The 115,343-nt window shown below is 58.9% G+C and carries 98 protein-coding genes, 4 tRNA genes, 1 pseudogene and 1 riboswitch (1 of these 104 running past the window's edge); of the genes and pseudogenes, 83 read left to right on the top strand and 20 right to left on the bottom strand.

What is annotated here, in order from left to right; all coding sequences use genetic code 11:
* Positions 1 to 289 carry the end of a GerAB/ArcD/ProY family transporter gene (locus tag GTO91_RS07970; protein ID WP_161257461.1) on the top strand. The gene continues 839 nt to the left of window position 1, outside the view, so only the last 289 of its 1,128 coding nucleotides appear in the window; its start codon lies beyond the left edge, outside the window; the stop codon is at positions 287 to 289.
* 110 nt (positions 290 to 399) lie between these two features.
* Positions 400 to 798, top strand: coding sequence for a hypothetical protein (locus GTO91_RS07965; protein WP_161257458.1), 399 nt, complete (start codon positions 400 to 402; stop codon positions 796 to 798).
* A gap of 23 nt (positions 799 to 821) precedes the next feature.
* Here the strand turns inward: GTO91_RS07965 and GTO91_RS07960 are convergent, their stop codons facing one another.
* Positions 822 to 1,664, bottom strand: coding sequence for a lipid II flippase Amj family protein (locus GTO91_RS07960; RefSeq protein WP_161257455.1), 843 nt, complete (start codon positions 1,662 to 1,664; stop codon positions 822 to 824).
* 276 nt (positions 1,665 to 1,940) lie between these two features.
* On the opposite strand from GTO91_RS07960, the gene GTO91_RS07955 reads away from it, so the two are divergent.
* The 6 genes from GTO91_RS07955 (at position 1,941) to GTO91_RS07930 (ending at position 6,191) form a co-directional block, all read left to right on the top strand.
* Positions 1,941 to 2,204 carry a MoaD/ThiS family protein gene (locus GTO91_RS07955; RefSeq protein ID WP_161257452.1) on the top strand — a complete coding sequence of 88 codons (264 nt, stop codon included), beginning with the start codon at positions 1,941 to 1,943 and terminating at the stop codon, positions 2,202 to 2,204.
* 128 nt (positions 2,205 to 2,332) lie between these two features.
* The gene (locus GTO91_RS07950) at positions 2,333 to 2,689 is read left to right on the top strand and encodes a hypothetical protein (protein ID WP_161257449.1); all 357 of its coding nucleotides are present in this window, start codon (positions 2,333 to 2,335) and stop codon (positions 2,687 to 2,689) included.
* A 187-nt stretch (positions 2,690 to 2,876) separates the two neighbouring features.
* Positions 2,877 to 3,818, top strand: a complete 942-nt coding sequence (locus GTO91_RS07945; RefSeq protein WP_161257446.1) for a polysaccharide deacetylase family protein — start codon at positions 2,877 to 2,879, stop codon at positions 3,816 to 3,818.
* Between the two features lie 155 nt (positions 3,819 to 3,973).
* Complete coding sequence (gene comA, locus GTO91_RS07940; protein ID WP_161257443.1) at positions 3,974 to 4,813, top strand: phosphosulfolactate synthase; 840 nt, start codon at positions 3,974 to 3,976, stop codon at positions 4,811 to 4,813.
* A gap of 89 nt (positions 4,814 to 4,902) precedes the next feature.
* Positions 4,903 to 5,643, top strand: a complete 741-nt coding sequence (locus GTO91_RS07935) for a 2-phosphosulfolactate phosphatase (protein WP_161257440.1) — start codon at positions 4,903 to 4,905, stop codon at positions 5,641 to 5,643.
* 89 nt (positions 5,644 to 5,732) lie between these two features.
* On the top strand, positions 5,733 to 6,191 hold the full coding sequence (locus GTO91_RS07930; protein ID WP_161257437.1) for a DUF441 domain-containing protein: 459 nt from the start codon (positions 5,733 to 5,735) through the stop codon (positions 6,189 to 6,191).
* Between the two features lie 79 nt (positions 6,192 to 6,270).
* Here GTO91_RS07930 and GTO91_RS07925 read toward each other — a convergent pair whose 3' ends face one another.
* From GTO91_RS07925 to GTO91_RS07905, 5 genes are all read right to left on the bottom strand, one after another.
* A complete protein-coding gene (locus tag GTO91_RS07925; protein WP_161257434.1) occupies positions 6,271 to 6,528 on the bottom strand; it encodes a hypothetical protein in 258 nt (85 codons plus the stop codon).
* Positions 6,529 to 6,543: 15 nt separating this feature from the next.
* Positions 6,544 to 6,714 (bottom strand): hypothetical protein, encoded by a 171-nt coding sequence (locus GTO91_RS07920; RefSeq protein ID WP_161257431.1) that lies wholly within the window; start codon positions 6,712 to 6,714, stop codon positions 6,544 to 6,546.
* Between the two features lie 63 nt (positions 6,715 to 6,777).
* Complete coding sequence (locus GTO91_RS07915; protein WP_235919325.1) at positions 6,778 to 8,208, bottom strand: MFS transporter; 1,431 nt, start codon at positions 8,206 to 8,208, stop codon at positions 6,778 to 6,780.
* A gap of 174 nt (positions 8,209 to 8,382) precedes the next feature.
* Positions 8,383 to 10,101 carry an acetate--CoA ligase gene (gene acsA, locus GTO91_RS07910; RefSeq protein WP_161257428.1) on the bottom strand — a complete coding sequence of 573 codons (1,719 nt, stop codon included), beginning with the start codon at positions 10,099 to 10,101 and terminating at the stop codon, positions 8,383 to 8,385.
* 273 nt (positions 10,102 to 10,374) lie between these two features.
* Complete coding sequence (locus GTO91_RS07905; protein ID WP_161257426.1) at positions 10,375 to 10,872, bottom strand: hypothetical protein; 498 nt, start codon at positions 10,870 to 10,872, stop codon at positions 10,375 to 10,377.
* Between the two features lie 261 nt (positions 10,873 to 11,133).
* On the opposite strand from GTO91_RS07905, the gene GTO91_RS07900 reads away from it, so the two are divergent.
* The 4 genes from GTO91_RS07900 to GTO91_RS07885 all read left to right on the top strand — a co-directional run bounded on the left by GTO91_RS07900 (position 11,134) and on the right by GTO91_RS07885 (position 16,283).
* Positions 11,134 to 11,520 carry an ArsR/SmtB family transcription factor gene (locus GTO91_RS07900; RefSeq protein WP_235919323.1) on the top strand — a complete coding sequence of 129 codons (387 nt, stop codon included), beginning with the start codon at positions 11,134 to 11,136 and terminating at the stop codon, positions 11,518 to 11,520.
* Between the two features lie 103 nt (positions 11,521 to 11,623).
* Positions 11,624 to 12,718, top strand: a complete 1,095-nt coding sequence (locus GTO91_RS07895) for a permease (RefSeq protein ID WP_161257423.1) — start codon at positions 11,624 to 11,626, stop codon at positions 12,716 to 12,718.
* 12 nt (positions 12,719 to 12,730) lie between these two features.
* A complete protein-coding gene (locus GTO91_RS07890) occupies positions 12,731 to 13,651 on the top strand; it encodes a TIGR03943 family putative permease subunit (protein ID WP_161257420.1) in 921 nt (306 codons plus the stop codon).
* Positions 13,652 to 13,739: 88 nt separating this feature from the next.
* Positions 13,740 to 16,283 (top strand): DEAD/DEAH box helicase, encoded by a 2,544-nt coding sequence (locus tag GTO91_RS07885; RefSeq protein ID WP_161257419.1) that lies wholly within the window; start codon positions 13,740 to 13,742, stop codon positions 16,281 to 16,283.
* A 118-nt stretch (positions 16,284 to 16,401) separates the two neighbouring features.
* On the opposite strand, the gene GTO91_RS07880 is transcribed toward GTO91_RS07885, so the two are convergent.
* Positions 16,402 to 16,731, bottom strand: coding sequence for a thioredoxin family protein (locus GTO91_RS07880; protein WP_161257417.1), 330 nt, complete (start codon positions 16,729 to 16,731; stop codon positions 16,402 to 16,404).
* A gap of 106 nt (positions 16,732 to 16,837) precedes the next feature.
* Here GTO91_RS07880 and GTO91_RS07875 point away from each other — a divergent pair, with 106 nt between their 5' ends.
* From GTO91_RS07875 to GTO91_RS07820, 12 genes are all read left to right on the top strand, one after another.
* A complete protein-coding gene (locus GTO91_RS07875) occupies positions 16,838 to 17,719 on the top strand; it encodes a class I SAM-dependent methyltransferase (RefSeq protein WP_161257414.1) in 882 nt (293 codons plus the stop codon).
* A gap of 82 nt (positions 17,720 to 17,801) precedes the next feature.
* Positions 17,802 to 18,263 carry an RrF2 family transcriptional regulator gene (locus GTO91_RS07870; protein ID WP_161257411.1) on the top strand — a complete coding sequence of 154 codons (462 nt, stop codon included), beginning with the start codon at positions 17,802 to 17,804 and terminating at the stop codon, positions 18,261 to 18,263.
* 69 nt (positions 18,264 to 18,332) lie between these two features.
* Positions 18,333 to 19,145: an NAD(P)/FAD-dependent oxidoreductase gene (locus GTO91_RS07865; RefSeq protein ID WP_161257408.1), complete on the top strand. Its 813-nt coding sequence runs from the start codon at positions 18,333 to 18,335 to the stop codon at positions 19,143 to 19,145.
* Between the two features lie 100 nt (positions 19,146 to 19,245).
* Positions 19,246 to 19,440 carry a DUF1858 domain-containing protein gene (locus GTO91_RS07860; RefSeq protein ID WP_407929519.1) on the top strand — a complete coding sequence of 65 codons (195 nt, stop codon included), beginning with the start codon at positions 19,246 to 19,248 and terminating at the stop codon, positions 19,438 to 19,440.
* 193 nt (positions 19,441 to 19,633) lie between these two features.
* Positions 19,634 to 21,028 carry a DnaD domain-containing protein gene (locus tag GTO91_RS07855; protein ID WP_161257405.1) on the top strand — a complete coding sequence of 465 codons (1,395 nt, stop codon included), beginning with the start codon at positions 19,634 to 19,636 and terminating at the stop codon, positions 21,026 to 21,028.
* 11 nt (positions 21,029 to 21,039) lie between these two features.
* A complete protein-coding gene (locus GTO91_RS07850; RefSeq protein WP_161257402.1) occupies positions 21,040 to 22,014 on the top strand; it encodes an ATP-binding protein in 975 nt (324 codons plus the stop codon).
* Between the two features lie 184 nt (positions 22,015 to 22,198).
* A complete protein-coding gene (locus tag GTO91_RS07845; RefSeq protein WP_161257400.1) occupies positions 22,199 to 22,924 on the top strand; it encodes a CvpA family protein in 726 nt (241 codons plus the stop codon).
* Positions 22,925 to 22,973: 49 nt separating this feature from the next.
* Complete coding sequence (locus GTO91_RS07840) at positions 22,974 to 24,425, top strand: aminopeptidase (protein WP_161257397.1); 1,452 nt, start codon at positions 22,974 to 22,976, stop codon at positions 24,423 to 24,425.
* A gap of 27 nt (positions 24,426 to 24,452) precedes the next feature.
* On the top strand, positions 24,453 to 24,878 hold the full coding sequence (gene yedF / locus GTO91_RS07835; protein ID WP_161257394.1) for a sulfurtransferase-like selenium metabolism protein YedF: 426 nt from the start codon (positions 24,453 to 24,455) through the stop codon (positions 24,876 to 24,878).
* A 5-nt stretch (positions 24,879 to 24,883) separates the two neighbouring features.
* On the top strand, positions 24,884 to 25,891 hold the full coding sequence (locus GTO91_RS07830) for a HEAT repeat domain-containing protein (protein ID WP_161257392.1): 1,008 nt from the start codon (positions 24,884 to 24,886) through the stop codon (positions 25,889 to 25,891).
* 8 nt (positions 25,892 to 25,899) lie between these two features.
* Positions 25,900 to 26,826, top strand: coding sequence for a mechanosensitive ion channel family protein (locus GTO91_RS07825; RefSeq protein ID WP_161257388.1), 927 nt, complete (start codon positions 25,900 to 25,902; stop codon positions 26,824 to 26,826).
* A 5-nt stretch (positions 26,827 to 26,831) separates the two neighbouring features.
* Positions 26,832 to 27,041: a DUF951 domain-containing protein gene (locus GTO91_RS07820; RefSeq protein ID WP_161257385.1), complete on the top strand. Its 210-nt coding sequence runs from the start codon at positions 26,832 to 26,834 to the stop codon at positions 27,039 to 27,041.
* 129 nt (positions 27,042 to 27,170) lie between these two features.
* Here the strand turns inward: GTO91_RS07820 and GTO91_RS07815 are convergent, their stop codons facing one another.
* Together GTO91_RS07815 and GTO91_RS07810 are read right to left on the bottom strand one after the other, a co-directional pair.
* Positions 27,171 to 28,277, bottom strand: coding sequence for a hypothetical protein (locus GTO91_RS07815; protein ID WP_161257382.1), 1,107 nt, complete (start codon positions 28,275 to 28,277; stop codon positions 27,171 to 27,173).
* A 134-nt stretch (positions 28,278 to 28,411) separates the two neighbouring features.
* Positions 28,412 to 28,555, bottom strand: a complete 144-nt coding sequence (locus GTO91_RS07810; protein ID WP_161257379.1) for a hypothetical protein — start codon at positions 28,553 to 28,555, stop codon at positions 28,412 to 28,414.
* Between the two features lie 195 nt (positions 28,556 to 28,750).
* Between GTO91_RS07810 and ychF the strand changes: the two genes are divergently transcribed.
* Positions 28,751 to 29,851, top strand: coding sequence for a redox-regulated ATPase YchF (gene ychF, locus GTO91_RS07805; protein WP_161257376.1), 1,101 nt, complete (start codon positions 28,751 to 28,753; stop codon positions 29,849 to 29,851).
* 94 nt (positions 29,852 to 29,945) lie between these two features.
* The gene (locus GTO91_RS07800; protein WP_161257373.1) at positions 29,946 to 30,515 is read left to right on the top strand and encodes a single-stranded DNA-binding protein; all 570 of its coding nucleotides are present in this window, start codon (positions 29,946 to 29,948) and stop codon (positions 30,513 to 30,515) included.
* A gap of 62 nt (positions 30,516 to 30,577) precedes the next feature.
* On the opposite strand, the gene GTO91_RS07795 is transcribed toward GTO91_RS07800, so the two are convergent.
* A complete protein-coding gene (locus GTO91_RS07795; protein WP_161257370.1) occupies positions 30,578 to 31,180 on the bottom strand; it encodes a 3'-5' exonuclease in 603 nt (200 codons plus the stop codon).
* Between the two features lie 210 nt (positions 31,181 to 31,390).
* Here GTO91_RS07795 and GTO91_RS07790 point away from each other — a divergent pair, with 210 nt between their 5' ends.
* The 6 genes from GTO91_RS07790 (at position 31,391) to dnaB (ending at position 42,756) form a co-directional block, all read left to right on the top strand.
* Positions 31,391 to 35,368, top strand: coding sequence for an Ig-like domain-containing protein (locus GTO91_RS07790; RefSeq protein ID WP_235919339.1), 3,978 nt, complete (start codon positions 31,391 to 31,393; stop codon positions 35,366 to 35,368).
* Between the two features lie 175 nt (positions 35,369 to 35,543).
* Positions 35,544 to 36,515 carry a YybS family protein gene (locus GTO91_RS07785; RefSeq protein ID WP_161257364.1) on the top strand — a complete coding sequence of 324 codons (972 nt, stop codon included), beginning with the start codon at positions 35,544 to 35,546 and terminating at the stop codon, positions 36,513 to 36,515.
* 23 nt (positions 36,516 to 36,538) lie between these two features.
* Positions 36,539 to 38,545, top strand: a complete 2,007-nt coding sequence (locus tag GTO91_RS07780; protein ID WP_161257361.1) for a DHH family phosphoesterase — start codon at positions 36,539 to 36,541, stop codon at positions 38,543 to 38,545.
* Between the two features lie 152 nt (positions 38,546 to 38,697).
* Positions 38,698 to 39,144, top strand: coding sequence for a 50S ribosomal protein L9 (rplI, locus tag GTO91_RS07775; RefSeq protein ID WP_161257358.1), 447 nt, complete (start codon positions 38,698 to 38,700; stop codon positions 39,142 to 39,144).
* A 105-nt stretch (positions 39,145 to 39,249) separates the two neighbouring features.
* A complete protein-coding gene (gene lonC, locus GTO91_RS07770) occupies positions 39,250 to 41,277 on the top strand; it encodes a Lon family ATP-dependent protease (protein ID WP_161257355.1) in 2,028 nt (675 codons plus the stop codon).
* Between the two features lie 144 nt (positions 41,278 to 41,421).
* Entirely contained in the window at positions 41,422 to 42,756 is a 1,335-nt protein-coding gene (dnaB, locus tag GTO91_RS07765) for a replicative DNA helicase (RefSeq protein WP_161257353.1), read from the top strand.
* 52 nt (positions 42,757 to 42,808) lie between these two features.
* Here the strand turns inward: dnaB and GTO91_RS07760 are convergent, their stop codons facing one another.
* Complete coding sequence (locus GTO91_RS07760; RefSeq protein WP_161257349.1) at positions 42,809 to 43,414, bottom strand: beta-class carbonic anhydrase; 606 nt, start codon at positions 43,412 to 43,414, stop codon at positions 42,809 to 42,811.
* Between the two features lie 580 nt (positions 43,415 to 43,994).
* Here GTO91_RS07760 and GTO91_RS07755 point away from each other — a divergent pair.
* From GTO91_RS07755 to GTO91_RS07700, 12 genes are all read left to right on the top strand, one after another.
* Positions 43,995 to 45,278: an adenylosuccinate synthase gene (locus GTO91_RS07755; RefSeq protein ID WP_161257346.1), complete on the top strand. Its 1,284-nt coding sequence runs from the start codon at positions 43,995 to 43,997 to the stop codon at positions 45,276 to 45,278.
* Between the two features lie 247 nt (positions 45,279 to 45,525).
* A tRNA-Glu gene (locus GTO91_RS07750) sits at positions 45,526 to 45,601 on the top strand.
* A gap of 55 nt (positions 45,602 to 45,656) precedes the next feature.
* Positions 45,657 to 45,733, top strand: a tRNA-Asp gene (locus tag GTO91_RS07745).
* A 173-nt stretch (positions 45,734 to 45,906) separates the two neighbouring features.
* Positions 45,907 to 46,692, top strand: a complete 786-nt coding sequence (gene lgt, locus GTO91_RS07740) for a prolipoprotein diacylglyceryl transferase (RefSeq protein ID WP_161257343.1) — start codon at positions 45,907 to 45,909, stop codon at positions 46,690 to 46,692.
* Positions 46,693 to 46,910: 218 nt separating this feature from the next.
* Positions 46,911 to 47,054: a six-cysteine ranthipeptide SCIFF gene (scfA, locus tag GTO91_RS07735; protein WP_012282115.1), complete on the top strand. Its 144-nt coding sequence runs from the start codon at positions 46,911 to 46,913 to the stop codon at positions 47,052 to 47,054.
* Positions 47,055 to 47,165: 111 nt separating this feature from the next.
* On the top strand, positions 47,166 to 48,668 hold the full coding sequence (scfB, locus tag GTO91_RS07730) for a thioether cross-link-forming SCIFF peptide maturase (protein WP_235919318.1): 1,503 nt from the start codon (positions 47,166 to 47,168) through the stop codon (positions 48,666 to 48,668).
* An 89-nt stretch (positions 48,669 to 48,757) separates the two neighbouring features.
* Complete coding sequence (locus tag GTO91_RS07725) at positions 48,758 to 50,893, top strand: molybdopterin-containing oxidoreductase family protein (RefSeq protein ID WP_161257340.1); 2,136 nt, start codon at positions 48,758 to 48,760, stop codon at positions 50,891 to 50,893.
* A 233-nt stretch (positions 50,894 to 51,126) separates the two neighbouring features.
* Positions 51,127 to 52,524, top strand: a complete 1,398-nt coding sequence (locus GTO91_RS07720) for a M23 family metallopeptidase (protein WP_161257337.1) — start codon at positions 51,127 to 51,129, stop codon at positions 52,522 to 52,524.
* Between the two features lie 280 nt (positions 52,525 to 52,804).
* Positions 52,805 to 54,121 carry a thioredoxin-disulfide reductase gene (gene trxB / locus GTO91_RS07715; protein ID WP_161257334.1) on the top strand — a complete coding sequence of 439 codons (1,317 nt, stop codon included), beginning with the start codon at positions 52,805 to 52,807 and terminating at the stop codon, positions 54,119 to 54,121.
* A gap of 101 nt (positions 54,122 to 54,222) precedes the next feature.
* Positions 54,223 to 54,322, top strand: a riboswitch (guanidine-I (ykkC/yxkD leader).
* A 116-nt stretch (positions 54,323 to 54,438) separates the two neighbouring features.
* On the top strand, positions 54,439 to 55,362 hold the full coding sequence (rarD, locus tag GTO91_RS07710; protein WP_207708991.1) for an EamA family transporter RarD: 924 nt from the start codon (positions 54,439 to 54,441) through the stop codon (positions 55,360 to 55,362).
* 224 nt (positions 55,363 to 55,586) lie between these two features.
* Positions 55,587 to 56,336: a tetratricopeptide repeat protein gene (locus GTO91_RS07705; RefSeq protein ID WP_161257331.1), complete on the top strand. Its 750-nt coding sequence runs from the start codon at positions 55,587 to 55,589 to the stop codon at positions 56,334 to 56,336.
* Positions 56,337 to 56,673: 337 nt separating this feature from the next.
* Positions 56,674 to 57,534 (top strand): gluzincin family metallopeptidase, encoded by an 861-nt coding sequence (locus GTO91_RS07700; protein WP_161257328.1) that lies wholly within the window; start codon positions 56,674 to 56,676, stop codon positions 57,532 to 57,534.
* A 72-nt stretch (positions 57,535 to 57,606) separates the two neighbouring features.
* Here GTO91_RS07700 and GTO91_RS07695 read toward each other — a convergent pair whose 3' ends face one another.
* Positions 57,607 to 57,789: a hypothetical protein gene (locus tag GTO91_RS07695; RefSeq protein WP_161257324.1), complete on the bottom strand. Its 183-nt coding sequence runs from the start codon at positions 57,787 to 57,789 to the stop codon at positions 57,607 to 57,609.
* A 220-nt stretch (positions 57,790 to 58,009) separates the two neighbouring features.
* Between GTO91_RS07695 and murA the strand changes: the two genes are divergently transcribed.
* From murA to GTO91_RS07660, 8 genes are all read left to right on the top strand, one after another.
* Positions 58,010 to 59,275, top strand: a complete 1,266-nt coding sequence (gene murA, locus GTO91_RS07690; RefSeq protein ID WP_161257322.1) for a UDP-N-acetylglucosamine 1-carboxyvinyltransferase — start codon at positions 58,010 to 58,012, stop codon at positions 59,273 to 59,275.
* Positions 59,276 to 59,375: 100 nt separating this feature from the next.
* Positions 59,376 to 60,020 (top strand): class I SAM-dependent methyltransferase, encoded by a 645-nt coding sequence (locus GTO91_RS07685; protein ID WP_161257319.1) that lies wholly within the window; start codon positions 59,376 to 59,378, stop codon positions 60,018 to 60,020.
* The gene (locus GTO91_RS07680; protein ID WP_161257316.1) at positions 59,998 to 60,906 is read left to right on the top strand and encodes an MBL fold metallo-hydrolase; all 909 of its coding nucleotides are present in this window, start codon (positions 59,998 to 60,000) and stop codon (positions 60,904 to 60,906) included. Before GTO91_RS07685 ends, GTO91_RS07680 begins: the two co-directional genes overlap by 23 nt.
* 91 nt (positions 60,907 to 60,997) lie before the next feature.
* Positions 60,998 to 62,266, top strand: coding sequence for a S1C family serine protease (locus GTO91_RS07675; RefSeq protein ID WP_161257314.1), 1,269 nt, complete (start codon positions 60,998 to 61,000; stop codon positions 62,264 to 62,266).
* Between the two features lie 149 nt (positions 62,267 to 62,415).
* Positions 62,416 to 63,465 carry a hypothetical protein gene (locus tag GTO91_RS17745; protein ID WP_170294151.1) on the top strand — a complete coding sequence of 350 codons (1,050 nt, stop codon included), beginning with the start codon at positions 62,416 to 62,418 and terminating at the stop codon, positions 63,463 to 63,465.
* Positions 63,466 to 63,575: 110 nt separating this feature from the next.
* Positions 63,576 to 64,061, top strand: coding sequence for a 23S rRNA (pseudouridine(1915)-N(3))-methyltransferase RlmH (gene rlmH, locus GTO91_RS07670; protein ID WP_161257312.1), 486 nt, complete (start codon positions 63,576 to 63,578; stop codon positions 64,059 to 64,061).
* Between the two features lie 61 nt (positions 64,062 to 64,122).
* Positions 64,123 to 64,461, top strand: a complete 339-nt coding sequence (locus tag GTO91_RS07665; RefSeq protein ID WP_161257310.1) for a zinc ribbon domain-containing protein YjdM — start codon at positions 64,123 to 64,125, stop codon at positions 64,459 to 64,461.
* Positions 64,462 to 64,762: 301 nt separating this feature from the next.
* Complete coding sequence (locus GTO91_RS07660) at positions 64,763 to 66,217, top strand: DEAD/DEAH box helicase (RefSeq protein WP_161257308.1); 1,455 nt, start codon at positions 64,763 to 64,765, stop codon at positions 66,215 to 66,217.
* Between the two features lie 264 nt (positions 66,218 to 66,481).
* On the opposite strand, the gene GTO91_RS07655 is transcribed toward GTO91_RS07660, so the two are convergent.
* Complete coding sequence (locus GTO91_RS07655; protein ID WP_161257305.1) at positions 66,482 to 67,687, bottom strand: MFS transporter; 1,206 nt, start codon at positions 67,685 to 67,687, stop codon at positions 66,482 to 66,484.
* A gap of 129 nt (positions 67,688 to 67,816) precedes the next feature.
* On the opposite strand from GTO91_RS07655, the gene GTO91_RS07650 reads away from it, so the two are divergent.
* The 10 genes from GTO91_RS07650 (at position 67,817) to GTO91_RS07605 (ending at position 79,094) form a co-directional block, all read left to right on the top strand.
* Complete coding sequence (locus GTO91_RS07650) at positions 67,817 to 68,710, top strand: LysR family transcriptional regulator (RefSeq protein ID WP_161257303.1); 894 nt, start codon at positions 67,817 to 67,819, stop codon at positions 68,708 to 68,710.
* 147 nt (positions 68,711 to 68,857) lie between these two features.
* Positions 68,858 to 69,301, top strand: a complete 444-nt coding sequence (locus tag GTO91_RS07645) for a MarR family winged helix-turn-helix transcriptional regulator (protein ID WP_328793755.1) — start codon at positions 68,858 to 68,860, stop codon at positions 69,299 to 69,301.
* 108 nt (positions 69,302 to 69,409) lie between these two features.
* Positions 69,410 to 70,504, top strand: coding sequence for an NADH:flavin oxidoreductase (locus GTO91_RS07640; RefSeq protein ID WP_161257296.1), 1,095 nt, complete (start codon positions 69,410 to 69,412; stop codon positions 70,502 to 70,504).
* A 46-nt stretch (positions 70,505 to 70,550) separates the two neighbouring features.
* The gene (locus GTO91_RS07635; protein ID WP_161257610.1) at positions 70,551 to 71,363 is read left to right on the top strand and encodes a nitroreductase family protein; all 813 of its coding nucleotides are present in this window, start codon (positions 70,551 to 70,553) and stop codon (positions 71,361 to 71,363) included.
* Between the two features lie 322 nt (positions 71,364 to 71,685).
* Positions 71,686 to 72,576 carry a GGDEF domain-containing protein gene (locus tag GTO91_RS07630; protein ID WP_161257292.1) on the top strand — a complete coding sequence of 297 codons (891 nt, stop codon included), beginning with the start codon at positions 71,686 to 71,688 and terminating at the stop codon, positions 72,574 to 72,576.
* 110 nt (positions 72,577 to 72,686) lie between these two features.
* Positions 72,687 to 73,355: a transglutaminase-like domain-containing protein gene (locus GTO91_RS07625; protein WP_235919316.1), complete on the top strand. Its 669-nt coding sequence runs from the start codon at positions 72,687 to 72,689 to the stop codon at positions 73,353 to 73,355.
* 291 nt (positions 73,356 to 73,646) lie between these two features.
* Positions 73,647 to 74,261: a TetR/AcrR family transcriptional regulator gene (locus GTO91_RS07620; protein WP_161257289.1), complete on the top strand. Its 615-nt coding sequence runs from the start codon at positions 73,647 to 73,649 to the stop codon at positions 74,259 to 74,261.
* A gap of 89 nt (positions 74,262 to 74,350) precedes the next feature.
* Positions 74,351 to 75,325, top strand: coding sequence for an alpha/beta hydrolase fold domain-containing protein (locus GTO91_RS07615; RefSeq protein WP_207708990.1), 975 nt, complete (start codon positions 74,351 to 74,353; stop codon positions 75,323 to 75,325).
* A 317-nt stretch (positions 75,326 to 75,642) separates the two neighbouring features.
* Complete coding sequence (locus GTO91_RS07610) at positions 75,643 to 77,691, top strand: methyl-accepting chemotaxis protein (RefSeq protein ID WP_161257284.1); 2,049 nt, start codon at positions 75,643 to 75,645, stop codon at positions 77,689 to 77,691.
* 173 nt (positions 77,692 to 77,864) lie between these two features.
* On the top strand, positions 77,865 to 79,094 hold the full coding sequence (locus GTO91_RS07605; protein WP_161257282.1) for an LL-diaminopimelate aminotransferase: 1,230 nt from the start codon (positions 77,865 to 77,867) through the stop codon (positions 79,092 to 79,094).
* 174 nt (positions 79,095 to 79,268) lie between these two features.
* On the opposite strand, the gene nudC is transcribed toward GTO91_RS07605, so the two are convergent.
* A complete protein-coding gene (gene nudC / locus GTO91_RS07600) occupies positions 79,269 to 80,078 on the bottom strand; it encodes an NAD(+) diphosphatase (RefSeq protein ID WP_161257279.1) in 810 nt (269 codons plus the stop codon).
* Positions 80,079 to 80,215: 137 nt separating this feature from the next.
* Positions 80,216 to 81,739 carry a phytoene desaturase family protein gene (locus tag GTO91_RS07595; protein ID WP_161257277.1) on the bottom strand — a complete coding sequence of 508 codons (1,524 nt, stop codon included), beginning with the start codon at positions 81,737 to 81,739 and terminating at the stop codon, positions 80,216 to 80,218.
* Between the two features lie 244 nt (positions 81,740 to 81,983).
* Here GTO91_RS07595 and GTO91_RS07590 point away from each other — a divergent pair, with 244 nt between their 5' ends.
* Positions 81,984 to 83,702 carry a methyl-accepting chemotaxis protein gene (locus tag GTO91_RS07590; RefSeq protein ID WP_161257274.1) on the top strand — a complete coding sequence of 573 codons (1,719 nt, stop codon included), beginning with the start codon at positions 81,984 to 81,986 and terminating at the stop codon, positions 83,700 to 83,702.
* 81 nt (positions 83,703 to 83,783) lie between these two features.
* Here GTO91_RS07590 and GTO91_RS07585 read toward each other — a convergent pair whose 3' ends face one another.
* Complete coding sequence (locus tag GTO91_RS07585) at positions 83,784 to 85,088, bottom strand: condensation domain-containing protein (RefSeq protein WP_161257271.1); 1,305 nt, start codon at positions 85,086 to 85,088, stop codon at positions 83,784 to 83,786.
* A 276-nt stretch (positions 85,089 to 85,364) separates the two neighbouring features.
* On the bottom strand, positions 85,365 to 85,847 hold the full coding sequence (locus GTO91_RS07580) for a PaaI family thioesterase (RefSeq protein WP_235919314.1): 483 nt from the start codon (positions 85,845 to 85,847) through the stop codon (positions 85,365 to 85,367).
* Positions 85,848 to 85,967: 120 nt separating this feature from the next.
* Between GTO91_RS07580 and GTO91_RS07575 the strand changes: the two genes are divergently transcribed.
* The 9 genes and pseudogenes from GTO91_RS07575 to GTO91_RS07535 all read left to right on the top strand — a co-directional run bounded on the left by GTO91_RS07575 (position 85,968) and on the right by GTO91_RS07535 (position 95,546).
* Positions 85,968 to 86,579, top strand: a complete 612-nt coding sequence (locus tag GTO91_RS07575; RefSeq protein WP_161257268.1) for a YitT family protein — start codon at positions 85,968 to 85,970, stop codon at positions 86,577 to 86,579.
* A gap of 61 nt (positions 86,580 to 86,640) precedes the next feature.
* Positions 86,641 to 87,504 carry a DUF6544 family protein gene (locus GTO91_RS07570; RefSeq protein WP_161257266.1) on the top strand — a complete coding sequence of 288 codons (864 nt, stop codon included), beginning with the start codon at positions 86,641 to 86,643 and terminating at the stop codon, positions 87,502 to 87,504.
* A gap of 173 nt (positions 87,505 to 87,677) precedes the next feature.
* Positions 87,678 to 88,634 carry an NAD(P)-dependent oxidoreductase gene (locus GTO91_RS07565; RefSeq protein WP_161257264.1) on the top strand — a complete coding sequence of 319 codons (957 nt, stop codon included), beginning with the start codon at positions 87,678 to 87,680 and terminating at the stop codon, positions 88,632 to 88,634.
* 234 nt (positions 88,635 to 88,868) lie between these two features.
* Positions 88,869 to 89,051 (top strand): annotated as a pseudogene (locus tag GTO91_RS18085) (ATP-binding cassette domain-containing protein); the annotation flags it as partial.
* Between the two features lie 265 nt (positions 89,052 to 89,316).
* Positions 89,317 to 89,943: a TetR/AcrR family transcriptional regulator gene (locus GTO91_RS07555; RefSeq protein WP_161257262.1), complete on the top strand. Its 627-nt coding sequence runs from the start codon at positions 89,317 to 89,319 to the stop codon at positions 89,941 to 89,943.
* Positions 89,940 to 90,464, top strand: coding sequence for a DUF2179 domain-containing protein (locus GTO91_RS07550; protein WP_161257260.1), 525 nt, complete (start codon positions 89,940 to 89,942; stop codon positions 90,462 to 90,464). The genes GTO91_RS07555 and GTO91_RS07550 overlap by 4 nt, the downstream gene beginning before the upstream one ends.
* A gap of 317 nt (positions 90,465 to 90,781) precedes the next feature.
* On the top strand, positions 90,782 to 92,578 hold the full coding sequence (locus tag GTO91_RS07545; RefSeq protein WP_161257258.1) for an aldehyde ferredoxin oxidoreductase family protein: 1,797 nt from the start codon (positions 90,782 to 90,784) through the stop codon (positions 92,576 to 92,578).
* 163 nt (positions 92,579 to 92,741) lie between these two features.
* A complete protein-coding gene (locus GTO91_RS07540; protein WP_161257255.1) occupies positions 92,742 to 94,304 on the top strand; it encodes an ArnT family glycosyltransferase in 1,563 nt (520 codons plus the stop codon).
* Between the two features lie 135 nt (positions 94,305 to 94,439).
* The gene (locus GTO91_RS07535) at positions 94,440 to 95,546 is read left to right on the top strand and encodes a glycosyltransferase family 2 protein (RefSeq protein ID WP_328793754.1); all 1,107 of its coding nucleotides are present in this window, start codon (positions 94,440 to 94,442) and stop codon (positions 95,544 to 95,546) included.
* Between the two features lie 180 nt (positions 95,547 to 95,726).
* Here GTO91_RS07535 and GTO91_RS07530 read toward each other — a convergent pair whose 3' ends face one another.
* Positions 95,727 to 97,109, bottom strand: coding sequence for an NAD(P)-dependent oxidoreductase (locus tag GTO91_RS07530; RefSeq protein ID WP_161257253.1), 1,383 nt, complete (start codon positions 97,107 to 97,109; stop codon positions 95,727 to 95,729).
* Between the two features lie 257 nt (positions 97,110 to 97,366).
* Here GTO91_RS07530 and GTO91_RS07525 point away from each other — a divergent pair, with 257 nt between their 5' ends.
* Positions 97,367 to 97,684 carry a hypothetical protein gene (locus GTO91_RS07525; protein WP_161257252.1) on the top strand — a complete coding sequence of 106 codons (318 nt, stop codon included), beginning with the start codon at positions 97,367 to 97,369 and terminating at the stop codon, positions 97,682 to 97,684.
* A 109-nt stretch (positions 97,685 to 97,793) separates the two neighbouring features.
* Here GTO91_RS07525 and GTO91_RS07520 read toward each other — a convergent pair whose 3' ends face one another.
* The gene (locus GTO91_RS07520) at positions 97,794 to 98,795 is read right to left on the bottom strand and encodes an EamA family transporter (RefSeq protein ID WP_161257251.1); all 1,002 of its coding nucleotides are present in this window, start codon (positions 98,793 to 98,795) and stop codon (positions 97,794 to 97,796) included.
* 110 nt (positions 98,796 to 98,905) lie between these two features.
* On the opposite strand from GTO91_RS07520, the gene pdxR reads away from it, so the two are divergent.
* Positions 98,906 to 100,357 carry a MocR-like pyridoxine biosynthesis transcription factor PdxR gene (gene pdxR / locus GTO91_RS07515; protein WP_161257250.1) on the top strand — a complete coding sequence of 484 codons (1,452 nt, stop codon included), beginning with the start codon at positions 98,906 to 98,908 and terminating at the stop codon, positions 100,355 to 100,357.
* A gap of 124 nt (positions 100,358 to 100,481) precedes the next feature.
* On the opposite strand, the gene GTO91_RS07510 is transcribed toward pdxR, so the two are convergent.
* The gene (locus GTO91_RS07510; RefSeq protein ID WP_328793753.1) at positions 100,482 to 102,179 is read right to left on the bottom strand and encodes a DEAD/DEAH box helicase; all 1,698 of its coding nucleotides are present in this window, start codon (positions 102,177 to 102,179) and stop codon (positions 100,482 to 100,484) included.
* Positions 102,180 to 102,351: 172 nt separating this feature from the next.
* Between GTO91_RS07510 and GTO91_RS07505 the strand changes: the two genes are divergently transcribed.
* From GTO91_RS07505 to GTO91_RS07465, 9 genes are all read left to right on the top strand, one after another.
* Positions 102,352 to 103,485, top strand: coding sequence for a uroporphyrinogen decarboxylase/cobalamine-independent methonine synthase family protein (locus tag GTO91_RS07505; protein ID WP_161257249.1), 1,134 nt, complete (start codon positions 102,352 to 102,354; stop codon positions 103,483 to 103,485).
* Positions 103,482 to 103,676, top strand: a complete 195-nt coding sequence (locus GTO91_RS07500; protein WP_161257245.1) for a YwbE family protein — start codon at positions 103,482 to 103,484, stop codon at positions 103,674 to 103,676. The genes GTO91_RS07505 and GTO91_RS07500 overlap by 4 nt, the downstream gene beginning before the upstream one ends.
* A gap of 25 nt (positions 103,677 to 103,701) precedes the next feature.
* Positions 103,702 to 106,254: an ATP-dependent helicase HrpB gene (hrpB, locus tag GTO91_RS07495; protein ID WP_161257241.1), complete on the top strand. Its 2,553-nt coding sequence runs from the start codon at positions 103,702 to 103,704 to the stop codon at positions 106,252 to 106,254.
* A 349-nt stretch (positions 106,255 to 106,603) separates the two neighbouring features.
* Positions 106,604 to 107,083: a GNAT family N-acetyltransferase gene (locus tag GTO91_RS18080; RefSeq protein WP_161257237.1), complete on the top strand. Its 480-nt coding sequence runs from the start codon at positions 106,604 to 106,606 to the stop codon at positions 107,081 to 107,083.
* Positions 107,084 to 107,204: 121 nt separating this feature from the next.
* Positions 107,205 to 107,849 (top strand): phage tail protein, encoded by a 645-nt coding sequence (locus GTO91_RS07485; protein WP_161257234.1) that lies wholly within the window; start codon positions 107,205 to 107,207, stop codon positions 107,847 to 107,849.
* An 861-nt stretch (positions 107,850 to 108,710) separates the two neighbouring features.
* The gene (locus GTO91_RS07480; protein ID WP_161257231.1) at positions 108,711 to 113,402 is read left to right on the top strand and encodes an S-layer homology domain-containing protein; all 4,692 of its coding nucleotides are present in this window, start codon (positions 108,711 to 108,713) and stop codon (positions 113,400 to 113,402) included.
* A gap of 320 nt (positions 113,403 to 113,722) precedes the next feature.
* On the top strand, positions 113,723 to 114,697 hold the full coding sequence (pfkB, locus tag GTO91_RS07475; protein WP_161257228.1) for a 1-phosphofructokinase: 975 nt from the start codon (positions 113,723 to 113,725) through the stop codon (positions 114,695 to 114,697).
* A 144-nt stretch (positions 114,698 to 114,841) separates the two neighbouring features.
* A tRNA-Arg gene (locus GTO91_RS07470) sits at positions 114,842 to 114,916 on the top strand.
* Between the two features lie 5 nt (positions 114,917 to 114,921).
* Positions 114,922 to 114,997 (top strand) — tRNA-Trp (locus GTO91_RS07465).
* Positions 114,998 to 115,343: the final 346 nt, after the last annotated feature.

Raw genomic sequence — 115,343 nt, 5'->3', positions numbered from 1 at the left:
GGCCGGCTTTATAAAGATCTGTGTCTGCCTGTTGGCGGCATGCAAAGGCATTTGCCATGTTTTTGGATTTAATGAGTATCGGTTTTTGGTAACGCCTGTCGGGTTTTTGTCGCTCCTGTTTGCGTCGAATATATACAGCAGCACAAAACAGATGTCCAGCTGGGCCGACGCCATCTATCCCTACTATGCATTTCCCTTTCAGGTGCTCCTGCCCCTTTTGATCTGGATCGTCGCCGAAGTCAAGGCGCAGGGAGAGGAAAAAAAGGGAGCGCCTGCAAAAACCGGATGAAGGGAACGACTGGCGCGATGGTTCTCCATTCGATACAATGAGGGTGTTCGGTTCATTGTTATCATCGGATATGCGATACAGGAAGTGAAATCGGCGGGATGAACAAAAGCTTGTCAAATCTAATCATCGCCGGGGCGATGGCCGGCGCGGTGATGGCCCTCATCCCCCTGATTCTGTCTTTCGGGGGAGAAGCGGTGCTCGGCCTGGACAAGGCCGGATGGGGTATCATCGAAGGCGCCTTTGTCTTGGGGCTGGTCGCCCGGGTGGCCTACCTGGAATGGACCAACCGGCGGGTGCATCAGGCCATCCAGGCGCTAACGCCTTTTCGGGAGGGGCCGATTGAAAAAGCGGCGGCCAAGTTGCTGCTCGATGATCTCCAGAAGCGCAACGACGATCATCACGGCCTCAACCTGGATGTGGTCATGGCCAAGCGCGAACTGAGCCACTCGGCCCAGGGGATCAGCGCGGGACTGGCCGAACGGCTGAACCGGATTTATTGCGCCGGATAAACTGCGTGAGAGTTAAGGCGACGTCAGATGAGACCGGTAAAATGCACGATGAGCGTCGCCGCCGGCAGCAGCAGCGCCTGGGCAACGAGGGTTCCGGCGATACGGCTGAAGGCCATGTACATGACGAGCGATTTTACCTCTTCTTCGGAACGCGTTCCAGCGATGGCTTCATCGGTGTAGATGGCGGTGATCGGATCGATCAGGGTGGCCAGCAGCACCGTGGCGAAGCCGTTGATCAGCGCTGATAGATAGCCGGCCGTCTGACGGTACTCGGGAGATAAGACGCCCGCGTATAAGGCGGACAAGACGCCTGTCGTAAAGATGGCAGAGACGAGAATGTTCAAGAGCAGTGTCATGGTTGGGATGGTTCGCTCCTCCCGCATCCGGGCAACGACCTCCGGGTGAGGGAGCTGGACGCTCGCGATCAATTGTTTCAGCCGCCGGACGGATAAGGCGGTGAGCAACAGTTTGGGAACGGAACCGATCTGTTCGAGCATGAGAATACCGTTGGAAAAGATGCGCGTAAAGCTGGGGATCAACAATGTGCCGATGATGGTTCCTGCCGTGGCTGCCAACAGGACGATCCGCAGTTGGCGATCAACCGTTCCCACCAAAAGCGCAACCGCTTCCGTGCCGAGCGGGTCGGTCAAGACCCGGAAAGCCCCTTCAATCCCTTTGGCCATCAAAGGCGCTTGTATGGTATTGGCTGTGCTGGCCAATAGAAATAACACATTAAACAAGGAATAGGCCATGGAAACCCGTTTTGTCTGGACGCCAGCCAACCGTACAGCGTAGTTAAAGGTATGAAACATATGGATGAAGGCCGTCAATACGATGACAACGGTAAAGCGAAAATCTGAAAGCATGGTTGTCTGTCCCTTTCTGTATCTATCATAAAAGTCACGCATCTTCATTATAATGACTTCGGCTCCGCAAGGATATTCGGCAAGCGCTCTTTTCGGCGTTCCATTCAACGCCTATCGCGCTTTGGCACATAAATATGGAATACATGCGTATGCTCCAGAACGAAATCGACTGCTGTTTCCGTAAAAGTTTTGTGTTGAAATTGACGAACCTTTTTAAATATTGCGCAAGGGGTTTTGACCCGATAGACTTTTGAGTAGGAAACGGGGGGTGTAGACATGAGCGGCCATCAAAGAGATAATGTCGCGCCGGTGCCCATGACTGTCTTTGTCAAGCTCTTCGCCACCTTCCGTGTCAATCGCTTCCCGACACGCCATATGGAGTTTCCCGTTGGATCGACGGTTCGCGAGGCCCTCTCGGCGCTGGCCATTCCTGAGCAGGAAGTGGCCATCTGCATGGTCAACGGCCATTCGAAAGAAATCGACCATATCCTTTGCGATGGTGATACCTTGTCCCTCTTTCCCCCTGTTGGCGGGGGTTGACAATCAAATCTTGCTTCCTACACAGACGCCACAGTTCCATGAGCCCATGAACTGTGGCGTTCTGCTTCGCCGCACTGTTTTATGGGGCCATGTCGGTTTCGCTTCAGCGTGGATAGGAGTTGCGAGTCATGAGAAAGGGGAGAGATATCGTGGGGGAAATGCCGGATCAATTACGGATGCGTCAGGTTCTGGAAGCGATTAAGCAACTGTCTGAAGAGGATCAGCAGGTGCTCCGGGACGCCTTGAGGAACATCCGGTCAGAAACGCCGGGGATCATCGTGCGGGTCGATGACCTGGAGGCGGAAGAGAATCCGGATGAGTGCATGGGTGAGTTGATTCACGGCTTCATTGATCTGAACCTGTCCCTGACGGCCGGTAAGACAAAGATCGTCACCTCCGTATTTCATGAAGGTTATACGCAAGATTCCACCATCCGGCTTCTCTATAACCCACGGTTTAAGGAATTTTTGTTCCCGCTCCATTGATGTCGGTTGCGCCGCTTTCAGGTCTGATGACCTGGAGGCGGTGTTTTTCTTTGCGTGCTTGAAGGAATAGGGTTCCCCTTCTGCAATTTCTATAAATTACCACAGATGCAACATCATCGAGCTGGCAAATCCTTCGATTTCTCTTAATAGGGTTTAGAGGAATTCCTCTAAACCGAGGTGGTGTGGAATGCAGGGGGACGGGCTGGCTGCGGAGGAACCGGTAAACGAGGCCGCAGGGGGGCCTGGAGGTGGTCAGCCCTCGGGAGGGCAACGGTTGGCGGACAAGGCGACGGCGCTGCAGTTGTTCGCGTTTTTTACGCTTGCCGCTTTATTGGCCTTGCTGGCGCAGGCCGGGCTGGTCAACCAGACGTTGAAGAATCAGCAGATACAGTACCGAAGCGAGATCGAAACCCTCCGGGAACAGGTCCGGCAAATGAACGAGCGGGTGGAGCAACTGCAGCGCCAACACCCGAACCGCAACGGCGTGATCACGGAAAACGTTCCGGAAAAAAAAACGGCCTATCTGACCTTTGATGACGGCCCCAGCGAGAATACCTTGGCGGTATTGAACATCCTAGCGCGGTATCAAGTGAAAGCCACTTTTTTTGTCAACGGCAACCCGACAGATTTCGGCAGAGCCGCCTACCGGCGCATCGCCCAGGAGGGACATGCCCTAGGCAACCACACCTACAGCCACCTCTATAGAAAGGTCTATGCCTCCATTGAGTCCTTCATGGAGGATGTGCGGCGACTCGATGATCTGATCGCGGAAGCGACGGGCATCCGTCCCGACATCCTGCGGTTTCCCGGCGGATCAAACAACCTTGTGTCTCCGGGAAGGGGATTCATGATCGCCTTGTCCCAACGGGTCGTCGAGGCGGGGTACCAGTACTTTGATTGGAATGTGGATTCTCTGGATGCGTCGAAGGCGACCCCGGACAGGGCCGTCATCGTCAACGCCGTTGCCCGGCAGTCGGCAGGTCAAAAGGCCGTCATCGTGCTCTTTCACGACAGCCCGGCGAAAAAGACGACGGTGGAGGCGCTGCCGGCGATCATCGAGCGACTGCAGCATGAGGGATACGGCTTCGACGTGCTGAGCAAAAGCGCCTATGCGGTCAAGTTCCTGTGAATATATTAAAAAAATGGAAAAACAAAAGAATAACGGATATTGATGAAGCTGCCCTGGCGGCTTCATATTTTTTCGTCAATTCCGAAGATTCTCACAAACCTTCTCGCAGGATTATCATAATCTATGGTGAGATAGAACTCATGGAAGGTGAGAAAATGACCAGCAAGCCGCTCTGGTTTCCGCCGGTATCGTGGCCGACGGGGTTTCGCAATGAAAAGCCCCGTTCCCAAGGAATGACCATGGTCTTTGACAAGGGAGTCGGGTTGGTGTCGTTTCACGACCTGCTCGAAATGGCCGCCGATCATATCGATTTTATTAAGCTCGGTTTTGGATCATCGGCCCTCTACCGTCCGGAGATTCTGGAACAGAAGGTGAACCTCGCCCGGCGCTACGGCGTCGAGGTCTATGTAGGGGGAACGCTCGGTGAGATCGCCTACTGGCAGGGGGGCTATGACGAGTTGCTGGCCGGTCTGAAGGGCGTCGACATTCGCTGGGTCGAGATTTCCGACGGGACCATCAACATAACCCCCCGGGAACGGCGCATCCTGATCCAAAAAGCGATCTCCAATGGGTTTCAGGTGCTGACGGAGGTCGGCAAAAAAGATCCCCGTCAGACCCTCCCCCTCCAGGCGATCATTCAGCAGATCGGGGAGGACCTGTCAGAAGGCGCCTCCTATGTGATCGTGGAGGGGCGGGAGTCAGGAAAAGGGGTCAATTTTTATGACACGAAAGGGCAAATCCGGGATGATGACCTGGAAAGGATGGTCGATTCGGTAGGGAATGTGGATGCGCTGCTCTGGGAGGCGCCGCTGAAAGAGCAACAGCAGGCGTTGATCGCGCGCTTCGGCGTCAATGTCAACCTGGGCAACATCCCGGTCACCGAGGTGATCGCCTTGGAATCTTTGCGCCGTGGTCTTCGTTCTGACACGCTCGCGCTCGCCGTGGAGGAAAAAGCCCGGCAGGAGGCGAGCGGGGCGGAAGGCGGGAGCAGTTAAACAGCTTGGTCCAAGGGAAAAAATGAGGCCGGCGTTGAAGGGGTAGGGTTGTAAGTGGGAGCGGGACGGGGGAACCGGAGGGGAGCCACTTGTACGTTGAGGTGATCGCGACACATCAGAACGTTACACCCGATGAGTTGGAAGGCAGGTACGTTGTGGTCATCGATACCCTGCGGGCCACCTCCACCATCGTCACCGCCCTGGCCAACGGTTGCAAGCAGGTATTTCCGGTGACCAGCGTCAATGAGGCGCGGGTGTTATCGTCCAGTTGGGACCCAGACAAGGTGCTGCTGGGGGGAGAAGGGCATGGACGCCCCCTCCCCGGGGTTTTCCTGGGCAACTCCCCTCGCGCCTACACGACCGATGTGGTAGCCGGAAAGACGCTTTTTCTCGTCACCACCAACGGCACGGTGGCCCTGCATAAAGCGCAAAAAGCCGCCCAGGTGCTGGTGGGCAGCTTGTTGAACGGGGAGACGGTGGCAAACCGGATCATCCGGGATGATCCCGATGACCTGGTCATCCTATGCGCAGGGACACAAGGTCAGTTTTCTCTGGAAGACATCATTACAGCCGGGAAAATCCTCGGCCACATCTGGGAAAACCGCCCGGCTGTCGTCAACGAGCTGGCCATCGCGGCCTTTCAGTTGTTCCAATTCAATCAGCATCAACTGGCGCCGCTGATGGCGCAGACTGTCCATGGCCGGAGGCTGGCCGAGATGGGTGATGAAGCGGATCTGGCCTTCTGTCTGCAGGAAGACCGGTTCCCCGTCCTGGCCCACCAGGCGGTGGCCCGTGTCTGCCTGTTGCCGACGGAGCAGGCTTTTGCTTAGGGGAACAACGGCAGTCGTGGCAGTTCATGGCATGGAACCCAAGAGGGCGCATAAGATCAGTAGCAGATTACCCGCAGGAGGAGTTGCCCTTGCGTGGTGGGACCGTGCTGCTGATCCTCATATTATTGCTGGGCGTTATCGCCCGTTCTCCCATGACCGTTCTGGCCGCCGCATCGATCCTCGTGCTGAGTTATCTCGGTTGGGGCGGTCTGCTGGAGTGGATTGAACAGAACGGCGTCGACATGGGCCTGGTCATGCTCACCCTGGCCATGCTGGCGCCTTTCGCCACCGGAAAAGTGGGCGTGCGGGAGGTCTTGCTTTCCTTTGCCTCTCTGCCGGGGATCATCGCCTTGATCGGCGGCGTCCTGGCCACCAACCTGAACAAGCGAGGGATCGACCTCTTGTCTGGGGAGCCGCAGATCATCGTAGGGATGATCGTGGGATCGCTGGTGGGAATCGTCCTTTTTGGCGGCGTCCCCGTGGGGCCGCTGATGGCCGGCGGCTTGACGGCGCTGTTTTTGCAGATTTACTGGTGGTTGAGCAAGTAAGGGCGCCGTATGGTCTTACCAGGCAATTGTCAGCGTAAACCGGATAATTATCAGCGGGGACTGGCCGCAGTCGCGGGGATTACTCGTCTTTGCGGCCAAGCCTTTCTTCGGGCCGGAGGGCCGGCTGGGGACCGGGGTACCCCGGGTGTCCCGGGGGCGCAGACGGGGCCTGGTAGACGTTCAGGGGCGGGTGATGGCGGTACTTGTTGAGGTTGACCAGCTCCCGCAAATCCTGGCGGATGGCGCTCAAGGTGAAGACAAACCAGACGAGCAGGACGATGTGAATGAGTCCGGCGATCATCATCATGTCCATTCCCCGTCCCATCATATAGGGCAAGCGTTGTTCCCCCCTCTATCGACGTCGGAGCCGCAGGGTGTCGCGGATGTCGGTGACGGCCTCGGTCATCTGGTTGACCTGGCTGATGTACCAGATGATCAGGCCCAGCCAGCCGGCGATCATATAGGGCATCATCTTCATCCACCGGTGATGGCCGGCGGGAGATCGGCGATAGCGGTAGTGCATCAAATTACCTCCTCCGTTAGACGTAGAACATTCTGAAGGAATGTGCCGTACGTACAGGCCAGGTTAACTCGTCGCGCCGGTTGCCTGGCTTTTCGGCGTTTTCAGGAAAAACCAGGCGAGCAGCAGCGTGGCTGCTCCGGCAACCGCCCAGGGGCCGTAAAGCGCCCAGGGGCCGCCTTTTTCCAACAGGCTGAAGACGGGGGGACCGAGGGCGACGCCGATGAAGCGAACGCCGCCGTAAAAGGCGGTGACAGCGCCCCGCTTCTCCTCGGAGGCGGACGATGTGACGATGGTGTTCAAGCTGGGAAGCGTCAACCCCACGCCGAGGCCGAGGACAGCCAGCAGGGCGAGGACGGCGGGGATCGTCTGAAACAAGGCCGATAGGATGAGCGACACCGAGAAAAGGCCGAGGCCGGTCAGGAGGGCCGTCTTCAGGTACTCGGGCCGTTTTTGCAGGAAGAAGCCGGTGCCCAGGGCCGTGCTCGCCGAGGCCAACACGGGGATGGCCAGGACAAGCCCCTTGCGGACGCCCTGCAGCCCATAGGTGGCTTCCAGGGCATCAGAGAGGTAGGAGAGGACGCCGAAGAGGGTGAAGAGGGCGAGCATGCCGCCGAAAAAGGCGATCAGCAGGGTGGCGGCTTTTTTCTGAAACAGTTCGGAGACGCCGGAGAAGTAGGCCGAAAAGCTCTTGCCGGCTTGTTGGGGCGATACCGGTTTTTCTTTGACCAGGAAGGCGATGGCCAGGGCAACGGGAACGGCCAGGGCGGCGTAGACGAAGAAGAGGGACCACCAGATGAGCAGGACCAGCAGGGAGCCGAGGATGGGGCTGATCACCTTGCCGAGGCCGTTGGTGGCCTCGAGCACCCCCAGGGCCTTGTTGCGCGACTGGCTCTGGTAGAGGTCGCCGATCAAGGCCATGGCGATGGGGGCCGTTCCGGCGGCGGCCAGCCCCTGGACGATCCGACCCGTTAACATGACGGTGTAGGAGTTTTGAAACAGGACGGGGGACAGGCCCGAGATGAGTCCGCCGAGTCCGTAGAGGAGCAGCGCCGGGACCATGATCTTTTTCCGCCCGATCCGGTCGGACAGAAAGCCGAGAAAGGGAATGGCAATGCCGGCGGGGATGGAGAAGAAGGTGATCAAGAGGCCGACCTGAAACTGGCTGATGCCCATGGCGTCGCGGATCTGGGGGAAGGCGGGGATCAGCATGGAGTTGCCGAGCACCATGATCAGCGGCACGCCGGCCAGAGCGGCGAGCACCCAGTTGTTCGCTTTGGCCGCGCCAGCGGTGTTGGCTTTCTCGTTCCGCCGTAGCACCGGGATGGCGGGGTTGAGGGCGCCGGCCCACTCGCTGGCGAACTCCGTTCCGGCGAATTCGGCCACGTTCGTCTCTGACGGCGCCGGCTGGTCGATGACGCCGGCCCACTCTCCGGTTGTGTTGGCCTTTTTCGTCTGCGCCGGTTCGAAGTGGGGCCTTTGACGGTGGTTATCCATGGTTAAATGGTCCTCCTGTCGCGGGGCTTTCCGTTCTTGTCTCATTGTTTCCCGTCCGAGGGGGGCCGTTGAACGGGGATTGCTGGCAAAAAAAGTGCGCCCGCACCGGCGCTGTGGCCAGGGGGCGCAAAGGGGATTATGGAGCATGGATGAGGGAATGGCGGTAATCAGGCGTCAGTCTTCCATCGTCGAGAGATCGCCCGTCGGCAGGCCCAGTTCCCAGGCCTTGAGGACGCGGCGCATGATCTTGCCGGAACGGGTTTTGGGCAGTTTGTCGCGGACCTCGATCTCACGGGGCGCCGCATGGGCGGCCAAGCCTTTTTTGACGAAATCGATGATCTCAGTTTTCAAATCCTCTGTCCAGAGGTAGCCCTCCCGCAGGGCGATGAAGGCCTTGATGATCTCGCCGCGCAGCGGGTCGGGCTTGCCGATGACGCCGGCCTCGGCCACGGCCGGGTGTTCAACCAGCTTCGACTCGACCTCGAAGGGGCCGACCCGTTCGCCGGAGGTGTTGATCACGTCGTCGATGCGGCCCTGGAACCAGAAGTATCCCTCTTCGTCCATGTAGGCCGAGTCGCCCGAGAGGTACCAGCCTTCGATCTTGAAGTACTCGTTGTACTTGGCCGGGTTTTTCCAGATCCGGCGCATCATGGAGGGCCAAGGCGCTTTTACGGCCAGGTTGCCCATCTGCAAGGGCGGAAGTTCGTTGCCCTTGTCGTCGATGATGGCCGCGTGGATGCCGGGGAAGGGCTTGCCCATGGATCCGGGCTTGATCTCCATGCAGGGGTAGTTGGAGATGATCTGGCCGCCCGTTTCTGTCATCCACCAGTTGTCATGGATGCGGCGGTCGAAGACCTTGAGGCCCCAGCGGACGACCTCCGGATTGAGCGGTTCGCCGACGGAGAGGACGTGGCGGAGGCAGGAGAGGTCGAACTGCTTGACTATGTCGTCGCCGGCGCCCATGAGCATCCGGAAGGCGGTTGGGGCGCTGTACCAGACGTTGACCTGGTAGTCCTGGATGGTTTTATACCAGTCGTCGGGGCGGAAGCGGCCGCCGCGGACGACGGAAGTGACGCCGTTCAGATAGGGCGCCCAGACGCCGTAGGAAATGCCGGTGACCCAGCCGGGATCGGCAGTGCACCAGTAGATGTCGTCGGGACGGAGGTCGAGGATCCACTTGCCCGTCTGGTAGTGCTGGATCATGCCGTTATGGACATGGAGCACCCCTTTGGGCTTGCCCGTCGAACCGGAGGTGTAGAGGAGCAGCATGGGGTCTTCGCGATCGCCCCATTCGATGTCCGTTTCCGGTGACGCTTCGGCCATCTCGGCGTGCCAGTCCAGTTCGCCTTCGCCGAGGCCGCCTTCGGGAATGCCGACCATGAAGATGTGCTTCAGGTGGGGCAGGTCCTTGGGGATGCGCTTGCGCAGGGCCGGCGTGGTGACGATGGCGACCGCCTCGGCGTCAGCCAAGCGGTCCCGGACGGCGCCTTCCATGAAGGCTTCAAAGAGGGGGCCGGCGATGCCGCCCACCTTGATGATGCCCAGGAAGGACCAGTACAGTTCAGGGCTGCGGGGCATGAAGATGAAGACACGTTCCCCTTTGCCGATGCCGTGCTTGCGCAGCACGTTGGCGAAGCGGTTGGACTGCTCCATCATCTGCCGGTAGGTGACCGCCTCCTGGCGGGCAGGATCGGAGTAGTACAGCGCCACTTTTTCACCGAGGCCTTTTTCCAGCACGTTCCGGTCGATCGCCTCATAAGCGATGTTGACTTTCCCCGTTGTGTGCCAGGAGAACTCGCGCTCCACGTCTTCCCATCGAAAGGTCGCGCGGGCCTCTTCGTAGGATTTCAGGTTCGGATCGCCGGGGAAGACAGGGATACGCTCCGTGTGCATGCCATACCCTCCTATTGACTGTTAATTAGGAATTTTCTGAATTTATAGTTTTTATGGGACTTATTTTAGCAAAAGAAATCGGTGGCGTACAGCCTTTTTTTGCGTAGCCACCGATTTTTCCCGGACGCTTGTCCGGTCCTTATTCACGTTGTCCAAGTCGCCGACCTGTCGATAGTGGGGATAGATTGGGGGGTCAGTGGATAACTCTGTGGATAACCGGCCAAAATCCACAATAATTGTGGATAACCCCTTCGTTGGTTGTGGAATAGGTCTTTACAGGTTGGGGATTTTTAATTGCGGGATCTTGGTGAGGAACTGTTTGCGCTGGTCATGGCGCTGTTCCGCATCGATGACAAAGGCGCGGTAGCGGTCGATGGCGTCGGCGATGTTGCCGATGACCTGTTCGAGGGGGTACTTAGAGACAAAGACCCAGGTGGGCAGCAGGTTGATATCGGATGGGGTGACGAAGTCCCGCTCCATGATCTCGCCGTTCTTGGTCAGGGTGTAAAAGACCTTCTTCTTCCCATCGTAGATGAGGACGATCTCCGGGTAGAGGTGTCCCGTATCGGCGATAGGGAACTTGATCCCGCTCCGGTAGATTTTATCGAGCGCCGGCAGGATGTTCTCGATCACCCGCTGCAACAGGGAGGTTTCCTGGGTTTCGAGAGTCGATTCCTCCCACTGGATCTTGGACAACTTCTGGTCAAGGGTATCAATCTCTGAAACAATTTGCTCGTGGTTTTCGAGCAGCAGTTCTTCCGGTGTGGTCATGGCAGCCCCCTCCTCTGAAGGTTCTTTTGGTGATGACAATTCTTGATTCTGCTAGTGTATTCGATTCGCAGGGGGAAAACCCTGCCAGTGCCGCTTGCGTGGGCAGGAATTGGCCGGCTCGATCGAGAAGCTAGGCTGGACAGGCCGTCGATGATGTCAAGAAGCGGTAAGTCCGATGTAAAGGTGCGGCGATTCGGATGAAAAGCAGCGGCGGTTCGGATCGAAAGGTGCGGTGGGCACGTCGTGAAATGGGGTGGTTGCATGTCAACGGATGAGCGGATTTCGGCCCTTTCGGCAGCGATGGATCGCTGTGATGAGTACTGTATCCACGCCGATCTGGTCGAAGGGCGGCGAGAGCGGCTGTTGCCGATGGTCACCTATCAGGAATTGGCCCAACTGTTCAAGGCTCTCGGCGATCCCAGCCGCAGCCGGCTGCTCCACGCCCTCTCCTTCGGCGAACTCTGTGTCTGCGATCTGGCCAGCCTGCTCGACATCAGCCAGTCGGCTGTATCCCACCAGTTGCGGCTGTTGCGGGGCCTCCGCCTTGTCAAATACCGCAAAGAGGGCAAGATGGTGTATTACGCCCTCGACGACGACCATGTCCGCGGTTTGCTCGGCCAGGGGCTGGAGCATGTGAGCCACCGGTAACCGATAAAAAACCTTTTTGCCCGGCGGCGGACCCTTTGGTCTAGCCGCCGGGCTTTTTGTGTATCCATGTAAGGACAAACTATAGGAAAGCGGGGGATGAGGCATGACGGTTCTCGTCATGCGGGTGAGGCATCTGGTCATCCAACAGGCCTGGCTGGTTGCGGTGCTGGCGGCCCTGTCGCTGGTGGCGGCTGCGGCATGGCTGGCCTTGCGTTCTGAAGGCGGCGCAGTCCCTGTCCTCTTTTTGGGGATCCTGCTGGAGGCCTTGCCCTTTCTGCTGCTGGGGGTGATCGTCTCCTCCCTGGTGGAGGTCTTCGTCCCGCCCGACGGATTGCGCCGCCTGTTGCCGGCCAAGCCGTGGGCGGCCATCCTGGCGGCCTCCCTGCTGGGGATTATCTTCCCTTTTTGCGAGTGCGGCATCATTCCCGTCGTGCGGCGCCTGGTGCGCAAGGGCATGCCCCTCTATGCCGGCATGGCCTTCATGCTCGCCGCCCCGATCGTCAACCCCATCGTCATCGCTTCGACGGCCATGGCCTTTCGCGGCCATGAGGAGATGGTCCTGGGCCGGTTGATCGGCGCGCTGCTGGTCGCCTGGCTGACCGGGATGGTCTTTCTCTTCTGGCGGGGCGACGGGATACGCGGCGAGGAGGCGGGCAGCGGATGCGGCTGTCACAGCCATGGGACGGCCAGTTCCTGCTGTGGTCACAGCCACGGCAGAATGGATCATGGTCACTTCCGCGCCCATGCCCACAGCGGCGTTCATGGTCACGGCAGGGTTGGGTGGCTCGCGAAGTGGCGGCAGGCGGCTGACCATGCGGTGGACGAGTTTTTCGATCTGGGTCCCTACTTTTTGACGGGAGCGCTCATCGCCGCCGTCATGCAGGGGATGCTGCAGCCCGACTGGCTGACCGAGGTGGCGAGAGACAGCGGACAGTCGACGCTGATCATGATGCTGCTGGCCTTCGGCCTTTCCGTCTGCTCCAACGCCGACGCCTTCCTGGCCAGCGCCATGACGCCCGGCTTTACAGGGGGATCGGTGCTCGCCTTCATGATCCTGGGGCCCATGCTGGACATGAAAAACACCTGGGTGCTCTTTCGCACCTTCAAGCCCGCCGTCGTCTTCTTCCTGCTCGGCTGGCTGCCGCTGCTGGTGTTTCTGTTCGCCTGGGCGGCGAACGGCGGATTCATGGCAATGTAAAGGGGGATGGACGTGGGCGCCAATGCCGTAAAACTGGTGTATCTTGCCGCCCTGGCCCTGTTGACGGGCTGGATCGCCTACTCGGGACGGGCTGAACTGTACATCCACCCGCGCTTCGTCCCGGCCCTTGCCGCCACCGCTTGGACGCTGGCGGCGCTCGCCTTGTTTCAGGCGGCCCGGATCGTCCGGGAACGGCGGGATGTTTTTTCCGCCTGGCGATTCCCGGACGGCCGCCGGTTCCTGCAACCGCTGGCTGCCGGGGCGCGCTACGGGCTGCTGACGCTGCCCATCCTCTTCGCCTTGTTGCCGGGGGCGCAGGTGCTCGGCGGCGATCATGCGGCCCACAGAAGCCTGCGCCATGCCCACGCGGAGGAAGCGCCGGCGGGGGGCGGATTTTTCTCCGATCTGCAGGCGCATTTCCATCATCCGGAGCTGAGTTGGTTCGGCGGCGCCCGGCAGCCGCAGACGGCCCAGGAGGGAATGCCGGCGGCCCAAGAGGGAGCGCCGGTGGAGCAGGGCGATGCGCCGGCTGCCCGCGAGGGAGCGCCCGCCAAGACGGAGCCGATCCTTTTCGACGAAAAAAACTTTTTGCCGATTCTGTTGGAGATCAACCAGGATCCCGGCAAGTTTGCGGGCCGTCCCGTTGAGATCAGTGGTTTTCTCGTTGATGCGCCCGCCGGCGGGGAAGGGCTGTATATCGGGCGTTATGTGGTCAACTGCTGTGTCGCCGACACAGTGATCATGGGCTTGGCCGTGGAGAATACGGAAAGATGGATGAAAGGAGAGGACAAGATAAAAGTGGGGGACTGGGTGAAGGGGACGGGCGTTTTCCAAAAGGCGCGCAAACCCGGCACGCCAGGGGGGTTGATTGTCTCGTTGAAAGGGATGGTCGTGGAGACGCCGCCGCGCAACCCCTATATCTACGCCGAATGAAGGGAAAACAGAGGAAGAAAGAGGAGAGACGGGCTGCTGGGGCGAAAGTTTTTGGCAAAAAGGCATGGCAGCGAAAGGAGACATAGATTTGCGAAGGTTCCACCCTTCCGATCGATCACAGCAAACGCAGCGACGCAACCGCCCGCCGGTTTCGACGGAGCGAGTCCACGAGAGAACGGCCGAGGAGCCGAGGGCGAACGCCCACCCCGGCGAATTGTTGCCCGTCGATGCCTTGCCGGCGGATCTGCGCGTCTTTAAACGCACCTTGCGCCCGAAGAAAATGCCCAAACCGCCGGCGTCCCATCCGGAGAATCCGGTCTGGCGCGGCTTCAAGTTGGACGATTTTCAGGTCGAGGCCATCCGCGCCCTCGATGACGGTTTCGATTGCCTGGTGGCCGCCCATACGGGCAACGGCAAGACGCTGATCGCCGACTACCTCGTTGACAAGGCGATGCAGGAGGGACGGCGCGTCTTTTACACGGCGCCGATCAAGGCCCTGTCCAACCAGAAGTTTCGCGACTACAGTCGCCACTACGGCGAGGGGAATGTAGGGCTCTTGACGGGCGATCACCAGATCAACCGCTATGCGCCGATCATGGTGATGACGACGGAGATCTTCCGCAACATGCTCATCGAGAAGGACATCCCCGGTGAATTGTCCCATGTGGTCTTTGACGAGATCCACTACCTGAATGATCCCGAGCGGGGGGCCGTCTGGGAGGAGTGCCTGATCCTGCTGCCGCCCCATGTCCGATTGCTGGGGCTGTCGGCGACGGTGCCCAACATCCATGAGATTGCCGATTGGCTGAGCCATGTCCATGACCGCTCCGTCCCCATCGTGCGCTACCTGCACCGCCATGTGCCCCTCGAACACAACTACTACCAGCGGGACACGGGTCTCTTGGAGGCCGGCGATGTGATCCGGCTCTGGGAGGAGTTTTCCGAGCCGGCGGCCGATCTGGCCGAACAGAAGGCCCGGGAGCGGAAATCACCTTTTAAAAACTTTTTCCGCGGCCTGCCGGCGACGAGCCACCGCAGCCTCGTGGGTTGCCTGACGTCGACGGAACTGCTGCCGGCGCTCTATTTCCTGTTCAGCCGAAACGGTTGCGAGCAGGCCGCCCGGGACTGGCAGGGCCACACCTTTCTCGATGAGGCCGGCCGGGAGGCCGCCGAGTCGTCCCTGGTCGAGGTGGAGGAACGATTGCCGGGGCTGACGGCGACGACGATCTGGGCGGCCATGCGGGACATGCTCAGCCGCGGCATCGCCTTTCACCACGCCGGGTTGCCGCCGGTGGTGAAACAGGCCGTCGAGGAGATGTTTGGCCGCGGCCATATCCGATTGCTCTACGCCACGGAAACCTTTGCCGTCGGCATCAACTACCCGGTGCGGACCGTCTGCATCGACTCGACGACCAAGTTTGACGGCAAGAGCTTTCGCGTCATGACGGGCACCGAGTACCACCAGATGGCCGGGCGGGCCGGTCGCCGGGGGATGGACGAGCAGGGTCTCGTCATCGTTCGCGTCGACTACAGCAACTTCTCGCCGGAGCGGTTTCCCCACTGGCCGGAGCGGCAGCCCGAGCCGATCCGCTCGCGCTTCACCCTCTCTTTTAACTCCGTCGTCAACCTGGCTGCTCACCACTCGAAGGAACAAGTAGACAAGATCCTGACGAACAACTTCAAGGCCTACCAGGAGTCGGCCGAGATCCGCCAGGCCCAAAAGCGGCTGGAGCGGCTGCGGACGAGCCTGGGATCGGCCCGCTGCTACCTCGTCGGCAAGGACGCCTGCCCGGCCGTCCGGTACACCTTGGACAAGGAGATGCGGACGCTCGATAGGCGGGTAAAGACCTGGAAACAGCAGAAGGTGAAAAGCGACCGGCTGAAGGCGCGCCTGGAGCAGGCGACCCAGCGCCAGGCTGAGATCCGCGAGCGCCTCACCGGCCTGGCCCATATGCGCTGCCACCGCCAGGATCAGGCGAGTTGCCAGAAGCGGAACACCGAAACGTCCGGCTTTTATCAGTCCTGGGACAACGCCGAAGGGCAGTTGGCCCGCGCACAGGACCAGATCGACAAGATCCGCCGCGAGTATGAGCGCATGGTCCGCTTCCTGAAGGACAAGCAGTACCTGACTGAGGAGGGGGCGCTGCTGCCTCGCGGCGCTGTGCTGGGCAAGCTCCATGTGGAGGAACTGCTGGTGACGGAGTGGCTCTTTGAGGGCCTCTTCCATGATGTCACAGAGACGCAACTGGCTGCGCTGATCGGCGGCGTTGTCCAGGAGGAGAGCCGCTTTGAGCCCCATGTGACGGGCGCCTCCCGGAACATGGGCGGCTGGCTGGAAAAAGCGCGGGACACTTTTCTCCGCGTCCGCGATCTCGTGCCGGCGGGCCTGCCCCAGCCCCACTTCCGCTCCGAGGGCTGTTACCTGGTCAAAACCCTCATCGAGACGGCCAACTGGACGGAGTACCTGACCCTGGTCAACATGGCCGAAGGCGACGCCATCGCCCTGGCCCGCCGGACTATGGATGTGCTGCGCCAGTTGTCTCGGGCCGTCGAGGAGGATGAGGCCTTGCGCAAAAAAGTGGGACGGGCCCAGGATCTGGTGGCCCGTCCGGAGGTCGTCGCTGGGTTGTGATGGCGGTTGCTGCGCTTGTCACGGTGGCTATGTACGGTGGTGTCGCTGTCGGATGATGATTTCCGGGGATACTTCAGGGGTGGACGGTGGAATTGCAGGGCTTGCGCCGAAAGGCGATCTAGTCGGCTTGCAGCGCCGCCTTCAGGAATTCCTCCATCTGCGCTTTCGTCTTGCAGTAGCGGCTGTGGAGCCGGTCTGATTCCTGTCCGTCCCGAAAGACGATCAGGGTGGGGATCCCCCGGATGCCGAAACGCTGGGCCAGGTCGGGCTGCTCATCAGCGTCGACCTGGCCGAAGCGCGCTGTCGTCGCCAGCGATTCGGCCAATTGCTTGTACCCCGGTTCCGTCCGGACGCAATCGGGACACCATTTGGTGGAGAACTTCACCACGGCATAACCGTCTTCGCCGATGGCATCGTCGAAGGTGTCCTTGTTCAAGCGTTGGATCACGGGCGCTCCCTCCCTGCGTCAATATCCTTTTTCCTCATTGTAGCATTTTGACATTGAAAAGGGTAAGTATGGTCTTACAGCCATATTGTGCCGGATGGAGGCAACCGTGAATTTATATGAAGCCTTGTTTCCATACTATGACACCGTCTTTCCGGTCAAGGCGCCTGTGGTGAACTTCCTCGCCGAGCAGTTTGCCGGACACTCCGGCGGCGACGGCACTGGTGAGCGGGTGGCTGGCGAGCAGGTGGATGGCAAGGGAGTAACCGGTGAAGGGGGCTATGGCATCGGCCACTCGGATGGGGGCGCATCCGGCCTTCGGCTGCTGGACGCGGCTTGCGGGACGGGGGGACACGCCCTGGCGCTGGCGAAGCGGGGTTACTCCCTGCTCGGCATTGACCTTCAGGAAGAGATGATCGACCTGGCCCAAAAGAAGGCGCAGGGCCTTTCGACCCCGCCGCAGTTTGCCGTGATGGACATGGGTGCCGTCGATCCCGAACTGTGGGGACGCTGGGACGGCGTCTACTGTATCGGCAACTCCCTGCCCCACCTGGGGGACATGGATGCGATTCGAAAGACCTTGGCCGGCTGGTCCCGGGGGATGCGGGCCGGTGGCGCGCGCCCAGGGGGGACGATCCTGATTCAGGTGGTCAACTTTGCCAACGTGTTGGCGAAGGGTGGTCAACTTCCCACCTTGGAAGGGACGCAGGCGGGGCGGCATGTCCGCTTTGAGCGGCGTTACGAGCCGGCCGACGATGGCAGGATCCGCTTTTTGACCCGGCTGACCGTCAGCGAACCCTCCGGTGATGAAAAATCCACAGCCGGCGGAGAATGGACGGCGGAAACGCTGCTGCTCCCGCTGTCACCGTCGGACCTCCAAGGGGTGCTGAACGAACTGGGGTATGATAAACTGCGCTGGTTCGGCGACCTGACCGGCAAGGAACTCACTGAAGCCAGCCCGGCGGTGGTCGTGGCGGCGCGGAAGGCCTGACTGGGCGGATATGAGTTGACAAGGGCTCCATCGGGAAGTACCATAACATTATCGATTAACTAATATTTAAGGGGGGACTCCCGTGGAGATCACGCGCAAAGCCGAATACGCCATCGCCGCGCTGCTGGACCTGGCCCTTTTGCCGCCCGGTGAGTTCACCCTGTCGAAGGATATCGCCAAACGGCAGGGGATCCCGTCCAATTTTCTGCCCCAGATCATGGCTGCCCTCAGCCGTCACGGCTGGGTCGACTCGACGCGCGGCGCCGGCGGCGGCGTCCGCCTCGCCGTAGAGGCCGAGACGATCACCTTGCAGGCCGTCATCGAGGTGATCGAGGGGCCGATCGCCATCAACCGCTGCCTGGTGGGAGGCGGTTCCTGCCCGAACCAGGCGGGGTGTCCCCTCCATCATGTCTGGGCGCGGGCGCAGGGCGCTATGCTGGACGTGCTGGCCGGCACGACGATCGCCGACCTGGCCAAAGCGAAGCGGGCCATCGGCGAGAAAAACACAGGCGATGGGACCGGCGTGTGCTGCGGCGGTTCTTAAAAAACCTTCCGGGGTTGCGGGCGCGGCAAATCAGAGAAACTAAGCGAGGAAAAGGAGGCGTAAGGCGCTATGGACGCTCAGACTCCCACCCCGCCTGGTTTTTCCGATATGCTCGCGCCCCGGGGCGCCAACAAACAGCGCGACAAAAAGACCTTTTCCATCGTGCCCCATCACCCCGGCGGATTCATGAGCCCCAACCAGTTGCTGAAGATCGCCCAGGTGGCCCAAAAGTACGCCACCACGGTCAATGTGACCTCCGGTCAGCAGATCATGCTCATCGGCTTGCAACGGGAGAACGTGGAGAAAGCCTGGGAGGAGTTGGACCGGGAACCCGAAGGGCTCTTGGGGCCCCGTTGCCGCGGCGTCCGCTTTTGTCCCGGCATCGCCTTTTGCAAGCGCGCCACTTCTGACAGCATCGGCCTGGGGACGTTGTTGGACAAAAAATTTCGCGGCATGGACATGCCCAACAAGGTGAAGATGAGTGTGGCCGGCTGCTACCTCTCCTGCACGGCCCCGGCCATCCGCGACATCGGCATCATCGGCCTCGACGACGACAGCTACCGGATCCTGATCGGCGGCGCCGGCGGACACGCCCCTCGCTTAGCCGACCTCTTTATCGAAGGGGTCAACCGCAAGCAGGTGCTGGCCATCTGTGACCGCCTGCTCCACTACTACAAGAAACGGGCTAATCCCGGCGAACGGATGCATGAGTTCGTGCCCCGGTTCGGGCTGGACCGTATCCGCCAGGATGTGCTGGGCGATATGGCCGATCTCCCGCGCTGGCCGACGGCGGAAGAGGAGGCCCGGCGCCACGGCCAGCCGGGGGAATTGTTTCCCTTGGAGACGCAGACGGGCGGCGAGACGAGTTGCCCTCTGCCTTGAACAGAGCGGGCATTGACCGTGCGAACAAGGGATGAACGGTATCAAAGAAAAAGCAGGAAAAATAGCTAGGTAACAAATCATCACTAGGAGGGTTGCAGGCGTGATCACGAAGGACATGATCATCGGCGATGTAGTCGCCAAGTACCCTGAGACGGTCCCTGTCTTTCGCTCCTTCGGCATGCAGTGCCTCGGCTGTCCCTCGGCCCGCGGCGAGTCGGTGGAAAAAGCGGCCGGCGTCCATGGTTTTGACGCCGACCGGCTGGTGGAGGCGCTCAACGAGGCCCTGAAAAAATAGACGCGGAAGAAGAAAAAACGGATATTAATTAAAAAAGAAATCGACCCGATCCGTTCCAGATGAGCGCAGGCCGCTCTTTTTTTTTGCCCCAATAATGGAAAAGGGAGATCCCGCCAGGACGAGAAAACTCTTTGCCACCCGGAGGCAGGCGGTTTACAATGATATCGCCGGATGCCAAAGGAGGAATGTGCCGGTGACCTTGGCCAGATGGATGCACCTACTCTGGGAGAACCATGCGCTGCATTTACATAACCTGATCTATCATTCGCGTGAGGACCTGCAACTGAGCAACGACCTGGTCCAGGAACTGCTCGTCATCGAGGAGCGGGCGGCTTCGGCTGGAACGGAGGGGATCCTCCCGTCCGGCCTGCCCCGTCATGTAGCCGACTCGATCGCCCGGCTGAAGAAGATGGGACTGCTGGAGGTTCAATGTAAGGAAGATCGGGTCTTCCTTTCTTTTGAACCCCTTTTTGATAAACTCTTGAAAGGCCGGATGGGCGACGCCGACGTCAGCCGGCAGTACATGCTGATCATGGAAGAGGTTCAGGAGGAAATCCGCCGCCTGGAGGACCTGCGCAACCGCCAGGTGCTGGAGCGGCGGCAGATTGATGAGGAGCGCAAGGTTCTCATCGAACGGGAGGAACGCCTGGCGTCCCGTGACGACGATCTCCGCCGGATGCAGTTGTCGCTCATGGAAAAAGACCAGTCCCTTCACCTGCTGCAGATGCGGCTGGCCGAGGAGGAACGGCGGCTCCAGGAGGAGAGGCGGGGGCTCGACCAGGAGCGGTCCGATCTGGAAAGCCTGCGCCGGGAACTGGACGATGCCATCAAACTCCACACGGAGCGGCAGTTTACCGGCATGCCGGGGGCGGCTGCGGGACCGGTTGCAGGGCCGGCCGCCGGCGGCGCGCGAAGCAGCCATCTTCCCCCATCGGCCGTGGAAGACAACGGCCCCCTTATCCATTTTCTGCAACAACTGCGGGGCGGGGCGGCGAACGCCGAAGAGGCCCGCGACCTCCGCAAGATCCAGATGCGCCACCGCTGGTCCGAGCCGTTTTTGCTCGACTTCCTGCAAGCGGCGGCCCGGGGGGGCATCCGGGCCATCCAGGAGTTTCGCCGGCAAGCGGAGATGGTCGCCGCCTGGGGGATTTCCGGCCGGGACCAGTTGGCCGAGTTTTTCGGCAAAAAGACCTATCTCGACGAAAAAGTCTACGAGGTGTGGCTGACGCTGGGCAGCCCCAACAAGATCAACGATATTTTCCGGGATACCTATGTGAAGTGGTCGCAAAGCTGGGGCTTCTCCCACGAGGTGATCCTGCGCGCCTGTCAGGAGGCCTACAAGGGGGCGGCCAACCCCAGCATCAATTATGTGGACAAGGTCCTCTCCCGCTGGCGCGAGGCCGGTGTGCGGACGGTGGAAGACGGCGATCGGGAGATCGAACGCTTCCGGCAGCAGCGTTCGCGCGGCCCTGGCGGACGCCCGGCGGGACAACAGACGCCTTCCAACCGGAGTCCCATGGCCGGCGTCAATGTGCTTCCGAAGAATGAGGAAGAAGCGAAGGCCTACGAACAGTTCCGCGATCTCTAGGAGGGGCGTAGATGATCAACCGAGACAACAAACGGCTGCAGAAGCAGGCTGAGCGCGACCGGCGGGTGGAAAAACTGCATCAGGCCCACCCGGAACTCGCCGCCATCGATCGACGGTTGCGGTTGACAGGCATCCGCCTTGTCCAAGGGGCGATCGGTCGGCTGACGGCGGATGAGTTGGAGAACCTCAACCGGGAGCGGCAGGAACTGACGGTTGCTCGCAAGGACTTGCTGAATAGGCTGCCTGTCGACCCGAGTCTCTTTGAGGTTCAGTGGGATTGCCCCCGCTGTGAGGATCGCGGCTGGATCGATTTCGGCGTCAAGTGTCCCTGCCTAATCCAGGAAGAGATCGATGAGGCTTTTGCTCAATCAGGGCTTACCGGGGATATGAAAAACCAGACCTTTGAAACGTTCTCCTTGGCCTGGTATGAGCAGCAGGAACACCTTCATCCGGGCCTGGTCGGCAGAATGCGGATCGCCGTTGAACGCTGCCGAGATTTTACCGATGCGATCATCGCCGGCAATGGCAAGGGCAACCTGCTCTTCTACGGCACCGTCGGGACGGGAAAAACCCACCTTTCGAGCGCCATCGCCAACCGGCTGCTGGGGGCCGGGAAGACGGTGATTTACCGGACCATCAGCCAGATCATGAACAGCATCATGGAAGCGAAATTCGATTTTCAAAACAACGGCAGGCAGCCAGAGGTGCTCGCTGCGCTGCGTTCGGCTGATTTGGTCATCATCGACGACCTTGGCACGGAGAAACGGACTGATTTTGTCGTCACCGAACTGTTCGAACTCGTCAACGACCGGCACCGGATGGGCAAACCCATGGTGATTTCCATGAACATCGAACTCGGGGAAATGGCGAATTTTTACAACCACCGCCTCGCCGACCGCCTGATCATGCAGTCCTACTGCATCCGCTTTGAGGGCAAAAGCGTCCGTCAATTAATGAAGGTGGCTGGATTTTCAGCCGGTTTTTAGCGGTTATCTGGCATTCCTTTGTCAGCTAAACGTAGGCAAACGAAAAAATTCATAGGAATGTTTGCATACTTCCTGAAGGCTTTCCGGCGTACTGTAGTCTAGAGACAGGTGCCTCTTTATCTAAAATCTTTACTTGTTTTTATGGTTGTTTTTTTAGAAGGCGAAAAAAAGGGGGAGCCCCGCCTTGAACGCCCTCGACATCATCATCGTGAGCCTGATAGCCTTCACCTTTTACCGGGGGTGGCGCCGGGGATTGCTGGCCTCCCTCTTGGGTGTGGGCGCCTTTTTTTTCGCCTTCCCGCTGGCATCGTCCCTCTTCAAGCCCATAGCGGATCTCCTCGACCAACAGTTCAGGGTTGTGGCGGCCTTGCAGAGCTTTTTCCTGCAGCGCTTCGCCCCGTCTATCCCGGCGGCCCAGGTGAAACCGGACGTGGCGCCGAGCCTGAACCTGGAACGGGTGGTCAAGGACCTGCCGCTGCCCGACTTTTACAAACAGGAGATGGCCCGCCAACTGTCCGACCTGAACATGGTCGTGCCCGAAGGGGTGCGGAACCTGGCCGAGTTGGTGGCCAATTATGTGGCCCACTCCGTCTGGAACAGCCTTGTCTTCCTGCTCATCTTTCTCGTCTTCGCCCTGGTCGTCAAAATCGCCGCCGCCGGCTGGATCCGCCTGCGCGGCGACGGCTGGATCGGCACAGCCGACAAGCTGCTCGGCGCTGTGCTCGTCTCCTTGGCCGCCTGGGTGGCGACGGCGGTGGTGCTTTCCTGGTTTTTCGGCGGTCCTGTCGCCGGGGCCTCACCGCTGCGGGTGGAAACACAGCCGTTGTTGGAAACATCGCGGCTGATGCCTTATGTCTTTGATTCGAATCGGTGGATTGGCGAGCGCTTTACCGGCTACACTTTCCGGTGAATGACCACTTCTTTATCCGCCTCACGGGAAAAGAGAGGAGCGCTTTGACATGGATAACTCTGTAGGGAAAAAGGGGAAGAGTCCCTTGACGCGGCAGACGGAACCGGTGTGGGACCGGTTGAGCCCCGGTGAGCGACAGAACATGATGGACTTTGCCGAGGGCTACCGGCGTTACCTGTCGGTCGCCAAGACGGAGCGCGAGTCCGTCGAATTTGCGGAGCAGCGGGCCCGCGCGAAAGGCTATGTGTCTTTTGCGGAAAAAGCGGCCCAAGGGCTTCAGGCCGGTGACAAGGTCTACTTTATCAACCGCAACAAGGCCATCTTGCTCGTGCATGTCGGTTCCCGCCCCTTGGCGGAGGGCTTGTCCCTGGTGGGCGCCCACCTGGACGCGCCGCGCATCGATCTGAAGCCGAATCCGCTCTATCAGGATGAGAAAATGGCCCTCTTCAAGACCCACTACTACGGGGGGATCAAGAAGTACCAGTGGCTGGCCATCCCCCTGGCGCTGCACGGCGTCACCGTCTTTCCTGACGGCAGCGTCCGCCGGATCAACCTGGGCGAGGCGCCCGAGGACCCGGTCTTCACCATCACCGATCTATTGCCCCACTTGGCCAAGGATCAGATGGAAAAAAAGCTCTCCGAGGCCATCGAAGGCGAGGGCTTGAACATCCTCGCCGGCGGCCTGCCCGCCGGCGGCGGGGACGGGGCGGCGGAAAAGGACGCCAACCGCTACAAGCAGGCGGTGCTGGAGATCCTGCACCAGCACATGGGGATGACGGAGGAGGATTTCCTCTCCTCTGAATGGCAGGCCGTGCCGGCCGGCGCCGCCAGGGACATCGGTTTTGACCGCGCCTTTGTCGGCGGCTACGGCCAGGATGACCGCGTCTGCTGCTACACGGCGGCCGAGGCGCTCTTCGACCGGGCCGGCGGCGATCGCACAGCGGCGGTCCTCCTGGTGGATAAGGAAGAGACCGGCTCGGACAGCAACACGGGGATGCGGTCGCGCTTTTTTGAAAATGCCCTGTCTGAGTTGATTTACGCCGCCTTGCCGGGAGGCGATCGGACGCCGCCGGAGTTGATCGCGCGGCGATGCCTCTTCAACACGCAGGCGCTCTCGGCTGACGTGCTGGCGGCGATGGACCCCAACTACGGCGGCGTCCTCGACGAGCGCAACGCCGTGCGGATGGGTTTCGGCGTCGCCATGGCCAGGTACACGGGCACCAAGGGCAAGTATGGCACGTCGGAGGCGAACGCCGAATTTATGGCGGAGGTGCGCCGGATTTTCCAAAAGGCAGGGATCCTGTGGCAGAGCGGCGAATTGGGCAAGGTGGACCAGGGCGGCGGCGGCACGATCGCCCAGTTTCTCGCCGTATACGGGATGGATGTCCTCGATTGCGGCGTTCCCCTGCTGAGCATGCATGCGCCCTTTGAAGTCGCCCACAAGGCGGATATCTATATGGCGTACCGGGCCTACAAGGCCTTTTTGGAGGGGGACGGCTGACCAGAAATTGTTCCGGGGGGAAGCGTGATGAGCAAAGAAACAGGTGCGGCGGCCAGGCCGGAGTCGCCAGTCATGGAAGAAAATTTGGCCGGTCTGTCGACCACCTTCGCGTTGCAGGAGAATTCAGTCTTGTTGATGACAGCCGATCGCTTGGGCCGGGGCGATGACGATCTGGGAAAGGTGCTCGTCAAGTCATTCCTGTACACCTTATCCCAGGCCGACGTGATACCGAAGACGGTGATCTTCCTCAACAGCGGCGTCAAACTGGCCTGTGAGGACTCGGAAACGTTGCAGAGCCTGCTGGCGCTGGAGGAGCGGGGCGCCGAGCTCCTCAGTTGCGGCACCTGCCTGGACTTTTTTAGATTGAAAGACAAACTCGTGGCCGGCAAGGTGAGCAACATGTACGCTATCGTGGACGTGCTGAACCGCTCGAACCACGTAGTCACCTTGTAACGGCGATGAGCAAGGATAAGGAACCTTTCTGGCGGCGCTGGCGAGCCTGGCGTTCCTGGAAGACCCAGGCGGCAGAAGACCCGCCGGAGCAGGTCCGCCACATGCTCCGCCAACTCCGGGAGGCCATCGTCCCGCAGCAGGAACGGCTCGCCCGGTTGCTGGCGGCGTCGCCGGAGGAGCGCAGCCGCTGGTGGCAGGAAGCGGTGCAGGCCGAAGCGGCCCAGTCGGCGCCTTCCAGCCCCGCCTGGCGGCTGGCCCGCATCCTCCGGTTGGAGGAGCACTGGCGGGCGGTGATGGCGGCGCCCCAGTCAGGACCGAAGGAGCAGGTGATCGAGGCCTTGGGGCCGCTCCTGCTGCCGGAAGCGATGCCGCTCTTGCAGGCGGCCGTCCTCGACCGGTCGCCGGCGGTCGGCCTGGCGGCGACGGCCTACCTGGCCCAGGTGGCGGATAGGCAAGTGACCGATTTTTTCCTCGACCTGCTCGCCCGTCCCGACGGCGGCCCCTGGATCGACCGGGCCGCTCGGGGACTGGCGGCGCGCCGTTCTGTCGACGGTCCGGTCATCTGGCGCCGCCTCCTGGCGATGACCGGGGACGCGCAGGAACTGTCGCGCATGCGTGCCTGGGAGGTCTTGGCCTCCTTCGGCCCGCCGGCTGACGGGGAGGCGGTGGACAGCCTGGAAGCCTGCCTACGCGCGGGATTGGGTGATCCCGAGGCGGCGGTGCGGGCCCGGGCCGCCGAGACGGCGGGACTGCTGGCCCGGGGGGATCTGGCGCCCGAACTGGTGGCGGCTGCCCGTGACGCCGATGCCCGGGTGCGCGCCGAAGCGGCCCGCGCCCTGGGACGATTAGCAGCCCTCGACCTGATCGACCGGAACGCCGAGCCGCAGCAACGGGAAGCCCGGGAGACGTTCCGTGAGGCGGTCCGGCAGGCGCTCACCGACTGCCTGGCTGACGAGGACTACCGGGTCAGCGGCTGCGCGCGCCAGGCGCTCCATTACATAGCAGAGGTGTGAGGTGGGATATGCTGACTTGGCTGTCTCAGTTTGTCCGGGAACGAGCCATAGCGATGGGATTGGAGGAATGGGCGCAGCCGATCGCCGCCTTTGTGGCCGGGTCGGCCCATCTCCTCTTTGCAATGTCTCTGGCCTGGCTGGCCTTCCGATTTGGGAACAAGGCGATCGATCAGGTCTTTCGCCGGCGCCTCGGCGTCAGCATCATTGACGAAAAGCGGGGCGCCACCTTGGCGACCTTGTTGAAGAGCCTGCTCTTTTACAGCGTCTTTTTTATCGTGGCCATCGAGATCCTGAACACCGTCTTCGGCGTTCAGACCCAGGCGCTGCTGGCCGGGGCCGGCGTCGTCGGCTTGGCCGTCGGTTTCGGCGCCCAGAGCCTGGTGCGCGACGTGTTTACCGGCTTTTTTATCATCTTTGAGAATCAGTACGCCGTCGGCGAGTTCGTCACCATCGGCAAGTACTCGGGCATCGTCGAGGAAATCGGCCTGCGGGTGTCCAAACTGCGCGACTTTACGGGGGAACTGCACATCATCCCCAACGGCCAAATCAAAGAGGTGAGCAACCGGAGTCGCGGCCCCATCCAGGCGCTTGTCGATATCGGTGTCGCCTATGAGGAGGACATCGACCGGGCCTTGGTGGTGTTGGAGGCGGCGGCGAAGGAACTGGCCGAGGAATGGGCCGAACTGATCAAGGAAGGTCCCTCGGTGCTTGGTGTCAGCAACCTGGGCCCCTCTGAGGTGGTGATCCGGGTCATCGCCAAAACGGTTCCGATGGAGCAATGGCGGGTCGAACGGGAGATGCGCCGTCGCTTTAAGATGGCCCTGGACCGCGCCGGCATCGAGATTCCCTATCCGCGGCAGGTGCTGGTCCCCTATGCACGGGGATCCAGCCTGGAGACGGCGTCGACCGGCGACGGTTCTTTGCAAATGAGGTGAGCGGCATGGCCCACTATTCCATCGGCGACAAGGTACGCCTGCGCAAGACCCATCCCTGTGGGTCGACGGACTGGGAGATTACGCGAACAGGCATGGACTTTCGCATCCGTTGCCTCGGATGCGACCACCAGGTGCTGATCCCGCGGGTGAAGTTTGAAAAGGCGGTCAAGGCGGTCATCGCCCGCGTGGGTGAACCGGAGCCGCCGAAAAAATAGGCCGAAAGCAAAAAAAGCGCATTCCCCGCCGGCTGGGCGCGGGATGCGCTTTTTTCCATTATTGAGGCAATACTACAGGGTGGAGGTGTTCCATCCATGGGGATTGAACGCAGGGATCTGGCCTTATTGTTATTGGAGACTGCTGCCGAGATCCGCTGGGAGCGGGCCGAAGAGGCGGCTCGCCGGTCGCGCCGGAGCAACGGCGATGCGGTTGGCGGCATTGCTGCGGGAACCGCCTTGGAGGAGGTTCCGATCCAAGCGGTCCACGTCGCTGCTGACCTTGGTGCCGGCTCCGGCATGTCCCGCCGTCCCTTCCCCGACGTTCCGGTAGTCATCGAGACGCCAGTGACCGTCCAGGTAGACCAGGCGCACCCATAACTCGTAATCGACGCTCCGCTCCAGGCGCCGGTTGTTGACCTGGTAGGAACTGTAGGTGCTCACGTCGGCGACGGCCTCCACGATGTTCTGCTCAGGCGCGATCTCCACATCGCGCACGAGAAAGACGCGGATGTCGAACGCCGGTTTTTCAAACTGGCGGTATTGGGAAAAGAAACCCTGCCAGTCGCTGATCGCCTGTTCGGCGTCATGGCGGCGGGGGGATGAATCGGTCAAGGCTTGTTCGATGAGGTGCTTGTCGTTCAGCGTGATGGCTTGTCCCAGCCGTTCAAAGCCGCCCTGCATATGCAGGCGCACCACCTTGGCGGATTGGGTGTACTCGGCCAAGCGTTCCGGCGGGTAGGCTTCCGGCGGCGTCATGTAATGGTCCCAGGCGCGGTTGAGCCCCCAGACAAGGCCGACTGCGAGAGGGATCAGGAGCAAAAAGGCGAGACCGTAGGTGACCCAGCGGTTCTTGCGCAGTTTCGCCGGTGCTTGGCCCATCGTGGCGGCGAGGCCTGCAAAGAGGCCGCCGAGTTTCGCGGTAGGGTTTACGTGGGCGGCAATGTCGTCAGCGTTGGCGCCGGAACGCCCACCGATGTTCCCACCGGCGTTCCCGCCGGCGGATCCGCCGATGCCCGTCAGCGCCTCCAGCCCATCGGAAGGGCCGTCAAGGGCGCTGGCGATGGCATCGATGCCGGTGATGCCGTCGATGTTGCCGAACGCCGCAAGCGCATCCGGCGTTGAAGCAGCCTCCGCCGGTTCCGCTTGGAGGCGCAGCAGGTCGGCTTCCAGATCCTCAACAGAGAGGCTGTCGATATTCAATGCTTCGTCAAATGGAGAGTTCTGTTCATCAACCATCGTTGTAGCTCCCTTGCTGAGCGGCGGTTAGGAGTCATTTTTATTTTACTATAACCCCCGGGACGAGAGGCCTAAATTCTCATGAAATTATTTTTAAAAAATAATGGTTGTCTGCGCATGCGCATTGCCTCGTCTCAGTCGTCTTTGAAGATGGAACTGAAAACGATAGACAGAATGACGATCCCGACGAGGAGGATGATCTGTCCCTTGTCATCCTCCAAAACGTCTTTCCATCGTTCCAGCTTGCCGAACCAGTCGGAACTGCCGCGCCCGGCCATGGTCGCACCTCCCCGTAACGGGTTCTCAGCACAACCTATGCCGCAGGCGACCAAGTGGCAACAGCGGCGCTTGCGGTGGCCGCCTGTTGCTTCCGTCGCGGGGCGCAGGTTCGGCTCAGGTCCTTGCATTCCCACAGGCCTTGGTCTAAACTAAACGGTGGCAAAGTGTAAAATACCATCGGGAGTTGATTCGTTGTGCCGGTCCAGGCGGGTATCGTCGGGTTGCCCAACGTGGGCAAGTCCACCCTGTTCAATGCCATCACAAAGGCGGGCGCGGAAGCCGCCAATTATCCCTTCTGCACCATCGAACCGAACGTGGGCGTGGTGGAGGTTCCCGATCCCCGGTTGGACAAGCTGACCGAGATGGTCAAACCGAACCGGGTGGTTCCCGCCGTCGTGCGGTTTGTTGATATTGCCGGCCTCGTCCGGGGCGCCTCCAAGGGCGAAGGGCTCGGCAACAAGTTCCTGTCCCACATCCGCGAGGTGGACGCCGTGATCCACGTCGTCCGCTGTTTTGAAGACCCTGACGTGACCCACGTCGATGGCAAGGTGTCGCCAATGCGCGACATCGACACGATCGAACTGGAACTGATCCTCTCCGACATGGAGGCGGTGGAGCGCCGCATGGATCGGGTGCAGAAGATGCTCAAATCCGGCGATAAAAAGGCCCAGCAAGAGTTGGCTGTGTTGCAGCGGCTTTGCGCCGCCTTCGAGGATGAAAAACCGGCCCGTTCCATCGACTGGACGCCGGAAGAGGCGGAAATCGTCCGCAACCAGTTTTTGCTGACGAGCAAGCCGGTCCTCTATGTGGCCAACGTCTCCGAGGAGGATCTCGGCAAGGCCGACAATGCCCTCGTCCAAGAGGTGCGCGCCAGGGCCGACCGGGAAGGCGCCGGCGTCGTCGTCATCTGCGCCAAGATTGAGGCCGAGATCGCCGAGTTGACCGATCCGGAGGAGCGGACCGTTTTCCTGCAGGATCTGGGACTGGAAGAGTCCGGCCTCGACCGGCTGATCCGGGAGACCTACACCCTGCTCGGCCTGATCACCTACTTCACCGCCGGGGTCCAGGAGGTCCGGGCCTGGACGATCACCCGGGGAACGAAGGCGCCTCAGGCGGCCGGCGTCATCCACACTGATTTTGAGCGGGGTTTCATTCGGGCCGAGGTGACGGCTTATGACGACCTGGTGACCTGCGGCAGCCAGACAGCCGCCCGCGAAAAAGGGGTGCAGCGGCTCGAAGGCAAGGAGTATGTGATGAAAGACGGCGATGTGGTTCACTTCCGCTTCAACGTGTAACCGGTGATCACAGTGGAATTTGCGGAAGCCGGTTGATCGGACTCGAATTCCATGCTAAACTTCAAATAAATGGTATGAAAAGGAGAAATTGGTTATGTTGAACCGGGTGATCCTCATCGGCCGCCTCGGCAGGGATCCGGAACTGCGTCATACCAACAGCGGCATCCCTGTCTGCTCCTTCAGCATCGCCGTCGACCGGCCCCAGTCGTCGAACCAGCGACAGGCCGGCGCGGAAAAAATCACCGATTGGTTTACCGTCAACGTCTGGAACCAGCAGGCGGTCACCTGTTCCCAGTACCTACATAAGGGCCGGCTCGTCGCCATCGACGGCCGCCTGCAGACCCGTTCTTGGACGGACCAGCAGTCCGGCCAGAAGCGTTCCGTCGTGGAGGTTGTCGCCGATACGGTCCGTTTCCTGGAGCGCGGCGAAGGCCAGGGTGGCGGCGTGGGCGCTGCTGCCGGCGCTGGCATGGGCGCAGGAGCGGGCATGGGGGCCGGGTCCGGGTCCGGCGCCGGTTATGGCGGTCCGGCCGGTGGCGGCGGCTACGGCGGCGGCGCTTCCGGTTTTGGCGCGCCCTCTGGCGGTGGCTATGGCGGCGGCGGATATGGCGGCAGCGAGATTTCTTTCCCCGATCCGCCTGGGGAAGACGATCTGCCCTTCTAAAAAACGACATCGACAGAAAACCCCGCGCAAGAATCCCATTCGGATTGCGCGGGGTTTTTGTTTTAACCTGTAATATTCGTTCCATGAGAGGGTATGGAATGCATGCCGGTTCCCTCTTGCTTCGTTACATACAACTTTAACGGGAGTTTTTGAACGAGGTTTTTCACCGACGTCACTTGATGCGACTTCAAGGCATGGAGGATGATTTGCGCCGCCGCGTAGGCGTCATCTCGCGCATCGTGGTGGTTCAATTGAACGCCGAGAAATTCAGCGACTGTGTTCAGTTTGTGGTTGCGTAAAGAAGGCCACGTTTTTCGGGCCGTCTCCACGGAGCAGATATAGCAGGACTCCGGAAGGGACAACCCGTAGTGTTTCAGCGTGCTCTCTAAGACGCCTTTGTCGAAAGACACATTGTGGGCCACCAGCAGTTGTCCCTGCAGGTAGGGGAGCAGCGTGGGCCAGAGCATGTCGAAGGTCGGTTCGTCTTTCACCTGTTCGGCGGTGATGCCGTGGATGTATGTAAAGGGAAAATAGAGCACCGGCGGGCGGATCAGCCAGGAACAACTTTCGACGGCCTTGCCGCCGGCCACCACGGTCAAGCCGATGGCGCAGGCGCTGTTGCGGGCGCCGTTGGCCGTCTCAAAGTCGATTGCGACGAAATCCATGATGGTCCTCCTCAATAGATCGGCAGTGCAACATCCTGATTCAAAACCTGACTCCAGCGTATATCCTCTGCGGGGTTGCTGTCAAATCAAATGAGCGGGCATAAATTGTCGAATGCCCGCGAATTTTTTGCCATTATTGTTGATGTGATGGAAACGACAATAGTATGATAAAGGCAATGAAAAAGGCCGGGAGAGTGATTTGTCGTGAAAATGAAAAAGATTTTTCCCCTGACCTGTATGCTTGCTTTTCTTATAACGCTGACAACAACCTCTCTTGGCTTATGTCCAGCAGCCTTTGCCCTGGAAGGCGCAGAATTGCCGTCCGGTTACAGGGCATCCCAACCGGCAAAGCCCAACGGGCAGATCATCGTTCAAGTGAAAAAGAGCGAAGGATGGGAGGAGGCCGCCGCTCTCCCTTTTGACAAGCACCTGCGGGAAGCCGTGGCGGATCTTTCGGCGCTTCTGCCCGGTGACAACCGACCGGTTTCCCTTCGCCTCACAAAACAAGGCGGCGGCGCGGCGCATCTGGACGCCGTGTTGCTGGGCGATGCCCCGCCGTCATCCACAGACTCGGCCAACACCCTGGCCTTAAAAAAGTTGACCGGCAAGGACTTTGATGTGATCGACATCGGCGAAAAGGGTCTGGAACTGACTTTCCCCGCCGGAAGGGTTGATGGAATTATCGCCGTCAGCGCCAGGATCGAAACGCCCACCATCAGCGACGTGCCCTTTCACTTCCCCTTGGAAAACACGTACCGGCAAATCACTGGAGAATCATCCTTTTATTCTTACCGTCTTGATTCGGCAACGGCCCGTTTGTCAGTGGATGGCGATATCAGCGAGACAAAAGATCGATCGCCCTTTATGAAAGAGCGCGTCGTGCCCGGCTCCGGTCACCCGGCCGGCGACACCTACGCTTGGGTGATGAACGATGAAGAGAACCTTTATATTGCGATGGACTTTACCCCCGACAACACGATGGACGGGAACAAGGATTACGCCAAGGTATATGTAAAAACGGGTAGTGCGGTAAAGGAATTCAAGGTGTCCGTGCCGGAAACGAAGTGGGGCTCGCCCGGCTTTACCTATACCGATGCAGTCGGGTATCAGCACAAGGTGTACGAGTTTGCCCTTCCCTTGTCCGAACTGGGCGTCAGCCAGGAACAAGCGGATATTCAACTGGCCTTTGCGGCCTATGGCACGGCCACACCCGGAGACCGGATGCCGGTAACCGCCTATGACCCGGACAGGAACCGGTTCCTCAGTGTCTATTACAATTTTGGCAACGGGAGTAAGGTTTACGGAGAATTTATCAATGCCCAGGGTGTGGATGGCGAAGCTTTTGAAATCGGTGAAATGAACGACTACGGCAGCTTGGAAGATGAGCCGCTAACAGTCGCTTACGGTGTGTATGGTATCGATACCCCCTGTTATCTGGCTGTATGGAAAAAATATATTTATGATGGAAGCACCTGGCGCGATGTGGTTTTCGGCCAATTTCTCCGTGCCGACGATGGTTTGCTCCTCGGTGACGGAATTATTTTAGCCGATACGGATGCCGTTCCAAGCGGTCAACATCCGTCTGTCGCTTATGATTCCGTGAACAAAAGGTACCTAATCGTGTGGGAGGATTATCGTTATCCCCAGACGGGGGATCGGACTCATAACATCTACGGGCAGCTATTGAACGCCGACGGCACACTGAATGGGAGCAACTTTATCATCAGCGAAAACGGTTCCGCCGAACAATATGACCCCTTTGTCGCCTTTGACAGTGGCAACGTAAAATACCTTGTCCTCTGGCAGGATTTCCGAAGTATGAATTACAACGATATTTACGGCCAATTCGTAAATCCTGACGGAAGCCTTTTTTACGTTAACGGGCTCAATGATAATTTTGTCATCGCGAACGCTGGGGTAAACAAATACGACCCCGTAACGGTCTTTGACAACAGGAATAACAGGTTCCTGGCAGCCTGGGAACAGGGCGCACCCGGTTATAGAGATATCTATGGCAAACTGCTCACCTTGGCAGGCGCCAGTCTTACCCTGTCAGCAGACTTGCCGATCTCGACAGCGGCAGGCAATCAGGGCAACCCGTCCATTGCCTTTAATGAATCGGAAGAGCAGTTCCTGGCGGTCTGGAGCGACGATAGGAACAGCTATGATACAAATATGGATGTGTACGCCCAACGGGTGAACGCAGACGGGTCGCTCTATCCCGACACCGGCGACAGCGCCGCGAACGTGGCCATTGCAACAAGCGCTGCCAGAGAGAACGGAGCATGGGTTTCCGCCAACTGGCGAGAAAATGATTTTCTTGTTGCTTTTACGAATTCAGGTTCAAATCCGTACTACCTAACCTATAACGTATACCCGCCTCCGTCACCGGATTTTACGATAGAACGGGTCAGTGTGGGCAGTAATGATTCTGAAACGAATGCAGAGAGCCGATTTCCCACAATAAGCGCCGATGGCCGCTATGTTGCGTTCTCATCGGGAGCGGGAAACTTGCCGGGGGCTTCCTCGCCTTTTACTCAAATCTACGTGAAAGACAAACAAACCGGCGAGGTCACATTGATAAGCGTCAATACCCAGGGCGCCCCGGCCAATGGGCAAAGCGCCGTTGGATCTATCAGTGCTGACGGAAAATTTGTCGCCTTTGAATCATATGCCAGCGATTTGGTTCCTGGCGACACAAATGGGACATACGATATATTTGTTCGCGACCTGGTTTCCGGCACAACTGAGCGGGTCAGTGTCCACAGCAACGGCGCAGAGGGAAGCGGTGCGAGTACACGGCCTTCGATAAGCGGCGATGGGCGTTACGTCGTTTTTGAATCGATCTCGAGCAATCTGGTAGACAACGACACCAACTACACCCCTGACAGAGATATTTTTATACACGATAGGGTGACACACAGCACAAAGCGCCTCAGTGTCGATAGCTATGGAAATCAGGTGTTCGGTGACTGCAACAGTCCCTATATAAGCCAGAACGGCAAGTTCGTGGTGTTTGCTTCAATGGCCGCAAACTTTCTGCCTAGCGATACCGATACTAAGAAAGACATCTTCCTTATCGATCTGGAAACCGGCAGCTTTAGCATGGTTAGCGTCTCCAGTAGCAGCGTCAAGGGAAATGACACAAGCGACCACCCCTCTGTAAGCAACGACGGCCGTTTTATTGTGTTTGAGTCGGTTGCCGACAACCTGGTGGAAAACGACAACAACCATGAAAGAGATATTTTCCTCCGGGATACAGTGAACAACCAGACCACCCGGGTCAGCCTGTCCAGCGCGGGGCAGGAAGGAACCGCGCTCAAGCCGAGTGAGATGGCGCACATCAGCGCCGATGGCCGATATGTTGTCTTCTCGTCCTACGCGGACAACCTTGTGGACAACGATACCAACGGAGAATACGATGTTTTCTTGCACGAATTGGCATCTGGGGAAACAACAAGGCTAAGCCTTTCCGGAGAGGGTCAAGAAGGCAATCAGGAAAGCTGGAGGCCCTTCATCAGTTCCAATGGCCGTTACGTGGTCTTTGAATCCCTGGCCGGCAATCTGGTTAACGGCGACACGAACCAAGTCTTTGACATATTTACTGTGGACAGGGGTGTCGACGAGGGAAATCTCACGCTGAAGGCGGTCACGCTCGATTCCTATGCCTACAGGATAGACGTAAACCAAACGCATCAGACTATGGTGACAGCGATGTACATAGACGGGACGCATGGGGATATCTCGAGTAACGCCGTCACCGTATATACATCCTCCAACCCTTCGGTCGCGTCCGTCGATGCCACCGGCAAGGTGACCGCCCATAGCCAAGGGACGGCGGTCATCCGGGTTGAGCATGGCGGAAAAAAGGCGACGGCCTTTGTCGCCATCGGGCCTGCCCGCGCGTACAACTACGAGATCAATCCCGGAAACGTTTCCGTCTCGGAAGGCCACATCGATGTGTCCATTGTTGTGGCCGGGACTGGCCCGGCAAAGGCGCTCTTTACCCTTCTGGAGGACGGGGTCCCTGTTGCCGCGTCGACACAAGCGGTTAATGGAAGCGGAACCGTCAATGCGTCTTTTGGTCAGTACCAGGAAGACCGGGCCTATCTGGTGCGTGTCCTCATATGGGATTCCGCTGAAACCATGAAGGCGCTGGCTTGGCCAAAGATGATTCCCATTCCCTGAACCGCCTTCGAAGCTGATGAAACAAATCGTTGGGTAAACCAAGGGTGAATGTGGCAAAATACCCGATGTATACACATGGAACAACCAGGGGGAGCAACATCGCTCCCCTTTTTGTCGCAGGATGGGGCAGGAAATTCCCGCGCCATCCCCGAATTGTCCTTATTGAGGTGAGAGAATGCCAATTCGAGGAATGATGGAGGGGGCAATGCTGGCTGCCTTGACGGCCGTGTTGGCCCTTTTGGGCGTATTCATCGTCCCCCTGTCCCTGGTGACCAACCTGATCTGGACCATCCCCATCGTCGTGGCCATCGCGCGGAACGGCTGGACGGTCGGGGTGCTGACCCTGGCGGCGGCCACCGTTGTCATCGCCTTGACGGCCGGTTTTTCGACGGCGCTGATCCTGCTGATCCAGTTCGGCGGTCTGGGGCTCGTCTACGGGATCGCCTTTCGCTACGGCTGGTCGACGATCCGGGCCTTCCTGGCCGGCGTGCTCACGGTCGCCCTGTCCTTCGCAGCTTTCCTGGCCCTCTTCTTTGTCCTGACCGGTCTGACGGTGGAGACGCTGCTCCAGCAAGCGGACGCGACGGTCAACGCCGTCATCGAGATGTACCGCAGCGCCGGGCTCTTTGAGAAGTACGGCGAGCAGGGCGTCACCGAAGAGAGCATGCGCGCCCAGTTCGCTGCAATCATCCAGTTCCTGAAGCTGATGTTCCCGAGCATCCTTGTCAGTTACGCCATGATGACGGCGGCGACGAATCTGCTCCTCTCCCGCTGGATGCTCCGGCGCATCGGGCAGCCGGTCACTGCCCAGCGCCCCTTTCGGGAGTGGAGGCTCCCCTGGGAGGCGGTCTGGGTGGTCATCGCCGGCCTTGCCGCCGCCCTGGCCGGCGACTACTGGGAGATCCCGCTGTTGGGGACGGCGGGGATCAACCTCCTCTACATCTGCTACCCCGTCCTGCTCGTCCTCGGTTTCTCCGTCTTCGCCTACCTGCTCAACAAATACGTCCTGTCTCCCTTCGTCCTCTCCATCGTGGCCGTGTTGATTTTTCTGTTCCCTACCTTGGCGCTCACCTTTATCGCCACCGTGGGCCTCTTCGATCTGGTCTTTGATTACCGCGCCAAGATGGACAAATTCCAGGGCGCTTGACGCGCCGGATGGGGGAAGAGGCTATGCTTCCCGGTATGAAAAGGCGCTTTTCCTTTTGGTTGTTGGCCCTTCCGGCTGTGGTCGGCGCCGGGCTGCTTGTCGCCATTCTCGCCCCGGTCCATCGCGGCGTCGCGGGGGCAATGGCGGCGCTTCTGGTGGCTGTGCTGTTTTTCGCCGTCGAGTCTGCCTATCGCTGGCGGCAACAGGCAGAAGAACGACTCAGCCGCCTCCAGGAACAGTTCGAAGCGTCGGGGGCCAACCTGCTGGCCCACCTGCCCTTGGGGCTCGTCTACATCGACAGCAACGGCGCCCTCTTGTGGCACAACCCCGAGTTTGCCCGCATGCTCGGTCGCGAGGGCTACCGTTTCAAAGGGAAACTGCGCAGCCACCTGCCGGAGCTGCACTTTAAGAAAAACTCCGGTTTTTCGGAACTGGTCGCCAGCCGCCTCGTCATCCGAGACCGGCAGATCAAGGTCACTCTGCGCATCGGCCCGGAAGAGGGCCGGCGTCTGCTCGCCTTGGACGATGTGACCGACTACGAACAGCGGGCGGCCCGGGAGGACGGTCCCGTTATTGGCCTTTGCATCATCGACAACTTCGATGAGGCTGTGGCGCCGCTGGAAGACGAAAACAAATTCGCCCTTTCCGCCGAGATCGACAAACTGCTCAACGAGTGGGCCATGGGCTTTGAGGGTTTCATCCGCAAGGTGGCGGAGGACCGCTATGTGCTGCTCATGACCGGTTCGGGTTTGCGGCTCTGCCAGGCCCACAACTTCGATGTCCTCGACCGCATCCGTTCGATCCGCTTGGAAAACCGCATCGCCGTCACCCTCAGCATCGGCCTCGGTGTCGGCGAGGATTCGATGGCCGATCTGGGCCGGCTGGCCCGCACCGGCGTCGACCTGGCCATGGAGCGGGGCGGCGATCAGGTGGTCGTCAAGTCTGCCGATCGGGTCTACTTCTACGGCGGCAACACGGAAGCCGTTGAAAAGCGCACCCGCGTGCGCGCACGCGTGGTGGCCAAATCGCTGCGCAACCTGATCCTGGCCGCCGACAACGTAGTCATCCTCGGCCATGAATACGCCGACTTAGACGCCGCCGGCGCGGCCCTCGGCCTCTCCCGCGCTGTCGTCGCCCTCGGCAGACCGGTCTCCGTCGTTCTCGACACCCGCGGCGGCGCCCTCGACCGGCTGATGCCCTATGTGCAGGCCAACGCAGATCTAGCCAAAACCCTTGTCAGTGTGGAAGCGGCGCCGGATCATGTGAACGCACGGACGCTGCTGGTCGTCGTAGACACCCACAAACCGTCCCTGCTGCCGGACCGAACCCTCCTCGATCGGGCCGGGGAGATCGTCATCATCGACCATCACCGGCGGGGCGAGGAGTTTATCGACAAAAACAGCCTCGTCTACCTGGAGGCGTACGCGTCGTCGACCTGTGAACTGGTGGCCGAGATCCTCCAGTACCTCAAGGAAGATCTGGAACTGGGCAAGACCGCCGCTTCGGCGCTCCTGGCCGGCATCACCGTCGACACGAAGCACTTTGTTTTCATGACCGGGGCGAGGACCTATGAGGCGGCCTCCTACCTGCGGCGCTCCGGCGCCGACCCGCAACTGGTGCAGTCGCTCCTGCGCGACCCCATGGAGACGGTCGTCCGCCGGGCGGCCATCATCGGCGGCGCCGAGGTTCACTTCGGCCATATCGCCATCGGCGTTCAGGAGGAAGCGGCGCCGCGGGCTACCGTCATCTCGGCCCAGGCGGCCGATGAACTGCTGGAGGTCGAAGGGATCCAAGCCTCTTTTGTCCTGCGGCCCTATCCGAAGGGGACAGCCGTTTCCGCTCGTTCCCAGGGGGACATTAACGTCCATGCCATCCTGGAGCGGCTCGGCGGCGGCGGCCACCTGACCATCGCCGGCGCGCAACTGGCGGGGCTCAGCCTGCCCGAGGCGAAGGAAAAACTCTTGACCGCCATCGGCGAGTACCTGGAACAGCAAAAAGAGCAAAAAGCCCTCGCTGCCGCTCCTGTGTAATGCAGCCGATGACATTTACCGAAATGGATGATCTCTATAGCGATGTTTACACAGATGCGATACATTTAAAGCAGGACAGATTTGTAACATGTAATGCCACGAAAGCTACGATGTTCAAACGGATTTTTAACGATTTTTGAGGAGGTACGAAGATGAAAGTCATCTTGCAACAAGATGTGAAAAACCTCGGTAAAAAAGGCGACATTGTCGATGTCGCCGAAGGATATGGCCGCAACTATGTGCTGCCGCGGGGCCTCGCCATTGAAGCGACGCCGGTGAACCTGAAAAACCTGGAACGGCTGAAAGCCAACGAGGCGAAGAAAAAAGAGCAGGAACTGATGGACGCCAAGGAACTGGGCGCCAAGCTCTCCGGCATCACCGTCAAGGTCCGCTCAAAAGCCGGCGAGGGCAGCCGCCTCTTCGGCGCTGTGACGAACAAGGAGATCGCCGAGACGGTGGAAAAGCAGTTTGGCCTCAAGGTGGACAAGCGCAAATATGAATTAAAGCAACCGATCAAAACGCTGGGGGTTTACCCCATCACCGTTAAAATTCACCCTGCCGTTTCTGCGGAACTAAAAGTCGAGGTCGTCAGCGAATAACTATCCTGTGGCCTCATCCCATTTTCCCTGCGCCACCGTTCCCCGACGGCCCTACGGGCCGACCCGGGAGGTTTTTTTTCGCAGGAAGGAGCAACAACACTATTCATGAAAAAAATCATGGAGACTTTGAACCGGACGCGGCTGAGCCAATTGATCAGCCGCCGTTCCGATGAGGATTTGCTGGCCCGCCAGGTGGACGCGCTCTTCGGCACCCTTTCTGACATCTACGGCGCCGACAAGCTGGTGCTGCGGGCGAGCAAGCTCGAGATCCTGCCGCTGATGCGCTCCAATCAACTGGAGGAGCGCGTCTGGGCCTTGCAGCGCCTCGTCCTGCACGGCCCGGCGCCGCAGAAGCCGCCGGCGGCCAAGGAGATCCCCGAAATCCTCAATGAGATCGAAGACGAGATCGCCGGCATTATCGCCCGGCGCTCCGTCGAGGACAAGCTGGAAAAGCTCGTGGCCGACAAGATGCAGGAGCGCCACGAGGAGTACATGCGTGAGATCAAGATGCAGGTGCTGAAGGAGACAGGCGGGCCCGAGAACGCCCAGACGCTCAAGCGCCTGGCCCAGTTGGAGAAGATGAACAACGTCACCCTGGCCCGTTCGGCCATGGAGATGCTGCGTCCCCAACAGTTGAACGAGGTGGTGGGTCAGGAGCGCGCCGTCCAGGCCATCCTCTCCAAGCTGGCCTCTCCCTATCCCCAGCACATCCTCTGTTACGGCCCGCCCGGCGTCGGCAAGACGACGGCGGCCCGCCTGGCCTTCCAGGCGGCCAAGAGTCGCACCGTCACCCCCTTCCCGGACGAGGCGCCCTTTGTCGAGGTGGACGGCACCACCCTGCGCTGGGACCCCCGCGAGGTGACCAACCCGCTCTTGGGCTCTGTCCATGACCCGATCTACCAGGGCGCCCGCCGCGACCTGGCCGACACGGGCATCCCGGAGCCGAAACTGGGCCTGGTTAGCGAGGCCCACAGCGGCGTCCTCTTCATCGACGAGATCGGCGAGATGGACCCCATGCTGCTCAACAAACTGCTCAAGGTCCTCGAAGACAAGCGCGTCAGCTTTGACTCGGCCTACTATGACCCCCTCGACCCGAACGTGCCCCAGTGGATCAAAAAGATCTTCGACGAAGGCGCCCCGGCTGATTTCATCCTCGTCGGCGCCACCACCCGCGGCCCCGGCGAGCTCAACCCGGCCCTGCGCTCCCGCTGCGCCGAAATCTTTTTCGAACCCCTCACACCGGCCGATATCAAAGACATCATCGAAAACGCCGGCCAGCGCCTCGAGGTCAGCCTCGAAGCGGGTGTGGCCGACCTGATCGCCGAATACACCATCGAAGGCCGCAAGGCCGTCAACCTCCTGGCTGACGCTTACGGCTTGGCTCTCTTTCGCCGCGAGGAGACGGAGGGGCTGGAAAAAGAGGCTCACTCCAAGGCAGGCAGTACGGAAAGTTCCAAGTCCGGCGCGATGACCAGCGACGGGAAAGCCCCCATAATCGGCGTCACCTGCGACGACGTCCTCGAAGTCCTGCGCACCGCCCGCCTCAGCCCCTATGTGACCCGTAAGGGAGAACACAAGGCGGAAACGGGCCGCATCTTCGGCCTTGGCGTCGCCGGTTTCGTCGGTTCTGTCCTGGAGATCGAAGCGGTCGCCTTCCCCGCCAACGGCGAGGGCAAGGGCCACATCCGCTTCAACGATACGGCCGGCAGCATGGCCAAAGACTCCGTCTTCAACGCCGCCTCCGTCTTCCGCCGCCTGTCCGGCAAGGAACTGGCCGACTTCGACCTCCATGTCAACGTCGTCGGCGGCGGGAACATCGACGGCCCCTCCGCCGGTTTGGCCATATTCCTTTCCGTCTACTCGGCCATCCAGGAGATCCCCCTCTGGCAGGACGTGGCCGTCACCGGCGAGATCTCCCTGCGCGGCGGCGTCAAAGCCGTCGGCGGGATTTTCGAAAAGATCTACGGCGCCCGCCAGGCCGGCATCCGCCGCGTGCTCATCCCGAAGGAAAACGAGAAGGATGTCCCCTCGGGGTTGACCGGCATCGAGGTGATCCCGGTGGAGACCGTTGACGAGGCCTTGGCCCTGATCCAGTCAGGTCCCGCGATCGTCTCAGCAGAACAGGCGTCTTAAATGAAAAACCCGGGCGGAAACGGCCCGGGTTTGCCCGCTTATTTCCGCGTTGTCCTGTCTTCTGGTTAGCCGGCTTGCCGCTTTTGTCCCGCAAGTTACGCTTTGTTCTACCGTTTGCGTGCGGAGGGAGTACATAAAAACGCCATGAGCACCCTTTTTGACCGCCTGCCCCCTCAAAACATCGAAGCCGAACAGTCGGTGCTGGGCGCCATGCTCCTCGACGCCGACGCCGTGTACAAGGCGACAGAACTCTTAAAGCCGGAGGACTTCTACAAGGAAGCCCATCAGACCGTCTTCCGGACGCTGGTGACCCTCTCCCAGCGGGGCGAGGCCGTCGACCTGGTCACACTGACGGAGGAGCTCCGTCAGACGGGGAGCTTGGAGCGCGTCGGCAGCATCCCCTACCTGATCGAACTGGGAAACGTGGTGCCGACGGCGGCCAACGTGGAGCACTACGCCAAAATCGTCGCGGAAAAATCCTTGCTCCGCCAGATCATCCGCGCCTCCACGAAGATCACCCAGAAGGGCTACGAAGCCACGGAAGAAGTGGACCAACTGCTCGACGAGGCCGAGCAGGCCTTTTTGGATATTGCCCAGCGCCAGGCCCGCGACGGCATGGTCCCTTTGCGGGACGTGCTCGTGGCCACATTGGACCACATCGAGCACCTCTACAACCGCAAGGGCGATGTGACCGGCGTGGCGACCCACTTCCGCGAACTGGACCGGATGACATCGGGCTTGCAGCCTTCGGACCTGATCATCGTCGCCGCCCGCCCCGCCATGGGGAAGACGGCCTTCTGCCTGAACATCGCCCAGAACGCCGCTGTCCGGGACAAGGTGCCCGTCGCCGTCTTCAGCCTGGAAATGTCGCGGGAACAACTGGTCCAGCGGATGCTCTCCTCAGAGGCGCTCATCGACCAGCAGCGGTTGCGCACGGGCGCGCTGACCGAACAGGATTGGGACACGCTGACCAACGCCATCACCCCCCTGTCAGACGCGCCCATCTACATCGACGACACGGCCGGCATCACCGTCATGGAGATGCGGGCCAAGTGCCGGCGGCTGAAGACGGAAAAAAACCTGGGGCTCATCGTCATCGACTACCTGCAGTTGATGCAGGGCGGCGGCAGCCGGCGCTCGGAGAACCGGCAGCAGGAGATCTCCGAGATCTCCCGATCCTTAAAAGCCCTGGCCCGCGAGCTGAGCGTGCCGGTCGTGGCCCTCTCCCAGCTCTCCCGTTCGGTGGAGCAGACGACCGACAAGAAGCCAAACCTGAGCCACCTGCGCGAATCGGGCGCCCTCGAACAAGACGCCGACATGGTCATGTTCATCTACCGCGAGGAGTACTACATACCGGATACGGAGAAAAAAGGCATCGCCGAGATCATCATCGCCAAGCACCGTAACGGCCCCGTCGGCTCGGTGGAACTGGGCTTTTTGAAGGAGTTCACCAAGTTCGTCAACCGGGATTACCGGTAGGATGCGAAAAACGGGCCAACCCTCTGCGGGCGGCCCGTTTTATCTCTTTCGTTTACTCGGATATGACGGAAGTCTCCTTGTATTGCGCTACCGCCTCGTAGCCGTTCACCAGGATCTCGATCTCTCCCGTATGGGGGTCAAACATGAGGCCGTGGACCGGCACATCCTTCGGGATCAGGGGATTGGTCCGGATGCGGAGGACCACCTCCTGCACGTTTTCACAGGGGTGGTGGAACCGATCGACCCAGGACTCCAGTTCATCTTCCACCATGTGCAGCGCATCAGGCGAGATGCCGCGGGCGAGCATTTTTGCCTTGAGCCCTTCGGCTGTTGTGTTTGAAAGTCCGCAATCCTTGTGCCCGATGACCATGACCTCTTCCACGCCCAGTTCGAAGACGGCCACGACGAGACTGCGGATCGTGGCCTCAAAGGGACCGGTCACCGAATTGCCGGCGTTTTTGATGACTTTGGCTTCGCCGCGACGGATGCCCATGGCGGGTTCAAGAAAATCGACGAGCCGTGTATCCATGCAGGTGAAAACAGCCAAGCCCCGGCTGGGCGTTTTTGCCACGGGAGCGCAGTCGGGATGGACGAACTCATCGGGTAAGCGGCGCATGAATTCACGGTTTGCGGCGAGGATTTGATCTAATCGGCTCATTGTGCAACTCCTTTACCCTGTACCGATTTCTCACCCAGTACGAAAAATCTCTGTATAATTCGCTTTTCTTATTGATAATCCTTCTGCCGGTCCCGGTAAGTCGTCAGATTCGCTTGAAGTGCCTCGGGGCAGCCCGCGCCGGGTTTTATGGGAGCGCCAACAATGCGAATATTCGTTCTATTGCCGAGGTTGCCGCGCTGGTGCTTCTTGACTTGCATCGGTGATATTTGGTAACATAGATAGGGCTAACCCCTTGCGTGCGCAAGGGGATTTTGATGGAAACTGTGGCCTTGCCACAGTTTTTTATTGCCCGGGGATACTATAAGTGGCTGGCGCGTATCGAGGGTTTACTCACTCCGCACTTTATAGTATGGTGTAGTAGTGAAGTACCGGGGGGGCGCACCACAACGCCATAACGTGTTCAGCGCCGGTCGTTCCTACGGCGGTTCATCACATGCGTTCATCCAGGAGGTTACTCAGAAGGAAATCTAGATGTTCATCCAGCCGTTCATAAAGCCCTTCGGTCGCTCGAACGATCAGGAGGCTTTTGATAAATCGATAAGAGATGGGGGTACCGGGTATGTCATCGGTCGTAGTCGTCGGCGCCCAGTGGGGCGACGAAGGGAAAGGCAAGATTACCGACTTTCTGGCCCAAAAAGCAGACCTTGTCGCGCGCTACCAGGGGGGGAACAACGCGGGACATACAGTGGTCGTCAAGGGCAAGGAGTTCAAGCTCCACCTGATCCCTTCGGGTATCCTCTACCCCGATAAAACCTGTATCATCGGCAACGGCGTCGTCATCGACCCCGGCGTGCTGATTGAGGAACTCAAGTACCTGGAAGGCGAGGGCATTTCCGCCGATAACCTGCGCATCTCCGGACGCGCCCACGTGATCATGCCCTACCACCGCCGCCTCGACGAGGTTGAGGAAGAGCGCCGCGGCGCCAATAAAATCGGGACGACCAAGCGGGGCATCGGCCCCTGTTACGTCGACAAAATTGCCCGGGTGGGCATCCGCATGGCCGACCTGCTGGATCCGGAGGAGTTCCGGGCCAGACTGGAGCAGAACGTGACCGCCAAAAACGAGCTCTTTGAAAAGATCTACGGCGTCGAGGGTTTCGACGCGCAGGCGATCTTTGACGAATACCGCGCCTATGCCGAACGGCTTCAAGCCTACATCACCGACACATCGGTCCTCCTTGACGACGCCCGCAAGGAAGGCAAAAACATCCTCTTTGAAGGCGCCCAGGGGACTCTGCTGGACATCGACCATGGCACCTACCCCTTCGTCACCTCGTCCCATCCCATCGGCGGCGGCGCCACCGTCGGCTCCGGCGTCGGTCCGACGACGATCAACAAGGTCCTCGGCGTCGTCAAAGCCTACACGACCCGCGTCGGCGAGGGGCCCTTCCCGACGGAACTGAACGACGAGACAGGCGACCTGATCCGCAAAGCCGGCCATGAGTTCGGCACCACCACCGGACGTCCCCGCCGTTGCGGCTGGTTTGACGCCGTCATCATGCGCTACTCCGTCCGTGTCAGCGGCCTGACCTGCATGGCTGTCACCAAGCTGGATGTTCTCGATCAACTGCCGGTGATCAAGATCTGTGTCGGCTACCGCTATCAGGACGAGGTCATCACCCATTTCCCTGAGAGCTTGAAGAAGCTGGCCCAGTGTGAACCGGTCTATGAAGAGATGCCCGGTTGGATGAGCGACACGACCGGTTGCCGCACCCTGGAAGAACTGCCGGAAAAGGCACGCCTCTACGTAAAGCGCCTGGAAGAGCTCTGCGGATGCCCCGCGTCAATCCTGGCTGTCGGTCCCGACCGCGAACAGACGATCGAACTGGAAGACGCTTTTTAGCCGATTTCCTCCGTGTGATGTTGAACAGGGCCGCCCCAAGGTAAGCGAGGGGCGGCCCTGTTTTTGGCCGCCCTGTGTCTGTGGCCGCCTCTTTTTAACCGAAAATTCATATAAAAGAACTATTCATAACTTGCGCGCAAAGTATTGACAGGGAATAATGTCATCAGTATACTTCATACTTGGTAAGCGTCCTTTACGCAATGGCCGACCGGACAAAGGGTGGTCAAAGGTAGAGGCGCCGGCAAGGGGCCCGTTGGTCAAGCGGTCTAAGACACCGCCCTTTCACGGCGGTTACAGGGGTTCGAATCCCCTACGGGTCACCATCTTTTTCTCTTTGAGCACTTCATGGTTGGCATGAGGCGCTTATGGGTAGTATAGGGAGCAGTGGTGTAGAGGCCTAACATGCCAGCCTGTCACGCTGGAGATCGCGGGTTCGAATCCCGTCTGCTCCGCCATACATTCGCTTTTAAAGGGCTCGTTTTCAGTTTTTAACTGGGGGCGGGTTCTTTTCTTATGTCCCCTTTCCTTGACTTTTGCGGAGAACGGGGTATTCTAGTAGAAGAAGATGGAAGAAAAATCCCCGTCTCATCAATCGGTGATTCAATCACTCCTTAAGGAGGCTCTTGACTTGCCCGATCCGATCGCCTTTTATATCGGCACCCACCCGATCCACTGGTACGGGATCCTGATCAGCAGCGCCTTGCTCATCGGCACGCTCGTGGCGCAGCGAGAGACGGTGCGACAGGGGATCGACCCTGACTTTCTCTACAACCTGATCCTGTACGCCACGCCCTTGGCGCTGATCGGCGCGCGCGCCTATTACGTCATCTTCAACTGGAAGTACTACGCCAATGACCTGAGCGAGGTGGTGGCCATCTGGCACGGCGGCCTCGGGATATTTGGCGCCCTGATCGTCGCCTTTGCCTTCGGCTGGTATTACACGCGCAAACATGGCGTATCTTTTTGGCAGATAGCCGACATCGCTGCACCGTCGATCATCCTCGGCCAGGCCATTGGCCGCTGGGGAAACTTTTTTAACCAGGAGGCCTACGGCTACCCGACCGATCTCCCCTGGGCGATGATGATCGCCGGGGAGATGCGGCACCCGACCTTCCTCTACGAGTCGATCTGGGACATCATCGGCTTCCTCCTGCTGCTTGTCCTGCGCCGCCGCCCCTGGATGCGCCGGGGCGAGGTGTTCCTCTTCTACCTCGCCTATTACTCCTTCGGGCGCTTCTGGATCGAGGGACTGCGCATGGATTCGGAGATGGTCGGCGACTTCCGGCTGCCCCAGATTCTGAGCCTGGCATGGATGCTCTTTGCCGTCGCGCTCTATTACTACCGGCGGAAAAAGGGATACGCAGACGAGCCGGCCACGCCGGAGCGGGCGGCTTTGGACGCCCATAAGGGCTGAAAAAGGATAGCCTCGGCCATGCCTGACCGTCTGAACGAACGTCTCACCGACAGCCTGGCCGACCCGAAAAAGCCTACTTTTGACGCTAAAAAGCGATGAAATCGGAAAAAGCCGCCCATAGAGGCGGCAGGCTTTACCGGAAGGCTTTACCCTGACAGTGGAAAGTGCTATAATACCAACGGATTTTTGGCAAGGGAAGGACAAGGGGGGAATAATCTGTGAGCAAGCACATCGTCACTGTGCAGAAAGGCGCTCTGCAGGCGACGGCGCAAACCGGCGGCTGCGGCGAATGCCAGACCTCCTGCCAATCGGCCTGCAAGACCTCCTGTACCGTAGGGAACCAGGTTTGCCAGAAAGGCTAAGGTCGAATCGCCATATAAGACCGAAAAACCCTCTATTCGCGACCTGAACCGGATAGAGGGTTTTTTCTTCTTTCCTGAATGACGATAATAGTAAAGGTTGATGATGAAATCATGACAAACCAGCCCGCTTCCCCCTGGTGGTCCGACCTGGCCGGCTACGATTTTTCCGCGCACCTGTTTACCTTTGCCCATGGCGATGTGGCCTTTTGCTATGATGTGAACTCCAACTCGCTGCACCGCCTCGATGAGACGGCGCGGCGGGTGATCGAGGCGCTCGCAGCCGCGCAGGGCGACGGATCCGCTGCGCGGGAGACCCTTGTGCGCGATGCCGGGATGGACGGGGACACCGTGGACGAGGTGCTGGCCGAACTGGGTGAACTGAAGGCGGCGGGCCTGCTCTTTACCGGTGATCCGCTGGCGGAAGGCTATGCGCGCCGGAAAGAAACGGGGGAGGTTCTCCCTGGCGGTTCCTCTCCGGAAGAAAGGGCCGCCACTGCCGTTGCCGCCCCCTTCACTGACCCTGTCGTCAAAGCCCTCTGCCTGCATGTGGCCCACGACTGCAACCTGCGCTGCGGCTACTGTTTCGCTGGGACAGGCCCCTTCGGCGGCGACCGCAGCCTCATGCCGGCTGAGACGGGCAAACAGGCTATCGATTTCCTGCTCGCTCACTCGCAGGGGCGTAATCATGTGGAGATCGACTTCTTCGGCGGCGAGCCCTTGCTCAACTTTGACGTCGTCAAGGAACTGGTCGCCTACGCCAAGCAGCGATCCGCCGAAGAGGGGAAAATCCTCAAGCTCACTTTGACGACAAACGGGCTGCTGCTCGACGACGAAACGGGCCGCTACCTCAACGAGGAGGGGCTGTCGGTCGTCCTTTCCCTCGACGGCCGCCGCGAGGTTCATGACCGCATGCGGCCCTATGTGGACGGCTCCGGCTCCTATGACGACGTGGCCGCCAACCTGCTCGCTTTTGTCCAATCGCGGGGCGGCGAGGATTACTATGTGCGGGGGACCTTCACCGGACACAACCCCGACTTTGCCGCTGACGCCCTGCACATCCACGACCTCGGATTCTGCCACATCTCGGTGGAACCGGTGGTGGCCCCGCCGGACGTGGACTACGCCCTTCAGCAAGAACATATCGAACACATGGACGAGCAGTACCGCATCCTGGCCGAGGAGATCATCCGCCGCAGACAAGCGGGGCAGCCCTTGAACTTTTTCCACTTCAACCTTGACCTGGCCCACGGTCCTTGCCTGGCCAAGCGCCTCTCCGGCTGTGGCGCCGGTTTTGAATACATGGCCGTTGCCCCTAACGGCGACCTCTATCCCTGCCACCAGTTTGTGGGCCGGGAAGACTACCGCCTCGGCAATGTGGCGACCGGGCTGACCGGCCAAGCCATCGCCCGCGCCTTCGCCGACGCCCATGTCTACCACAAGGAAGGTTGTCCCACCTGCTGGGCCCGCTTCCTCTGCTCCGGCGGCTGCCATGCCAACAACGAGGCAGCGTCGGGCGACCTGCACATCCCGGCGGCGATGAGTTGCCACCTGGCGAAGATGCGCCTGAAATGGGCGCTTTACGCCCAGGCCATGGCGGCTACGCCGGAAGCGTGATTGGTGAAGACGCCGCTGCGTTGTGTCGCCCCAGGGGTGTCCCCCTGGGGAAAACCTGACCGAATCAAGCCCGAGAGGGGAACCCGACCATGAGACGGACCGCCTTATCCGCCTGTCCCTTACACTGTTACGACCTCTGCGCTTTCTGCGTTCAACTGGAGGGCGATCAGATCGTCGACATCACCGGAAACGCCGAACACCCGGTGACGAAGGGTTTTGTCTGCTCCCGCGCACAGGGGCTGATCGAGCGCCACAACAGCCCGGACCGGATCCTCTCGCCCATGGCGCGCGAGGGCAGCCAGTGGCGGCGGATTACCTGGGAAGCGGCGCTGGATCAGATCGCCCGGCGGCTGGTCGATGCGCTCGAAGGCGGCGGACCGGCGGCGATTATGCATATCGACGGCGCCGGTTCCACCGGCGCGCTCAAGGGGCTGGGCCATCGTTTTTTCAACGCCCTCGGCGGCGTCACCCGCATGGAGGGGCTTGCTGTGCGCGACCGGGGACGGGCCGCCATGCGGGCCGATTTCGGTGAGGCGGCCTCACCGGCCTGGAGCGACCTCACCCGATCGAGGACCATCTTCCTCTGGGGACGCAATCCGGCGGCGACCAACCTGCACCTGATCCCTTACCTTCAGGAGGCGCGGGAAAAGGGCGCCACCGTGGTCACCATCAACCCTGTCCGCCTGGCCGTCGAAGGCCTGGCAGACGAGCAGATTGCCATCCGGCCCGGCGCCGATGTCCTGCTGGCCTTGAGCATGGCCCACGTCATCCTGGAAGAGCGGCGCTGGCGCGGCGACTTCGTTTCGGCTCACGTCAGCGGTTTTGCTTCCTACGCCGAGGCCGTGTCCCACTTTTCGCCGGAACAGACGGCGGAGGAGGTCGGCCTTGACGCGGAAACGATCCGCCGACTCGCGCGGTTGTATGCAAAGGAGCGACCAGCGTCGATCGTCCTCGGCGCCGGGGTCTTGCGCTACCGGGAGGGATATCTGGCGGTGCGCGCCATTGACGCCTTGGCCGCCATCACCGGTCAACTGGGCATCGCCGGCGGGGGCATCCACCTGGCCAGCGACCGCCATGAGATCGGGCGCTCTGTCGCAGGAGACGATGACGCGCATCGAGTGGCCTCCCCATGCGCCCAAGGCGCCACCCGAATCCCCGCCCGCAACCTGGCCGAGGAAGTCCTGCGGCGAAAAAGGGCCGGCAGTCCCGCAGAACCGCCCATCGAGGTAGCCGTCATCCACAGCGCCAACCCGGTCAGCCAGATGCCAAATATGCAGCGGGCGATCGAGGCCTTTCACGCCATCCCCTTCAAGGTGGCCATCGATTTTACCCTGACTGATACGAGCCGGCACGCTGACATCCTGCTGCCGGCAGCCACCTCTTTTGAGGAAAGCGATCTCTTTGTCTCTGCCTATAACGATTACATCCACTACCAGCCGGCGCTCGTGCCGCCGCGCGGGCAGGTCTGGCCGGAACACCGCATCTGGGGTGAACTGTCCCGGCGGATGTGCGCCTTACAAACGGCCCAAGGAACGGGCCAATCGCCGGCTCAGCAGGGAGAGGGAGCGCCGGGCTGGCGGAGCTTGCTCTGCGCCGATGAGGCATTCTGGGCGTCAACGCCCGATGCATGGCTGGAGGGGATCCTGCAACCCTTTGGCGTCAGCCTCGCCGATTGGACTGGCGGCGGGCCGCGACCCAATCCAGGGTTACAGGTCGTCCCTTTCCGGGAGGGCTCTTTTTCCACAGCCTCAGGCAAAGCGGAACTGGCCGGAGAGGTTGAATTCAAACCGCTGCTAGACCGGCGCAAGGTGGTGCCTGTTCATCACGGGCAAGACCGGCGGGGTGAGGAGGACTTCCGGCTGATTTTTGTTCATCGTCCCGGACGCCACAACTCCCAGTTGTGGGAACTCGACAACGGCGATGATGGGGCGGACCTGGCTCTGCACACGGAAGACCTCAGGGAATTGAACCTGCGCCCCGGCGATGATGTGGTCGCCGAAACGGAACGGGGAAGCATGGTCCTGTCTGTGCGCGCCGATGACGGCGTGCCCCGCCGTTGCGCCGTCCTTTCCAGCGGAAAGCCCTTACACGACGGCGGAGGCGTCAATCTACTGACTGACGCCTCCGAGAATTCGACTTTTCACGATATGAATGATCCGGGTTTCGCGGTGAACGACACCTTTTGCCAGCTTCGTAAAATCGCTCTAGCCGAAAGAATCCGGTAGCCACAATGGAGAAATCCCTGATAGAACCGACAATCGGGAAATTTCAGGGTTTCCTCGACAACCTTTCCCATGTTATAATGTTGACGGGTTTTGTGAGGCGGAATATAAAGACAGCAAATGCCAATTATCACAAAACCGACGAGTGAGATCGGGCGTCAGCGGTTCGCCTTCGGCGGCGGACCCATTAACATTATAGCCTCGGCAGCTTGTCAGGGGTGGGAAAGGGGGCGCAAATGTCCAAGAAGGATTTCTTAGTGGACAAACTCGCCTGGTTCCAGGAAAAATGGACCGAATTCCGCACCAAGTCATTCGGCGAAGGAACGACTCAAGGCAATGACAGCAACAGGCTGAACGCGCTTCGTGTGAAACTAGACGAGATCAAACTGGAGATCCAATCGATCGATCTCCAAAACTGGCGGGAGAGCAAAGGGCTTGTCTACGTGGCCCAGGGAGCCGGGGCGCTCCTGCTGGTCGGCGCCATCACAGCGGCGGCCTTCAACGGAACACCGGCGCCTACGCAACCGGCTAACCCGTCCGGTATCGTGGTCAAGGCCAACGGCATGGTCGACGCCTGCCGGATCGTGATCGACGGACGCCCCGAGTTGGTCGTCGCTAACCGCGAACAGGCCGAACAAGTGGTCAAAGACACGATCAACTTCTTCTCTTACGGACAAATCGGCGAAGGCGTCGAACTGATCGATGTGAAAGTGAAGCAGCAGGTCGCCTACGAGAACGCGGAAGTGCCGCCCGATCAGGTCATTCCCAGCGATCAAGCGAAAAAGATGCTCGCCGAAGGCAAAGGCGAGAAGATCCGCTATGTCGTCCAAAAAGGGGACACCCTCTGGAGCGTGGCCGTCAAAAACGGCATGAGCTGGAACGAACTGCGCAAAGCGAACGCCCAACTGGTCAACGAAAACAAATTAAAAATCGGCCAGGAGATCAACCTCACCCGGCCGGTCCATTACCTCAACGTGGTCAGTACATACAAGGTCGTCAAGGAAGAAGACGTTCCCTATCCGACGAAAGTCGAGCGGGACAACAACATGCGCCCTGGCGCTGTGAAGGTCAAACAGGAAGGCGCCAACGGCAAAAAGATCGCCACCTATGTCATCAGCAAAGAGAACAACTACCAGTTCGATGAGGAACTGAAGGAAGAGAAAACGTTGAAGAGCCCCGTCCAACGGGTTGAGGTTCGCGGCGACCGTGTGATGGTAGCCTCCCGCGGTAGCAGCAGAAGCGCCGGCGGCAGCTACAGCGGCGGCGGCGGCGGAACCCTCTCCTGGCCCATCGGCGGCCGGCGGATCACCTCTCCCTTCGGCTACCGGGGCCGCGAGTTTCACACCGGGATGGACATCGACGCCAATACGGGCGATCCCGTCTATTCTGCCGATGACGGCGTAGTCACCTTCGCCGGTTGGGCCGGCGGCTACGGCAAGTGCATCCTCGTCGACCACGGCGGCATCACCACCCGCTACGCCCACCTCTCCCAACTGTACGTCGGTGAAGGCCAGACCGTCAGCCGGGGTGCCAACATCGGCGCAGCCGGATCGACAGGCCGCTCTTACGGCAGCCACCTGCACTTCGAGGTCATCGACGGCGGGGTGCGCAACCCCATGGCCTACCTGAAGTAAGCCAAGCCGGTCAGGAATCGCTGGTGTAAGGTGATTGAAAGTCAAACTGAAGTCAATTGACAATCTTGAAAATCGCAATTGCATTTTTGCAGGAAGGCCCCGCAGGGGGTCTTCTTTTTTTATCTTTCAATCTTTAGACGCAGAAGTCAGTCAAAAAGTTCCCGTCGCAAAGTGCCTCGTTGCGCCCTGCCGCATCGCTTGACACCTCCTTCACGATCGGCCTATAATAGAAGCCATAAATATACCCCTGATGGGTATAAAACGTTCGGGAGTGAGCGCAATGATCGACTTTCCGTCGGTGCAGACCATCGCCATCGTGGGCTTATCGGACAAACCGGGCCGCGCCAGCCGCCATGTGGCGGAGTACCTGAGAGAACAGGGATACCGGATCATTCCCGTCAACCCGACGGCGACGGAGATCCTCGGGGAAAAGAGCTATCCGGACCTCGCCTCCATCCCGGCCGATATCGAGATCGACGTGGTGGACGTCTTTCGCCGCTCCGAAGAGGTCCTGCCCATCGCCCAGGAGGCCATCGCCCGGGGGGCGAAGATCCTCTGGCTGCAGGAAGGCGTCATCCACGAGGAGGCGGCCAAGCTGGCGGAAAGCGCCGGCCTCACCGTCGTCATAGACCGTTGCATGCTCAAGGAAGACCAGGCCTGGCGGAAAAAAGACCCGAAGGACATCTACGATGTGCTGATCATCGGCGCCGGTCCGGCTGGGCTGACGGCCGGCCTCTATGCGTCCCGGGCGGGATTGCGCACCGCCATCTTTGAAGCTGTCATGCCGGGCGGCCAGGCGGCGACGACGGAAATTATCGAAAACTACCCGGGCTTTGACACGCCCATCTCCGGCCCGGAACTGATGATGCGCTTCATGGCCCAGGCGCAGCGCTTCGGCGCCGAACTGATCTCCGAGCAGGTGACAAAAACCGGTCTGAAGGGTCACCTCAAGCGCGTCGAAACGGCAGGCGGCCTCCGCTACGCCCGCTCTGTCATCATCGCCACCGGCGCCCAGCCGCGCCGCCTCGGCGTCAAAGGCGAAGCGGAGTTTCACGGGCGGGGCGTCTCCTACTGCGCCACCTGTGACGGCGCTTTTTTCCGAGGGCGCAAGGTGATCGTCGCCGGCGGCGGCAACTCGGCCGTCGAGGAGGCCATGTTCCTGACCAAGTTCGCCACCGAGGTCACCATCGTCCATCGCCGCGACCAGTTGCGGGCGACGAAGGTCCTCCAGGAGCGGGCCTTCCAGAACCCGAAAATCCGCTTCGTCTGGGACACGGTGATCGAGGAGATCGTCGGCGGCGCCGCTGTGGAAAAGGCGCTCATCCGCAACCGCAAAACGGGTGAGGCCGGCGAGATCGCCTGTGACGGCGTCTTCGTCTTCGTCGGTCATTCTCCGGCAGCCGATTTCCTGGTCGATCCCCTGGACCGGACGGAAGAGGGCTATATCGCCGTCGACGCCAACCTGGCCGCCAGCATCCCCGGCGTCTTCGCCTGCGGCGACGTGCGCAACACGGTCCTGCGCCAGGTGGCCACCGCTGTCGGCGATGGCGCTGTAGCGGCCATCTCGGCGGAACGGTATCTGTCGGGCCATCATTAAGCAAAAAGCAAGACTCCGGCTGGATACCGTCGCGACGAGCGGAGTGCGCATGCGGAAAAGCCATGGGGTTGCGGCAAGCGTTAAAAAGGAGTAAACTGAAGCAAGAGGTTCTCTAGGGTTCCGCGGCGCTTCGCCGGCCTGGTCCGAGAGAGAACGCGCAGGGAGGCCCTGTGTACACGGAGGGAAAAAAGCCCGGGAGGATATCTTCACGCGATATCTTCTCGGGCTCTGCTTTTTCTCCGTAGGCCAGTAGCAACCCATTGAACAACCTGTTCAATCAGCACAATCAGCCAAAACGGGAAAGAGATGAAGCAACAATGGCTCAGACAGAAGAAAAAGCGGCGCAACGCAACATGATCACCGGCGTCTACTACGCCCTGGCGGCCTACCTCGCCTGGGGATTGCTCCCCCTCTACTGGAAGTCCCTTCAGGGAATCCCGGGGATGGAGATCCTGGCCCACCGGGTCGTTTGGTCTTTCGTCTTTGTGATGATGATTATTTTTGCAACGGGCCAGTGGGAGAACATGAAGAGCGCGATGGCAAAGCGAGAGAACTGGTTGACCTTGATTACCGGATCGCTGCTGATCAGCGCCAACTGGTTCATCTACATATGGGCCGTGAACAACGGCCATATGGTCGAAGCGAGCCTCGGCTACTACATCAATCCGCTGCTGAACGTGGCCGCCGGCGTCCTCTTTTTGCAGGAGCGGCTGAACCGGGGGCAAATCGTGGCCATCGCCCTCGCCGCGTCCGGTGTGTTCTTTCTCACCGCGCAGTTTGGACAGGTCCCCTGGATCGCGCTCACGCTGGCCGTAAGTTTCACCCTCTACGGCATGGCGAAAAAGAAGGTAAGCTTTGAACCGGTGGTTGGGCTTGCCGTCGAGACGGCCATGGTGACGCCGCTGGCTATCGGCTACCTCGTCTACCTGCATGCCCAGGGGACCGACGCCTTTTCCGGCGGCACACCGCTGGCTATGGCGCTTTTGATGGGCGCCGGTGTGGTCACCGCCATGCCGCTGCTCTGGTTTGCCCAGGGCGCGCGCCGGATCCCTTTGTCCACGATCGGCTTTATCCAGTACCTGTCGCCGACGATGAGCCTACTGCTGGGGATCTTCCTCTATCACGAGCCCTTTACGCCGGCCCATGCCGTCAGCTTCACGCTGATCTGGGCGGCGCTGGTCGTTTACTCGCTGTCACACCTAAAGGGGATGCGAGAAGCGCGAAAAGAGGCGGTGGGGTAGAGTAGCGCCGCAATAGAATCCGGCATTCGTAGGGAAAAACTTTACTCGGCGCTGCGGGCCTTTTATAATACGGCTAAGCGCCTCCGAAGAGATGGACAAGTGTGTTCCCTGATCCCCCCGAACCAGGCATGCTGCAACGAAAGGGATAGGTTTTCCGCAAAACAGGCGCGCTGTTTTTCCAAAAACAGGGCGAGCGTTCGCCCAAGAGAAAGGATGAGACCGCATTGGCCTCAGAATCTTCCCTCTACAACAAGCAGCGCCGGGTCTACGCGATTGTGGCCCTGCTTGTGATCGCCGGCCTGATGGGCAGCACGATCGTCTATTCCCTCACCTCCCTGCGCAATGCGCCGGCGCCGGCGAAGGACGACAGCGCCTATACGGAGAGCCTTAAAGAGACCTGGCAGGCTGACATCAAGGGACTAGAAGAAAAGTCGACGGCCGATCCGAAAGATGCCGCCGTCTGGCTCGAACTGGCCAACACCCGCTACAACCTGGCCTCCCTCTACCGGACCACAGGGGATAAGGAAGCCTCGCAAAACACCTTCCGCCGCGCCTATGAGGATTATCAAAAGACCCTGGCCTTGAAGCCGGACGATATCAACGCCCGCGTCGACGCGGCCACAGCCGCCTTCTACGGCGACCTGATCGATGACGCCGAAAAGAACTTTAAGGTGGCCATCGAAAAAGACCCGCGCCACCTGAACGCCCGCTACAACTACGGCATCTTCCTCATCCAGGCCCGAAAAGACCCGGCGGCCGCCAAGGCCCAATGGCAGAAGGCCCTGGACGCCAACCCGCCGGCGAAAGAGGCGGAAAGCCTGAAAGAACTGATCCAGGTGGCCGACTCGATGACGCAACCAGCGCCGGCGCCGAACGGACAAAACCCTGCAACCTCTGCTGCGCCGGGTAACACGGCTGCGCCGGGCGTACTGGAAGCGCCCGATCTGAGCGGGATCGGCAAGAAGCAGCCCTAGCTGGTCCTGCCGACACGTAACGGAACGGAAGGCAGATAGGTAGCCTTACGGGGCGCCCCTGTGGACATATGCGACGGATTCCCGCCGATTTTGTTTGTCTGTCATCTTAGATATAAGCGCCCCTGACTGCGCCGCCCACTTCCGGGCGGCTTTTTATATCCTTTTATTCAGGAAGAAGCCGTACATCGACCCCAGTAACCTTCTTTTTTATCCAGGAAACACCCATCCAACCAGGAAAATCCCAGTCCCAAAACCCCTCCCGGTTGGTATAATGGACGGGCTTTCCGATCTTGCAAGAATTATTGCTTATATAATGGAAGGGACCGGGGGGAGAAACATGGGGGAATGGAGAATCGACCCGCGCCTGTGGTGGGTCGCCGGGTTTTGTTTGCTTTTTTTGCTCGCCTTTGCCGGCCGTGCCTTTGCCGCCACCTGGCCGGTGATGAAAGCGGAGGGCTTCGGCTGGTATCGCGAGTTCAACCGGCGTGAAGCCGAGCGGGACACGCGGCACTGGCGCGTGCTCGAGGGAGAGCATGTCACCCTCCGCTACTGTGACGAAGACGCCAGGCTGGCCCCTTTGGTGCTCCGGGACACGGAGCGGATCTACCCGCAGGTGACGGACATGGTGGGCTATCAACCTGCCGTGAAACCGCTCGTCTTGCTCTATCCGGACCGGGAAAGCTTCAACGGCGTTTTCGGCTGGAAGGACCAGTCGGCCATGGGCGTCTACTACGCCGGCGTCGTGCGGGTGCTGTCGCCCCGCGTCTGGAGCCATGACGAGGCCGACATGGCCGGTCCCATGGCCCACGAACTGGCGCACATGGTCCTTGACTATCAAACAGGGGGGAACATCCCGCGCTGGTTTACCGAAGGCGTGGCCCAAGAGGCGGAACGCCGCCTCAGCGGTTTCACTCTCTCCCGGCCGAAGGGGGACTGGGCGGAACGGCTCAATCCTTTTGACGCCATGGACGACGGCTTCGACAACCTGGAGGACCAGCGGCTGGCCTACCGGCAGTCGTTGCTGGCCGTCGACGTGCTCCGCGACGCCGGTCCGGAGACGCTGAGCAGGACCATCGACGGGCTGGCTGCGGGGGAATCCATCAGCGATGCCATCACCGATGCGACCGGCTGGGATTGGGACACCTTTGTGCAGAAGGTGTATGCGGCAGCGCAGAGAGAAAACAGGGGGCGCAAATAGGGAGCAAAATCGATTTGCGCAAATAAGAACCCCCGCCGCTCCGCGAAGGGAGGGCGGGGGTTTCCATGAGCTTCACCGGTTGTTGCGGTAGGAGGAGAGGACCGTCTCTTCGAAATGGGGGTAACAGTCGTTGCAGACATGCCAGCAAGCGAGTTCCTTTGAGGAAGCACCCCACACCTGGAAGACCATTGTGCAAATCAATTCGACCACATTGGTTCGCAGGCAGACGTGACAGCGGTCATCCTGGGAAGACATGCCGATCCCCCTCCTTCGCGTTTTTTTGACCAACTGAATATTCAGATAATACACGATCGGCCTGCTTGCGTCAATCGGTTCAAGCAGGAAAGAAAACGCCTGCCTGGTGAGGCGGCAAGCAGGAATCCGGCCTAGCTAAGAGAATAAAAAGAAGAAGCATTGGCTAATCGACCCCAAGCCGCCGACGCCTTTGCCACAGTAGAAAGGGGAACGATGCTCGTTGGGCAAACTGTTGATTCAGGGGGGGATCCCCCTGGAAGGGCGCGTACCCATCAGTGGCGCCAAGAACTCGACTCTGCCCGTCATGGCCGCCTGTTTCCTGGCCCATGGCGAGACGATTTTAGAAAATATCCCGGAAATCACCGATGTGGACGTAGTGATGGAGATCTGCCGCGAAATGGGCGGCGAAGGGGAATGGCTGGAGCGCGGCGTCATCCGCCTCAATGTGCCGGACACCATCTCCTGCAAGACGTCCTATACACTGGCCAAGAAGTTGCGGGCATCAAACCTCTTGCTGGGCTCCCTGTTGGGACGCTTCGGCTGGGCCGAGGTGGCCCTGCCGGGCGGCGACAACATCGGCACCCGGCCCATGGATTTACATATCAAAGGCCTCTCTGTTCTCGGCGCTGAACTGAAGATCGAACACGGCTACATCCGCGGCGGCGTGGCCGGCGGCGGCAAGCGCTTAAAAGGCGGCAAGATTTACCTCGACTTCCCCTCGGTGGGCGCGACGGAAAATATCATGATGGCCGCCGCCACGGCCCAGGGACAGACGATCATCGAGAACTGCGCCAAGGAGCCGGAGATCGTTGACCTGGCCAACTTCCTCAACGCCATGGGCGCCCGCATTCGCGGCGCCGGCACCGACGTGATCCGTGTCGACGGCGTCAGCGAACTCAGAGGCACCCGCTACACCGTCATCCCGGACCGCATCGAGGCGGGCACCTACATGATCGCTGCGGCGGCGACGCACGGTCGGGTGATCGTGGAAAACGTGATCCCCACCCACCTGCACGCCATCACGTCGAAACTGCGCGAGATCGGCGTCCGCGTCGAAGAGGGCGACGACCAAATCTTTGTCGACGGCACCGGCGCGTTCCGGCCCGTCGATGTGAAGACCCTCCCCTATCCCGGCTTTCCGACTGACATGCAATCCCAGTTGATGGCGCTGCTGTCGACGGTCAACGGCATCAGCATGATCGTCGAAAACGTATATGAAAACCGCCTGCGCGTCGTCGATGAGCTGCAGCGCATGGGCGCCCAGATCAAAATCGAAGGCCGGACCGCTGTCATCGACGGCGTGGCGCGGCTTTCCAGCGCCCAGGTGAAGGCCTCGGACCTGCGTGCCGGCGCGGCGCTGATCATCGCCGGGCTGATGGCCGACGGCGAGACGGAGGTCTCCTGCCTCCACCACGTCCTGCGCGGCTATGAGCACCTGGAGGAAAAACTGATCGGCCTCGGCGCGCGGGTGCGGCGGATCTCCTAAAGGATGTTTGCGTCGCCCCTTCCCGGCGCTCCCTGCGGCTGTTGAAGCCACCATTTGCACTCGATTCGCACCACCTATCGCAGAAAGAAGGAAACAGCCGTTGCAGCGGGTCACTGAAACGATCGCCGTACCGGGCGGCCCTGTGCTGAATTTTACCCGGATCGGCAATGTAGACGATCTGATCTCCGCCGCCCAGGAGGAAGATGAACTCCCCTTCTGGGCGGAGCTTTGGCCGTCATCGCTCGGCCTGGCCGCCTACCTCTGGCGGCAGGTGGACATGCAAGAGCGCCCAGTCCTGGAACTGGGCTGCGGCCTCGGCCTCTCGGGCATCGTGGCCGCCTTGAAGGGCGCCGACGTGGTCCAGACGGACTTCATCCCGGCGGCGCTGGAACTGGCCGGGGAAAACGCCGCCCAGAACGGCGTGGAGACCGAGCGGGTTTGGGCCGACTGGCGGCGCTTTCCCGCCATGGGCGATTTTTCGCTGATCATCGGCTCCGACATCCTCTATGAGCGGACACTGCACAGCGATCTAGAGACGATCCTGACGAATCACCTAGCGCCGGGGGGCGAGTTTATCGTCGCCGATCCGGGACGGGAATGGGCGGCTCAGTTTTTTGACCGGCTGGACGCTGCGACATGGCAGCGGGATATGTCGATCATCCCGGTCCAATTGGACCAGAAAGATTACGCCATCCGGATTCACCGGTGGCAACGGAGGCAGCATGCGGTATACGACCATTGCTAGCGGCTCCAGTGGCAACTGCGCCTTTGTGGAAGGCAAGCAGACGCGGCTGCTGGTGGACGCCGGGCTGACGGGCAAGCAGGTGGAAAAGGGATTGGCCGCTGTCGGCGTCGATCCCCGGACGATCGACGCCATCGTGGTCACCCACGAGCATATCGATCACATCCGCGGCGTCGGCGTCCTGGCGCGGCGCTACAAGTTGCCCGTCTATGCCAGCGAAGGCTGCTGGCAGGGCATGGAGAACGCCATCGGCGACGTGCCGGAGGCCCAGGTCCGCGTGATCGACCCGAATAAAAAGGTGACCCTGAACAGCCTGGAGATCGAAGCCTTCGCCACCCCCCATGACGCCCGCGAGCCCATCGGCATGACCATCGATGACGGCGACAGCCGCCTCGGCATCGCCACCGACATCGGTTACGTCACCCGGGGCATGGGCCGCCGCCTCATCGACTGCCAGGGGCTGATCTTTGAAGCCAACCATGATCCGAAGATGCTGCAGACCGGCCCCTATCCGGCCTACTTAAAGCGCCGCATCGCCTCGGACAAGGGCCACTTGTCCAACCCCGACGCCGGCGAGGCCTTGGTCAAGCTCTGCGAGGGCGGCGTCCGGCAGGTCCTCTTGTCCCATTTGAGCAATGAAAACAACCGCCCGGACCTGGCCGTCCATACGGTCGCGTCCATCCTGGCGGAGAATGAACATACCGTCGACCTCATCGGCGACTACGCCCCGCCTGCCGTGGTCGGCCTGGAAGGCGTTATGGCCGTGGCGGAGCAGCGCGCTTTGCGCTGGCCGGAAGCGGGAGCGGAAAGCCGCAGCGGCGGACGGGCCGAACGGGTGCGACTATCCGTAGCCCCCCGGTATGAGCCCCATCCCCTGGAGGAAATCTAGCAAGAAGGCGTTCGTCGCCTAGTTTACGGTTGCTTTGTTGTACAACCGATTCGAAAAGGAACGGACAGTTTCGAAACGGAGGAACGACGGAATGAGTTACTTCGACGAAAAGGGTCCTTACCGGGAGAACCCCTCGAATCAAAGCCCCTACAATGATCATACGGGCAATTCATCCAATCACTACAGCCAAGGTCCCTACGGCGGCGGCGGCGGCGGTTATCCCTCCGGACCCTATGACAAACCGCCGAAACGCCGGCCCGGACTGCTCTCGTACTTCGTAGTGGCCCTCGCCGCCGCCGTCCTCGGCGGCTACATCTCCCAGTATTTCGCTCCCCATGCGCCGGCCCCCGCGCCGAGCACGCCGCCCCCCTCGGGCTATGCCTTGCCGCCCCAGGTGGCTGACCCGGCTCAGGTGAGCATGGATGGCAACCGCATCGTCCAGGTGGCCCGCGCCGTCGGCCCTGCCGTCGTGGGCATCTCCAACCGGGTGCGGGTGAGTCAGTTCTTCCGTGGCAACCGGATCGAGGAGCAGGGCACCGGCTCCGGTGTCATCTTTGACGGCAGTGGGTTCATCGTCACCAACCACCACGTCGTCGCCGGCGCGGCCGAACTGGTCGTCACCCTCACCGACGGCCGGACCGCCCCGGCCAGCCTCGTCGGCTCCGATCCGAAGACCGACCTGGCCGTGATCAAAATCAACCTGGACAACCTGCCTGTCGCCAAGTTCGGCGACTCGTCAAAGGTCAACGTGGGCGAACTGGCCGTCGCCATCGGCAACCCCGGCGGCAAGGAGTTTGCCGGTTCGGTGACCCAGGGCGTCGTTTCGGGCCTCAACCGCCAACTGAACACGCCGGAAGGCTACGCCTTCAACCTGATCCAAACGGACGCCGCCATCAACCCCGGCAACTCGGGCGGCGCCCTCTTGAACGCCAACGGCGAGGTCATCGGCATCAACTCGATCAAGATCGCCGTCCAGGGATTCGAAGGCATGGGCTTTGCCATCCCCTCGAATCAGGTCATGCAGATCATTGATGAACTGCGCTCCAAGGGCAAGGTCTCCCGGGCCGCCCTCGGCGTGACCCTGATAATGGATGTCGACAAAGAACTGGCCCAGAAGTACAATCTAATTGTGGACTACGGCGTCGTCGTCAAGCCTTCGCCAGGCGGACCGGCCCAGAAGGCGGGCATGCAGAACAACGACATCCTCATCGCCATTAACGACAAGCCGGTCCGCAACCGCATGGAACTGCAAAAAGAACTCTTCGGCTACAAGGTGGGCGACACGGTCAGGGTAACCGTCGTCCGGGAGGAGCAAAAAGCGACCCTTTCGGTCACCCTCGGCGAACTGCCGCCGCAGTAAGTCATCATGTCGCGTCAACAGGAAATGGCGTTCAACGCGCAGTAAACGGTAAGCGAAAAAGGAACTCCGGCTGGAACCCCGCTCATGCGGGGTCCCGGTCCGGAGTTCTTCTTGGAAACTACAGAGATGAAGAAAGGCGGATGCAAACGATGGCACAGGATATGCACGGCTGCGCCCAGAACGGGCAGTGCGATGGACAGGGTCACGATCAAGGGCATGGACAGGGGTACCACGACAGTCACGGTCACGACGCCCACGGCCACGATGCTCATGGGCATGACGCCCACGGTCATGGCGCTGCGGCAGAAAAATCGAAACCGTCCTCCTGGGGCTGGGTGCCCTTTTCGCTGATCCTCTCCGGCCTGCTCACCTTCATCCTGGCGCCGGTGGTGGCTTACCAGGGTGTCCCCGTGTCGGCCCAGCAGCAACTGCAGCCGGTCCAGGCCCAGACAGTCGCCGAGCAGGAAGTCATGACCGCCGTCAAGGACGCCTTGACCAATCGGTTCAAGGCCTTCATGACCGGCGACGCCAAGCTCCTGGAAAAGTCCTTCGGCAAGCAAGGTGTCGCCGACGCCCTCCAGGACGAAAAAATGGTCTTCAATGAAGCCGTCAAGCAGTTCAAAGACGCCAAACTCAAAGGCGACGTGAAGGTCGAAGTGGCCCCCTACAAGATCGATGTGGACGGCAGCAAAGCCCACGTCCTCTTCCGCTATATGGTGACCATCGGCAATGAGCAGCCGATCATGTCCGCCCGCATCTGGGACCTGAACAAAACGAAAGAAGGCTGGAAAGTCGTCGGCAACAGCGCCTTCGTCGACAGCCCGGCCACCGGCAAGGTCGTCAAAGAGGCCAAAGCCTTCCTCACCGACCTGAAATTCAACCACACCCAAGCCTTGCGCGGCCCCTGGGACACGGGCAATGACCCCCTGAACACCGTCACCGCCAAGAACATCAAAGCCCTGGCCGGCAAAGGCGGCAGTTGGGAAGTCACCAACGTCACCCTCGGTGACCTGATGACCATGCAGTCTGTCGCCTTCTCGGAAGACGCCAACTGGGCGCGCGTTATGATCCAAAACAATGAAACACAGAAGAAGTATGTACTGATCATGGCCAAGGTCCCGCAAGGCAAAGGCGTCATGGCTGCCGAGAAGTGGGCCGTGTATGGGATGGTCACGGAGAAGGAATACTTTGCCCAGTAAGGGATAGCCCATTAAGCAAAGTTTGAAATCGTTACGGTGACTTAGGGTAAATTGCGGTAAATTAACAGGAAGCAAACAGGGCGACCATCGTAGACAGAGAGGTTTGGACGATGCTTCATATCCGTATTGTCGCCGTCGGGAAACTGAAAGAGAAGTACCTGAAAGAAGGCCTCCAGGAGTATACAAAACGCCTGGGGGCCTATTCCCGTTTGGAGATCATCGAGGTGCCCGACGAAAAGGTGCCGGACAAGCCATCCGACACGGAAGCGGAGATCATCAAGCGAAAAGAAGGCGACCGCCTGTTGGCGACCGCAGGAGAAAAGGACTTTATCGGCGTTGCACTCGATCCTCGTGGGGAGATGTGGTCGACGGAAGACCTGGCGGAACAGATGCGGGGATGGGAGTTGTATGGGCCGAACTTGGTGGTGTTCTTTATTGGGGGGACGTTGGGGCTCTCCAAGGAAGTCCATGCCGCTTGTAAGGCGAAGTGGTCTTTGTCGCGGTTGACCTTTCCTCATCAGTTGGTGCGGTTGATATTGCTGGAGCAGGTATATCGGGGGTTTAAGGTGAATCGGGGGGAGACGTATCATCGCTAACGGCGAAAAATCCAGTTTTTATGATAATCAACAACAAAACGAATGGAGAAAATAAAAAATTATGAGTGCTTTGCCTAATTGCCCAAAATGTAATTCCCAGTACACGTATGAAGACGGGGATATCTTGATCTGCCCGGAATGCTCCCATGAGTGGTCGATAGGATTAGAAACCGAACAAAATCATGAGACAGTTGTCAAAGATGCAAATGGGAATGTATTGCGGGATGGTGATTCGGTAAGTGTAATTAAAGATCTTAAGGTAAAGGGAAGTTCTTCTGCTCTGAAGATGGGCACGAAGGTTAAGAACATACGGTTAGTTGAAGGTGATCACAATATTGATTGCTACATCGACGGTTTTGGAGCTATGAAGTTAAAATCTGAATTTGTTAAGAAGATATAAAGGCAGTTCGTTGCACTTTGTCTCAAGTGAAGGGTTAAAACCTACCACCACTAAACCGGCATAGTGCCTCAACCTTTGCGTAATGCAGGGTTGAGGCTTCTTTTTTTGTTGTATGTTTCGTCTAACAGTTACGTCAATCCGCTGTCTCCTGTTAAGGCACTAATGTTCTCACTGCGCGATAAAACTGGTTTTTTTCGCAAAACAAATGCCTCGTGACCAAAACTTATACTCGCATGATAAACAGAAAATCAGGTATGCTATTCATGAATAATAAATTAAGTTACAGAATGGGGTTCATGTCATGGACAATAGAGGCGTTGCATCCTACGGTCTTGGCGAAGAAATCGTAAAAGCCTTGAAAAGCATTGGATTTAAGACCCTGACAGAAGTACAGCAACAAGCGATTCCTTTGATTCTTCGCGATAAGGATATTATCGTTAAATCCCAGACAGGCAGTGGGAAGACAGCAGCCTTTGCCATTCCTCTTTGCGAAAAGATGGAGATAGAGCAAAAGAACCCCCAGGTGTTGGTTTTGACACCCACCAGAGAATTGGCCGTTCAGATCAAGCAGGATATCACCAATATAGGGAGATTCAAAAAGATCCGGTGCGCAGCCGTATATGGTAAGCATCCCATAGAATTTCAAAAACGAGAGTTAAAGCAGCGGGTCCACGCCATCGTAGGTACACCCGGCAGAACCTATGATCATATCGAAAGAAAAAATTTCATTCTGGATGAGATCCGGTATTTGGTGATTGATGAAGCGGATAAGATGCTGGATATGGGTTTTATCGAACAAATTGAAGCGATTATAAAAATGTTGCCCCCAAATCGGGTGACTCTGTTATTCTCCGCGACAATGCCGGAAAAAATCGTTGCCATATGTGACAAATACATGCGCAACCCTGAGAAAATCGAGGTAAAATCGAAAAATCCCACGGCCGATAAAATCGAGCAGCATTATTATGAAGTATACGAAGAAGATAAGAGTAGTCTTTTAAATAAGATTATCTACACCCAAAGACCGGAAAGTTGTATTATTTTCTGTAATACCCGGGAGCAGGTAGATGCAGTATTTAGCAAAATGAAGCATAAAGGCTATCTCTGCGGCAGCCTGCATGGAGGCATGGAACAGAGAGAGCGATTGATGACCATTCAAAAGTTCAAAAGAGGCGAATTCAGATTCCTTATTGCTACCGACGTGGTGGCACGAGGTATTCACATTGACGATATTGCCCTCATCATCAATTATGATGTTCCGATGGAATGTGAAAGCTATATTCATCGTATAGGTAGGACAGGCCGAGCAGGGAATGAAGGCACCGCCCTCACTTTCGTAACGCCCCGCGAGCATAGGTTATTAGCGGAGATAGAAGAATATGTACAGTATAAGATACCGAAGCGGGAACTGCCGGCCATGGAAGAAGTGGAAAGCGGGAAGCGGATTTTTGAGAAAAGCAGGAATGTAAAGCCAAAACGGAAACAGGATGTAAGTGAATATCTCAATAAAGAGATCACAAGAGTCCGGATCAATGCCGGAAAAAAGACGAAAATGAGACCGGGAGATATCATGGGTGCACTAACCAGTATTAGCGGTGTAGGTGCAGGGGATGTGGGGATTATCGATGTCCAGGACACTTGTTCATATGTTGAGATTCTCGGGGGGAAGGGAAAACTGGTTTTGGAAGCACTACCAACCACAAAGATAAAAGGGAAGCTGCAAAGTATCAGGGAAGTAGGTCATCCCAGTCTATAGCTCCCACCGTACAGGCGGTTCTTGTCTCTTTAGGTTATGGATTCTAGATTTTCAAATCCTATTAACCCGCGAAAGACGGAGTTTGTACACTTGAATACAGTGTCTTTGACTCTGCTTCAACCTGTTCACGCTGGTTGAAGTATTCTTCCATCACGGAGAGCGGCGTTTGGCTTCGAGTGCGAAATCCTCCATCAACGTCCGGTTGAACCCCCCCATGACGCCCGCGAGCCCACCGGCAGCATGAATCTCGCCGTACCCTTCCGCTTAAGTTTTAGGGTAAAGTATGTTTCTATCGGCTCTACTCAGCGCAAGCCAAGCTAATGTCAGTAGTAACAGTATGACCCCCGCTCCCCAATAAGCCGCATAGGCTTGTACAAATGTGTTAAGCAGATAACCAAGAAACGGCCCAACTGCGGCTCCAAAATCAATGGCGATCGAATAAGCGGTCAGCACGAGGAGTTTCGAGGAAGATGACGCTGCATCTGAAGCGATCGCATCAGTAATCGTGGTCAGCGCGGTTGCTGCCAGTTGGATACCGATGACGATCAGCAACCATGGGATAATCGGGATATCAAGAGGGAGTAGGGTAAATAGACAAATCGCCAGTAGCAATGATGCGATGAGGACCATTCCCCGGCCATAACGCCCATCCGATATTTTCCCAACCCAAGGAGCTAACCAGGGTTCCCACCCCCATCGTATGGCTTGTAGAATCCCTGCGAGAGATGCAGCCCCGAGGGTAAAACCAGCGATATTGATGATGGCGGAGTTATGCGCTTGGACCAGATAACTCAGGGTTGCCGTGAACATGCCTTGAAAGATCATGGCCACCAGCATTCCAGTGAGTAAGGCCCGAAGGATCATTCGATTTTTCCACAGCACCGATTTATTCGAAGTATTTTCTTCTCCGCTTGTTCGCTTGTCCGTAGAAGTGGGAACCCAGATCAGAGCGGCCGGAATGGATAATAACGTGATCGCGCCGAAGATCAAGGCTGTCACGGATAAACCGTAACAGTCGGCAATGAACCCGCCGGCGAGCATGCCGACGAGACTGCCCAAGCGATATAAACCATTGAACATCCCCATGCAATGGCCTCGATTCGCGTCCGTTGAGCAATCGACAATAACCACATAGGAGCCCAAGCGCAGGAAGGTCCAGGCCAAGCCCCAGACGCACCGGATCAGAAGCAACGGGAGAAATCCTTTTACAAGCCCATAGGAGATTGTCGTAGCAAACGCCAGCGCAGCAGCGAGAAGCACCCCTTGGCGGGTGCTGATTTTTTTGTATAGCCAACCGACAAACGGATTCAAGGGTAATCGGATCAAGCGATTGATGGATAAGAGAACGCCGACTTCCCATAAGGAGCTAAGTCCAGCCTCTTGCCAATGGGTCGAGAGGACAATGTATAGCATGGAGTCGCCGATCAGGCAGGCGGCGGTCAGCAGGGCGATGACGATGATCGGTTTCATCTCGGAATCAACGAGGTGGATAGGCCATCCGCTCCTTTCCCGCCAAGTGTAATATATAAAATTGTGTCATGTAAAACGCATAATTCCGTGATACAATATCGAAAAGTTCTATATTTGAAGGGGCAACACATGGACGCATTGGGCATCGAGGCATTCCTGGCGATTATCCAAACGCGAAGCCTGACCAAGGCAGCGGAGCTGCTTCATCTGTCACAATCGACGGTCAGTTATCGACTGCAGGGGTTAGAACGAGAATTGGGCGCAACGTTGATCGAGCGCAGGAAAGGCGTGCCGACGATCAGCTTGACCCCGTTTGGAGAAAGCTTTGTTTCCTTAGCCGAGCGGTGGAAACTGCTTAAAAGGGAAATTGCCCTGTTGCAGTCCACCGGCCCGCAGGTTCGCCTTACGATCGGCGCCGCGGACAGCTTGAATGTGTATGTGTTGCCACCGCTTTATCAGATCTTCAGTCAACAATGCCCCTCCGTTCGTTTGCAGATTTGTACGCAACATACGATGGAATCCTATGAAAGCATGGAGCGCAAAGAAATCGATGTGGCCTTTGTAAAGATGGAGCGGGTGACGCCCGGCATCGTCGTTGAGCCCTTTTATGTGGACGAGATGGTGGTCGTTCGGCGCCGAGGAGAAGAACGAACACCGGCGGATATTGTTTCACCGCTCGAATTAGACGACCGACATCAGATCTATTTCAACTGGGGGCCATCCTACCAGATGTGGCACGACCGGTGGTGGGATGCCAACAGCCCCTCTTGTCTCCAAGTCGACGTAGCCGCGCTGATCTTTTCGCTGATGTGGGATGCGCGCCAATGGGCGATTGTCCCCCGGTCGATCGCAAAGGCATGTGCCCAGAAGGATGTATTTGTCGTCCAGAGGCTTTCCGATCCGCCGCCGCCGAGGGTCTGTTATCAACTCACACCGAAAACCCCCGATCCTGTCAAAGCATCGGCCATCGATCGGCTGAACCAGTTTGTTCGTTTGATTTACCACGAAGCGAAATTTCGTTGATTAAAAAAATTCGTCCGAGTTGTGCCGTTCTCTGAAGGCATCCTCCAAACAACAAGCAGCATGGGCGTTGACGAATGAGGAGGGCGGATGATACATTAATAAGTGTATATACACGAAATACGCCAAACCGGAAGGGCGATGCTCCTCGTGACGCCGATTCGACACGTCTATCCTCATCCTCCGAGCTTGTGTAACTGCATGAACGTCCGCCGGGCTGCGCGGGCCGTCACCCACTTCTATGATGAGGTGTTGCAGCCGAGCGGTCTTACGGTGGCCCAGATGGCGCTACTGCGAAATCTGGATCCGCTAAAACCGGTGACCATGAGCGAACTGGCCAAATCGATGCGGATTGACCGCACCACCGTGAACCGCAATCTGCGGCCCCTGGCGGATGCCGGACTCATCTCCGTCAACCCTGGCAAGGACTCGCGCACCCGGGTGATCACGCTCACCGCAACCGGGAAGGAGGCGCTCGGGAAGGCGTGGGCGCTATGGGAGGAGGCGCAAGCATCGATCAGAGAGTACATGGGGGAAGAGGAGCTTTCGAAGCTGACAGAACTGCTGTCAAAGTTAGAGGCCCTTGCCCCGTAAAAACATCATTTGCTATCGCCGTTGTCGAGAGAAAAGCATCAAACTCAGTACGATGTGAGTGAAGATAATCAGTACGATGTGACGTGAAGAAAAAAGGAGAGAATCCCCATGAAATCGTTGTTCAATCCAACGACACTGGCCGGAATGCCACTGAAAAATCGCTTGATCCGGTCGGCCATGTATGACGGTTTGGCCGATGAACGCGGCCACATCACCGACGCGCTCGTGCAGACATACGAGAATCTGGCGAAAGGCGGCGTCGGCGCCATCATCACCGGCCTTGCCTATGTAAGCGACCGGGAGCATCCGATGCCGGGACAGATGGGCATCTATGACGACTCCTTTATTGATGAATATCAACAACTCACGGAAACGGTCCACCGGCACGACGCGAAGATCATCCTCCAGATCGCGTACATGGGATCGCAAACTTCTCCTGCCCCTGGCAAGGTCATGTGGGGGCCGAGCGCCGTGGAAGATTTGTTCTATAAGACGACCCCGCAGGAAATGAGCGTCGAAGACATTCGACTCGCCCAAACCGCCTTTGCCGACGCGGCGCTCCGGGCGAAGGAGGCCGGTTTTGACGGTGTCCAACTCCACGGCGCCCATGGCTATCTGCTCAGCAAATTCCTGACGCCCTATTACAACCGCAGGACCGACGGCTATGGCGGCGGCATCGAGAGCCGGGCCAGGATGGTTCTGGAAACGTATCAGGCCATCCGGGAGAAGGTGGGCCCCGCGTTCCCGATTCTCATCAAAATCAACTGCGACGATTTTATGGACAAAGGGATGACCTTTTCGGAAAGCCGCTATGTATGCAACAGGCTGGCCGAATTAGGGATCGACGCCATTGAAATCAGCGGCGGCTCAGGCTCCTCACGTCCGAGTGAGGGGGCCGTGAGAACTGTCACGGCAGAACAAGAATCCTACTTCCGGACCTATGCGTCCCAAGTCGCCCAGGAAATCGACGTTCCCGTGATCCTGGTCGGGGGCAACCGAAATGTGGCCGCGCTGACCGATCTGCTCAATCAGACCGCCATCGAATACATAGCCCTTTGCCGGCCACTGATCCGGGAAAACGATCTGGTGAACCGTTGGCAGAATGGTGATGCAAGCAGCGCAAAGTGCATTTCTTGCAACAAATGTTTCGGACGCGGAGGAATCGTCTGTGTGTTTCATCGGAAAGAGACGGGGCTAGCGTGATACCACCGAAGGGCTCACGAAAATGTCCGTGCAAGGGGGCGTAGCCATGGATTTGATTACGGTACAACCGGAAAAATGCGTGAACTGCGGCATATGCGCCAAAGAGTGTCCCACCTTCGTTCTCCGTATGGGACAGACGGGCCCGGAAGCCGTGGCGCCGCAATCGTGCATTCGCTGTGGTCACTGTGTGGCCGTCTGTCCGAACGAGGCCCTGGATCATGCCAAGACACCCCTCGCCGGACAGGCGGAAAGCGGCCATCTATCGAGACTCAGCGCGGCGGAGGCGGAGCGCTTTCTCCGGTCACGCCGTTCGATCCGCAATTATCTCAATCAGCCGGTGCCGCGAGAAGAGCTGCGCAAGCTGGTCAACGTTGCGCGTTTTGCGCCGACGGCCATGAATCTGCAAGGCCTGTCCTACCTGATTGTCGACGACCAGGCGATCCTGCAAGAGGCGCTGGAGATTGTCGTCAGATGGTTAGAAGCCGATGCGTCGCTGGCCCAACGGGCGGCACGTTATATCCAGCCCTCTCGGGAAGAAGGCAAGGACGCGATCCTGCGGGGCGCGCCGGCCCTCATCATGACCACTGCCGACAGCCGACACCCAAGAGCCCGGGAGAATGCGCTGTTTTCCCTGGCCTATCTGGAATTGTACGCGCCGGCGCTGGGGTTAGGGACCTGTTGGGCGGGCGTGTTCGAGTCCTGCGCCCTCAGCGAAGATTCTCCGCTGTTGGAATTGTTCCATATCCCGAAGGGCAAGAAGATCACCGGCGCGGTGATGGTCGGGTATCCGCAATATCGCTATCCAAGGATCGTGGATCGAGATCGGCTGGATGTTACCTTTTTTACGCGTGAGGGGTAGAGTCGTCGCGATGATGCGGAACCAAGTTTTTTGTCCGCGGCATCATCCATTCTGTTTCAATAAAGCCGGCTCACGTGATGCAAATGACATGTTTGTTAATTGTTCAAATTACTGCAAATTGAAGTCAAGCAGGAATCCCTGCAAACAGGGTTTTGCGACCGCAAAAGAGAAATAGTGATGCCATAAGGCTGGTGCAGCCTGTTCATGTGCAACACGATGTAGACAGCAAGCACAGGCGCTCTGTGCGGGAGCAAGCATGAGGAAAGCAGCGGAAGCATCCGGCGGATGGCAGCAACAACCTGGGCGATGTGGTATACGTGCGATGGCGATGGCCCTTCTGGCGATCGTGTTTACTTGCGCCCTTAGCTTGTTTGCGCCCCTGTGTTCCCCTGCTGCAGCGTCGTCGCCGGAATTCCCGCCGGCGCTGCTGCAGGCGTCGCCCCATCGCTGGCAGGTCATCGCCGCCGTCATTATTGTGGCACTGCAAACCCTGCTGATTTTTGCCTTGTTGTCTAACCAGATGCAGCGAAGACAGGCGGAGGCCGACATGCTCCGAATGAACGCTGAGTTGGAAGCGAGAGTGGCCGAACGGACCCGCGATCTGGAACGGGCCAACCGGGAACTGCGCTTTGCCAAAGACGCCCAGGAGATGCTGAACGGCATTCTTCGCAAGATGAACGAAGAACTGGACCGCAATGCGCGGACAGATATGCTCACCGGCCTCGTCAACCGGCGCGATATGACCGAAAAGATGCATGTAGAACTGGACAAGTACCGCCAGACAGGCCGGGGTTTCTCCCTGGTCATCGGCGACATCGACCATTTTAAGCAGATCAACGACGGATACGGCCACAACGCCGGCGACATGTTGTTGCGCGCCGTGGCGGAACGACTCCGCCAAGTGGTGCGACCCGATGACACCGTCGCCCGGTGGGGCGGTGAGGAGTTTTTGTGCCTGTTGCCCGAGACGGAACTCGTAGGTGCGATGGCGGTGGCCGAACGCATGCGCGCCGCCGTGGCTGACCATGAATTTTGCTGGAGCGGGTGTCCCGTCTCCATAAGCATCACCTTTGGCGTCTCCTCCGTTGGCCCCGCTGACAACATCGATGATATCCTGCACAGGGCCGACCAGGCGCTGTACAGGGGGAAACAGAGCGGGCGCAACCGGGTGTTCGTCGCCCCGTTGCCGGAGTCACTGGAAATGGCGCGCTGAGAGGACACAGAAGAAACCGCTTTCAGGCGCTATGACCTGGAAGCGGTTTCTCGTTATCGTCCCAATTAGAGACGGCAAACGAATGGAAAGAGGGAGGAGGCGCCTTGCGCTTGGAAGACGTTTCGATTGAGAAGGTGCCATCAAACTTGTCGTTAATCCCGGAAACTTCTGACGTAGAAGCATACCTCGCCGTATCTGACGTCATTGACTGGGAGAACCCAGCGGTCCGAGAAACAGCCGAACGGTTGTCGGCAGGTAAGGACCTTAGAGGGCTAGCCAGTAAAGAGGACGATGAAGTGGAAATCATCCGCGCCATCTATCACTTCGTCCGAGACGAGATCGCCCACTCAGCCGACATCGGCGGGCAGGTCGTCACCTGCAAGGCCTCAGAAGTGCTCGAACACCGAGAGGGGATCTGTTACGCCAAGGCCCATCTGCTGGCGGCGTTGCTCAGATGCGTCGGGATTCCAACGGGATTTTGTTACCAAAGGCTGCTCTTAGATGATGAGGAGATGCCCTGGCTGATCGTGCACGGGCTGAACGCCGTGTACCTCAAGAGCGCCGGGAGATGGATCCGCCTCGATGCCCGCGGAAACAAGGCCGGTGTGGAAGCCGAGTTCTCGCTGGAAGGGGAGAAGCTGGCCTTTCCTGTCCGTCCGGAGTTGGGTGAATCGGAGGATCTCGTCATCTATGCCGATCCGAGTGAAAAGGCGGTGCAAGCCCTGCAACGCTATCAGACGGTGGAGGAACTGCTGGCAAACCTTCCGACAGACGTATGAAAGAAGCGAGTGAAACGATGTTTCAAGGCTAATCCCCGGAGACGGTCCGGTTCCTTTCTACGTGATCTATTTGAGGAGGGCAGGGACATAACCGTGAAGCACCTCGAGTGTCGACTAACGGCGATCGAGGTGCTTTTTTCTTTTGCCGTAATTCTATTGTTGCGCAACGAAGAAGACTGTGTTAATATCTAGACGGAAAGCAAAATTGTACGTAGTATAATAATATGCGTCGTATGGAAAAATAGCTCTTCAACTAATTGAGTTTGAGTTCGAATTAAGGAAGTGACAGATTTGACCCCCAACGAGTCAACGGGACCGGGGCGGATGGAACGAAAAAAGGAAGAGATGAAAAAGAAAATCATCGCCGTCACCCTGCGACTGCTCAAGCAGCAGGGATATGACGCAACGACGATGGAGCAGATCGCCCGGGAGGTCGATATCGCCAAAGGCACCCTCTACAACTACTTTCCGGTCAAGGAAGCGATCATCGACGAACACATCAAGCGAACATTTCGAGAAAAAAACGCCGAGCGGATGCTGCGCTTGCGGGAGTTGCCCGACACGCGAGCCCGCATGACCGCCATCTTTCACGAATTGATCGCAGGCGTGCTGGCGAATAAGGAATTTTTCGAGAAGTACATCGTCTACCGGATGCGCAACATGGTCTCCTTCCAACAGGACGACAGCGAGAAAAGCGGCTTTTTCCTGGTGGCTATGGAGATCATTCAACTGGGACAGAAGGACGGGGAGATTCGAGCCGATCTGCCGCCTTACGTGCTGGGCGATCTCCTGGAGTTCGCCTTCGTGGAGGTGGTGAAACAGTGCTATCTCGAACCGGAGGGCTTTTCCGTTGATCAGGCGATCACCCAATGTGTGGACCTGTTCATCAAGGGAGCCCAAGCGTAGGCGGCGCCCTAGGGTCACTGAAGTGTGCCTTCGGCGCGGAAATAACGGCGCCCAGAAGAATCAACCAATGGCGAGCGGAGGATAAACAGATGCCCAGCATCCAGGCCCATATGTTTCGTTTTGTATTGGAGCACCGCCATCTCTTGCGGTTTCAACACAAGCGGAGAGCCGTCTTTGACTTCAATACCTCCATTCCCGACTTTCGCGAAGACTGCGAAAAGGGCGCCCGGCTGTTCGGGAAACTTCCCGAGGGGATCGATGTAACGCCCGTCGACATCAACGGCATTCCGGCTGAGTGGATTCAAACCTCCCTTGGGAAGCGGGACAAGCTCATCGTCTATGTGCACGGCGGGGGATATGTATCAGGCTCTTGCAGCGATCACCGGGCGATTGTAGCGAGGATCGTCAAAAGCAGCGGCGTCACGGCGCTGCTCTTCGAGTACCGCCTAGCCCCCGAACACCCCTATCCGGCCGCCATCGACGATGCGGTGGCGGTCTATCGCTGGCTACTGGGCCAGGGTTTTTCCGCTTCCGATATGATGGTCGCCGGGGAATCGGCCGGCGGCGGCTTGGCCTTGGCGCTGCTGCTGGCCCTCCGGGATTTGGGGATCGCCCTTCCGGCAGCGGCGGTGGCTATCTCCCCCTGGACCGATCTGGCTTGCACCAGCGCATCCTACCGGACGAAGAACGCGGTGTCCCTGGCGCCGTTGAACTCTTGGACGGTCTTCAGCAAATACTACACCGGCGATATGGACCCGCGCCTGCCCTGGATCTCACCGCTCTATGGGGAGCTTCACGACCTTCCGCCCCTGTTGATCAATGCGATGAACTCTTTGACGATGCCCTCGCTTTTGCGCAGAAGGCGAGGGCGGCCGGTGTCGATGTCACCCTGCGCGTTGGGGAGCGCATGGTGCACTGCTATCCCTTTTTGCCCGCCTTCATCCCCGAAGCGCGGCAGGCCATGGACGAGATCACCGCCTTTATTCGGAAGCATCTTGTCCAAAGAAGTGTGCCTGCGACGAAGGCATAAGGATGATTCTCGAACACAAGAATATCTCTCTTAGGGATCTCACTTCCCCCGTCTTGTCGCAGGCTATGAAAAAAATGACGTGTAATAAAGAGGGAACCATCTCGGATTCACCGGGACGGTTCCCTCTTTATTACTGCGCCTACCGGACAAATGTTTCGCCACGCTCCGGAGACCATAAGTCAAGGAGTTCATTCGGAATGACCAAGAATTTTAGAGGTACTTTCTTGCACGCATAACTATTTTTTACAGAAATGGTTGACCGCTCATAACACATATTCTAAAGTAATGACAGAGCGGTTTTCTGGCTTTTGAGGGGAAAATTTGTGCTAGTGAAGCAGAGGGGACGAGCAGATGCGGATTAAAAACAAATTAACTGTCAGTTTCCTCGTCTTGACGGCGGTCTGCGCCGGCATTCTCGGCATCCTGGCGGCGGTCAAATCTGATGACGCCTTGACGCGGGCCGCTGTTCGAGACAGCGAACACATCACCGACTCGATCGAGAGCATGGTGGCCATCCGCCGAGCCGCCTTGGATGATCAGTTGAAGAGCAACATGCGAAAAGCCCAGGACGAATTGGCCGACTTGGGTGAACTCCGTCTCGAACCAAGAGAAGAGGCGCAAGTGGGCAAGTACACCCTTCCGGCGCTCTATGCCGGTAGCCAGCGGCTGACACTGGATACCGCTTTTGTGGACCATATCCAGAATATTGCGGGTGGTGTGGCGACCGTTTTTTTGCTGCAAGATAAGGGACTGGTGCGGGTGAGCACGAATGTCCTCGATAAAGAGGGCAAACGAGCCGTCGGCACCTCAATCAAAGAGGATTCTCCCGTGTACCAGGCGATTGTACATAAGCAGCCCTTTCAGGGACGCGCCTTCGTAGTGACCGGCTGGTATATCTCATCCTACACCCCCTTGCTCGACAAGCAGGGCCAGATCATCGGCGCGCTCTTCGTCGGCGTCAAGGAACAGGACCCCATCCTGGAGAAAGCGGTCTCCGATATCAAAATCGGGCAGTCGGGCTATGCCTCTGTCATGGATTCGAGCGGACGTTTTATCATCCACCCGTCTTTGCAGGGGAAAATCGGCAATGATCTGCCCTTTGTCCAGCAGATGATACAAGAAAAGAACGGATCGTTAACATACGGCTATCAAGGAAATACATATTTGGCCATCTTTCGTTACTTCGAACCTTGGGATTGGTATATCGTCGCCAACGTCAATAACGATGATTTGCGCGCCCAAGCATCCCGCCTGATCATGGCGCTGAGCCTGGCGGGGATGGTCATTGCAGGGATCACGACCGCGGCGTCGTTCGCACTGGCCAATTCGCTTGTCAAACCGATTTATCGCCTGAAGGATGTGATGGCGGCGGCGAGCGAGGGAGACTTGACCGTTCGCGCCGATAGCACAGGAACCGATGAGATCGGCGATCTCTCCCGGAGCTTCAACACCATGAACAGGGCCAACCGGGAGATAATCGAGGGGATGCGCGCTGCTGTGGACCGGATCCAATTATCAGTGCAACAGGTTACCCGCGCGATGGAGAACGCCAACAAGGGCATGGCGGAAATCTCCAGCGGCGTCGAGGGGGTTGCCGTGGACGCGGTGCATAACGCGGGCGCTTTAAAAGAGGCCGGCAGAGGCGCAGACGAGGTAGCGAATACGGCCCAAGTGGTGGCGGAATCGGCCGCATCGGCGAACCGGAACAGCGCCGTCGTCACGGAGCAGGCAAGAGAGGTCCTCCATGCGACAAAGGCCGTTGCAGAAACAATGGAGCATCTCGAAACAAGCCGCCAAGAGATTGCCGGCGTCGTCAAGGGCTTGGTGGAGGCGACAGCAGGCATTGCTCGATTTGTCGATATCATCAGCGGTATCGCCGGGCAGACGAACCTGCTGGCACTGAACGCGGCCATTGAGTCGGCCCGAGCAGGCGAGCATGGCCGAGGCTTCGCCGTTGTTGCCGAAGAGGTTCGCAAGTTGGCCGAGCAGTCAGCAACATCCGCCCAGGAAATCGTCCTCGTCATCTCTGCTATGGAAGCGAAAACCCGCAACGCCGTAGCGATGAGCGATCATACAGGGGAACAGATCATCGCTGCCGCCGGCCAGGTGAAGGCCATGGTGGAGAAGGTCCAGTCGATCGTTGCGGCGATTGGCCGTGTCAACGGCGGGATAGAGGATATGGCGGCAGCTGCGGAGGAACAATCGGCGCTGAGCGAAGAGATGACGGCGACGATCGGCGACTTGGCCGGTTCAACGGAGACGACAGCCGCGTTGGCCCGACAGATGGCGACAGGGGTGCAGAGCCAGGCGAGCACCCTGGCAGAAGTCGGGGAGACCATGGCGGAACTGGATAAGATGGCGCTCGACTTGTTTGAGAAGATCGAGCGGTTTCACATCTGACGTCACCAGGGAGAACAAGCGGCATCATCGAATCTTCTACATCGAAAAGCGCATAATAATGAAGTCTCCATGAACGAGATTCGAAGACAACCTGGGGCAGGGTTGAAAAATAAGATCCGCCAACGATATAATAAACAGAAAACGTACGTATAAAGAAAGGATTGAACATAACCATGGCGTTGGTGAACGAGAATTACCTGAAGCTTCCCGGAAGCTATCTGTTTTCCGAGATCGCCCGGCGGGTCAACCAGTTCAAAAAGGACAACCCCGAGGCCGACATCATCCGGCTCGGCATCGGCGATGTGACCCGGCCCCTCGTGCCGGCCGTCGTCGAGGCGATGAAAAAAGCCGTCGATGAGATGGGCCGCGCCGAGACCTTCCGCGGCTACGGCCCTGAGCAGGGCTATGACTTCCTCATCCAGCAGATCATCGAGAACGACTACAAGCCCCGCGGCATCGACCTTGGCATGGACGAGGTCTTTGTCAGCGACGGTTCCAAGTGTGATACGGCCAATTTCCAGGAGATCCTGGGCCTGGGCAACATCATCGCTGTGACCGACCCCGTTTACCCCGTCTATGTGGATAGCAACGTCATGGCCGGCCGCTCCGGCGTTTTCAACGAAAAGGGCCAGTTCGACGACATCGTGTACCTGCCCTGCACCGAGGCCAACGGCATGAAGCCGGAGCTGCCGAAGACGCGGGTCGACATGATCTACCTCTGCTTCCCCAACAACCCCACCGGCATGACCATGACGAAAGAGGAACTGAAGCAGTGGGTCGACTACGCCCGGGAAAACAAGTCCATCATTCTCTATGACGCCGCCTATGAGGCCTTCATCCAAGAAGCGCACATCCCCCGCAGCATCTATGAGATCGAAGGCGCCCGCGAGGTGGCTGTCGAATTCCGCAGCTTCTCCAAGACGGCCGGCTTCACCGGCAACCGTTGCGCCTTCACCGTGGTGCCCAAAGAGGTCATGGCGTATGACCGCGAAGGCAAAGCCTACAGCCTGAACGGGCTCTGGCTGCGCCGGCAGACGACCAAGTTCAACGGCGTCTCCTACCCGGTCCAGGCGGCTGCGGCGGCCATCTATACCGAAGCCGGCAAAGAGCAGGTCAAGGAGACCATCCAGTACTACATGGAAAACGCCCGCATCATCCGCGAAGGCCTCGTCGAAGCCGGCTACAAGGTCTTCGGCGGCGTCAACGCCCCCTATATCTGGCTGAAGACCCCCGACAACATGAGTTCCTGGGACTTCTTCGACAAGCTGATCAGCGTCGCCAACGTGGTCGGCACGCCCGGCGCCGGCTTCGGCGCCAGCGGGGAAGGCTACTTCCGTCTGACCGCCTTCGGCACCCGGGAAAACACGGTCAAGGCGCTGGAGCGGATCCGGACGCGGATGTAGGCATGATAACCGGCCGTTTTGCTTCGGCAGGCCGTGGATATCACCCTCATCAGGGCAGCGGGACAATCGCGCAGCCTATCGATAAAACAATAGAACAATAGAACGATAGAACAAGAAAGAAGCGACAAGGGGAACGATAACGCCCTCTTGTCGCTTCTTTTATATTCTTGGAGATTAGAGACTGGACGGCGAATCGCTGCGAGAGATGGATTCACGTTGGGTCGAGACAAACCAGTCGATCAGACGTTTGGCGATGCTGAAGCTCGTCGGCAACTGCGGCAGATCTTCGACGGAGAACCAGCCAGCTTCGACGATCTCCTTCTGGTCAATGGTGATCTCACCGGAGGCGTACTGTGCGGTAAACCCGATCATGAGCGAATCCGGATAGGGCCAGGGCTGGCTGCCAAAGTATTCGATCTGGTCAACATTGACGCCAACCTCTTCTTTGACTTCCCGCCGGACACATTCCTCCAGCGTTTCCCCCGGCTCGACGAACCCGGCGATGACCGTGTGCCAAGTGACGGCTTGAACCCGCCTCGGGCGCGCCAGCAAGATTTGGTCGCCCCGGGTGACGGCGACGATGATGGCCGGGGAGATCCGGGGATAGACGAGATGACTGCATTGTTCGCACTGCAACGCTAGTTCATGGGCGGCCATCTGCAGGCGGCTTCCGCAGCAGCCGCAAAACTGATTTTTTTTCAACCATGTCGAGATATGGAGCGCCCGGATGGCAAGCCAGAAGAGGTTGTCCGCAACACGCCCATAGAGCCGCCGCAGGTCTGTAAAGGAAAAGCCGGGTGGCTGCGCTGCGTCACCGAGCGCCGCCACGAAACCATCATTTCTGTCAGACAGACCGATCGGGGTGACACCGGTAAGTTCTACATTCATGGCGTCAATATCCCCTTGGGTAGGGATTTCGACCTTATCCTCCGCTTCTCTCACGAGAAGCATATTGTTGTGAAAGACAAACCAGGGGGAGCCCATCCTATCGCCGCCTTAATCGAATTGATGCTACTATATGTCATAGTAACATAATCGGTTGCGTGTGGGTAAGGCAACAGGATGATTGTCGAACATGCGGTTCTTTACGATGGCAACGTGACCTGAGACCGGAGAACCACTTACCCCGTCATCTGATCGGCCACGGTCATCCCTGACAAGGCTGTCCCCAAGGTCCCGGCGCCGGGAAAGACCGTATCGCCGCAGAACCAGAGATCGGACAGACCGGAGCGGACAGGATAGTTGTGCAGCCAACTGAAGGGACCGGTGGGGATGTAGCCGCCGACCTTGCCCTGATGGCGACCGGTGAAGCGCTCCCAGGTGACCGGTGTCCCCGGCAGGACCTGTTCGATAGTCGCCGGAAAACCGGGAAAGCTTCTGGCCACCGTATCGAGGATTCGCTGCTGGTACGCTGCCTTCAAGCTATCATAGCGACTGGGTTCCCACCACTGGGCCACGGCGGTATGGGTGGAAATGGTGATCGATCGTTTCCCCGCCGGTGCGAACAGCCGATCCTCCGGCGAGGAGAGGGAGAGCAGGAACTGATTTCCTTCTGTTGGCGGGAGGTCGTAGGATCCGATGAATTGATGAAAGAGACGGCTGTCTGGGGTGCTATTTTGATGGACCATACCGCTGCCGGGCAAGTTGCCCTCATCATTGCAGCCCAGATAGAGGACGAAAGCGCCCCAGGCCGGTCGGCGTTGTTCGTGCGCCGCATCGACGGCGACGGCTTTTCTGAGCCCTTCCGGGAGAAGTCGGTGGAGGCTGTGCAGTGAGTTGTTCAGGACCAGTTTTTTTCCCACAAACCCTTCGCCGTATTGGTTTGTCGCCAGCCAGCCGGCGGCCCTTCGTTCGACGGTCCGAATGTCACAGTGTCTTCGAATCTCGCCGCCATCTCCGATGATGGAGCGGGCCAAGTCCTCAGCCACCGAGGCGAGACCGCCTCGGATGGCGAAGGCGCCCCGGTGGAAGGTGGAGAGTGCGGCATAGCCCAAAAAGGCGGGACACTGTTCGGCTGTCGTCTGGACGCTGTCGATGAGTTGGCCGTTTAAAAAACAGAGAAAGCGCCGGGCTTTCTCCAGGTCGAAACGTTTCAGCCTGTCGGCGATCGTGCTCGTGAGAAAGGGCAATAAGCGGACGGTTTGACTGTCGGCCAGCGAGAGCAACCGGACGGCCGTTGCGGCGTCTGTTGGCGGGAAGAGGGGCCGCCTCCGGATGACCGGTTCGAGCAAGCGGGCGACCTGAAAGGCCTCTTCAAAAAAAGCGATGACGCGCGCGCTTTCCGTAGGGAACTGGCGGGCCGCCTCTACATACCAGTTCGCTTTCGAGCGCCAGTAGGGAAAAGCACCGTCGGGGAGATGGATATCCATGATCACCGGCGGTTCTTTCCATTCCGGTAAGGGGATGCGCAACCGGCTGTAAAGATCATGGAGAACCCCGCCTGGCTCGAAGCCCATCCCGACGGTTGCCCCGCTGGCAAAACGGTAGCCGCCCCGTTCAAACCTTCCGGCGCAGCCGCCCAGTTCTCCCGAGCGCTCACAGAGGAGGACGCGTTGTCCTTTGTGGGCCAGACAAGCAGCGGCAGTAAGACCGCCGAATCCGGCGCCGACGATGATAACGTCGTAGGGAATTGTTCGTTTTTTCATGGTACGCCCTCGTTTGACCTAATTTATCTCATTTGACCTCTTTGATTTCATTTGGCCGTATTTCACCTTGTTTTTCCATAATAGCCTTATTTGGCGGTTGAGCGGCATCTCGTGATGGAAAGAAGGCGATAGAGAAGAATTCCACGGCAGGCGACCTGCGGTAACGCAGGAAAAAACAGAAAAATGTCGAAAAAGTTCGACAGCGGCAATAGCGATTTAGTGATACCAAGGGGAGGCGTTGTTCTTGCAATGGTTTCGGGATTGGAAGGTAGCAAAAAAAGTCGCTAGCCTCGCAGTCGTTTTGCTTGTTTTCATGCTGGGGATCGGTTCTACCGGATACTTGGCCGGTCATCAGATGGCGAACCAAGCGCAGGAGTTATATAACGACCGGTTGTTGCCGATTCAATGGCTGAATACTTCCCGGGCCTATTTTCGGGCCATCGAAGCGAACGCCTGGCAACTGATTCTCGCTCCGTTGAGTCCGCAGCAGCAAAAAGATTTATTGGAAGATATTGAAAAGCGTACGATGCAGACGGATAAGCACTTAGCCGATTATGGAAATACGAAGCTTGACGATTACGAGCGGGACATCCTGCCCAAGTTGCAGGAGGAGATCAAACGCTACGGCGCGGAACGGGAAAGGGCCGTCGCGCTCGCTTTGTCCGGCAAGAAGCAGGAAGCCCATGCCTATTTTATTGAAAAGGCCATGCCTCGTCTTGTCCAGGCGAATGCCTATATCCGGGACTTGGTCGATTATAATGAAAAGACGGCCGAAGAACTGAAGCGAAGCACTGATGCGATGGCGGCCTCCTTCGATCGGATCACCATCGGTGTTACCCTGTTTGCCCTCGTCTTCGGCGCCTGGATCGCCTGGACAATCTCTCGAATCATCGTCCAGCCGCTGCGGGAGATGCTGAACAGCATCGCTAGGGATGATGACGGTTACATCACCATACAGAAAGTTTCTGTTTCGTCCTCTGATGAAGTGGGGGAACTGGCCAGGGGTCTAAATGATTTTACGGAGCAGGTCCGTTCAATCATCCGGAGTGTCGGCGGCTCGGCGGAACAGGTTGCCGCCGCCTCCGAGGAGTTGACAGCCAGTTCGGAACAGTCAGCGCTGACGACCAACCAGGTTGCCGCATCGATTACGGAAGTGGCGGCAAGCACGGAAGAACAGGTCAGTGCCGTCAATGATGCCATGGCGGTCATCGAGCAGATGTCGGCGGGCATTCAAGAGATATCGACGAACGCCAGTCTGGTGGCGGGAACGGCCCAGAAGACGGCATCCGCTGCTGACCACGGCGGCAAGGCCGTTGCAGCGGCGATCGGCCAGATGGCGAACATCGAGCAGACGGTCGGCTTCTCGGCCCGTGTCGTCGCGGAACTGGGCGAGCGCTCTGCGGCGATCGGGCAGATCATCGACACCATCTCCGGTATTGCCGGGCAAACCAACCTGCTGGCGCTCAACGCGGCCATCGAAGCGGCGCGCGCCGGAGAGCAGGGCCGCGGCTTCGCCGTTGTCGCCGAGGAGGTGCGCAAACTGGCCGAACAGTCGCAGGACGCGGCCAGGCAGATTGCCGATCTGATCGGCCGGATCCAGGCGGACACGGGCAGGGCGGTTGAAGCCATGGACAAGGGCGCCAGGGAGGTCAAGGTCGGAACGGAGGTTGTCAACGGGGCCGGCAATGCCTTCCGCGAGATCGTTAGCCTGATCAATCAGGTGACCGGTCAGGTGCAGGAGATCTCGGCGGCGATCCAACAGATGGCGGGCGGCAGCGAGCAGATCGTGCAGGCGGTCCGGTCCATCGACAGGCTGAGCAAGGACGTGGCCGGGCAGACGCAGACAGTGTCGGCGGCGACGCAGGAGCAGTCGGCCTCCATGGAGGAGATCGCCGCTTCCAGCGAGAGCCTGGCTAAGATGGCGCAGGATCTTCAGACGGTGATCCATCAGATCAAGGTGTAACGCCTAAAGGTGCAGCGGCGTCGCCCCATCAAGCGCCGCATTGGACGCCCGATGTGTAGCAAGCTCCTGACGGCGCCGATATCATGTCGTCGAGGGGAGCAAATCTTCCACTATCTTATCCAGGAAGTCCTGCATGTCTCTTTTGTCCACATCGGAGGCGTAGGCGTGAACAACCAGTGTCATGACCTGTTGATAGGTGCTCACCCCGAGCATAAAACCTGGCGCAAACATGGCGGGGGTGACCACATAGGCTTGGCTGGCGGTATGGGGCCCGAAGGCCAGCGGTTCGATGATACCGATGTTCGAGAGGTGGGGCGTGGCATGTTTCGTGTCAAGCACCTGGTTGCGAGAACGGTCAAACCAACCTTTCGTCTCTGTGAAGGGCATCATGCCGAACAGTTCGAACAAGAGGGCGATCGGGACTTCGGCCTGGCTTTGTTTCATGAGCGCGATCTGCCGGCTGAGACGCGCGAGGGTATCGAAAAAAGATTCGCCAGCGACGAAGGGGAACAGCGCGTCAAAAGCGGAAGAGACATTGGCGGCGACAGGGCGGTTGCCTTCCGGCATGCGGTCACGGAGGTCAACAGTCAGGCGGAGCGGCTGGGGTTGGTGTTCCGGGGTCCCGGTGAGGGCAAAAAGGGCGCGGTAGCATGCGGTCAGCAACAGGTCGTTGATCGTTGCGCCACGCCCTTTTGCGTACCCTTTTAAAGCCTGAAACTGGGCGGCGCCGAATGAGCGGGTCAGGAAAAAGGGCTCGCGGTTTTGCTGTTGCCGAGAGGGGAAGGACCAAGTCGGCGGCGGGGGCATTTTCGTCGGATCCCAGGCCTGGCGAGGGTCTTTGATGCCGAGTTTCTCCAGATAGGGTTCCACGTCCCGGCGCGGGATTTGATCGGAAAGGGTGGGGCGCTGTCCTTCACACAGCAGGGAATACAGGCGAGAGAGCAGGGATGCGCAGGTCTTCACGCCGCCGCCGTCGACGGAGGCGTGGTCCACTTTGAGGCATAAAAGGTCCCGGTCCTGCTCACGGAAGATTTTCGCCTGCAACTGCAAATCATGGCGGGAATCGGTCGCTTGGGCGATGAACGCACGCAGGTCTTCCTCCGGCTGCACCGTTTCGACGACGGGACAAAGGTTCAATGCGTCCAGATCTTGTCGGCGTTCCCAGTAGGCTGCTTGCGGGTGTTCCACAAACCGGCAGCCCAGCACCGGTTCTGCGTCCATGATGTGCCGGATGGCTGCTGCCAGGATACCGGCGTCGAGGTGTGCTTCAAAGGTGATTACCAAGTGGATCTGGTGATTCGAGGCGTATTCGCCGGCCAGGTAGTTGAACACGTCCTGACCATTCGCCGGCAGGCGGGTCGGAACGAGTGGTTGTGCTGATGTCATAAGCTTTTCCTCTTTCCCGTGCTTGTTGGTCTCCTTGTTCGATTCTCGTCTCGCGCCAGAGAAGTACGTCGCCAGATAAATCTTTCATAGACATAATACTGTAATGTCTATGATCATTCAAGCATTTTAGAAAATCGTCTACTAAAGAGCGGTGGATGGGAAGCCGAACATGGGGAATCCACTTCGTGCGGGGGAGAGATAAAGCGATAGGTCAAAATCAGGCCGATGGGCGCAACAAAAAAATTGTATGGAGGCAACGAAAAGAGGTGGATGGCCTTACTTCCGGTAGACGATCCCCTCCGCCACCGCCACCAGATCCTCTTCCTCGTCAAGGACCTCCATCCGGTAAAAACCGACCTTGCGCGTCTTCTTGTGTTCCCTGGCGACGGCGGTGAGGGTTTGGCCCTCGAAGGTGGCCTTCATGTAACTGATGTTGACGTTCAGCCCCAGCGCCGTCGGTCCGTGGATGTTGCTGGCCGCTGCGAAGACGATGTCGGCGAGGGTGAAGATGGCGCCGCCGTGGGTGACACCCTTGCCATTCAACAGCGGCGGGGTGACGCGCAGGCTGGCTCTGGCGAAGCCCGGTCCCACCTCGTCCAGGGAGATGCCCAGGTGTCGGGCCAAGGCGTCCCGTTCCATAAACAGCTGCCGGTATTGGGAGGAATCGATAGGGGTCTCTTCCTGTGTTTTATCCAGAGTACCCGGTTCTGTCTTCGGTTCCGTCCTCAGTTCCGTCTTCAGTTCCCTGCGTTCCGTCATCTGTTACCATTCCTTCCTTTTACTTGCCTATTACCATACCGCTGTGATATACAAAAGTAAAGGCATTGTCCGGCGAAGCGCGCGCGAACGAGCCTATCGCATCAGACAGGAGCGCCTGAGATGAAAAACCTGTTACACATCCTGCTCGGCTGCGTCGTCGCCGGCGCCGGCATTATTTTGCTCAAGCACGCCCATCTGGTGACCGGCGGCACTCCCGGGCTCGCCCTGAGCCTGTCCTATCTTCTGGGCGCTTCCTTTTCCGTGGTTTACCTCTCTGTCAACATCCCCTTTTACATCCTCTCAATCCTGCGCATGGGCTGGAGCTTTACACTGAAGACCTTGTTGGCCACGGGCATCTTGTCATCGATCACCATGGTCGACCGGCTGCTGCCGGATTTTTTCGTCCCCGATTGGGCCGGCGCCCTCTTCGGCGGCATCCTTGTTGGTTTGGGCCTGGCCTACCTCTTCATCAACGGCTCATCCCTGGGCGGCGTCAACATTCTCGTCATCTATCTCCATAAACAGTTCGGTTGGGATCCCGGCAAGAGCACCTTTGTTATCGACACGCTGATCGTTTTGTCCGGCCTCTACACGGTGGGATTGGCAAAAGGCTTTTTCTCTGTCCTCTCCGTCGTCATCCTGTCCTTTATCATCAGCCGCGCTAAGGGGCGGATCGCTATGCGGCGCCAGCAGGAGATGGTGGCGCCGTCGGTTTCACCGCCGATTTCGTGAATGAATGAACCTCCGGTAGCCGTATTTACACACAAAGTACGCATAGGAAGGAGTGAAAACGATGATGGCGGTCCTGCGTGGGTTGGTGGGTCTGCTTGCGATTGCGCTCGTTCTTGTCTTCGCAGTTGCATTTGTGTCGAAGATCCAGTTCAACCAGATGGTGAAAAGTGAGGTGACCGAACTGCTCCAATCCAGCGTCGCAAGCCGAGGCGGGGTCGTACAGAAAGCGGATCTGGAGCGGTTGCCTGGGCCCGTGCAAAAATGGCTGGAAAAGGCCCAGGTGGTGGGGAAGGAACGCATCCAGACGGTTCGGTTGAAACAGCGTGGGGCGATGCGAACCTCTCCGGAAGGCGCTTGGATGCCTGTCGAGGCGGAACAGTATGTTACCACCGCGCAGCCCCGGTTCATCTGGAAGGCGAACGTCCAGGCGGCGCCCTTCATCTCTTTGCTGGGAAGGGACAAGTATATCGATGGCTCAGGGGAGATGGTGATTAAGCTATTGGGGCTCGTGCCGGTGGCCAACGCCAGAGGCGAGGAAATGAATCAGGGGTCGATGGTGCGTTTCCTGGCGGAGATGGTCTGGTACCCGTCGGCGGCGCTGAATGACTACATACAGTGGGAAGCGGTAGACGACCACACCGCCAAAGCGACCATGCGTTACGGCGGAACAACGGAGACAGGTCTTTTTGGATTTAACGACAACGGGGACGTGGTTTCCTTCCTCGCCGATCGGTACATGGAGAAGGACGGGACGTACAGCCTGGAAAAGTGGTCGATCAATTCGACAGAGCACGAGGAAAAGAACGGGATCCGGATCCCGAACAAGTCGTCCGTGACATGGAGGTTGAGCGCAGGCGACTTTGAGTGGTTTCGGTTGGAAGTCATCGCGGTGGAATACAACGCTGTCGATGGTTCGATGCAATGACGGGGCTGCCGCCGCGCCATGCTTCACTGGCGCGGCGGCAGTTTTTTCGAGGGATAATCGAACCGCTCAAGGGAAAATTATCACTAATGATAGGGTTGCTGGGTAAATTGACAGCTCCTTCAGGCAGTTTTATACTAAAAATAGCATTCACAAAATCACTCAGGGGGGTCACTATGAAGAAGACAGTCATCCTCAACCTGGCGAAGTTGAACTACGACCACAAGATTGACCTGTCCCCGATCTCGGCGCTGACCACCGTCACCGCCTATGACAGCAGCAACCCGGAAGAGATCATCGAACGGTTGCAAGGCCAGGACATCGCCATCACCAAGGAGCTGCCCGTGGGGAGAGACCTCATCGAGCAATTCCCCCCATCGGTTAAATTGATCTGTGAAGCCGGAACCGGCTTTAACAACATCGACCTGGCCGCCGCCAGGGAAAAGGGCATCACCGTGTGCAACGTTCCCGGCTACAGCACCGAAGGCGTCGCTCACCTGGCCATCACCTTCATCTTGAACCACAGTTCCTCCCTGTCGCGCCAGCAGATCATGCTCAGCCAGAAGAATTACATCAACTTCACAACACACCTGACCGTGCCACACTTCGAGGTGAACGGGAAGACCCTCGGCGTCATCGGCGGCGGCGCCATCGGCCGGGAAGTGATGAAGGTGGCCGTGGCGCTGGGGATGAATGTCCTCGTCTACGACCCCATGCCGCGCGATTGGGGCAACCCCCGGATCCAATCGGCCAGCCTGGAGGACCTGCTCCGGCAGAGCGATTTTGTCACCCTCCATTGCCCCCTCATGCCGGAAACACGGCACCTGATCAACAAAGAGCGATTGAGCCTGATGAAGCCGACGGCCTATCTCGTCAACACCTCCCGGGGTCCCCTCGTCAAGGAAACGGACCTGATCGAGGCGCTGCAGCAGGGTAAGATCGCTGGCGCAGCCCTGGATGTGCAGGAAGTGGAGCCCTTGTCGCCGGACAGCCCCCTGTTCACGCTGGACAACCTAGTCCTCACCCCCCATATCGGCTGGCAGCGCCTAGAGTCGCGGCAGCGGCTGTTCCAGTTGATGGCCGGCAATATCGAGGCCTTCTTGAAGGGTACGCCCGTCAATGTGGTGAGCTAGACACTGGTGTAATATCATTGCGAAGAACCGTTTCCACGCTAAAAAAGCTGGGACGGTTCTTCTTTTCAACAGAAAGGGTAGGCACGCTTATGATTGTGCCCGCTTTGACAAATGGATGTAACAGGCATATGATAGACCATGTGGTCTAGACCGAGTGGTTTATCCGGTCTCGTTTCAGGTGAGCAGACCTCTACCATGCGGCATCGCCTCGCTACATTCGCCTCGTGACGATTGTCTATCGACCCCCGGCGGCTGTTGGAACGGGTGGGGCTCGGCGAGGCCATGGACATGCGGGTCGGCGCCTACTCCAAGGGGATGAAACAGCGGCTCGTCTTTGCCCGTTCCCTCCTCAACCGCCCCGATTATCTCTTCCTGGACGAGCCTACTTCCGGCCTGGATCCGGCGACGGCGCGGATAGAGCCTGCTGACCCTTGTCTATTCTGTGGCCGCATCACTGCTGTCGTGGCCTATTTCGCCGCCGCAGGATGGCAGTGGCTTTTTTACCCCTTCCCGCACTATTGGATTTACCGGCTCTTGAAGGCCTTGCTGGTCGACGGGCAGACGCAGTTTGCCGGCCTTTTCATGGTGACGCTGGTCATGAATGCATTGCCGCTGCTGCTGTTGCTGCCGATGCTGAAGCAACGGTTGCGCTTGCGATAGCGTGAGAGAGAAGGAACGAGACGTGATAGAAAGCCATTTTGAAAAAAAGCAGGCCCTGCTGGAGGCCGCCCTCGACGAATTCACCGCGTACGAGTATGATGAGGCGTCGCTAAACCGCATCATCAAGCAGGCCGGTGTCAGCAAGGGAAGCTTCTACCATCATTACGAAGACAAACTGGAACTTTATCTCTCCCTGATGGCGGAGGTCTCCCGGGCCAAGGTGGACTTCTTCCAACAGTGGCAGGCGGCCCACCCTGATGCGCTGGCGGGGAAGGGGTTTTTCGAATTGTTGAAACAGCAGGGGAAAATTGCCTTGCTCTTTGCCCGGGAGTACCCCCAATATGCGCAACTGGGCCAACGATTTATTGTAGAGAAGAACAAGGATGTCAAAGCCTACGTCTGGGAAAAGCTCGGCCAGGGCGCGGAGGATTACCTGCGCCCCCTCATCGAAGGCGCGATCGCCCGTGGGGAGTTGCGCGGCGATTTTCCGCCGGCGTTGATTCACAAGTTGCTGTCTTATCTGCTGAACCACTTTGACCGGATCATTCCCTATGACCGGACAGCGGTAGACTATGAAGAGTTGCTCAGCGACTATGAGCGCTATCTGGACTTCATTCAACATGGGTTGGGCAAGGGGGGAGACAATTGACTATTGAACTGATCGTGGGTTATTTCGTCGTTTTTTTTGCTCGCATTTTGGATGTCTCCATGATGACCTTGCGGACGCTGATGGCCATGCGCGGAAACAAGGCCTGGGCCGCCGCCTTCGGGACTGTGGAAGTGCTGGTGTACATAACGGTGCTCAAATACCTGATCAACACCCTGGACGATCCCGTCAGCCTCATCTTTTATGCCCTGGGCTTCGCCGCCGGGAATGTCGTCGGCATCTGGATCGAAGAGAAGCTGGCCTTCGGCTTTTTGACGATGCAGGTAATCACCATGGAGGAGCCCTTTTCCTTCACTGACTCCCTGCGGGGTCGAGGCTTCGGCTTGACGCTCTTTCCCTGTCAGGGCCGCGACGGTTGCCATCACACCCTCAACATTGTCTTTGAGCGAAAAAGGTTGAAGGAATTGGAGAAGTTGATCCGGGACTGGGACGCCAACGCCTTCATCACCGTGTTGGACACGCGGACCATTCGCGGCGGTCATTTTCGAGCGACGAGGAAGTAAGAGAAAAGCTGTGATCAAAAGAAATAGCCTCAACGAATCGGCAGGTCTCTCTGGTCCTGTCTGATTTTTTTTAATTCAATTGATGGTATCTATTACGAATTAAAGCTGAATCGAGGGTTTCAAATATGCACAAAAAAGCATATTTCCAAAATTTTTTAACTTTTTTCACATTGCAGGCAGGGATTTGCGTGAACTTGTCAAATTATTTGAATCAAGTGATAGCGATATCAAGTTTATCTTTGTGCGAACGAACGATGAGGACAAGCGCCAAAACCGGCGTTTATTGAACTACTGACTACACAAAAGGAGGGCTTTTCATGAACGCCTACGTGGGCACGGTGCTTCGCATCAATCTTTCGGAAAAAACGATCAAGTGCGAACCCTTGGATGTGGACGTGGCGAAAAAGTTTATCGGCGGCCGGGGTCTCGGCAGTTATCTGCTGTCTCAAGAGATTGATCCCGCCATCGACGCGCTGAGCCCCGAGAACAAGGTCTTCATCACGACGGGCCCTTTGACGGGCACAAACGTGCCGACCGGCGGTCGCTACATGGTGATCACCAAGTCGCCCCTGACCGGCACCATCGCCTGCTCCAACTCGGGCGGTTTCTGGGGACCGGAACTGAAAAACGCCGGCTATGACATCGTCGTCCTGGAAGGCAAGTCGGAAAAGCCCGTTTACATCAGCATCCAAGACGACAAGGTGGAGATCCGCGACGCCGGCCATCTCTGGGGGATGAAGGTGAACGAGGCGACGGACACGCTGTTAGAAGAGGCGGGCGATCCGAAGGCCCGCGTCCTCTGCATCGGCCCGGCCGGGGAAAACCTATCGCCCATGGCGGCGGTGATGAATGACCGCTTCCGCGCCGCCGGCCGCTCCGGCGTTGGCGCTGTCGTCGGTTCGAAAAATGTGAAGGCCATCGTCGTCCGCGGCTCCGGCAAGGTGCAGTTGGCTGATGCGGAGCGGATGAAGGGGCTCCTGAAGGGCGTCATGGCCAAAATCCGGGAAAACGGCGTCACCGGACAGGGCCTTCCCACCTACGGCACGGCAGTACTCGTGAACATCATCAATGAGAGCGGCGTCTTCCCCACGCGCAACTTCCAGACAGGCGTCTTTGACGATGCGGAAGCTATCTCCGGCGAGACGCTGGCCGAGAAATACCTCCTGAAAAAGGATCCCTGCTACCGTTGCCCCATCGCCTGCGGCCGTTACACCAAGGCCGATGAGATGGAAGGCGGCGGACCCGAGTATGAAACCATCTGGTGCTACGGTTCCGACTGTGGCATCAATGATATGAAGGCGATCATCAAGGCCAACCACCTTTGCAACGAGTACGGACTGGACACCATCTCGGCTGGCGCCACCATCGCCTGCGCCATGGAACTCTTTGAAAAAGGCTATATCAAGGCCGAGGAAGTGGACGGACCGGAACTGGCCTGGGGCAACGCCGACGCCATCGTCGAGTGGACGAAGAAGATGGGCGCTGCCGAAGGTTTTGGCGCCAAGCTGGCCATGGGTTCCTACCGCCTGGCCGACTCCTACGGCGCCCCCGAGTACTCGATGACTGTCAAGAAGCAGGAACTGCCGGCCTATGACCCGCGCGGCATCCAGGGTCATGGCGTCCAGTACGCCACATCGAACCGGGGCGGTTGCCACGTGCGCGGCTACATGATCTCGCCGGAGATCCTGGGCCTGCCGGAAAAACTGGACCGTTTCTCTCTGGAAGGCAAGCCGCTCTGGGCGAAGATCTTCCAGGATTTGACCGCCTCCATCGACGCCACCGGCATGTGCCTCTTCACATCCTTCGCCCTCGGCGCCGGCGACTACGCCGACCTGCTGAGCGCAGCCATGGGTGTCGAGTGGACGGCCGATGAGGTGCTGGCGGCCGGCGACCGCATCTACAACCTGGAGCGCCTCTTCAACATGCAGGCCGGGCTGACGAAGGCCGATGACACGCTGCCGAAGCGCCTGCTGGAAGAGCCGCTGCCGGAAGGCCCCTCCAAGGGCTGGGTGCACAAGCTGGACGAACTGCTGCCCCTCTATTACGAGGTCCGCGGTTGGGACGCCGACGGCGTGCCGACGAAGGAGAAATTGCAAGCGCTGGGGCTGGAATAAGCATAACGATGAATGGATTGACAGGGGAGGCCGAGGCCTCCCCTGTTTGTTTTTCCTTTCCGCGTCCCGGCGCGCAAACGCGGTGGGCGAGGGCTTTTTTGCTTGTAAAGTGGATATTCTATGGGAGGATTTGGGCCGGGTACGGGAAGGATGGTTTCGCCGGTTGATTCGCTCGTTTGGCAAAACCCTTGAAAACCTTGTTGGCAATCTTCTCAATCACGCTGCCGATCGGCGTGCCGATTTGGCGGAACGGCATTATTGGTTCTCTTGGGTGCTCTTGTTGCTGGTGGCGCTGATCAATCTCTTTTATCATCTGGGCAGTTTCTCTATTTGTGATTGGGACGAGGCTCGCCATGGTGTCAGCGCCTATGAGATGATCCGAAGCGGCAATTACATCGTCAACACCTACAATTTTGAACAGGACTACTGGAACCTGAAACCGCCCATCAGTTTCTGGGCCATCGCTGCCGGCTACGCGGTGGCCGGTTTCAATCCCTGGGGGATGAGGCTGGGGTCGGCGGTTGCCGCTTTGTTGACCATCCTGGCGGTCGGCTGGTTTGTCCGCAGGCAGTATGGGAATCTGGCGTCGCTGCTTTCGATGACGGCGCTTGTCACGACGCCGCAGTACATCCTCTGGCACAGCGCCCGGCGGGCCGATGCGGACTCGCTCTTCGTCTTCTTTTTCACCCTGTCGATCCTGGCGTTGTTGCTGTCGAACAAGCACCGGCGCTGGCTCTATCTTTCGGGGTTTGCCTTTTCGTTGGCTTTTTTGACCAAGAGTTGGCACGCCATCAGCATTGCTGTCATCTCAGGTATGTACCTGCTGCTGACGGGGATGTTGTTCCGGTTGCGGTATAAGGAGGCCGGAGGATACCTTTTTTGCGCAGCCGGGTCGATTCTTTTGTGGGCGTCCGCCCGTCTGGCTGTCGACGGACCCACGTTTTTTACGGAGATGGTCTCCTTCGATCTCCTGGCGCGAACGTCCACCCCGCTGGAGGGGCATGTGGGCGATGGCTGGTTTTATTTTCATATCTTACAGATGTGGTATTATCGCTGGCTTCTCCTCTTGGCTGCCGGCGGTGTCGTTTTTCTCGTGTTGCGGAAGAAGCGGCCTGTACTGATCGAGCAGCGCGATACCGCCCTCGGACTGTTCCTGTGGCTGGTTGTTCCCTTTTTTCTGTTCAGCCTGGCGAAGACGAAGATTGAGTGGTATATCCTACCCATCTATCCGGCCTTCGCCGTCATCATCGGCGCCATTACGGCCTCTGTTTTACGGGAATATAGCGACGTCAAGACGCCTTTCTTGCACGGCCATGGCGAGAGCGCAGCGGTAGTTTGGAGAGTGGTATTGTCCTCCGTCATCGTCGCGCTGTTCCTGTTTTCAGCGATTCCCTATGAACAGGCGATTTTGAGGCATATCCAACATCCGGAGGCGGAGGCCGATCATTTTCAGGCGCTGCTGAAAGACCTGGGGTCGCGAACAGAATACCGGGGCGGGCCGATGACGCAGCTAGGCCCATGGCGGCAGTCGCATCTGTTGGCGGCAGAACTCTATGGGGACTGGCGAGCCCGGACGATAACGGTTGAGGAATACCTGAGGGAGAGAAGGGGCTTGCTCGTGTTGGGAAACAACGAAGACAACCGGCGTCTGGTCTTCAAGGAGCGATTGCATGTGGTGGCGGAGAACAGCGATTACCTGATCGCCGCCCCGGATGGTGAGCGGTAACCAGGGCGCCTTCTTTCTCCGGGTAAAGGTTGTTGGAACTAGCGGAAATGGAAATACTGATCAGGAAGTGTCTGACTCGGATAAGGATGACTCAAATGGGTCTGACGAGTGTTGTGACGGTAGGGGATGAACGTGGTGGCTACCACCGGGGATAAGGGTGAAGATGATCGCCCTGTCTTATCCATCGTGGCGCCTTGTTATAATGAAGAGGCGGTTTTGCCGGAAACGGCGAGGCGTCTAATCGGTGTGTTGGAGGGGCTTGTAGGCAACCGGCTCATTTCGCCGCAGAGCATGGTCCTGTTCGTCGATGACGGCAGCAGCGATCGGACATGGGAACTGATCGAGAACTTGCATGCCACTGAGCCAAGTGTCAAGGGACTGAAGCTTGCCCGGAACGTAGGGCATCAGTATGCATTGCTGGCCGGTTTGCACCGAGCCGGATGTTGTTCGGACTGTGTCGTGTCCATTGACGCCGACCTGCAGGATGATGTCAGCGCGATAGAAGCCTTTGTAAAAAAATATCACGAAGGCTATGATGTGGTGTACGGCGTCCGGCGCAAACGGGAGAAGGACAGCTTTTTCAAGCGGCAGTCGGCCCAAGGATTTTATCGATTGATGCGGCGGATGGGTGTCGATATTGTCTATGATCATGCCGACTACCGGCTGCTCAGCAGACGGGTGCTGAAACACCTTGAAGATTTTCGGGAGGCGAACCTGTTCTTGCGCGGGATCATCCCGCTGATCGGTTTTCCCTCGACCTGTGTCTATTATGATCGGATGGAACGGTTTGCGGGCACATCGAAGTACCCGCTGAAAAAGATGCTGGCCTTCGCCTTTGACGGGATCACGTCCTTCAGCGTCAAGCCGATCCGGGTGGTTACCTTTCTGGGGATGATGATGCTGGTTGTCAGCCTGTCGGCGGGATTGTATCTGGCGGCTCAGGGGTTGATCGGGCAACCCGTTCCCGATGGGTCCTTTCTGATGTTTTCCATCTGGTTTGTCGGGGGTGTGAACCTGCTGGGCATCGGGCTGAATGGCGAGTACATGGGCCGGATCTACCGGGAAGTGAAGGATCGCCCCAAGTACATCGTAGAACGCGATCTGCTGGCCTCGGAACCTGCCGGGGGACGGTCGCTTCCGGGGCTGCCGGGGTCGTCGGGAAAAGGGGCTGCCTTGCCGGAAAGCGGTGGAGCGACCGTTCCAGGGCAGGTTATTTGGGAATCTCCCGAGGTGACCCTGTAGAATGGATGGAAGTGTAGTTGTTCAAATGAATGTCCGGTGAATGCCCGGTGAAAGCCCGGTGGAACAATGCGCGCTGTTCCGGCATGAGCAGAAAAACCCCTGCGCCTCCCAATGGGGAAGGACACAGGGGTTTTGCCTTATTCATCTGGAACGGATAGCGAAGGCAGGCGCTCTTTTGGGTTACATGCCGCACTCTTCGATCAATTTCTTGGCTTCGACGTACATGGCAATGCCGGCGGCCACTTTTTTCGCTTCCTTCATGGCCAGGACGACGGTGGCCGGTTCGTGGACCACGTCGCCGCCGGCGAAGACACCCCGCCGGGTGGTCATGCCATAGGGGCGCTCCCGGGTGATCACGTAACCGTTGGGGTCGACCTCGATGCCGCCGGCTGTGGAGATGATCCGCGCGGCAGGGCGCTGGCCGATGGCGAGGATGATCTTGTCGGCGGGCAGCGTCTGCCGATCCCCTGTTGCGACGAGTTGGTTCGCCTCGTTGATGGCCATCGACTCCAGTTCGATGGCGGTCACTTTTTCGTCGCCAAGGAAACGGGCCGGCGAGGACATCCAGCGGAAGGTGACGCCTTCGGCGCTGGCGTGCTCGAACTCGCTGCGCAGCGCCGTGATCTCCGACTCGCCGCGGCGGTGGACGACGGTGACGCCGGAGGCGCCGAGCCGCAGGGCGGTCCGGGCGGCGTCCATGGCCACGTTGCCGGCGCCGATGATGAAGACCTTGTCGCCGATGGAGACGGGGATTTCACGCGGGCTGATCTTGCCGCTGTTGGCCAGGGCGACGATGCGCAGGAAGTAGGAGGCCTGCACGACACCGGCCAGGTCGTTGCCGGGGATGTCGAGCCGTTTGGGCAATGCGGTGCCGGTGCCGATGAAGACGGCATCATAGCCCTCATGGAGCAGCTGGTCGATGGTGATGTCCTGGCCGACGAGCACCTTGTTGCGGAAGGTGACGCCGAGGCGCTCCATCTTGTGGATCTCCCGGCGCACCACCTCTTTGTTCAGGCGGAAGTCGGGGATGCCGTAGATGAGGACGCCGCCGGGTTCTTCCTGGGCGTCGAAGACGGTCACGTCGAAGCACTGCTTGGCCAGGTCGCCGGCGACGGTCAGGCCGGCGGGGCCGGCGCCGATGACGGCCACCTTGCCCTTGCCATTGTTTTGGACAGGGCAGGCTTCGGGCTGGGTGATCTCCATCTCGGCGTCAAAGTCGGCGATGAAGCGCTCCAGTTTGCCGATCTTGATCCCTTCGCCTTTTTTGTTGAGGACGCAGCGGCTCTCGCACTGCTGCTCATGGGGGCAGACGCGGCCGCAGACGGCGGGGAGGTTGCTGCGGCGGGCGATGATGGCGCTTGCCTCGCCGATGTTGCCGTTGGCCAGGGCTTTGATGAACTGGGGGATCTCGTTTTCAATGGGGCAACCGGCGCGGCAATGGGGCTTGGCGCAGTCGAGGCAGCGCTTGGCCTCGGCGATGGCCTGGCGCGGTGTGAACCCCTTGTCGATCTCCTCGAAGGAGAGATCGACCACGTCGAAGTCGCTTTTTTTATCGATGATCATATGAAATCACCTGTTCGAAAAAAATCAAGGATGCCAGACAACCTGGAATAAAAATTATTCCATATCGGTTTGAAGGAATCCTTCCGCATCAGGGGACTTTTCATTATTTCTTCAAAGGTTATTCATAGATTGCATGTCCGAAAGAAAGCATGTATGTTAAGAGTGTGATCTGAATTGCGCAAAGTGTACGTGGAAAGGCGAAGCTACGTTATACTTTGTTATAAGGAACATCAAGGGTTGGACATAAGGGGGTTGCAATGAGTACCACCGGCTTTTCTGCCTCTCCAGCGAAGGATTGGGGGGAACTCGCGGAGCGGATGCGTTTGTTGAGCGAACGCAGCGTACGATTCAGTCAACAGATCCCCCAGGTTCAGACCAACATTCGGGAAGCTCAGCAGAGCATGGTCGTTGTTCGAAGCGCGATGGCAGAAATCTGCTGGGAGGTAAGCCAGCAAGCGGGGATGCTCTCATCGGTGCTGGTTACGCTCAATGAAATCGGCCTTACCGGTCCTCAGGCCAATAGAGCCTTTCTGGGAACATTCCCGAGGATGCAGGGACGCGTGGTAAACGAATAACCAGGGCAGAAAGAGGTGCTAACGAGGTAATCCATGCCTTCGTATTGTTTGAATGATATAGATGAAGGGGACGCTGCCGGGATACCGGCGGCTTTTTTATTTGGTTCTTTCACCGCTGATGTGTCGATGCCTCTGACGATGTTGACGCCGCCGATGCTACCGATGCCGTCGATGCTGCTGAGATCGTTGTCGCCGATGCCGTTGATATCGCTGAAGTCGCTGGCAACACCAGTGATTTGAGTATGTTCCAGTTGACGATCAGCACGCCGGAGAGCACCGAAGCGAGACCGAGGAAGGTATAGGCGGTCAGGCTTTCGCCGGCCCACCAGAAGCCAACGAACTGGGCGATGAGCGGTGAGATGTAGGTCCAGGTGGAGGGAAAGAGGGGGTTCGTCGCCCGGACGAGCCAGTAATAGGTTCCATGGCCGACGATGGAGCCGAAGACGGTGAGGTAGGCCCAGGCGCCGAGGATCTCTGCGTTCCAGGGCTGTATCTGGCCGGTCTCGAAGAGGGATGAAAGTAAGAGCAGCAACAGGCCGCCGGCGACCATCTGGGCCGCGTTAAAGAGGTAGGGGTTTACACCGGCGCTGAGGGCGCGCTTGGAACGGACGGCGCCGAAGGCGTAGGTCGCCTGGGCCAGGAGGATGATGGTGACAGAGAGCAGGGCCATTGTGCCCGAACTTCCCCCTTGCAGGGAGGGATAGACGGCGATGGCGACACCGGTGAGACCCAGGCACAGGCCAGCGAGTTTTAACGGGGTGAAGCCATCCTTGCTTTTTCGCTGAAATCGCTCGACGAGGCTCACCTTCAGCGGGGCAGTGGCGGACAGCAGGGCGGCGAGGCCGGATGTGATATGCTGTTCTCCCCAGTAGAGGGCGCCGAAAAGAAAGCCGGTCATGGTGACGCCGACAAAGGCGGCATCGGCAAGCTGTTGCCGGGTCAGTCCTTCTCCCCTGCCGATCAGGCGAAAAAAGCCGTAGACCAGCAGGCCGGCCAGGAAAAAGCGCGTGCCGGCGAAGAAAAAGGGCTGGACGCCGGCCTCCAGTCCCACTTTGATGGCGAGAAAGGTCGTGCCGAAAATGGCGCACATCAACGCGTAGGCTCCGATCATGCTGCACACATCCCTTGCTGTTTCGATAACACTTCGGTAAGATAGCCCTATAAAACCACTGTTATCCCATAACAGTCAACGGATGAGTAGAACACTTGGAGGCGCGTCGGATGAAGGTCGATCTGGATCGCAGCAAAGAGCCGTCGCTACGGGAACAAATCTGTGCGGGGATCGGGGAGCGCATCCGTTCCGGGTTATTGCGCCCAGGGGAGAAACTGCCTTCGGTCCGCCAACTGGCCCGCGATCTCGGCGTCAGCCTGATGACGGCGGTCGAGGCATACGCGCTGTTGGAAAAACGGGGGCTCGTCGAGTCGGTTCAGGGGAAGGGGACTTTTGTGCGGGAACGTTCGATGCCTGTCGACGTTGCCGGGGATCCTTTCGGGTGGCAGATGGCCGTTGCCGATTACCTTCCCCGGGCGAGCTTTTGGAGCCAGAGCGCCGTCCGCTTGCCGCCGGAAATCCTTGACTTGGCGACGGCCTCGATCCACCATTCTCTGTTGCCCCTGCCTCTGCTGGAGGCCTCCATAGAGAGCGCGCTGAAAAAAGCGCCCCAATCGCTGGGGCGCTATGCTCCCTTTCAGGGTGATCCAGAGTTTTTGGAGGTGGTGGCCGATTACCTGCGCCATCAGGGGTTGCCCATATCGCCCCACCAGTTGATCATCACCAACGGCACGCAACAGGGGATCGATCTCTTTGCGCGGACCTTTCTGGGGCCGGAGGATGTGCTGGCCATGGAGGTCCCGGCCTTTTCGGGCGCCATCGACGCCTTCCGGTTGAGCCATCCCCATATCGTCCCCGTGCCCGTCGACCAAGAGGGCATCCGGGTGGAGATTTTGGAGGAACTGTCGACGCGGATGCGGATCAAGGCCATCTATGTGGTCCCGACCTATCAAAACCCGACGGGCAGCGTCATGTCGCTCAAACGGCGCAGGGCCTTGATCGAGTTTGCCGTCGAGACGGGGGCGCTGATTCTCGAAGACGAGCCCCACCGGGAGTTGACCCTGGCCGGGAAAGGCAGCCTACCGCCGCCTTTAAAAGCTCTCGACCCGGACGGACGGGTCGTTTATCTGAAGGGTTTCAGCAAGTTTCTCTTCCCCGGCCTTCGCCTTGGCGTGCTGGCCGCCGATGGCACCTTGTACCGGCGGCTTTTGGCGGCCAAGTCGATCGTCGACCTGGGCTCCCCCTTGTGGTTGCAAAAGGCGCTGGTTCCCTTTTTCCGGGATCCGAAGCTCCCCCGGTACATCGACCGGTTGAACGGGATACTGCTGCGGCGAAGCCGGCAGGTCGGCGACACGCTGGCGCAGCGGCTGAGCCCGGCCATCCGCTGGCAGCGGCCCCAGGGGGGCATGCATCTGTGGCTGACCGTGCCCCCTTTTTTGGATGCCGACAGCCTGCTGCCGGAGGCGCACCGGCGCGGGATTCATTTTTTGCCCGGTTCCATCTTTTACCCCGGTGAGCCGGAGTCCAACCACCTGCGCGTCTGCTGGACGAACCTGGCCGACGAGGAATTGCCGAGGGCGCTGGAGATCCTCTGCGGGGTGCTGAACGAGGCGGTCCGGTAGGTGTGGGTGACGTGGCTTGATAATGAAAATGGTCGGAGACGAAAGCGGTTGATAGTGAACGCGGTCGGTGGTGAATGCGGTCGATGCAGAAGCCGACTTGCGCGCGCCTGTGCTTTTGTTTTCCTTAATGCGTGGGCGGGGTCGGCGGGGTGTGCTGCGGCTTCCCATAACCCTTTGGTCCACGGCTGCGGTTCCCGCCGCCAGCGAAGCGCCCCCCGCCACCACCGGCAAAGCGGCCGCCGCCTACTCCGGTGAAACGCCCGCCCCCGGTCATGGTGCCGGCGGCGCCGGTCACGCGACCGCCGCCCCCTTTGCCCTTGCCGCCTGCTGCGGCAAAAGCGCCGCCGGCAGGTTTGCGTTGGCCGCCGCGGAATTCGCCGCCACGAGATTCCCCGCTGCGAACTTGATTGCCTCGAAAATCGCCGCCGCCGAAGCGCTGTCTCTGGCGCGGAAAGCCCTTGCCCTGTTTATGCTGAAAGGGCTGTTTGAACGCTTTGCGGACCCGGAGCGGCGCTTCCGGGGTGAGCTTGATCTCCACATCGTTCGTCGTCTTCGTCAGCAACTTCAGGGCAGCGGCAAGCAGTGTCACCGAATCCTCGCTGTCGAGCAGTTCCTCGGCGCGGCTTTTATAGGCGTCGATCTGGCCCTCCTCGACGACCCGCAGCAGTCTGTCGACGGCCATGCCCTGCAAGCCTGCGGCCGCCTCGCCGACGGTGGGGATGGACATGCGGATCATCTTCCGTTTGGTCACCGACTCGATGGTCCGCAGGTGGTCCATCTCGCGGGGGGTGACAAAGGTGATGGCCAGCCCGGCTTTTCCCGCCCGGCCGGTTCGGCCGATGCGGTGCACATACCCCTCGGGATCCTGGGGAATGTCGAAGTTGTAAACGTGAGTGACGCCGCTGATGTCGAGGCCGCGGGCGGCGACGCCGGTGGCGACGAGGATGTCGACGACGCCGGTGCGGAACTGGCGCAGGACGCTCTCCCGTTTGCCCTGGGTCAGATCGCCATGGATCCCTTCAGCCGGGTAGCCCCGTTTTTTCAAGGCCTCTGTCAGTTCGTCGACCCGCCGCTTGGTGCGGCCGAAGATGATGGACAGTTCGGGTGACTGGATGTCGAGCAGGCGGCTCAACACATCGAACTTCTGCCGCTCATGCAGTTCGATGTAGGATTGTTCGATGAGCGGGACGGTGACCTCTTTTGTTTGGGTGCGGATGACCTGCGGGTTTTTGAGGTAGCGTTCGGCGAGGGATTGAATCGGTTTGGGCATGGTGGCCGAGAAGAGCAGGGTCTGCCGCGTCTCTGGCGTGTCCTTGAGGATGGTCTCAATATCCTCCATGAAGCCCATGTCCAGCATCTCGTCGGCTTCATCGAGGACGACGGCGGCGATGTCGCTGAGGCGCACTGTTTTGCGGCGCATGTGGTCCATCAGCCGGCCTGGTGTGGCGACGATGATGGGCGGCCCTTTTTTCAAGGCCCGGATCTGGCGGACCATGTCCTGGCCGCCATAGATGGGAAGCGCTGTGACGCCGGCCTTGTGGCCGAGCCGGTTCAGTTCTTCGGCGACCTGGATGCAGAGTTCGCGCGTCGGCGTCAGGACGACGGCCTGCAAACGCTCCGGCTCATCTTTGACTTTTTCGATGAGAGGGATGCCGAAGGCGGCCGTTTTCCCCGTGCCCGTTTGGGCCTGGCCGATCAGATCGGCCCCGGCCAGGGCGGGCGGGATGGTTTGTTCCTGGATCGGGGTGGGCTCCTCGAAGCCCATGTCGTTTAAGGCGTCGATGATCCTGTCGCTGATCCCGAGGCTGATGAATTTGTCCAATGGTTCACCCTCCAATGACGCATGCTGGATATAGGGTGACTCCGTTTGTGACCGGCTATGACTGGAATGACGGGATTTATGAACGGACGAAGGGTGTGCTGAACGGACCAAGGGTTTACTGATGGACGAAGGTTTTGTGAATGAATGAAGGTTATAAGGATGGTGTTCGCTGTTGTTTCCGATCGTGACGGCTATGGGCAGTTTGCCTGTCGACAGTTATGAAGAGGCGAAGGCGTTGGTGGCGGCAGGGTGTCCCCAAGCGCCGCACTGCCCGCAGCTTCCCGTTGTATGTAAGGAAGATCTGCTGCTGGAACAGGGGCTTGCCCCCTGGGAGCGCGCGGGGCTGATCCGGCGTCTTCCTGACGGAAGGCCCGTCGTTGATCGCTCCGCCGACGGGTTCGCCGAGGCGTTGGCGCGGTTTTCCCGGATCTGCGGCGTCGGGGAATGCGGCGTCGATGAGCCCATCGAGTGGTACAGCAATGACGAGTCACTCTTTGCGCAGAAGAGCCCGACCTACCTCCGATTTCGCCAGGACCTGTTGGAGCGGGCCTGGCCAGGGAACGTGAACTGGGTGAAGGCGCAGTTGGCTGGGCCGCTGACGACGGCGCGGTATGTGACCGATGAGCGCGGGCAATCCCTGCTGGACGATCCGCAACTGCGGGAACTGGTTCTCGCGTCGGCGGCGCTGCAGGCGTCCTGGATGGCGAGCGATCTGCGGCGGCTTCCCTGGCCGGTGATGATCTTTGTGGATGAGCCGGGACTGGTCGGTTTGGGACGCGAACCTGGATGTGACCCCGCGATGGCTCCCGGAGAGACGGCCGGTTTTGATGGCAGCGACGACGTGGTCCGCCGGTTTGTCCGGACGATGGTCCAGGCGGTCGGCCAGACGGGCGCGCTGGCGGGGCTGCATTGCTGCGGCGACACGGACTGGTCGGTGATCTTGGACAGCGGCGCCCACGTCGTCAGTTTTGACGCCTGCCGGCACTTTGCGGGGATGCTTCGCCACACCGAAGCAGTGAGGCGCTTTTTGGATCGCGGGGGCCTGTTGGCCTGGGGAGTTGTGCCGACGGAGCCGGAGGCGCTGGAGGCGGCCACGGTGGAAGGACTGCTGCAAAAGCTGGCGGAGCAGATGGCAGCGATGGAGGGGAAGGGTGTCCCCGGCGATGCGATACGGCGGCAGTTGATCCTCACCCCGGCCTGCGGGTACGGACTGCGGGCGGTTGCTGAAGCGGAGAAGGCCTACGAACTGCTTGGGCAGTTTTCTTCCCGCATCAAGAAAGCCGGTGGAAGGGGGATTCGCCTGTGAACGGCAGGGAACGCAAGAACATCCGGCCGGGCAGCCGGGTGAAGATTGTGCAGAAGCAGCATCAACGGACGGGGGAACTGACGGAGGGTGTCGTAAAAGACATTCTGACGAAGAGCGCCGTTCACCCCCATGGGATCAAGGTGCGGCTGGAGAATGGGATCGTCGGTCGCGTGCAAGAAGTTATCGAGTGACGCAGGGGTAAGAAAGGGATTATCGATGACGTTATTGCCGATCGAGGCCAGTCTGCCGGCTTTGAAGGAAGCCCTCCGCACCCGGACGAACGCCGTGCTGGTGGCCCCGCCCGGCGCCGGCAAGACGACGCGGGCGCCGCTGGCGCTGCTTGACGAACCCTGGATGGCAGGAAAGCGCATCGTCATGCTGGAGCCGCGTCGCTTGGCCGCCCGTTCCGCCGCCCGCCACATGGCCGCCAGCCTCGGGGAACCGGTTGGGGAGACGGTGGGTTTTCGGGTCCGGCTGGAGACGCGGGTGGGACCGAAGACGCGCATCGAGGTGGTCACCGAGGGGGTGCTCACTCGGCTCTTGCAGGCTGATCCGGCCTTGGAGGACGTGGGGCTGGTCATCTTTGACGAGTTTCACGAACGGAGCCTGGCGGCCGATCTGGGGCTGGCGCTCTGCCTCCAGTCGCAGGCGCTGTTACGGGAGGATCTGCGCCTCCTGGTCATGTCGGCCACACTGGACGCAGAGCCAGTGGCGGCTCTCCTGGGTGATGCGCCCATTGTTGTCAGTGAAGGCCGACCTTTTCCGGTAGAAACGCGTTACCTGGAGCGGCGCGCCGAAGGACCGATTGAGTCGCGGGTCGCGCAGACGGTCCGGGAGGCTTTGGTGAACGATGAGGGCGACATCCTGGTCTTTTTGCCGGGGGCGAAGGAAATCCGGCGGGTGGAGATGCGGCTGACCGAGATGGGGCTGGGAACGGAAGCGCTGCGTCTCTGCCCGCTACAGGGCGGCCTGCCCCTCGAAGCCCAGGACCGGGCTATCGCGCCGAGCCCGCCTGGGGTTCGCAAGGTCGTACTGGCCACATCGATCGCTGAGACGAGCCTCACCGTTGAAGGGGTGCGGGTTGTGATCGACAGCGGCCTCATGCGGGTTTCGCGCTTTTCGCCGCGCACGGGGATGACGCGACTGGAGACGGTTCCCGTCTCGCGGGCGTCGGCGGATCAGCGCCGGGGCCGAGCAGGACGTTTGGGGCCTGGGGTCTGTTACCGCCTATGGACGCAAGCAGAGGATCTGCGCCTTGCGCCGAGAGGCACGCCGGAGATTCTGGAGGCAGACCTGGCGCCCCTGGCGCTGGAACTGGCCGCCTGGGGGATCGCCGATCCGGCGGAACTGCGGTGGCTCAATGCGCCGCCGACGGCTGCCTTCGGGCAAGCGTGGGAACTTCTCGTTCAACTCGGCGCGCTTACGTCAGACGGGGGGCTCGGCGTCACTGGCGCTATCACCGCCCAAGGGCGGCGCATGGCGGAGGCGGGTTTGCACCCCCGATTGGCCCGCATGATCCTCCAGGCGATCCCGTTGGGACTTGGGGGAATTGCCTGCGATCTGGCGGCGATTTTGAGCGAACGGGACTTTTTTCGCGCCGATGGGACGTTGCCCGAGGCCGATCTACGGCTGCGCCTGGAGGCGCTGGCCGCGCTGGACACCGGCGACGCCTGTGGGGGCGCTTTCGGTTTTACCGTCGATAGAGCGGCGCGGCGGCGGATTCTTGCCGAGGCAAGCGCATTGAAAAGGGAGTTCGGCCATACCGCGTCAGTGGAGAAACGATTCCGCGCTTCTGCTGGCGCCGATGTGGACGCCTGCGGACTTTTGCTCGCTTTCGCTTTCCCCGACAGGATTGGCCAGCGGCGACCGGACGGACGATTTCTTTTGCGCAATGGGCGGGGCGCCGCATTTGCCGGGTCCCAGCCGCTGAACAAGTCCCCTTACCTGGTGGCGGCGGAACTGGATGATCAGGGGACGGAGAGCCGCATCTTTCTGGCGGCCCCGGTTGAACTGGAGGAGTTGGAGCGCCATTTTGAAGACCAGATCGAGCAGGAGGAACTGGTTGTCTGGGATCGAGCCGGCCAGGCTGTGCGGGCGCGCCGGCGAGAACGGCTGGGCGCGCTGGTCTTAGGCGAGGGTCCCTTCGCCGGCGCCGATCCCGAAGCGATACGGGCGGCGTTGCTTTCCGGGATCCGTGAGGAAGGGTTGGCAATCCTGCCCTGGACGAAGGCTGCCCGACAGTTGCAGGAACGGCTCCAGTTCATGGCCTATTGGGAGCCCGGTTGGCCGGATGTATCCGACGCTACGCTCTTGGCGAAGCAGGAGGAATGGCTCGGCCCGCACTTGTATGGACTTAAAAGCAGGGATGATCTGCAGCGGCTCGACTTAACGGCGATACTGCGAGGGAGTCTTCCCTGGGAGAAAGCACGGGAACTGGACGAGTGCGCGCCGACGCACATGGATGTCCCCAGCGGTCGACGGATCCCCATCGATTACCGCGCGCCGGAATCACCGGTGATCTCCGTCCGGCTGCAAGAGATGTTCGGTCAGGCGAAAACACCGAGAATCTGCCGCGGCAGGGCGCCTCTGACGATCCATCTGCTCTCGCCGGCGCATCGACCGGTGCAGGTCACCCAGGATCTGGCCAGTTTCTGGCGTGATGCCTACTTTGCGGTGCGAAAAGATTTGAAGGGGCGCTATCCCAAGCATTACTGGCCGGAGGATCCGGCATCTGCCACTGCGACGAGTCGTGTGCGCCCCGATAAGTAAGGCCGGCGCATTTTACCGCAGGCGATATCATGAACAAGCGAATGGATAAAGGGGTCTGAACTTGACGAAACTCGAGTTTTCAGACCCCTTTTTGATTATGTAGTAAAGACGCATTCACCGTCGCGCCTATGCAATCACCGTAAGGATAATTGCAATGAAAGAGGTGGTAATAACGGAGATGAGCAAAGTTAAATACTAGTTAAACAAGACCTAATGATTAATTAATTGACAAAGAGTTGGCAGGCAGGGTATATTTGCCTTGAGATAATTTTTCCATCATTAGTGCGATTAGGATTGGAAGCTTACCCAAGAGGTCTGATATTTTCCATGGAACAGGAGAAGGGAAACTGTGAACATCTTCCTGCGACCTGTTCAAAAAAACGATGAACCTTTTCTTTACGAGTTGTTTGTCAGCAGCCGCCCTGATTTGGATTGGATAGGCGCAGATGATGAGGTCAAAGGCCAGATCCTCACCCAGCAGTTTTTCGCGGAAGAGCAAGGGAATGCCGGTGCGGACCGCCGTATCGCTCTGCTCGACGACAAGCCGATCGGCAGATTGTATCTCCGTGAGGAAGAGACTTCAATACATATTCTTGCGATTGCCCTGCTGCCGGAATACCGCAGCAGGGGCATTGGAACCCGGCTGCTGGAGGCGGTGCAAAAAAGCGCCGCTGAATCCGGGAAAAAGCTCCGGCTGCGCGTGATGTGGTTTAACGGCGCAGCCCGCTCGCTCTATGAGCGATTCGCCTTTCGGGTGATCAACGACAGCGGGGTTTGCGTCGAAATGGAGTGGGATTCCCGGTCTCCCCATAGCCGAGATGAAGAGTAGGGTGGATGAAGTTTCGAGTTGAAAGGGGGGGGAGAGTGTTTTCCCAATCGGCAACGCCGAATGGGGACGGTCGCCTTAGTAAGCTCGCAGCGAAAAAACAGTAGAAAGGGAGAGGGTAGAAATGGAATGTTTCATCGGCACGATTCTTCCTTGGGCAGGCGCATGGGTCCCGCGGGGCTGGGCGCTTTGTGACGGGAGCCAGCTTCCCATCGCGCAAAACCAAGCCTTGTTTGCGGTGATTGGCACTACATATGGCGGAGACGGGAAGAATAACTTCAATCTGCCGAACCTGTGCGGGCGAGTCGCCATCGGCGATGGTCAGTTGTCAACCGAACCCATCCGCTACAAGCAGGGGGCCTATTCCGGGACGACAACCACCACGCTTCAGATGAGCAACCTGCCTGCCCATATGCACAGCCTGACCTCGACGCCGCAAAATCCGACGATCGCGATTCAAGGGTCTGCCAGTGTGCAAATTCAGGCTTCGACGGACACGACGATTGCGGGAGCCGCTGTGCCCCCTAATAACGGCTATCTTGGACCCGCCTCCGCTGGAAAAACGGCTGTGTCATTGTATGCGAACAACCTTGATTCGACGAAGTCGGCCAATTTGAATGGTGGCACAGTCAACTTTACCGCCAATCAAGTAACCGGCAGCACCGGCTCCAACACTGCGACTGCCCCCGCATCTTTTAGCAATATGCCGCCGTACCAGGTTGTCAAATACATCATCTGCCTCCAAGGCCTCTGGCCCGATCGAGATTGATGTCTTGCTGAAAGAGCGCGGCGAATTGCCCGTTTTTGTAATCGACCTAAAAAGGATCTGAACGCGGTTCAGATCCTTTTTAGGTATCGGTCGTCTTCGAAACATTGCTTTTCATGATACCTTACGCGCATTGACTGACGCATTTCGAGAAGTTTGCTTGAAAAACGGCATTTCACTTGTCGAACATCGAAAAAACGAGTGAGCATGAAGACAAAAAGAACAGATGAGTGCGTGTGCTTGCGGAATTCTTCTGTTTTTGAACATAGAGGACCGGATCAAAGGGCTCCTGCAGTTGCTGAATAAAGCGGGGGAAAGAGGGATGAAGAAGTGAACGGTACTGGCTTAAAAAAGAAGATGCGTTTTGGGTTCACGGTGTTGCTCTCGCTTCTGTTGGTTTTTGCGCCAATGCTTTTTGTCAATTCTTTAACTAATGTTGCCCATGGGGTCACAACAAGTTTTTCTGGGCAATTACTTAGCGCTAATATATTCGACCGGCCTGCGTTAATCTACGATTTTTGGGGTACGGACAGTGATAAACTCTGTAAACCTGGCGATGATTTAGAAGGTAGTACCACCGGGTATAACTATCTCTGGACAGATCCTGTTGACGCAGACTGGTTAATGGGAAATGAGTATTGTTACTTCACACGTGATTTGGTGCCGAGTGTGACTGGTACGTACACGATCGCTGTAAACCCTAATCTTACAACTTTACCGCAAAGCGGGTCTACTCCAGCAAAAGACACGACCATGTTTTTATATCAAGACACATTTGATCCTGCCAATCCGATTTCCAACTTGCTTTATGGCAATGATGATTCGGCTGCTGACCAATATTGGTCGACCATTAGCGGAGTAACCTTGACCGCCAACCAAAAGTATGTCTTGGTAGTAAGCAGTTTTACAAAAACGATCACGGGAGACGTTGCATTTACAATAACGGGTGACGGAGCCGTTGCTGTACGTCCGAATGCGAACTCATCGGACGCGTTAGCGGCGAGCACGGCCGCCAAAACGCCGACAGCCGAAGCGAACAAGGTGATGCTGACGATCAGCACGCCTGCGCAAACGGGCCACACGATCTATTACAGAACGGTAAGCTCGGATCCATCGGCGCTGGCCCCGGGCGCCGCTTTTAACTCATCCGGCTGGACGATGAACTCGACGGGGACGTCTGCCTTCGAGATCACCGCCACCGACGGGCATTACGTTGAAGTGGTGGAAGTCAACGGCGCAACGGTCACCCGGTGGGGCAAGACAGGCCCCGTCGATGACGGCTACACGGCGCCGGTGGCGGCCAGCGGGCTGAGCGCCAGCGCGGCGGCCAAAACGCCGACGGCCCAAGAGAACAAGGTGATGCTGACGATCAGCACGGCTGCGCAGGCAAGCCACAAGATCTACTACAAGGTGGTCAGCGCCGATCCGACAGCGCCGAACGTGGGGATAGCCTTCTCAGCGACAGGCTGGACGCAGAACACCAGCGGAACGGCGGCCTTCGAGATCACCGCCACGGACGGGCAGTACGTGGAAGTGGTGGAAGTGAAGGATGCGGACACAACGATCACCCGGTGGGGCAAGACAGGCCCCGTTGATGACGGCTACACAGCGCCGACTGCGGCCAGCGGTCTGAGCGCCGGCGCGGCGGCCAAAACGCCGACGGCCCAAGAGAACAAGGTGATGCTGACGATCAGCACGGCTGCACAGGCAAGCCACAAGATCTACTACAAGGTGGTCAGCGCCGATCCGACAGCGCCGAACGTGGGCACAGCCTTCACAGCGACAGGCTGGACGGAGAACACCAGCGGAACGTCTGCCTTCGAGATCACCGCCACGGACGGGCAGTACGTGGAAGTGGTGGAAGTGAAGGATGCGGACACAACGATCACCCGGTGGGGCAAGACAGGCCCCGTTGATGACGGCTACACAGCGCCGACTGCGGCCAGCGGTCTGAGCGCCGGCGCGGCGGCCAAAACGCCGACGGCCCAAGAGAACAAGGTGATGCTGACGATCAGCACGGCTGCACAGGCAAGCCACAAGATCTACTACAAGGTGGTCAGCGCCGATCCGACAGCGCCGAACGTGGGCACAGCCTTCACAGCGACAGGCTGGACGGAGAACACCAGCGGAACGTCTGCCTTCGAGATCACCGCCACGGACGGGCAGTACGTGGAAGTGGTGGAAGTGAAGGATGCGGACACAACGATCACCCGGTGGGGCAAGACAGGCCCCGTTGATGACGGCTACACAGCGCCGACTGCGGCCAGCGGTCTGAGCGCCGGCGCGGCGGCCAAAACGCCGACGGCCCAAGAGAACAAGGTGATGCTGACGATCAGCACGGCTGCACAGGCAAGCCACAAGATCTACTACAAGGTGGTCAGCGCCGATCCGACAGCGCCGAACGTGGGCACAGCCTTCACAGCGACAGGCTGGACGGAGAACACCAGCGGAACGTCTGCCTTCGAGATCACCGCCACGGACGGGCAGTACGTGGAAGTGGTGGAAGTGAAGGATGCGGACACGACGATCACCCGGTGGGGCAAGACAGGCCCCGTCGATGACGGCTACACAGCGCCGACTGCGGCCAGCGGTCTGAGCGCCAGCGCGGCGGCCAAAACGCCGACGGCCCAAGAGAACAAGGTGATGCTGACGATCAGCACGGCTGCACAGGCAAGCCACAAGATCTACTACAAGGTGGTCAGCGCCGATCCGACAGCGCCGAACGTGGGCACTGCCTTCACAGCGACAGGCTGGACGGAGAACACCAGCGGAACGTCTGCCTTCGAGATCACCGCCACGGACGGGCAGTACGTGGAAGTGGTGGAAGTGAAGGATGCGGACACGACGATCACCCGGTGGGGCAAGACAGGCCCCGTCGATGACGGCTACACGGCGCCGACTGCGGCCAGCGGTCTGAGCGCCGGCGCGGCGGCCAAAACGCCGACGGCCCAAGAGAACAAGGTGATGCTGACGATCAGCACGGCGGCGCAGGCAAGCCACAAGATTTACTACAAGGTGGTCAGCGCCGATCCGACAGCGCCAAACGTGGGCACAGCCTTCACAGCGACAGGCTGGACGGAGAACACCAGCGGGACGGCGGCCTTTGAGATCACCGCCACGGACGGGCAGTACGTGGAAGTGGTGGAAGTGAAGGACGCAGACACAACGATCACCCGGTGGGGCAAGACAGGCCCTGTCGATGACGGCTACACGGCAGCGCCGACGTACATGATCAGCGCCATCGCAGCCCAAACGCTGGAACCGTTGACGGTGGGTTACCTGAACGGGACGCAGCAGACGAAAACGGTGACGATCAGCCGGACGGGGACCGGAGTGCTGAACAACCTGGCGGTGGCGTTGGAGGGAGCCGGCGCGGGCGACTTTACCCTCGGGACGCTGTCGGCGACGACGCTAGACGACGGGCAGCCGACGGCGACCTTCACGGTGAAGGCGGTTGACGGGCTAGCCCAAGGGACCCATAGCGCGACGGTAAGAGTGACGGCGAACAACATGACTGCAGTGACCTTTACGGTGACTCAGGTGGTCAACCACAATGTTGATTTAAGCGGATTAAGCCTAAGTAATGGAACGTTATCGCCCGTCTTTAGCAGAAGCGTAATCGACTATGATGTGTCTGTGGCGAATAATGTTCAGGAAGTTACCGTCACCCCGACGGCCGCTCATCAGGACGCGACGATTAAAGTGAACGGCGTCAGCGTTGCAAGCGGCGTGCCCAGTTCACCCATCCAATTGACCGTTGGTAACAACACCATCCGGGTTGTCGTTTCGGCCCAAAATGACTCAAAAACCTATACGGTAACGGTTGCGCGAGCGGAAGCCGATTTTTTGGAAATTGCCAAAAGAGATCTCGCTATCGGCTTCTGGCCCGGCGATGCAACCCACCCGGCCGATTTATGGAACAATGTAACCAGAAACATTACGTTACTGACAACGGGCTCCAACGGTGCTCAAATCTCCTGGTCATCAAGCAATCTCAATTACATATCCCCAAACGGAACCGTTCAGCGTCCGGCTTCTGGCAGTGGTGATGCCACCGTTACGATGACGGCAACGCTCAATCTGGGTGTAAGAACTGTCCGGAAAACATTTTTCCTGGTTGTGAAGCCCCTGGACCAAGCGATTACGGGGACGCCAGTGGAGCGCACGGTCGATGTCAAGACTGGTGAAGATGGCGTCAAAGCCGCAGAGGTTGCCGTCTACCGTACGGTGGAAGGAACGAAAAAGGTCGACACAGTTGCGCTCAATGAGGAAAAAGCCGCTGAGAGTGTACAGGAGGCACTTCAGCAAAACCGAAGGGAAGTGCATATCGATCTCGCTTCCGACGCTCAGGCCAGGGATGCCGACGCATTTAATGTACAGGTCCATAGAGATGCCATTACCCGATTAGGCGCTAACCAGATGACACTTCAGATCGCTAGTCCCGATGTAAAAGTAACAATCCCGCAGGAGAGCGTTCAGACGTTGACCAACGATGGCATCGATTTGTACTTCCGCGTTGTTCCCATCAAACAAGCGCCCCAAGTAGCGCAGCAAACACAAGCGGCCAAGAACAATGCGACTGTTATGCAGGTCACAGGTGCTTCAGGCGATCAAATTCAATTGGTTGGCAAGCCGATGACCATTGAAACCAACTTAAGCAACCGGAGAACGAAGGTCACCTTCCCCTTGCCGAGCGACTTGCCCGCATCGCAGCTAGCCTCACTCAGGGTATGGGTCCAGCATACCGATGGAACGGAAGAAGTAAAAACGGGGACTATCGAGTATAACAACCAAGGTCGTCCCGTCGGCATCACCATTGAAATTGACAAGTTCAGTGTATTTACCATTGTCCGGGCCGAAGTCCCGAGCGGCGGGGGCGGCGGTGGTAGCGATGGAGACGGAACGGTAGTCACACCTGTAAAAAAACCTGATGAACCGACAAAACCGGTAGAACACACGGTCAAACAGACGATTCAACCGTACGTGTTCGGCTACCCCGACCGGACGTTCAAACCGGAGAAACCGATTACCAGGGGAGAACTGGCGGTCATCATCGACAGGCAACTGGCGAGTGCAGAAGAAATCATCGTAATAAAATACCCCGATGTGCCTTCTGAACACTGGGCCTTTGGCGCGATACAGAGGCTGCAGTCGATGAGGTTGATTCAAGGATACCCCGACGGCTCATTCCGGCCCGATCAGTATGTGACGCGGGCCGAACTGTCGGCCCTGGTGACAAAATGGAAGAAATTGTCCAATGAAGGGCGAATTTCCTTTAGCGATGTACAAGGGCACTGGGCAGAACAGTCCGTGGCTACTATGGAAGCAGCCAACATTCTTCATGGATATCCCGATGGACTATTTAGACCCGATCAGGCGGTCACGCGAGCGGAAATCGTGGTGCTCATGAACAATCTAATTGGAAGGAAGCCGCTGACCGGATTAAGCAAAACCACTTGGTCTGACGTGTCGGGAGAACACTGGGCTGCAGGCGCCATCGAAGCGGCATCGACAACATACACAATAGAGGTAAAAGTTGAAAACGAAAAACCCTAATTGATGGCGGTAGTGATTTTACACAAACACAGCGCAACACCATTAAGGGTAGGCCGGACTTTCTCCGGCCTTTTCTTTTTGGGGATACGGCTTTTGAGACTTATAACGGATAGAATAATAATTAGTTTGACAGAAAACTACGGCAATACTACCATAAAGAAGATAGAGATAATTAGTGCAAATAAGTTTTAATAGGTGGCGAAAGAATCCCGGTGAAACCATCCACCCGCACTGCGATTTGGCATACATCACACGGTGCTGGCGCCCAAATCTCGCCGAGGTAATCCACCGTAAGAAAAAAATGGGGGAGTGATGCCCTCTTGATCCTGACCGTCACATTAAACACAGCCATCGACAAGACCTACTGGGTAGAATGTTTTCAAGCCGGCGATGTGAAGCGGGTCAAAAAGGTGATCGCCACGGCGGGCGGCAAGGGGCTCAACGTGGCCCGCGTCATCCATGCCCTGGGTGAGCCGGTCCTGGCAACCGGATTCGTGGGTGGCTTTACCGGGCGGTATATTGAGTCAAAACTGGACGAACAGCAGGTCCGCCATGACTTTGTTCGGCTCGATGAGGAAAGCCGGACCTGCATTAATATCATCGATGAAACGACTGGTGTGCATACGGAGGTTCTAGAACCGGGACCGGCAGTCATGTCCGGTGATACCGAGCGCCTGCTTAAACGATTCCAAACACTGCTCGAACGCTGCACCGTCGTCACTTTGTCAGGCAGCCTGCCCCAGAGCATTGACGTGGATATTTACAAGCGTTTAATCACCATTGCCAAAGAGGCCGGAAAGAAGGTGATTCTCGATACGAGCGGCGAAGCTTTGATGCGCAGCATGGGGGCGGCGCCTACGCTGATCAAGCCGAACCGAAATGAGGTGAGCCAAATACTCGGCAGCCCGGTTCGCGATGCTGGGGAAGCCGCGAGGGCAGTCCGAGAACTGCTGGCGTTGGGGCCGGAGAGCGCGGCCATCTCATTAGGCAGTGACGGTGTCGTCTTGGGTTGGGGCGCCGGTCTTCGTGACAAACATAGCAGCAGATCCGGCGGCGCAACCGTTCTCTGGGCGAGACCGCCGGCGATCCAGCCCGTAAATACGGTCGGTTGCGGCGATGCGATGGTGGCCGCCTTCGCCTTGGTCCTCCGCCGGGGTTATGCGGCGGAAGCGATGGTCAGGTTTGCCGTCGCCGTTTCAGCCGCCTCAGCCCTGACAACGGAAACCGGCGGCTGCCGGGTCGACGATGTAGCGGAACTGATGGAACTGGTCGAGGTGAGACAACTGGGCCGGTAAGGGTTGGCGTTTAAGGTTCGCGCCTTGGCTGATTGCGATGAAAAACGAAATGAACGGCGTTGCCGTTTGTTTCTATTTGACTTTTTTCAATGGGCATGGTAAGATGCAATCCTGTTCCTTGAAGCGATCCAAGCCAGTGAGGAAGCGCCCGTAGCTCAGTGGATAGAGCACTGGTCTCCGGAACCAGGTGCGCAAGTTCGATTCTTGCCGGGCGCACCATATATAGGGGAGTAGCTCAATCGGTAGAGCGGCGGTCTCCAAAACCGTAGGCTGCGGGTTCAAGTCCTGTCTCCCCTGCCAAACCCATCCTATATGGGTCCACTGAATAAATGCGATAAACTTCCGGAACTTTCCGGTTGCAAAGTTGCAGGGTTAGTGTTAAGATACTCTTTGTGTCGTGGACAGCGATACAAAGCGTGACAGCAAAAACAAAGTGACTTTAACAAATTACCTAAAAAAGCCTGTTGACAATAGCGGGGTGCCATGATATTATAAGCTTCGCTCGGCAAACGGGCAAGAAAAAACTGGTCCTTGAAAATCGAACAGTTGCGAATCAAAAGCGTGCGAAACCAATCAATTCCGCTGCTGGTCGCTGATGAGGCAAACGCCGTTAGACGTGAGTGTTATCAGGGGATAGCAGCAGAAG

Source organism: Heliomicrobium undosum (assembly GCF_009877425.1).
GTDB lineage: Bacteria > Bacillota > Desulfitobacteriia > Heliobacteriales > Heliobacteriaceae > Heliomicrobium > Heliomicrobium undosum.
Note: the sequence above shows the minus strand (reverse complement) of the source record. Positions and strands in the feature narration are given on the sequence as shown.

What these genes read in the sequence shown, in the direction of transcription:
- GTO91_RS07525 (WP_161257252.1), top strand. Translation starts at nt 97,367, where the DNA reads ATGAGTACCACCGGCTTTTCTGCCTCTCCAGCGAAGGATTGGGGGGAA.
- scfB (WP_235919318.1), top strand. Translation starts at nt 47,166, where the DNA reads ATGACAAACCAGCCCGCTTCCCCCTGGTGGTCCGACCTGGCCGGCTAC.
- GTO91_RS07700 (WP_161257328.1), top strand. Translation starts at nt 56,674, where the DNA reads ATGGGGGAATGGAGAATCGACCCGCGCCTGTGGTGGGTCGCCGGGTTT.
- GTO91_RS07655 (WP_161257305.1), bottom strand. Translation starts at nt 67,687, where the DNA reads ATGAAACCGATCATCGTCATCGCCCTGCTGACCGCCGCCTGCCTGATC.
- rarD (WP_207708991.1), top strand. Translation starts at nt 54,439, where the DNA reads ATGGCTCAGACAGAAGAAAAAGCGGCGCAACGCAACATGATCACCGGC.
- nudC (WP_161257279.1), bottom strand. Translation starts at nt 80,078, where the DNA reads ATGGGCTCCCCCTGGTTTGTCTTTCACAACAATATGCTTCTCGTGAGA.
- GTO91_RS07530 (WP_161257253.1), bottom strand. Translation starts at nt 97,109, where the DNA reads ATGATCATCGATAAAAAAAGCGACTTCGACGTGGTCGATCTCTCCTTC.
- GTO91_RS07780 (WP_161257361.1), top strand. Translation starts at nt 36,539, where the DNA reads ATGCTTCCCGGTATGAAAAGGCGCTTTTCCTTTTGGTTGTTGGCCCTT.
- GTO91_RS07850 (WP_161257402.1), top strand. Translation starts at nt 21,040, where the DNA reads ATGATCAACCGAGACAACAAACGGCTGCAGAAGCAGGCTGAGCGCGAC.
- GTO91_RS07840 (WP_161257397.1), top strand. Translation starts at nt 22,974, where the DNA reads ATGGATAACTCTGTAGGGAAAAAGGGGAAGAGTCCCTTGACGCGGCAG.
- GTO91_RS07580 (WP_235919314.1), bottom strand. Translation starts at nt 85,847, where the DNA reads ATGACGGAACGCAGGGAACTGAAGACGGAACTGAGGACGGAACCGAAG.
- GTO91_RS07575 (WP_161257268.1), top strand. Translation starts at nt 85,968, where the DNA reads ATGAAAAACCTGTTACACATCCTGCTCGGCTGCGTCGTCGCCGGCGCC.
- GTO91_RS07915 (WP_235919325.1), bottom strand. Translation starts at nt 8,208, where the DNA reads ATGGATAACCACCGTCAAAGGCCCCACTTCGAACCGGCGCAGACGAAA.
- GTO91_RS07675 (WP_161257314.1), top strand. Translation starts at nt 60,998, where the DNA reads ATGAGTTACTTCGACGAAAAGGGTCCTTACCGGGAGAACCCCTCGAAT.
- GTO91_RS07900 (WP_235919323.1), top strand. Translation starts at nt 11,134, where the DNA reads ATGTCAACGGATGAGCGGATTTCGGCCCTTTCGGCAGCGATGGATCGC.
- GTO91_RS07585 (WP_161257271.1), bottom strand. Translation starts at nt 85,088, where the DNA reads ATGACATCAGCACAACCACTCGTTCCGACCCGCCTGCCGGCGAATGGT.
- GTO91_RS07865 (WP_161257408.1), top strand. Translation starts at nt 18,333, where the DNA reads ATGGACGCTCAGACTCCCACCCCGCCTGGTTTTTCCGATATGCTCGCG.
- GTO91_RS07790 (WP_235919339.1), top strand. Translation starts at nt 31,391, where the DNA reads ATGAAAAAGATTTTTCCCCTGACCTGTATGCTTGCTTTTCTTATAACG.
- GTO91_RS07695 (WP_161257324.1), bottom strand. Translation starts at nt 57,789, where the DNA reads ATGTCTTCCCAGGATGACCGCTGTCACGTCTGCCTGCGAACCAATGTG.
- GTO91_RS07520 (WP_161257251.1), bottom strand. Translation starts at nt 98,795, where the DNA reads ATGATCGGAGCCTACGCGTTGATGTGCGCCATTTTCGGCACGACCTTT.
- pdxR (WP_161257250.1), top strand. Translation starts at nt 98,906, where the DNA reads ATGAAGGTCGATCTGGATCGCAGCAAAGAGCCGTCGCTACGGGAACAA.
- GTO91_RS07895 (WP_161257423.1), top strand. Translation starts at nt 11,624, where the DNA reads ATGACGGTTCTCGTCATGCGGGTGAGGCATCTGGTCATCCAACAGGCC.
- hrpB (WP_161257241.1), top strand. Translation starts at nt 103,702, where the DNA reads ATGACGTTATTGCCGATCGAGGCCAGTCTGCCGGCTTTGAAGGAAGCC.
- GTO91_RS07945 (WP_161257446.1), top strand. Translation starts at nt 2,877, where the DNA reads ATGCAGGGGGACGGGCTGGCTGCGGAGGAACCGGTAAACGAGGCCGCA.
- GTO91_RS07820 (WP_161257385.1), top strand. Translation starts at nt 26,832, where the DNA reads ATGGCCCACTATTCCATCGGCGACAAGGTACGCCTGCGCAAGACCCAT.
- GTO91_RS07760 (WP_161257349.1), bottom strand. Translation starts at nt 43,414, where the DNA reads ATGAGCCGATTAGATCAAATCCTCGCCGCAAACCGTGAATTCATGCGC.
- GTO91_RS07795 (WP_161257370.1), bottom strand. Translation starts at nt 31,180, where the DNA reads ATGGATTTCGTCGCAATCGACTTTGAGACGGCCAACGGCGCCCGCAAC.
- GTO91_RS07960 (WP_161257455.1), bottom strand. Translation starts at nt 1,664, where the DNA reads ATGCTTTCAGATTTTCGCTTTACCGTTGTCATCGTATTGACGGCCTTC.
- GTO91_RS07725 (WP_161257340.1), top strand. Translation starts at nt 48,758, where the DNA reads ATGAGACGGACCGCCTTATCCGCCTGTCCCTTACACTGTTACGACCTC.
- GTO91_RS07605 (WP_161257282.1), top strand. Translation starts at nt 77,865, where the DNA reads ATGGCGTTGGTGAACGAGAATTACCTGAAGCTTCCCGGAAGCTATCTG.
- GTO91_RS07680 (WP_161257316.1), top strand. Translation starts at nt 59,998, where the DNA reads ATGCGGTATACGACCATTGCTAGCGGCTCCAGTGGCAACTGCGCCTTT.
- yedF (WP_161257394.1), top strand. Translation starts at nt 24,453, where the DNA reads ATGAGCAAAGAAACAGGTGCGGCGGCCAGGCCGGAGTCGCCAGTCATG.
- rplI (WP_161257358.1), top strand. Translation starts at nt 38,698, where the DNA reads ATGAAAGTCATCTTGCAACAAGATGTGAAAAACCTCGGTAAAAAAGGC.
- GTO91_RS07950 (WP_161257449.1), top strand. Translation starts at nt 2,333, where the DNA reads ATGAGAAAGGGGAGAGATATCGTGGGGGAAATGCCGGATCAATTACGG.
- GTO91_RS07755 (WP_161257346.1), top strand. Translation starts at nt 43,995, where the DNA reads ATGTCATCGGTCGTAGTCGTCGGCGCCCAGTGGGGCGACGAAGGGAAA.
- GTO91_RS17745 (WP_170294151.1), top strand. Translation starts at nt 62,416, where the DNA reads ATGGCACAGGATATGCACGGCTGCGCCCAGAACGGGCAGTGCGATGGA.
- GTO91_RS07635 (WP_161257610.1), top strand. Translation starts at nt 70,551, where the DNA reads ATGGATTTGATTACGGTACAACCGGAAAAATGCGTGAACTGCGGCATA.
- GTO91_RS07650 (WP_161257303.1), top strand. Translation starts at nt 67,817, where the DNA reads ATGGACGCATTGGGCATCGAGGCATTCCTGGCGATTATCCAAACGCGA.
- comA (WP_161257443.1), top strand. Translation starts at nt 3,974, where the DNA reads ATGACCAGCAAGCCGCTCTGGTTTCCGCCGGTATCGTGGCCGACGGGG.
- GTO91_RS07825 (WP_161257388.1), top strand. Translation starts at nt 25,900, where the DNA reads ATGCTGACTTGGCTGTCTCAGTTTGTCCGGGAACGAGCCATAGCGATG.
- lonC (WP_161257355.1), top strand. Translation starts at nt 39,250, where the DNA reads ATGAAAAAAATCATGGAGACTTTGAACCGGACGCGGCTGAGCCAATTG.
- GTO91_RS07785 (WP_161257364.1), top strand. Translation starts at nt 35,544, where the DNA reads ATGCCAATTCGAGGAATGATGGAGGGGGCAATGCTGGCTGCCTTGACG.
- GTO91_RS07905 (WP_161257426.1), bottom strand. Translation starts at nt 10,872, where the DNA reads ATGACCACACCGGAAGAACTGCTGCTCGAAAACCACGAGCAAATTGTT.
- GTO91_RS07570 (WP_161257266.1), top strand. Translation starts at nt 86,641, where the DNA reads ATGATGGCGGTCCTGCGTGGGTTGGTGGGTCTGCTTGCGATTGCGCTC.
- GTO91_RS07660 (WP_161257308.1), top strand. Translation starts at nt 64,763, where the DNA reads ATGGACAATAGAGGCGTTGCATCCTACGGTCTTGGCGAAGAAATCGTA.
- trxB (WP_161257334.1), top strand. Translation starts at nt 52,805, where the DNA reads ATGATCGACTTTCCGTCGGTGCAGACCATCGCCATCGTGGGCTTATCG.
- GTO91_RS07665 (WP_161257310.1), top strand. Translation starts at nt 64,123, where the DNA reads ATGAGTGCTTTGCCTAATTGCCCAAAATGTAATTCCCAGTACACGTAT.
- GTO91_RS07615 (WP_207708990.1), top strand. Translation starts at nt 74,351, where the DNA reads ATGCCCAGCATCCAGGCCCATATGTTTCGTTTTGTATTGGAGCACCGC.
- GTO91_RS07640 (WP_161257296.1), top strand. Translation starts at nt 69,410, where the DNA reads ATGAAATCGTTGTTCAATCCAACGACACTGGCCGGAATGCCACTGAAA.
- GTO91_RS07720 (WP_161257337.1), top strand. Translation starts at nt 51,127, where the DNA reads ATGTCCAAGAAGGATTTCTTAGTGGACAAACTCGCCTGGTTCCAGGAA.
- GTO91_RS07630 (WP_161257292.1), top strand. Translation starts at nt 71,686, where the DNA reads ATGGCGATGGCCCTTCTGGCGATCGTGTTTACTTGCGCCCTTAGCTTG.
- GTO91_RS07565 (WP_161257264.1), top strand. Translation starts at nt 87,678, where the DNA reads ATGAAGAAGACAGTCATCCTCAACCTGGCGAAGTTGAACTACGACCAC.
- GTO91_RS07610 (WP_161257284.1), top strand. Translation starts at nt 75,643, where the DNA reads ATGCGGATTAAAAACAAATTAACTGTCAGTTTCCTCGTCTTGACGGCG.
- GTO91_RS07955 (WP_161257452.1), top strand. Translation starts at nt 1,941, where the DNA reads ATGAGCGGCCATCAAAGAGATAATGTCGCGCCGGTGCCCATGACTGTC.
- GTO91_RS07485 (WP_161257234.1), top strand. Translation starts at nt 107,205, where the DNA reads ATGGAATGTTTCATCGGCACGATTCTTCCTTGGGCAGGCGCATGGGTC.
- GTO91_RS07545 (WP_161257258.1), top strand. Translation starts at nt 90,782, where the DNA reads ATGAACGCCTACGTGGGCACGGTGCTTCGCATCAATCTTTCGGAAAAA.
- dnaB (WP_161257353.1), top strand. Translation starts at nt 41,422, where the DNA reads ATGAGCACCCTTTTTGACCGCCTGCCCCCTCAAAACATCGAAGCCGAA.
- GTO91_RS07830 (WP_161257392.1), top strand. Translation starts at nt 24,884, where the DNA reads ATGAGCAAGGATAAGGAACCTTTCTGGCGGCGCTGGCGAGCCTGGCGT.
- GTO91_RS07920 (WP_161257431.1), bottom strand. Translation starts at nt 6,714, where the DNA reads ATGCACTACCGCTATCGCCGATCTCCCGCCGGCCATCACCGGTGGATG.
- acsA (WP_161257428.1), bottom strand. Translation starts at nt 10,101, where the DNA reads ATGCACACGGAGCGTATCCCTGTCTTCCCCGGCGATCCGAACCTGAAA.
- GTO91_RS07800 (WP_161257373.1), top strand. Translation starts at nt 29,946, where the DNA reads ATGTTGAACCGGGTGATCCTCATCGGCCGCCTCGGCAGGGATCCGGAA.
- GTO91_RS07815 (WP_161257382.1), bottom strand. Translation starts at nt 28,277, where the DNA reads ATGGTTGATGAACAGAACTCTCCATTTGACGAAGCATTGAATATCGAC.
- rlmH (WP_161257312.1), top strand. Translation starts at nt 63,576, where the DNA reads ATGCTTCATATCCGTATTGTCGCCGTCGGGAAACTGAAAGAGAAGTAC.
- GTO91_RS07810 (WP_161257379.1), bottom strand. Translation starts at nt 28,555, where the DNA reads ATGGCCGGGCGCGGCAGTTCCGACTGGTTCGGCAAGCTGGAACGATGG.
- GTO91_RS07595 (WP_161257277.1), bottom strand. Translation starts at nt 81,739, where the DNA reads ATGAAAAAACGAACAATTCCCTACGACGTTATCATCGTCGGCGCCGGA.